At 52.9% G+C, this 109,175-nt stretch carries 96 protein-coding genes, 3 tRNA genes and 3 pseudogenes (1 of these 102 cut by a window edge); 49 read left to right on the plus strand and 53 right to left on the minus strand.

Features of this window, described 5'->3' with window-relative positions:
* The 4 genes from pheT to CG67_RS05165 form a co-directional block, all read left to right on the plus strand.
* Positions 1–648 carry the end of a phenylalanine--tRNA ligase subunit beta gene (gene pheT / locus CG67_RS05150; RefSeq protein ID WP_025901914.1) on the plus strand. Its footprint begins 1,740 nt before the window's first position, so 648 of the gene's 2,388 nt are visible here — the last part of the coding sequence; its start codon lies off the left edge, out of view; the stop codon is at positions 646–648.
* 4 nt (positions 649–652) lie between these two features.
* Positions 653–952 (plus strand): integration host factor subunit alpha, encoded by a 300-nt coding sequence (gene ihfA / locus CG67_RS05155; protein ID WP_025901915.1) that lies wholly within the window; start codon positions 653–655, stop codon positions 950–952.
* Positions 953–1,233: 281 nt separating this feature from the next.
* Positions 1,234–1,695, plus strand: coding sequence for an NlpC/P60 family protein (locus CG67_RS05160; protein ID WP_025901916.1), 462 nt, complete (start codon positions 1,234–1,236; stop codon positions 1,693–1,695).
* Positions 1,696–1,848: 153 nt separating this feature from the next.
* Positions 1,849–3,288: a YdiU family protein gene (locus tag CG67_RS05165; protein ID WP_025901917.1), complete on the plus strand. Its 1,440-nt coding sequence runs from the start codon at positions 1,849–1,851 to the stop codon at positions 3,286–3,288.
* Positions 3,289–3,301: 13 nt separating this feature from the next.
* On the opposite strand, the gene CG67_RS05170 is transcribed toward CG67_RS05165, so the two are convergent.
* The gene (locus CG67_RS05170) at positions 3,302–4,345 is read right to left on the minus strand and encodes a 3-deoxy-7-phosphoheptulonate synthase (RefSeq protein ID WP_025901918.1); all 1,044 of its coding nucleotides are present in this window, start codon (positions 4,343–4,345) and stop codon (positions 3,302–3,304) included.
* 325 nt (positions 4,346–4,670) lie between these two features.
* The gene (gene ydiK / locus CG67_RS05175; protein WP_025901919.1) at positions 4,671–5,825 is read right to left on the minus strand and encodes an AI-2E family transporter YdiK; all 1,155 of its coding nucleotides are present in this window, start codon (positions 5,823–5,825) and stop codon (positions 4,671–4,673) included.
* A 188-nt stretch (positions 5,826–6,013) separates the two neighbouring features.
* On the opposite strand from ydiK, the gene CG67_RS05180 reads away from it, so the two are divergent.
* A complete protein-coding gene (locus CG67_RS05180) occupies positions 6,014–9,070 on the plus strand; it encodes an FAD-binding and (Fe-S)-binding domain-containing protein (RefSeq protein ID WP_025901920.1) in 3,057 nt (1,018 codons plus the stop codon).
* Between the two features lie 42 nt (positions 9,071–9,112).
* Here the strand turns inward: CG67_RS05180 and CG67_RS05185 are convergent, their stop codons facing one another.
* The 11 genes from CG67_RS05185 to CG67_RS05235 all read right to left on the minus strand — a co-directional run bounded on the left by CG67_RS05185 (position 9,113) and on the right by CG67_RS05235 (position 19,764).
* A complete protein-coding gene (locus CG67_RS05185; protein ID WP_025901921.1) occupies positions 9,113–9,514 on the minus strand; it encodes a hypothetical protein in 402 nt (133 codons plus the stop codon).
* A gap of 268 nt (positions 9,515–9,782) precedes the next feature.
* Entirely contained in the window at positions 9,783–10,019 is a 237-nt protein-coding gene (locus CG67_RS05190) for a major outer membrane lipoprotein (protein WP_025901922.1), read from the minus strand.
* Between the two features lie 292 nt (positions 10,020–10,311).
* Positions 10,312–11,724 (minus strand): pyruvate kinase PykF, encoded by a 1,413-nt coding sequence (pykF, locus tag CG67_RS05195; RefSeq protein ID WP_025901923.1) that lies wholly within the window; start codon positions 11,722–11,724, stop codon positions 10,312–10,314.
* 500 nt (positions 11,725–12,224) lie between these two features.
* Positions 12,225–13,514 carry a maltoporin gene (locus CG67_RS05200; protein ID WP_038024681.1) on the minus strand — a complete coding sequence of 430 codons (1,290 nt, stop codon included), beginning with the start codon at positions 13,512–13,514 and terminating at the stop codon, positions 12,225–12,227.
* A gap of 82 nt (positions 13,515–13,596) precedes the next feature.
* The gene (locus CG67_RS05205) at positions 13,597–15,273 is read right to left on the minus strand and encodes an alpha,alpha-phosphotrehalase (protein WP_025901925.1); all 1,677 of its coding nucleotides are present in this window, start codon (positions 15,271–15,273) and stop codon (positions 13,597–13,599) included.
* Positions 15,274–15,297: 24 nt separating this feature from the next.
* Complete coding sequence (gene treB, locus CG67_RS05210; RefSeq protein ID WP_025901926.1) at positions 15,298–16,740, minus strand: PTS trehalose transporter subunit IIBC; 1,443 nt, start codon at positions 16,738–16,740, stop codon at positions 15,298–15,300.
* A gap of 138 nt (positions 16,741–16,878) precedes the next feature.
* Positions 16,879–17,841: a trehalose operon repressor TreR gene (gene treR, locus CG67_RS05215; RefSeq protein ID WP_025901927.1), complete on the minus strand. Its 963-nt coding sequence runs from the start codon at positions 17,839–17,841 to the stop codon at positions 16,879–16,881.
* 136 nt (positions 17,842–17,977) lie between these two features.
* Positions 17,978–18,054, minus strand: a tRNA-Val gene (locus tag CG67_RS05220).
* A 23-nt stretch (positions 18,055–18,077) separates the two neighbouring features.
* Positions 18,078–18,154 (minus strand) — tRNA-Val (locus CG67_RS05225).
* Between the two features lie 2 nt (positions 18,155–18,156).
* Positions 18,157–18,233: transfer RNA gene (locus CG67_RS05230), tRNA-Val, on the minus strand.
* Positions 18,234–18,390: 157 nt separating this feature from the next.
* The gene (locus CG67_RS05235; RefSeq protein ID WP_025901928.1) at positions 18,391–19,764 is read right to left on the minus strand and encodes an MATE family efflux transporter; all 1,374 of its coding nucleotides are present in this window, start codon (positions 19,762–19,764) and stop codon (positions 18,391–18,393) included.
* Between the two features lie 183 nt (positions 19,765–19,947).
* Here CG67_RS05235 and CG67_RS05240 point away from each other — a divergent pair, with 183 nt between their 5' ends.
* On the plus strand, positions 19,948–20,571 hold the full coding sequence (locus tag CG67_RS05240) for a riboflavin synthase (protein ID WP_029989563.1): 624 nt from the start codon (positions 19,948–19,950) through the stop codon (positions 20,569–20,571).
* Between the two features lie 48 nt (positions 20,572–20,619).
* Here CG67_RS05240 and cfa read toward each other — a convergent pair whose 3' ends face one another.
* Both cfa and punC read right to left on the minus strand, forming a co-directional pair.
* Positions 20,620–21,768, minus strand: a complete 1,149-nt coding sequence (gene cfa / locus CG67_RS05245) for a cyclopropane fatty acyl phospholipid synthase (protein ID WP_025901929.1) — start codon at positions 21,766–21,768, stop codon at positions 20,620–20,622.
* 312 nt (positions 21,769–22,080) lie between these two features.
* On the minus strand, positions 22,081–23,244 hold the full coding sequence (gene punC / locus CG67_RS05250) for a purine nucleoside transporter PunC (protein WP_025901930.1): 1,164 nt from the start codon (positions 23,242–23,244) through the stop codon (positions 22,081–22,083).
* Positions 23,245–23,349: 105 nt separating this feature from the next.
* On the opposite strand from punC, the gene punR reads away from it, so the two are divergent.
* Positions 23,350–24,252 carry a DNA-binding transcriptional activator PunR gene (gene punR, locus CG67_RS05255; RefSeq protein ID WP_025901931.1) on the plus strand — a complete coding sequence of 301 codons (903 nt, stop codon included), beginning with the start codon at positions 23,350–23,352 and terminating at the stop codon, positions 24,250–24,252.
* Positions 24,253–24,261: 9 nt separating this feature from the next.
* Here punR and purR read toward each other — a convergent pair whose 3' ends face one another.
* A complete protein-coding gene (gene purR / locus CG67_RS05260) occupies positions 24,262–25,287 on the minus strand; it encodes an HTH-type transcriptional repressor PurR (RefSeq protein ID WP_025901932.1) in 1,026 nt (341 codons plus the stop codon).
* Between the two features lie 271 nt (positions 25,288–25,558).
* On the opposite strand from purR, the gene CG67_RS18775 reads away from it, so the two are divergent.
* Positions 25,559–25,648 carry a YnhF family membrane protein gene (locus tag CG67_RS18775; protein WP_111678530.1) on the plus strand — a complete coding sequence of 30 codons (90 nt, stop codon included), beginning with the start codon at positions 25,559–25,561 and terminating at the stop codon, positions 25,646–25,648.
* Positions 25,649–25,768: 120 nt separating this feature from the next.
* Here the strand turns inward: CG67_RS18775 and CG67_RS05265 are convergent, their stop codons facing one another.
* Complete coding sequence (locus tag CG67_RS05265) at positions 25,769–26,566, minus strand: C40 family peptidase (protein WP_025901933.1); 798 nt, start codon at positions 26,564–26,566, stop codon at positions 25,769–25,771.
* Positions 26,567–26,922: 356 nt separating this feature from the next.
* Between CG67_RS05265 and CG67_RS05270 the strand changes: the two genes are divergently transcribed.
* Entirely contained in the window at positions 26,923–27,258 is a 336-nt protein-coding gene (locus CG67_RS05270; protein WP_071780090.1) for a Grx4 family monothiol glutaredoxin, read from the plus strand.
* A gap of 192 nt (positions 27,259–27,450) precedes the next feature.
* Positions 27,451–27,909: pseudogene (tnpA, locus tag CG67_RS05280) on the plus strand (IS200/IS605 family transposase).
* Positions 27,910–28,056: 147 nt separating this feature from the next.
* Here the strand turns inward: tnpA and rnt are convergent.
* The 3 genes from rnt to CG67_RS05295 all read right to left on the minus strand — a co-directional run bounded on the left by rnt (position 28,057) and on the right by CG67_RS05295 (position 30,452).
* Complete coding sequence (gene rnt / locus CG67_RS05285) at positions 28,057–28,728, minus strand: ribonuclease T (RefSeq protein ID WP_025901936.1); 672 nt, start codon at positions 28,726–28,728, stop codon at positions 28,057–28,059.
* A gap of 114 nt (positions 28,729–28,842) precedes the next feature.
* Positions 28,843–29,250 (minus strand): lactoylglutathione lyase, encoded by a 408-nt coding sequence (gene gloA, locus CG67_RS05290; RefSeq protein ID WP_025901937.1) that lies wholly within the window; start codon positions 29,248–29,250, stop codon positions 28,843–28,845.
* A gap of 95 nt (positions 29,251–29,345) precedes the next feature.
* Positions 29,346–30,452 carry an alkene reductase gene (locus CG67_RS05295; RefSeq protein ID WP_025901938.1) on the minus strand — a complete coding sequence of 369 codons (1,107 nt, stop codon included), beginning with the start codon at positions 30,450–30,452 and terminating at the stop codon, positions 29,346–29,348.
* Between the two features lie 271 nt (positions 30,453–30,723).
* Between CG67_RS05295 and CG67_RS05300 the strand changes: the two genes are divergently transcribed.
* Positions 30,724–30,963: a DUF1289 domain-containing protein gene (locus tag CG67_RS05300; RefSeq protein ID WP_025901939.1), complete on the plus strand. Its 240-nt coding sequence runs from the start codon at positions 30,724–30,726 to the stop codon at positions 30,961–30,963.
* Between the two features lie 92 nt (positions 30,964–31,055).
* Here the strand turns inward: CG67_RS05300 and CG67_RS05305 are convergent.
* A pseudogene (locus CG67_RS05305) lies at positions 31,056–31,260 on the minus strand (efflux transporter periplasmic adaptor subunit); the annotation flags it as partial.
* Between the two features lie 381 nt (positions 31,261–31,641).
* Between CG67_RS05305 and slyA the strand changes: the two are divergent.
* The gene (slyA, locus tag CG67_RS05310) at positions 31,642–32,079 is read left to right on the plus strand and encodes a transcriptional regulator SlyA (RefSeq protein ID WP_025901941.1); all 438 of its coding nucleotides are present in this window, start codon (positions 31,642–31,644) and stop codon (positions 32,077–32,079) included.
* 139 nt (positions 32,080–32,218) lie between these two features.
* On the opposite strand, the gene CG67_RS05315 is transcribed toward slyA, so the two are convergent.
* Positions 32,219–32,686, minus strand: coding sequence for a glycine zipper 2TM domain-containing protein (locus tag CG67_RS05315; protein WP_025901942.1), 468 nt, complete (start codon positions 32,684–32,686; stop codon positions 32,219–32,221).
* 261 nt (positions 32,687–32,947) lie between these two features.
* On the opposite strand from CG67_RS05315, the gene anmK reads away from it, so the two are divergent.
* The 4 genes from anmK (at position 32,948) to pdxY (ending at position 37,156) form a co-directional block, all read left to right on the plus strand.
* Positions 32,948–34,090, plus strand: a complete 1,143-nt coding sequence (gene anmK, locus CG67_RS05325) for an anhydro-N-acetylmuramic acid kinase (protein ID WP_025901944.1) — start codon at positions 32,948–32,950, stop codon at positions 34,088–34,090.
* A gap of 64 nt (positions 34,091–34,154) precedes the next feature.
* Positions 34,155–34,814, plus strand: a complete 660-nt coding sequence (gene pdxH / locus CG67_RS05330) for a pyridoxamine 5'-phosphate oxidase (RefSeq protein WP_025901945.1) — start codon at positions 34,155–34,157, stop codon at positions 34,812–34,814.
* A 134-nt stretch (positions 34,815–34,948) separates the two neighbouring features.
* A complete protein-coding gene (gene tyrS, locus CG67_RS05335) occupies positions 34,949–36,223 on the plus strand; it encodes a tyrosine--tRNA ligase (protein ID WP_025901946.1) in 1,275 nt (424 codons plus the stop codon).
* 69 nt (positions 36,224–36,292) lie between these two features.
* On the plus strand, positions 36,293–37,156 hold the full coding sequence (gene pdxY, locus CG67_RS05340; protein WP_025901947.1) for a pyridoxal kinase PdxY: 864 nt from the start codon (positions 36,293–36,295) through the stop codon (positions 37,154–37,156).
* 67 nt (positions 37,157–37,223) lie between these two features.
* Here the strand turns inward: pdxY and CG67_RS05345 are convergent, their stop codons facing one another.
* Positions 37,224–37,982, minus strand: a complete 759-nt coding sequence (locus tag CG67_RS05345; RefSeq protein ID WP_025901948.1) for an SDR family NAD(P)-dependent oxidoreductase — start codon at positions 37,980–37,982, stop codon at positions 37,224–37,226.
* Between the two features lie 116 nt (positions 37,983–38,098).
* Between CG67_RS05345 and CG67_RS05350 the strand changes: the two genes are divergently transcribed.
* The gene (locus CG67_RS05350; protein ID WP_025901949.1) at positions 38,099–38,998 is read left to right on the plus strand and encodes a LysR family transcriptional regulator; all 900 of its coding nucleotides are present in this window, start codon (positions 38,099–38,101) and stop codon (positions 38,996–38,998) included.
* Between the two features lie 203 nt (positions 38,999–39,201).
* Here the strand turns inward: CG67_RS05350 and dtpA are convergent, their stop codons facing one another.
* The 9 genes from dtpA to add all read right to left on the minus strand — a co-directional run bounded on the left by dtpA (position 39,202) and on the right by add (position 49,102).
* Positions 39,202–40,665 (minus strand): dipeptide/tripeptide permease DtpA, encoded by a 1,464-nt coding sequence (gene dtpA, locus CG67_RS05355; protein WP_029989575.1) that lies wholly within the window; start codon positions 40,663–40,665, stop codon positions 39,202–39,204.
* Between the two features lie 539 nt (positions 40,666–41,204).
* Complete coding sequence (nth, locus tag CG67_RS05360; RefSeq protein WP_025901950.1) at positions 41,205–41,837, minus strand: endonuclease III; 633 nt, start codon at positions 41,835–41,837, stop codon at positions 41,205–41,207.
* Positions 41,837–42,559, minus strand: a complete 723-nt coding sequence (locus tag CG67_RS05365) for an electron transport complex subunit E (RefSeq protein ID WP_025901951.1) — start codon at positions 42,557–42,559, stop codon at positions 41,837–41,839. Before CG67_RS05365 ends, nth begins: the two co-directional genes overlap by 1 nt.
* Positions 42,556–43,185, minus strand: coding sequence for an electron transport complex subunit RsxG (gene rsxG, locus CG67_RS05370; RefSeq protein WP_025901952.1), 630 nt, complete (start codon positions 43,183–43,185; stop codon positions 42,556–42,558). Before rsxG ends, CG67_RS05365 begins: the two co-directional genes overlap by 4 nt.
* A gap of 3 nt (positions 43,186–43,188) precedes the next feature.
* Positions 43,189–44,247: an electron transport complex subunit RsxD gene (gene rsxD, locus CG67_RS05375; protein ID WP_025901953.1), complete on the minus strand. Its 1,059-nt coding sequence runs from the start codon at positions 44,245–44,247 to the stop codon at positions 43,189–43,191.
* A complete protein-coding gene (rsxC, locus tag CG67_RS05380) occupies positions 44,248–46,773 on the minus strand; it encodes an electron transport complex subunit RsxC (RefSeq protein ID WP_025901954.1) in 2,526 nt (841 codons plus the stop codon). It abuts the gene before it with no gap.
* Entirely contained in the window at positions 46,766–47,344 is a 579-nt protein-coding gene (gene rsxB / locus CG67_RS05385; protein WP_025901955.1) for an electron transport complex subunit RsxB, read from the minus strand. The genes rsxC and rsxB overlap by 8 nt, the downstream gene beginning before the upstream one ends.
* The gene (gene rsxA, locus CG67_RS05390) at positions 47,344–47,925 is read right to left on the minus strand and encodes an electron transport complex subunit RsxA (RefSeq protein WP_025901956.1); all 582 of its coding nucleotides are present in this window, start codon (positions 47,923–47,925) and stop codon (positions 47,344–47,346) included. The genes rsxB and rsxA overlap by 1 nt, the downstream gene beginning before the upstream one ends.
* Positions 47,926–48,103: 178 nt before the next feature.
* Positions 48,104–49,102 carry an adenosine deaminase gene (gene add / locus CG67_RS05395; protein ID WP_025901957.1) on the minus strand — a complete coding sequence of 333 codons (999 nt, stop codon included), beginning with the start codon at positions 49,100–49,102 and terminating at the stop codon, positions 48,104–48,106.
* Positions 49,103–49,332: 230 nt separating this feature from the next.
* Here add and CG67_RS05400 point away from each other — a divergent pair, with 230 nt between their 5' ends.
* Positions 49,333–49,581, plus strand: a complete 249-nt coding sequence (locus CG67_RS05400) for a hypothetical protein (protein ID WP_025901958.1) — start codon at positions 49,333–49,335, stop codon at positions 49,579–49,581.
* 136 nt (positions 49,582–49,717) lie between these two features.
* Here CG67_RS05400 and CG67_RS05405 read toward each other — a convergent pair whose 3' ends face one another.
* On the minus strand, positions 49,718–51,208 hold the full coding sequence (locus tag CG67_RS05405; RefSeq protein WP_025901959.1) for a YdgA family protein: 1,491 nt from the start codon (positions 51,206–51,208) through the stop codon (positions 49,718–49,720).
* A 415-nt stretch (positions 51,209–51,623) separates the two neighbouring features.
* Here CG67_RS05405 and fumC point away from each other — a divergent pair, with 415 nt between their 5' ends.
* Positions 51,624–53,021, plus strand: coding sequence for a class II fumarate hydratase (fumC, locus tag CG67_RS05410; protein WP_025901960.1), 1,398 nt, complete (start codon positions 51,624–51,626; stop codon positions 53,019–53,021).
* A 9-nt stretch (positions 53,022–53,030) separates the two neighbouring features.
* Here fumC and tus read toward each other — a convergent pair whose 3' ends face one another.
* Positions 53,031–53,963 (minus strand): DNA replication terminus site-binding protein, encoded by a 933-nt coding sequence (tus, locus tag CG67_RS05415; RefSeq protein WP_025901961.1) that lies wholly within the window; start codon positions 53,961–53,963, stop codon positions 53,031–53,033.
* A gap of 192 nt (positions 53,964–54,155) precedes the next feature.
* On the opposite strand from tus, the gene CG67_RS05420 reads away from it, so the two are divergent.
* The 5 genes from CG67_RS05420 to CG67_RS05440 all read left to right on the plus strand — a co-directional run bounded on the left by CG67_RS05420 (position 54,156) and on the right by CG67_RS05440 (position 57,580).
* Complete coding sequence (locus CG67_RS05420) at positions 54,156–55,085, plus strand: ROK family protein (protein WP_025901962.1); 930 nt, start codon at positions 54,156–54,158, stop codon at positions 55,083–55,085.
* 111 nt (positions 55,086–55,196) lie between these two features.
* Positions 55,197–55,691, plus strand: coding sequence for an Rrf2 family transcriptional regulator (locus CG67_RS05425; protein WP_025901963.1), 495 nt, complete (start codon positions 55,197–55,199; stop codon positions 55,689–55,691).
* Between the two features lie 177 nt (positions 55,692–55,868).
* Positions 55,869–56,219 (plus strand): helix-turn-helix domain-containing protein, encoded by a 351-nt coding sequence (locus CG67_RS05430; protein ID WP_025901964.1) that lies wholly within the window; start codon positions 55,869–55,871, stop codon positions 56,217–56,219.
* Between the two features lie 586 nt (positions 56,220–56,805).
* Positions 56,806–57,276 (plus strand): ribonuclease domain-containing protein, encoded by a 471-nt coding sequence (locus tag CG67_RS05435; RefSeq protein WP_025901965.1) that lies wholly within the window; start codon positions 56,806–56,808, stop codon positions 57,274–57,276.
* A gap of 1 nt (position 57,277) precedes the next feature.
* Positions 57,278–57,580 carry a barstar family protein gene (locus CG67_RS05440; protein ID WP_025901966.1) on the plus strand — a complete coding sequence of 101 codons (303 nt, stop codon included), beginning with the start codon at positions 57,278–57,280 and terminating at the stop codon, positions 57,578–57,580.
* 605 nt (positions 57,581–58,185) lie between these two features.
* On the opposite strand, the gene CG67_RS05450 is transcribed toward CG67_RS05440, so the two are convergent.
* Positions 58,186–59,448, minus strand: coding sequence for a benzoate/H(+) symporter BenE family transporter (locus tag CG67_RS05450; protein WP_074011135.1), 1,263 nt, complete (start codon positions 59,446–59,448; stop codon positions 58,186–58,188).
* 245 nt (positions 59,449–59,693) lie between these two features.
* A complete protein-coding gene (gene pqqU, locus CG67_RS05455; protein ID WP_025901969.1) occupies positions 59,694–61,817 on the minus strand; it encodes a TonB-dependent receptor PqqU in 2,124 nt (707 codons plus the stop codon).
* Positions 61,818–62,329: 512 nt separating this feature from the next.
* Here pqqU and CG67_RS05460 point away from each other — a divergent pair.
* The 3 genes from CG67_RS05460 (at position 62,330) to CG67_RS05470 (ending at position 64,033) form a co-directional block, all read left to right on the plus strand.
* Complete coding sequence (locus CG67_RS05460; protein ID WP_160318963.1) at positions 62,330–62,737, plus strand: Exc2 family lipoprotein; 408 nt, start codon at positions 62,330–62,332, stop codon at positions 62,735–62,737.
* A gap of 184 nt (positions 62,738–62,921) precedes the next feature.
* The gene (locus CG67_RS05465; protein WP_152975038.1) at positions 62,922–63,248 is read left to right on the plus strand and encodes a hypothetical protein; all 327 of its coding nucleotides are present in this window, start codon (positions 62,922–62,924) and stop codon (positions 63,246–63,248) included.
* Complete coding sequence (locus tag CG67_RS05470) at positions 63,245–64,033, plus strand: sulfite exporter TauE/SafE family protein (RefSeq protein ID WP_025901972.1); 789 nt, start codon at positions 63,245–63,247, stop codon at positions 64,031–64,033. Before CG67_RS05465 ends, CG67_RS05470 begins: the two co-directional genes overlap by 4 nt.
* 75 nt (positions 64,034–64,108) lie before the next feature.
* Here the strand turns inward: CG67_RS05470 and CG67_RS17360 are convergent.
* Together CG67_RS17360 and CG67_RS05475 are read right to left on the minus strand one after the other, a co-directional pair.
* A pseudogene (locus CG67_RS17360) lies at positions 64,109–64,318 on the minus strand (IS3 family transposase); the annotation flags it as partial.
* Entirely contained in the window at positions 64,276–64,866 is a 591-nt protein-coding gene (locus CG67_RS05475; protein ID WP_025901973.1) for an NADPH-dependent FMN reductase, read from the minus strand. The gene CG67_RS05475 and the pseudogene CG67_RS17360, both read right to left, overlap by 43 nt.
* Positions 64,867–65,148: 282 nt before the next feature.
* On the opposite strand from CG67_RS05475, the gene CG67_RS05480 reads away from it, so the two are divergent.
* The 11 genes from CG67_RS05480 (at position 65,149) to pqqF (ending at position 74,484) form a co-directional block, all read left to right on the plus strand.
* The gene (locus tag CG67_RS05480; protein ID WP_025901974.1) at positions 65,149–65,751 is read left to right on the plus strand and encodes a LysE family translocator; all 603 of its coding nucleotides are present in this window, start codon (positions 65,149–65,151) and stop codon (positions 65,749–65,751) included.
* A 235-nt stretch (positions 65,752–65,986) separates the two neighbouring features.
* Complete coding sequence (locus CG67_RS05485; protein ID WP_025901975.1) at positions 65,987–66,286, plus strand: type II toxin-antitoxin system HigB family toxin; 300 nt, start codon at positions 65,987–65,989, stop codon at positions 66,284–66,286.
* A complete protein-coding gene (locus tag CG67_RS05490) occupies positions 66,283–66,708 on the plus strand; it encodes a type II toxin-antitoxin system HigA family antitoxin (protein WP_025901976.1) in 426 nt (141 codons plus the stop codon). Before CG67_RS05485 ends, CG67_RS05490 begins: the two co-directional genes overlap by 4 nt.
* 5 nt (positions 66,709–66,713) lie before the next feature.
* Positions 66,714–67,658 carry an NAD(P)-dependent oxidoreductase gene (locus CG67_RS05495; RefSeq protein WP_084764913.1) on the plus strand — a complete coding sequence of 315 codons (945 nt, stop codon included), beginning with the start codon at positions 66,714–66,716 and terminating at the stop codon, positions 67,656–67,658.
* Between the two features lie 57 nt (positions 67,659–67,715).
* Complete coding sequence (locus CG67_RS05500; protein WP_025901978.1) at positions 67,716–68,744, plus strand: dipeptidase; 1,029 nt, start codon at positions 67,716–67,718, stop codon at positions 68,742–68,744.
* A gap of 150 nt (positions 68,745–68,894) precedes the next feature.
* Positions 68,895–68,966 (plus strand): pyrroloquinoline quinone precursor peptide PqqA, encoded by a 72-nt coding sequence (gene pqqA, locus CG67_RS17365; RefSeq protein WP_071846626.1) that lies wholly within the window; start codon positions 68,895–68,897, stop codon positions 68,964–68,966.
* 60 nt (positions 68,967–69,026) lie between these two features.
* The gene (gene pqqB / locus CG67_RS05505) at positions 69,027–69,944 is read left to right on the plus strand and encodes a pyrroloquinoline quinone biosynthesis protein PqqB (RefSeq protein ID WP_025901979.1); all 918 of its coding nucleotides are present in this window, start codon (positions 69,027–69,029) and stop codon (positions 69,942–69,944) included.
* A gap of 3 nt (positions 69,945–69,947) precedes the next feature.
* A complete protein-coding gene (gene pqqC, locus CG67_RS05510; RefSeq protein ID WP_025901980.1) occupies positions 69,948–70,703 on the plus strand; it encodes a pyrroloquinoline-quinone synthase PqqC in 756 nt (251 codons plus the stop codon).
* Positions 70,704–70,705: 2 nt separating this feature from the next.
* Complete coding sequence (pqqD, locus tag CG67_RS05515) at positions 70,706–70,987, plus strand: pyrroloquinoline quinone biosynthesis peptide chaperone PqqD (protein ID WP_025901981.1); 282 nt, start codon at positions 70,706–70,708, stop codon at positions 70,985–70,987.
* Complete coding sequence (gene pqqE / locus CG67_RS05520; protein ID WP_025901982.1) at positions 70,974–72,113, plus strand: pyrroloquinoline quinone biosynthesis protein PqqE; 1,140 nt, start codon at positions 70,974–70,976, stop codon at positions 72,111–72,113. The genes pqqD and pqqE overlap by 14 nt, the downstream gene beginning before the upstream one ends.
* Positions 72,114–72,117: 4 nt before the next feature.
* A complete protein-coding gene (gene pqqF / locus CG67_RS05525) occupies positions 72,118–74,484 on the plus strand; it encodes a pyrroloquinoline quinone biosynthesis protein PqqF (RefSeq protein ID WP_055725589.1) in 2,367 nt (788 codons plus the stop codon).
* Positions 74,485–74,515: 31 nt separating this feature from the next.
* Here the strand turns inward: pqqF and dld are convergent, their stop codons facing one another.
* From dld to CG67_RS05540, 3 genes are all read right to left on the minus strand, one after another.
* The gene (gene dld, locus CG67_RS05530; RefSeq protein WP_025901984.1) at positions 74,516–76,213 is read right to left on the minus strand and encodes a D-lactate dehydrogenase; all 1,698 of its coding nucleotides are present in this window, start codon (positions 76,211–76,213) and stop codon (positions 74,516–74,518) included.
* A gap of 539 nt (positions 76,214–76,752) precedes the next feature.
* Complete coding sequence (gene nfsB, locus CG67_RS05535) at positions 76,753–77,397, minus strand: oxygen-insensitive NAD(P)H nitroreductase (RefSeq protein ID WP_025901985.1); 645 nt, start codon at positions 77,395–77,397, stop codon at positions 76,753–76,755.
* Positions 77,398–77,537: 140 nt separating this feature from the next.
* Positions 77,538–78,155 carry a trimeric intracellular cation channel family protein gene (locus CG67_RS05540; RefSeq protein WP_025901986.1) on the minus strand — a complete coding sequence of 206 codons (618 nt, stop codon included), beginning with the start codon at positions 78,153–78,155 and terminating at the stop codon, positions 77,538–77,540.
* Positions 78,156–78,529: 374 nt separating this feature from the next.
* Between CG67_RS05540 and phoC the strand changes: the two genes are divergently transcribed.
* Positions 78,530–79,255, plus strand: coding sequence for an acid phosphatase PhoC (phoC, locus tag CG67_RS05545; protein WP_038024706.1), 726 nt, complete (start codon positions 78,530–78,532; stop codon positions 79,253–79,255).
* 221 nt (positions 79,256–79,476) lie between these two features.
* Here phoC and pmrB read toward each other — a convergent pair whose 3' ends face one another.
* Together pmrB and pmrA are read right to left on the minus strand one after the other, a co-directional pair.
* Positions 79,477–80,577: a two-component system sensor histidine kinase PmrB gene (pmrB, locus tag CG67_RS05550; protein ID WP_025901988.1), complete on the minus strand. Its 1,101-nt coding sequence runs from the start codon at positions 80,575–80,577 to the stop codon at positions 79,477–79,479.
* Positions 80,574–81,260, minus strand: a complete 687-nt coding sequence (gene pmrA, locus CG67_RS05555) for a two-component system response regulator PmrA (RefSeq protein WP_025901989.1) — start codon at positions 81,258–81,260, stop codon at positions 80,574–80,576. The genes pmrB and pmrA overlap by 4 nt, the downstream gene beginning before the upstream one ends.
* Positions 81,261–81,678: 418 nt before the next feature.
* Between pmrA and CG67_RS05560 the strand changes: the two genes are divergently transcribed.
* Positions 81,679–82,170, plus strand: coding sequence for a very short patch repair endonuclease (locus tag CG67_RS05560; protein ID WP_025901990.1), 492 nt, complete (start codon positions 81,679–81,681; stop codon positions 82,168–82,170).
* A gap of 19 nt (positions 82,171–82,189) precedes the next feature.
* Here the strand turns inward: CG67_RS05560 and CG67_RS05565 are convergent, their stop codons facing one another.
* Positions 82,190–83,659: a catalase gene (locus CG67_RS05565; RefSeq protein WP_025901991.1), complete on the minus strand. Its 1,470-nt coding sequence runs from the start codon at positions 83,657–83,659 to the stop codon at positions 82,190–82,192.
* 227 nt (positions 83,660–83,886) lie between these two features.
* On the opposite strand from CG67_RS05565, the gene CG67_RS05570 reads away from it, so the two are divergent.
* On the plus strand, positions 83,887–85,134 hold the full coding sequence (locus tag CG67_RS05570; RefSeq protein ID WP_025901992.1) for an MFS transporter: 1,248 nt from the start codon (positions 83,887–83,889) through the stop codon (positions 85,132–85,134).
* Positions 85,135–85,230: 96 nt separating this feature from the next.
* Here CG67_RS05570 and CG67_RS05575 read toward each other — a convergent pair whose 3' ends face one another.
* Entirely contained in the window at positions 85,231–85,710 is a 480-nt protein-coding gene (locus tag CG67_RS05575) for a type VI secretion system tube protein TssD (RefSeq protein ID WP_025901993.1), read from the minus strand.
* Between the two features lie 361 nt (positions 85,711–86,071).
* Complete coding sequence (locus CG67_RS05585; RefSeq protein ID WP_025901995.1) at positions 86,072–86,764, minus strand: hypothetical protein; 693 nt, start codon at positions 86,762–86,764, stop codon at positions 86,072–86,074.
* Positions 86,765–87,249: 485 nt separating this feature from the next.
* On the opposite strand from CG67_RS05585, the gene CG67_RS05590 reads away from it, so the two are divergent.
* Both CG67_RS05590 and CG67_RS05595 read left to right on the plus strand, forming a co-directional pair.
* On the plus strand, positions 87,250–88,614 hold the full coding sequence (locus tag CG67_RS05590; RefSeq protein ID WP_025901996.1) for an NTP/NDP exchange transporter: 1,365 nt from the start codon (positions 87,250–87,252) through the stop codon (positions 88,612–88,614).
* Positions 88,615–88,616: 2 nt separating this feature from the next.
* Complete coding sequence (locus tag CG67_RS05595; RefSeq protein ID WP_025901997.1) at positions 88,617–89,453, plus strand: aldo/keto reductase; 837 nt, start codon at positions 88,617–88,619, stop codon at positions 89,451–89,453.
* Positions 89,454–89,494: 41 nt separating this feature from the next.
* On the opposite strand, the gene mqo is transcribed toward CG67_RS05595, so the two are convergent.
* Entirely contained in the window at positions 89,495–91,135 is a 1,641-nt protein-coding gene (mqo, locus tag CG67_RS05600) for a malate dehydrogenase (quinone) (protein WP_025901998.1), read from the minus strand.
* A gap of 335 nt (positions 91,136–91,470) precedes the next feature.
* Between mqo and CG67_RS05605 the strand changes: the two genes are divergently transcribed.
* Positions 91,471–92,388 (plus strand): bestrophin family protein, encoded by a 918-nt coding sequence (locus tag CG67_RS05605; RefSeq protein ID WP_025901999.1) that lies wholly within the window; start codon positions 91,471–91,473, stop codon positions 92,386–92,388.
* A gap of 124 nt (positions 92,389–92,512) precedes the next feature.
* On the opposite strand, the gene CG67_RS05610 is transcribed toward CG67_RS05605, so the two are convergent.
* The gene (locus CG67_RS05610; RefSeq protein WP_025902000.1) at positions 92,513–93,727 is read right to left on the minus strand and encodes an MFS transporter; all 1,215 of its coding nucleotides are present in this window, start codon (positions 93,725–93,727) and stop codon (positions 92,513–92,515) included.
* Between the two features lie 615 nt (positions 93,728–94,342).
* On the opposite strand from CG67_RS05610, the gene CG67_RS05620 reads away from it, so the two are divergent.
* Positions 94,343–95,695, plus strand: coding sequence for a carbohydrate porin (locus CG67_RS05620; RefSeq protein ID WP_025902002.1), 1,353 nt, complete (start codon positions 94,343–94,345; stop codon positions 95,693–95,695).
* A 204-nt stretch (positions 95,696–95,899) separates the two neighbouring features.
* Here CG67_RS05620 and fhuB read toward each other — a convergent pair whose 3' ends face one another.
* From fhuB to fhuF, 4 genes are all read right to left on the minus strand, one after another.
* Positions 95,900–97,864, minus strand: a complete 1,965-nt coding sequence (fhuB, locus tag CG67_RS05625) for a Fe(3+)-hydroxamate ABC transporter permease FhuB (RefSeq protein ID WP_025902003.1) — start codon at positions 97,862–97,864, stop codon at positions 95,900–95,902.
* Entirely contained in the window at positions 97,857–98,783 is a 927-nt protein-coding gene (fhuD, locus tag CG67_RS05630; RefSeq protein ID WP_025902004.1) for a Fe(3+)-hydroxamate ABC transporter substrate-binding protein FhuD, read from the minus strand. Before fhuD ends, fhuB begins: the two co-directional genes overlap by 8 nt.
* On the minus strand, positions 98,773–99,510 hold the full coding sequence (locus CG67_RS05635) for an ATP-binding cassette domain-containing protein (RefSeq protein ID WP_084764919.1): 738 nt from the start codon (positions 99,508–99,510) through the stop codon (positions 98,773–98,775). Before CG67_RS05635 ends, fhuD begins: the two co-directional genes overlap by 11 nt.
* A gap of 78 nt (positions 99,511–99,588) precedes the next feature.
* On the minus strand, positions 99,589–100,260 hold the full coding sequence (fhuF, locus tag CG67_RS05640) for a siderophore-iron reductase FhuF (RefSeq protein WP_025902006.1): 672 nt from the start codon (positions 100,258–100,260) through the stop codon (positions 99,589–99,591).
* Between the two features lie 165 nt (positions 100,261–100,425).
* Here fhuF and CG67_RS05645 point away from each other — a divergent pair, with 165 nt between their 5' ends.
* From CG67_RS05645 to CG67_RS05655, 3 genes are all read left to right on the plus strand, one after another.
* Positions 100,426–102,618: a TonB-dependent siderophore receptor gene (locus tag CG67_RS05645; RefSeq protein WP_025902007.1), complete on the plus strand. Its 2,193-nt coding sequence runs from the start codon at positions 100,426–100,428 to the stop codon at positions 102,616–102,618.
* A gap of 66 nt (positions 102,619–102,684) precedes the next feature.
* Positions 102,685–104,319, plus strand: coding sequence for a multidrug ABC transporter permease/ATP-binding protein (locus CG67_RS05650; RefSeq protein WP_025902008.1), 1,635 nt, complete (start codon positions 102,685–102,687; stop codon positions 104,317–104,319).
* 177 nt (positions 104,320–104,496) lie between these two features.
* Entirely contained in the window at positions 104,497–105,753 is a 1,257-nt protein-coding gene (locus CG67_RS05655; protein WP_025902009.1) for an MFS transporter, read from the plus strand.
* A 167-nt stretch (positions 105,754–105,920) separates the two neighbouring features.
* Here CG67_RS05655 and CG67_RS18780 read toward each other — a convergent pair whose 3' ends face one another.
* Positions 105,921–106,718, minus strand: a complete 798-nt coding sequence (locus CG67_RS18780; protein WP_371190674.1) for a GMC oxidoreductase — start codon at positions 106,716–106,718, stop codon at positions 105,921–105,923.
* Positions 106,719–106,874: 156 nt separating this feature from the next.
* Here CG67_RS18780 and CG67_RS05665 point away from each other — a divergent pair, with 156 nt between their 5' ends.
* The gene (locus CG67_RS05665) at positions 106,875–109,136 is read left to right on the plus strand and encodes a hypothetical protein (RefSeq protein ID WP_025902011.1); all 2,262 of its coding nucleotides are present in this window, start codon (positions 106,875–106,877) and stop codon (positions 109,134–109,136) included.
* Positions 109,137–109,175 lie beyond the last annotated feature (39 nt).

Here is a 109,175-nt window from a genome sequence, read left to right on the forward strand (position 1 = left end):
GATGCTGAACTGGGGATCCGTCAGGAACTGATGCTGGCAGGGGTGATCACCGGGCCGCGTTTTGAAGAGCATTGGGATCAGGAACGTGCGACTGTCGATTATTTCGATCTGAAAGGTGACCTGGAGTCGGTACTGGACCTGACCGGAAAAGCTGCATCGATTGAGTTCCGTGCGGCACAGCATTCTGCGTTACATCCTGGCCAGAGCGCAGGGATTTATTTGCAGGATCAATACATTGGTTTTATTGGTGTTGTGCATCCGGAACTTGAACGTAAACTTGACCTGAACGGCCGGACAGTGGTATTTGAATTGCTGTGGGACAAGGTTGCAGACCGCTTGCTGCCTGCTGCGAAGGAGGTTTCCCGCTTCCCGGCAAACCGTCGTGATATTGCTGTGGTGGTTGCCGAAAACGTCCCTTCAGCGGATATCATCGCAGAGTGTAAGAAAGTTGGCGTAAATCAGATAGTTGGCGTAAACTTATTCGATGTGTACCGTGGTAAGGGTGTGAGTGAGGGTTATAAGAGCCTTGCGATCAGCCTGATTTTGCAGGATACCAGCCGGACACTCGAAGAAGAGGACATTGCCGCGACTGTAGCTAACTGTGTTGCGGCATTAAAAGAGCGATTCCAGGCAACCTTGAGGGATTGAACCTATGGCGCTTACAAAAGCTGAAATGTCAGAGTATCTGTTTGAAAAACTGGGTCTTAGCAAACGTGACGCGAAGGATCTTGTTGAACTGTTTTTTGAAGAAGTCCGTAGGGCGCTGGAAAATGGTGAGCAGGTAAAACTGTCAGGCTTTGGCAATTTTGACCTACGCGATAAGAATCAACGGCCGGGACGTAACCCGAAAACCGGGGAAGACATCCCGATTACAGCTCGCCGTGTTGTGACTTTCCGCCCGGGACAGAAATTGAAAAGTCGTGTCGAGAATGCTGCTCCGAAGCAAAGCTAAGCATTGTGACAGAGCATAGTGAAAAAGGTCGCGTTTGCGGCCTTTTTTTTATCCGCTGACCGGGGTGGGGAGCATGTCAGCGTCGTCTGTCGCCGGGGTAGTGAAGGGCCACACCCGGGGCTAATTAAAGTTACAGGTGGCCAGACTTGCTGATGTAGGGTAACCATTCTTTTCCTGATATTATCACCCTGAAGTTATCCTCCCCGACGCAGATAACCTCTGATGTCAGTTGCGCTGTAACCCTGAAAGTCATGACAGATAGCAGTTTACGGAGCTTGCTTATGGTACGGATAGTAATCGTCTTTCTGATAATGTTACTGGCGGGATGCAGCTCACATGTGCCTGCACCGAATGCAAATCTTTCTGATCCTGCTGTGGTCAGGGCCGTGCTTAATGAGCAGTTATCTCAGTGGCGGGGTACCCCGTACCGCTTTGGTGGTCTGAGCCGCCGGGGGGTTGATTGTTCCGGTTTCGTTTATCTGACATTCCGTGACCGTTTTGATATCCGTTTACCCCGAACGACCCGTGGCCAGAGTGACATCGGTACCCGGATCCGTAAAAGTGACCTGATGCCCGGTGACCTGGTGTTCTTTAAAACCGGCTGGGGAGGTGACGGCTTGCATGTGGGTATTTACGACAAAAATAATCAGTTCATTCATGCATCCACCAGCCGGGGGGTTATGCGCTCTTCACTGAATAATGTCTACTGGCGAAAAGTGTTCTGGCAGGCCCGACGCATTTAGCCGTTATCTGTTCGTGCGTTTCCGTTATTCTCCTTACGCATCCTGCCCGCAAGGCCGCGCGATGGCTGTTATCCTCGCTTCAGTCAGGTTACACTGCCGTCTTATCCTCTTATAAGATACTTGTCTGACACAGTACCCACCTGCGGAGTCCTTATGCAGTTTACGAATACCTGGTTCGACGAGCTACCTGATTTTTATCGTCGGGTGACTCCAACCCCGCTAAAACAGGGGCGTCTGCTCTACCACAACCAGCCTTTACGTCGGGAGTTACAGCTCGACGAACAACTCTTTGCCGGAACAGGGCACCCGGTGTTTTATGGGGGGGATGTGCTGTCCGGGATGTCACCGCTCGCTCAGGTCTACAGTGGTCATCAGTTTGGCGTATGGGCCGGTCAGTTGGGCGATGGGCGGGGTTTGTTACTGGGTGAGCAGCAACTGCCGGATGGCCGGAAATATGACTGGCATCTGAAAGGGGCCGGACTGACCCCTTATTCGCGTATGGGCGACGGGCGGGCGGTGGTGCGTTCGACGGTCAGAGAGTTTCTGGCCTCAGAGGCATTACATGGTCTGGGGATCCCGACAACCCGCGCACTGAGCCTGGCGGTGAGTGAAGAGCCGGTGCAGCGCGAGCAGACCGAGCAGGGCGCAATGCTGGTCCGTATTGCCGAAAGTCATCTGCGTTTTGGTCACTTTGAACACTTCTTTTACCGCAATCAACCGGATCAGGTCAGAGCGCTGGCCGATTATGCCATTCGCCATCACTGGCCTGAGCTGACAGATGCACCGGACCGTTATCTGCTGTGGTTCACCGATGTGGTGAAACGCACGGCCAGGCTGATAGCGCTCTGGCAGAGTGTTGGTTTTTCTCACGGAGTGATGAATACCGATAATATGTCGCTGCTGGGTCTGACCCTGGATTACGGTCCGTACGGGTTTATGGACGATTACAACCCCGGCTTTATCTGCAATCATAGTGACTATCAGGGGCGATACAGCTTCGAAAATCAGCCTTCCGCAGGGTTATGGAACCTTAACCGGCTGGCCCATGCGTTATCTCCCCTGTTATCTCTGCCGCAACTCAAGCAAGCACTCGGGGTTTATGAAGATGAGCTGATGAGTGTCTGGGGGCAACAGATGCGGCGAAAACTGGGGCTGTTTACGGCACAGCAGGATGACAATGACCTGCTCAGCGGGCTGCTGGCGCTGATGGCAGCCGAAGGCAGTGATTATACGCGCACATTCCGCTTGCTCAGTGAGACAGAACAACAACAGAGCCAGTCACCGCTCAGGGATGAATTCATTGATCGTGCGGCCTTCGATCACTGGTTCAGTCAGTACCGTAAGCGCCTGCTGGACGAACAGTACAGCGATGCGCAGCGCAGAGAGATGATGCAGGCAGCCAATCCGGCGCTGGTGCTAAGAAATTACCTGGCACAACAGGTGATAGACGAGACAGAAAAAGGCGGCACGGAGCAACTGGCGGGCCTGCATAACGCATTGCAAAACCCGTATCAGTTGTTGCCTGAACAACAGGCGCTGTTTAACCGGCCGCCGGAATGGGGGAAATCACTGGAGATCAGCTGTTCGAGCTGACCTCCGGTTACTGTCAGAGGGCGGAGACAGCTTCCGCCAGGTTTTCCAGGACTTTCTCAGTGTCCCCCCAACTGAGGCATGGGTCGGTGATGGACTGACCATAAACCAGAGGCTGCCCCGGGGTCATGTCCTGGCGGCCCTCTTCAAGGAAACTTTCAATCATCACCCCGGCGATAGCGGTTTCGCCATTACGCAGTTGCCGGGCCACATCCTGTGCCACCTGTAATTGCCGCTGATGCTGTTTCAGGCAGTTGCCATGACTGAAATCGATCACCAGCCGGGCGGGTAACCGGGATGCTTCCAGTAAGTTGCGGCTTTCGGCCACATGCTCAGCGGAATAATTCGGCGTCCGGCCACCCCGCAAAATGATGTGTCCGTCCGGATTACCCCGCGTCTGATAAATGGTCATTTGTCCCTGTTTATCGGGGGAGAGAAACCTGTGACTCGCCCGTGCGGCACGGATCGCATCGATAGCAATACGAATATTGCCGTCGGTGCCGTTCTTAAAGCCGACAGGACAGGAAAGCGCCGAAGCCATTTCCCGGTGGACCTGACTTTCTGTGGTTCGTGCGCCGATAGCCCCCCAGCTGATTAAATCGGCAATAAACTGCCCGGTCACTCTGTCCAGAAACTCTGTCGCCGTCGGCATCCCTAATGCGTTGATATCCAGCAGTAATTTACGGGCGATCGCCAGCCCTTCGTTAATATGATAACTGCCATCCAGCCAGGGGTCATTGATCAGGCCTTTCCAGCCGGTAACAGTACGGGGTTTTTCGAAATAGGTCCTCATAACAATTTCCAGCGGGCCCTGGTAGCGCTCACGGAGCAGATTCAGGCGCTGAGCATAGTCGAACGCAGATTGCGGGTCATGCAGCGAACAGGGGCCGATCACCACCAGTAAACGAGGGGTAGGGTGCTGCAGTATCTGGCTGATACGTTGCCGGGTGGCCAGAATATTGGCACTGATATCCTCTGAAACCGGATATTGTCGTGCCAGTTGTTCCGGAGTGACCAGGCGTGCCACCGGCGATGTTCGTAATTCATCGGTTTTATTCATGATAGTCTCGAAGTCATGCTGCTTACCGGAAAATGCCGGCAAGATATGGCCTCAACAATAGACGAATAGTGTGTGATTACAATCAACGGCAATGTAAAACAGGAGAGAAAGCGCGGAATTCAGAATAAAAAAATGCCCGTCCGGAGAAGGGCAAAGACTACACACAGCAATAGAGGGGTGGCATTCAGATGCCGCAACAAAATCCTAAGGGTTATCGTAAAGTTAAATTTGTATTGAATCTGTAAGAATCTTCCCATTCGGGATGGCGGGGCAGTACGGAGGGAAAGCTCCCCTGACGTCGCCAGGGGAGAATGATCAGTGATGATTATTTTACAGGAGCCTGTGCCTGACGGGCATTACGCTCTTCTTCTGCCGTTTTACGGGCATCTTCCAGTAATTCTTCCACCACCAAATCCGGATTATCGTGCGGCTCCGGCGCTTCATGCATCCAGACCGACAACAGACGGTATGAGACCGCGAGTACTACCGGACCAATAAACAGGCCGATCATGCCGAAGGCTACCAGTCCGCCGATGACCCCGGAAAGGATGATCAGCATCGGTAAATCGGCTCCCAGCCGGATCAGCATCGGGCGAACAAAACTGTCCATGGTACCGACAACACAGCTCCAGACCAGCAGTACCGTCCCCCAGGTTGTGTCTCCGCTCCAGTACAGCCAGATAATCGCAGGGATCAGCACCAGCAATGGGCCGAGCTGGATCAGGCAACAGAGGATCATGACTACGGTCAGGATAGTCGCATAAGGAATACCGCAGAGTGCTAAGCCAATGCCCCCGATGACGCCCTGCAGTAATGCGGTCACGACGACGCCCAGAGCAACGGCACGAATAGCCTGACCTGCCAGTAATACCACTGCGTCACCCCGGCGTGAAGCCAGCCGGTAAGCGAAATGCCGTATTCCCTGGCCCACGCGCTCACCCCGCCAGTAGAGCAGAATACTGAACAGTAACATCAGCGTCAGATGCACCATCAGCCGGCCAAAATGGCCTGCCTGAGCAACAAAAAAGCTGGTGGTACGACCGATATAGGGCTGGACGCTGGTGATTAATGCGCTGCCACCGCCGGCGATCATTTTCTGATAGTACAGCGCCAGTTTGTTGCCGATATACGGAACATTGCTGAGCCACTCGAGTTTCGGTATCTGAATATGGCCGGAGGATAACCAGGCAATCACCGGCCCGCTGTTATCCAGCACACTGCTGATCAGCAGGGCGATCGGAATAATAAACACCAGTAATAAAATCAGTGTCATTGCCAGAACAGCCAGCGAACGGCGGCCCCAGAGAATTTTTTGTATACGCAGCATCAGTCCCCAGGTCGCGATAACGACCATGCCGGCCCAGGCAAAGCCAAGGATAAATGGCTGAACCACCCAGAAACAGGCGACCATCATTAATACAAAAAACATCAGTGTAAATAGCTTCTGAGGGAGATCCCTGTTTTCTGACCGTGCTTTCATAACACCTCTTTACCTCTTTGAATTCACCCAATGAGAGGGTTCCCGATAATGATGCGGTATTTCGGGCAATTACGACAGTAAATAAAAGCAAACTTTTTCATGCAGTAACAAAAGCGACATCTCATAAAATGTGGTAAAACAAAATATTCCTGAAAATTAAAATGACACGACATCCTGGTTTTTATCACATGATCCCAAAGATTCAGCAGGCCCCGGGACTCAGCCCGCAGGTGCTTTCCTATATTGAAACATTGACGATACAAGGTTTTACCGGTGATATCGCCACCGATTATGGCTCACGGCTCAGTATGTCGATAGATAACAGTATCTATCAGTGTCTGCCCAATGCCATCCTTTTTCCCCGTTCGGTTGCTGACGTTGCGCTGTTAAGTCGTATCGCTGATAGTGAGGCGTTCGCCGGCCTGACCTTTACTGCGCGAGGGGGCGGCACCGGTACCAATGGCCAGTCACTTAACCGCGGTGTGATTGTCGATATGTCCCGTTATATGAACCGGATCCTGGAAATCAATAGTGAGGAAGGCTGGGTCAGGGTAGAAGCGGGAGTGGTGAAAGATCAGCTGAACCAGTGGCTGAAACCTTATGGTTTTTTCTTTGCGCCGGAATTATCCACCAGTAACCGTGCCACACTGGGGGGAATGATTAATACCGATGCTTCCGGCCAGGGGTCGCTGGTGTATGGTAAAACGTCAGATCATGTGCTGGGATTGCGGGCGGTGCTGGTCAACGGGGACATTATTGATACCCGTGCGATGCCGATCAGTCTGGCAGAGCAGATTGCCGGCGAAAAGACGACGGAAGGGCATATCTATCAGCAGGTGCTCAGTAGCTGTCGGGATAACCGGCAGCTTGTGACAGATAATTTCCCGAAACTTAACCGTTTTCTGACCGGTTATGACATGCGTCATGTGCTCAGTGACGATCTGCAAACGTTCGACCTGACCCGTATCCTGTGCGGCTCTGAAGGAACACTGGCCTTTATTACTGAGGCCCGGCTGAATATTACGCCTATCCCGAAAGTCCGTCAGCTGGTCAACATTAAGTATGACAGCTTTGACTCGGCTCTGCGGAATGCCCCGTTTCTGGTTCAGGCCAGAGCACTGTCCGTGGAAACCGTAGACTCGACGGTACTGAACCTGGCCCGTGAAGATATTGTCTGGCATTCGGTCAGCGAACTGATCACCGACATCCCGGGCGAAGCGATGCTGGGGCTGAATCTGGTGGAATTTGCGGGGAACGACCGCGAACTGGCGGAAAAACAGGTGAGTGACCTGTGCCGCCGGCTGGATGAACTGATGGCCGCCAGAGAAGGCGGTATCATCGGCTATCAGCGATGCACGCAGCTTGATGAAGTTGAGCGGATCTATGCGATGCGTAAAAAAGCGGTAGGTTTGCTGGGAAATGCGAAAGGGCATGCTAAGCCGATCCCGTTTGTGGAAGATACCGCGGTTCCGCCGGAGCATCTGGCTGACTACATCGCTGATTTTCGCACCTTACTGGACAGTCATGGTCTGAAATACGGGATGTTCGGTCACGTGGATGCGGGGGTGTTACATGTGCGTCCGGCACTGGATATGTGTGACCCTCAGCAGGAAATGCTGATGAAGCAGATCTCCGACCAGGTCGTGGCGTTAACGGCCAGCTATGGCGGATTACTGTGGGGAGAACATGGAAAAGGCTATCGGGGCGCTTACACCGAAAACTTCTTCGGCCCGGCGTTATTCGGCGAATTGCGGCGCATTAAAGGGGCTTTCGACCCGGAGAACCGCCTTAACCCCGGTAAAATTTGTACCCCCGCGGGGAGCGATGCGCAACTTCTGCCGATAGAAAGCCCGACCCGGGGCAGTTTTGACCGTCAAATCCCGGTCTCGGTCAGAGAGGAATGGCGCGGCGCTATGGAGTGTAATGGCAACGGGTTATGCTTTAACTTTGATGTTAACAGCCCGATGTGCCCGTCGATGAAAATTACCCGTAACCGGCTGCACTCACCCAAAGGGCGGGCAACGCTGACCCGTGAATGGTTACGCTTACTGGCAGAGCAGGGGGTGGATCCACAACAACTGGAACGTGCGCTGCCACAGAACTCCCTCAGCCTGCGCTGTTTTATCAGTAAGCTGAAAAATACCCGCCAGGCCGCCCGGGGTGAATATGATTTTTCTCACGAAGTGAAAGAAGCCATGTCGGGGTGCCTGGCCTGTAAGGCCTGTTCGACACAGTGCCCGATTAAAATCGATGTCCCGTCGTTTCGTTCGCGTTTTCTGCAACTGTATCATAGCCGCTATCTGCGCCCGCTTAGCGATCATCTGGTTGCCTCTGTGGAAAGCTATACTCCCCTGATGGCAAAAGCCCCGCAGTTTTTTAACTTTTTTCTGACGCATCCCCGCATTCAGGCGTTAAGTAAAAAACATATCGGTATGGCTGACCTTCCGGCGCTGTCGTCGCCGGGCCTCAGACATCAGCTGGCCGGACACCGGGCACTGACGACGACGGTGGATGACCTACGCGGCATGACAGAAGCCGAACGCCGCGAGTATGTGCTGGTGGTGCAGGATCCTTTTACCAGCTATTACGAAGCCAGCCTGATCACTGACTTTATCCGGCTTATCGGTAAACTGGGTTATAAACCGGTATTGCTGCCATTCACACCCAACGGTAAGGCTCAGCATGTAAAAGGCTTCCTGCAACGGTTTGCCAGAACCGCACAGAAAAGCGCGGATATTCTGAATGATATAGCGACACTGGGTATTCCGATGGTCGGTACAGACCCCGCACTGGTGCTCTGCTACCGGGACGAATACCGTCAGATCCTCGGGGAGAAACGCGGTAACTTTAACGTGCTGCTTGCCCACGAATGGCTCGATAGTGTGACTTCTGACAGGGCAGAGCAGCAAACCCACGGAGAGGCCTGGTATCTGTTCCCGCACTGTACGGAAAGTACCGCATTGCCGCAGTCCCCGGCTCGCTGGAAAATCCTATTCGGTCGTTTCGGTGCTGAACTGCAGACAGTTAACGCCGGTTGTTGCGGTATGGCCGGGACTTATGGCCATGAAACCAAAAACCTGGATAACTCGCTGGGGATCTATGCACTGTCCTGGCAACCGAATCTGCAAAAACGGTCTCCTCAGCGTTGTCTGGCCACCGGTTATTCCTGCCGCAGCCAGGTGAAACGTGTCGAAGGGCAGGCGGTACGTCATCCGTTACAGGCATTGCTGGATATCATCAGCTGATAACGGCAACGGCAGAGGAACACTGGCTTCCTCTGCCTCCGGTCAGGGCAATTGTTCTGCATAACTGAAAAACTGCTCCTGAAGGCCACAAAACTGTTCCCATTCACCTTCCTGCATCAGGACATGACTCAGCCGGCCCAGAGACTCGCGTGCCAGTTGCAGCGCCTGTAAACGAAACATTGCCTCGCGTTGTTCATTGGCCATTTCGCTGATCAGCTGCTGGTGGAGTTCCAGTAACAAAGCAATATACCGTTCATCATCTCCCTGCTGATGACATCTGTCGGCCATACTCAGGCAGAGATCATTAAATTCCCGCAATTTTGTCAGTGAGCTGTCTGGATGTTTCAGTGCGGATTTACTGAGGTGAAACTCTGTGCACATGGCATTCAGTGCCTGGTAATATTCCTCAAGGTGCAATTCCAGCCATCCTGAAAATGAGATCATATCCGGCTCCTTTGTTAGTAATGATAATCATTATCATGCTTATAGCCGTGTAAAGGCAAGGGGGATCGTATTTATTAACGAAAATGATGAGAAGAAAGTGCCGTTTCCGGGATCGCTTAACCACGAATGTGAGCGGGTGAGAGTTTAGCGGGGGTATGAAATCCGGGCGTTATTATGAAGAGAAGTAAAAAGAGCCGTGCAGGACAGGGCTTGAGGAAAAGACAAAAAAAATGGTGCCCTTGGGGCACCATTTTCGTTACCAGAACGCTTACTTGCGGTATGCGTGAGCCTGGTTATCCAGACGCTGGTTAGCGCGAGCTGCGTCGTCTTTAGCAGCCTGAACGTCAGAACGCACTGCGTTCACGTCGTTGCTCAGCTGGTCAACTTTGGTGTTCAGAGTCTGAACATCGCTTGACAGTTGGTCGATTTTAGCGTTGCTAGAACAACCAGCCAGCAGAGTTGAACCCAGAATTACCGCGCCCAGTACCAGTTTAGTACGATTCATTATTTTACCCTCTAGATTGAGTTAATCTCCATGTAGCCCGGTAAGTATTACACAAAGTTTTTTGTGTTGAGAATATATTTTTTATGAGAAGATGCTTAAATTAACCTATTCGCTCAAAGAAACAGCGATTAATATTCGTTGATAAAGTTTTTAACAGAAATACAGGAATTTAATCGGATTTACCTTAATTTAAGATAGGGTCTTTAGTCGATTTTTATTTTTTTTGGTTATCATTTAAAATAAAAAGGAATAAAAAAAGGCACCGGTGAAGGTGCCTTTTTAACGTTATTGATTAAATAACATGAACTGATGCAGTGTTTGTGGTTCCGCTCGGGACTAAAGCCCCGGAAACCATTACCACCACATCACCGGTTTGGGCATAACCGGCGCTTAATGCAATCTCTTTACCGATACGATAGAAGTCATCCGTTGAACTAATTTTCTCAACCAGATGTGTTTCCACGCCTTTAGTTGCCAGCAACTGGCGTGCGGTCGTTTCATTGTTGGTTAATGCCAGAATGGTCGCGCCCGGGAAGTATTTACGGATAGATTTCGCTGATTTACCCCCCTGGGTTGCGACGATGATCACCGATGATTGCAGTTTTTCTGCCGTATCGACTGCGCCACGGCACACCGCTTCGGTAATACGTAATTTGTGACTTTCTTTCAGTTCATCAATACGGCTTCCCATGACGCGGTCAGTACGTTCGCAGATGGTGGCCATAATGGTGACGGCTTCCAGAGGATATTTCCCTTTCGCACTCTCACCTGACAGCATTACCGCATCGGTACCGTCAATGATGGCGTTGGCGACATCACCGGCTTCTGCACGGGTAGGGCGCGGGTTCTTGATCATTGAGTCCAGCATCTGGGTCGCGGTGATCACCAGTTTACGGGCCTTGTTACATTTTTTGATCATCATCTTCTGAGCGAAGATAACTTCTTCTACGGGGATTTCAACGCCGAGGTCACCACGGGCAACCATGATACCGTCGGATGCTTCCAGAATTTCGTCGAAATTATTCAGGCCTTCCTGATTTTCAATTTTGGAAATAATCTGGATGTTTTCGCCGCCGTGCTGTTTCAGGTGCTCGCGGATTTCAAGAACATCCGAACGCTTACGGATAAAAGAGGCTGCGACAAAATCGACGCCCTGTTCGCAACCAAAGATCAGGTCACGTTTATCTTTTTCCGCCAATGCCGGTAACTGGATGGAAACGCCTGGCAGGTTAACCCCTTTGTTCTCGCCAAGGTCGCCGTTGTTCAGAACTTTGCAGACAACGGTGTTTTCCGTCACTTCAACCACTTCCATTCCCAGAAGACCGTCATCAACCAGCACGGTATTACCGATAGCCAGATCAGCGGCAAACCCCTGGTAAGTCACAGCGACCTGCTGATTGTTACCGATAACTGACTGGTCAGTCGTAAAGGTGAACGTCTGTCCCGCCTGCAGTGAAACATCGTTTCCGCCTTCAAGCTTCATCGTACGGATTTCAGGGCCTTTGGTATCCAGCAGAATAGCGGCGTTATGACGGGTTTTACCCACCACTGAGCGCAGATTCGCAATACGCTGGCCATGCTCGGCATAATCACCATGAGAAAAATTGAGACGCATAACATTCATACCTGCATCAAGCAGGCTTTTCAGCATCTCTTCGGATTCAGTTTTTGGACCGATAGTACAGACGATTTTGGTTTTTTTCATGACGGGTTATCTACAAGTTGTAATGAATTTAGGAAACACGAACCACCGGAAGTATCTGCCGATGGCGGAAATTTGTGATTCAGATAATTTTGTAACTTAGATAATAATGCGTTACCGGAGCGATAACGAAGATAAGAAAGGCAAGGGCCATCTTGGACGTCGAAAGCCTGACGACGCGTATAAAGGCCGGATAGGTATGTTGCGCAAACTCTGTCAGTCAGGATTCTTATCACGTTATTCGCGGAAACCGTTCAAGTGGACAACAGGGTCAGTATAGTCACTAAGTGAACGGAAACCAAACATAATTCGGTTTACGGTCATGACGTACCGGCAAAATAATGATATTGCGCAACAGATAATCGTGTTTGCACAACTTCTGACCTGACTGCCTGCATTTTCCTGACAGGAGCCGAAAACGACAGTAAACCGCCGGATGACACCGGCTTTCAGCGGCGAAAGCCGGTCTCTTTTCTGCCGCCCGGCTCCTCACCGGGCAGAGGCTACCACCAGATTTCCATCTGTGCTCCGACACTGATTTCGTCGTTGCTGCCGCGACTGAATTTATGAGCATCGTTATCGCTGTAGGCGAGGCCGCTGACAAATCCGGGCAGGGTAGTGGATGCATATCCCCATTTTTCACGCCAGTTGGCATAGGTCGCATAAAACCGGAGTGCCGGGCGTGACCAGATGCTGCTTCCTGCCTGCCACTGCTGAGCCAGGGTAAGTTTCACCTGATGATTTTGCTGCCCGGTACGCTGGGATTTAACCTGATCATAGCCGGCCTCAAACAGGGTGCTCATTACCGGAGTCCACTGATACATCGGGCGAATACCGGCGGTAAACCAGCGTGATCCGTTACCGTTATCCCGCCGGACATCCTGCAGCATAGCGACATACATCATGCGCCATGCCCCCTGCAGATCATAAGCCCCGTGGTCGATTATCCGTACCATCCGGCCATTATTCTCTGCCGAAGCACCTTCTCCACGGCCATTTCTTAATGACGTCATTGCATCGGTTGCGTATTGCAACACCAGCTTATTGTAGCCTTCCCCGGTTTCCAGAGTGTGTTCAACGGTCGCCATCCATCCCTGTTTACTGGCGGTCGGGGACAAGTGATACCCGTCACTGGCGCTGGCGCGCCCGTAATCCACACCCAGTTCCAGTGTGCCCGCCTTGCCAAGAGTGATACCGGCTAAACGAAGGTCAAAGGTATCCGTAATAGCCTCTTTGACCTTATGTTCATTATCGATATACCCCTGAGCACCACCGGCTTCACTGTTACGGGTGGCGGCGAGAGAGACTTTCCCCCAGTCTGTAGTAATATTTTCAAGCCCGGCACCGGGGCCTGAAATATCCCAATAGTAGAAATCGATCATATGCACATCATGGCGCTGATAAAATCGTTTCCCGGCCCAGAGTTTTGCCCCCGGTAATGCAGCGATAAGATTATCCCCCTGAATATTTACTTCGCGTAACGCCGGAGAAACCGCTTCAAAATCAGCCTGCTGAGAGACGGCATATGCCAGATTAGTATCAAAATAGAAGCCGGATGCTCCTTGTTGCCATACCTGCTGGCCCAGTTTCAGTTCGGCGTAGGTTTCACATTCATTGCCCAGACGGTATTTGCTTCCGCCGCCGGTCACAGCAGAGCACTGCTGCTCCCCGCCGCGGGTGCTCCAGCCAATACCGGAACGGGCATATCCGTGGAAGTCGAGTGCATAGGCGGAGGGTGCAGAGACGACAGCCAGCAACGTCAGTGTTGCTGCGACTCTTCCTTGAGTAGTCATAATGGATCTCCTGTTGATGTACAGCATCATGCCGTAGTATCGCGGGCCTGATCCCGCTCAGCCCGCGGGGGTGGTTATCCTCTCAGGGGGCGGGAGACGGGGCCGGGGTAAACAGCCACCAGGCCGCCTGGTAGGGGCTTAACTGACCGGGGCGGGGCACCCGGGGGGTATCCGGCATATTACTGATAATCAGAGTGTAAGTGCCTTCCTGTTCAACGCCGGGAGGCTGCCAGTCGCACGGATTGTCAGTGAGGTTCGCCACCACCAGCAGCATTTGCCCTTGCCAGCAACGGCGATAGCACCAGATGTCCGGACGATCCGGAGAAAGGTCATGGTAGTCCCCGTACTGCAGGAGGGTAAGTTGTTTACGTAAACGGATAAGTGAACGATAACAATACAGTACGGAGTGCGGGTCTCTCAGTGCAGACATAACATTGATCTGCCGGTGATTCACGTTACAGTCCAGCCATGGGGTACCCGTCGTAAAACCGGCATGTTTAGTGTCATCCCATTGCATTGGCGTGCGGCTATTATCGCGGGACTTCGCGCCAAGGATGGCGAGGATATCGGCCATGCTATGTCCCTGGCGATTGAGTATCCTGGCGATATTAAGGCTCTCCACATCCCGGTATTGCCCAAGATCGGTGAACCCGGCATTGGTCATGCCAATCTCTTCCCCCTGATAAAGGTAAGGGGTTCCCTGCATACCATAAAGCACCATCGCCAGCATTTTCGCAGAAATTTCACGATGTTTCCCCTCACATCCCAACCTTGACACCACGCGGGGTTGATCATGATTACACCAGAAAAGGGCCCCGTTGGCGCGCTGATGCATCCCCGATTGCCAAAGGGCGAAAATCTTTTTGAGCGCAATAACATCAGGAGCCATACGCGTCCATTTATCGCCGTCAGCATAATCGATTTTGAGGTGGTGGAAATTAAATACCATCGAAAGCTCAGTATTGTCACAGGAAGCATATTGCTGGCAGTGCTGCAGGCTGGTGGATGACATTTCACCGACAGTGATCAGGTTTAACGGGCGGAAAACATCACGGTTCATTTCCTGTAAAAATTCATGGACCCGCGGCCCGTCAGTATAAAAACGTCGTCCGTCACCGTCCGGGTCATCCCTGAACTGTTCCGGTTTGGAGATTAAGTTAACGACATCCAGCCGCAGGGCATCCACCCCTCTGGCTGCCCAGAACCGGCAGACATCTTTCAGGGCTTCACGGACCGGCGGGTGTTCCCAGTTAAGATCAGCCTGTTCCTTACTGAATAAATGCAGATAGTGTTGCCCGCATTCCGGTTGCCATTGCCAGGCCGGGCCGCCGAATTTCGACTGCCAGTTTGTCGGAGGAATATCCGGCGGGGAATCCCGCCAGATATAGTAAGGATGATAGGGGCTGTGCGGGTCACAGGCCTGGATAAACCACGGATGTTGTGTGGAAGTATGGTTAAACACCATATCCATCATTATCTTCAGGTTACGCTGATGTGCTTCAGCGACCAGTTGGTCAAAGTCATCCAGAGTGCCGTAGCGCGGGTCAATGGCACAGTAATCAGCCACATCATAGCCATTGTCTACCTGCGGGGAAGGGTAAACTGGCGTCAGCCACAGGATATCTACGCCCAGAAAATGCAAATAATCCAGATGGGAAATAATGCCCTGCAGATCACCGGTACCTTTACCGGTGGTATCCTGAAAACTCTTCGGGTAAATCTGATAAACAACCTTGTCCTGCGTCCATGTCTTTTCCATTCCGGCAACCTTCGGTAGTCAATTTCATTCAGTCACTGATGTCGCGACAGCAGTGCGGGCAGCGAGTTCTTTACGGGCAAAATAGCGGGCCAGCATCAGGGTCAGTACCAGGGGTACGATGATGGCTATCAGGATGGCCACGGAATACACCGGCCAGAACTCAGGTTTTACAGAGAGGATGCCTGGCAGCCCGCCCACACCAATACCATTAGCCAGTACATGATTAAGGCCGCACAGCAGGCTGGCGAGGGCCGAGCCGATCATGGCGCAGAGCATCGGATAACGGTATTTGATATTTACCCCGTACATCGCCGGTTCAGTCACTCCGAGATAAGCGGCAACCGCGGCAGGGATGGCAATACCCCGTTCTTTCGGTGTCCGGCGGATCAGAATGATGGCCAGTACCGCAGAAGCCTGAGCAATGTTAGATAATGCGATCAGTGGCCAGACCGGGGTGCCGCCCAGTTTCTGGATCATCTGCATATCAATGGCCAGAGTGGTCTGATGGATACCTGTGATCACCAGCGGGGCATACAGGAAGCCGAAAATGGCCGAGCCAATCGGCGCAAAGCTGCCGGTCATCACCAGGCTTACGACCCAGGCAACGCCATCTCCCAGCATACGGCCGAAGGGACCGATAAGACCGTGGGCCAGAGGAATGGCGATCAGCAGAGAAACGACCGGAATGATCACCATATTCAGGGCTGCCGGGACGATTTTCCGCAACTGACGCTCTATCAGTGCCAACGCCATACCGGCAAGTACGGAGGGAATGACCTGCGCCTGATAACCGATTTTTTGTACTGAAAACCAGCCGAAATCCCAGATTTCAGGCAATTGTTGCCCCAGCTGATAAGCATTCATCAGTTGCGGTGACACCAGAGTAATTCCCAGTACGATACCGAGCACCGGTGTCCCGCCCATTTTGACGACGGCAGACCAGCAGACGGCGACCGGTAAGAACATAAAAATGGCCTCCCCGGGTAACCAAAGCAGGTCATACAGCGTCTGCCAGACAACAGAAGTCTGCGCCAGTGTTTTGCCGTCACCGAAAGGAATATCACCAATGACATTCCGAAACCCGAGGATCAGCCCGCCGCTTATCAGCGCGGGTAACAGCGGGAAAAAAATATCGGCGATATGAGAAAGGGCTTTTTCGCCGAAAGACATATTATTACGCGCGGCTTCACGCTGGCTTTCCCGGTCGTCACCCTGCCGTCCGAGGGTGGTAATCAATGCCTGGTAGTAATCGCCGACGTCCGGGCCAATAACGACCTGGAACTGTCCCGCATTGGTGAAGCAGCCTTTGACCATCGGCAGGTTTTCCAGGCCGGTAACACTGGCCAGCCGGGTATCACCCAACACCAGCCTCAGGCGGGTAATACAGTGCGTTACGCTAACGATATTCTCTCTGCCGCCGAGATATTTAATAAGATTATCAATAACCTGCTTATCTGTTTTTTTCATGGGAAGTCCTTGGGGTTGTCCCTGAAAGTCACACGTGAGGGGGTATAACTCATCCCGGAACAGAGCATAATCAATTTGCCAGTGACTGTGTCGGGAACGTTCCCGGAAATGGAGGTATGATCACAAAATAAATTGCCGTTAACCGGCAATCTCAGTATTCAGTTGACCGTTCAGCAGGTAAGTGCGGGCAGGGGCGGAATGTGAGAGGTGCGCAAGCAGTTGTCTGGCAGCCAGTTCACCGGCATTGGCATAGCCAAACTCCAGTGTGATCACCGCGGGGAAAAGGAACCCTAATAAGGGCGTATTACCGATAGCGGCGACGGTGATCTGTTGTGCCGGGTGTTCACCAAGATATTTATAAACCCCCAACGCCAGGGAGTCTGTTGCACAGATAACGGCGGTGATACCTTCGCCGCAGACCTCTCCGGCAAGGGTGTAACCACTGTGATATTCCAGTGTTCCCAGAGAGGCGTGCGGGGTTAACGAAAGTCTTTTACACGCCGTAAGATAAGCAAGATAGCGGTCTTCGCCGGTGGTTTTGTCGCTCTGATTAACCCCCAGATAACTTATCCGGCGATGGCCTTGCTGAAAAAGGTGATCAGCGAGCATCTGAACGGCCCCGGCATCGTCATAGCAGACAGATGAAAATCCGTCGCACGGATGCACCATCAGTACCATATGGGGTTCCCAGCCAGCGATCATTCCGGCTGTCAGTCCCGTAAAACTGAACAGGATGGCACCATCGACTTCACGCTGTTTCAGCACCGTTAAATGCTCAGTGACTTTATCGGTACTGAAGCGACTTTCCAGGATAAGAACATCATAGCCATGACGATAGAGCAGGGGCAACATGGCGCTGACCGCCTGATTCTCCGCGGCAGAGTCCAGCCTTGCCATAATGATCCCAATCACCCGGCTCTCTTTCACCCGCATGGAGCGTGCCGGGCGTGACGGAGTAAACTGGTATTCATTAATGACCGCTTCGATACGCTTGCGCGTTTCCGGGTGGACATCTCCCTGCTGGTTTAACACCCGGGAAACCGTGGATTTTCCGGTACCACTCAGGCGGGCGATATCTTTTATGGTCAGACGTTTCGGCATACAGAGGCTTCCATAAGCTTTCCGGGTAAACAGTAAGAGAATAATGCAGGAAAACGCAGAGTAAAAGAAACGTGAAGCCGTCGGGGAGAATATCGGGGGTATAGTGATGTAAATCAGAAACAGAAGAGATAATTCATGGTGCGTCCGAGTGGACTCGAACCACCGACCCCCACCATGTCAAGGTGGTGCTCTAACCAACTGAGCTACGGACGCAAATATGAATGCAGAATAAAGAATGGTGCGTCCGAGTGGACTCGAACCACCGACCCCCACCATGTCAAGGTGGTGCTCTAACCAACTGAGCTACGGACGCACTGGTGCGTTCTAGTGGACTCGAACCACCGACCCCCACCATGTCAAGGTGGTGCTCTAACCAACTGAGCTAAGAACGCTTTTGCTATCAATCTGCCTGACAGCGGGGACGAATATTAGCGGCACTCGTGGTCGCTGGCAAGAGGAAAAACTTATTTTTAATACTGACTGTGCAGCAACTGTGCTATACGGGCTATTTTTAAGCATCCGGGGAGTAAGAAATAGCCCCGGAGGTAATTATTTAGCCGAGCGATGCAGGATAACCGAGGCCGGTAAACGCTGTACCCGGATTATCCGCCAGATCATCATGATGGCCGCCGCGGTCAGACCGATAATAAAGCCACACCAGAAACCTGCCGGCCCCATCCGGGGGACGAACACATCCGTCAGTGCGAGCAGGTACCCGCCAGGCAAGCCCAGAACCCAGTAGGCCACCAGCGTAATAAAAAAGATGGAGCGGGTATCTTTGTAGCCCCGCAGGATACCGCTACCGATCACCTGTACACTGTCGGAAAACTGATAGATCCCTGCCAGTAACATCAGATGTGCGGCGAGCAACACCACCTGCGGGTCATCATTATATAACAGCGCAATTTTGTGGCGGAAAACGATGGTAAAAAACGCGGTGATACAGGCCAGACCTATTCCTACTCCCTGAGCCGTCCAGGCGGCAACCTTTGCTTGCGCCGCATCTCCCTGGCCCAGCCGGTAACCGACACGGATAGTCGCCGCGACGCCCATTGACATCGGCAAGACAAACATCAGTGAGCTGAAGTTGAGCGCTATCTGGTGACCCGCCACATCAACGATCCCCAGCGGGGAGACCAGTAAAGCCACCACGGCAAATAGTGTCACTTCAAAGAACAGTGCCAGCGCGACGGGTAATCCTAACCAGAACAGACGCATCAGAATTTTGCGGTCCGGAGCGGAACGAACGTCAAGATGATTAACATCTTTCAGGGCAGGCATGCGTTTTACCCAGAATCGCATGACCAGAAACATTACCCAGTAGACTGACGCCGTCGCGACTCCGCATCCCACGCCTCCCAGTGCCGGCATACCGAAGTGACCGTAAATAAAGATATAGTTCAGCGGAATATTAAACAGCAGCCCGATGAAACCGAGCACCATACCGGGTTTAGTTCGGGAAAGTCCTTCACACTGATTGCGTAAGACCTGAAATAACAGATACCCCGGGGCTCCCCACATTAATGCATGCAGATAGCGGGCCGCTTTATCGGCCAGGAGTGGATCCATATCGGACATATGACGAAGCAGTAAACCGGCATTCCACAGAATAATCATGGTCAGTATTGACAGGAAAATGGCCAGCCAGATAGCCTGATGTACCTGAAAGATAATTTTATTGCGTCGTCCGGACCCGTTGAGATGAGCAACCGTCGGTGTCAGTGCCAGCAGTAATCCCTGTCCAAAGAGGATGACCGGTAGCCAGATGGAGGTACCGATGGCGACGGCTGCCATATCGGTGGCACTGACCGAACCGGCCATAATAGTATCCACAAACCCCATTGAGGTTTGTGCGACCTGAGCCAGGATCACGGGGATCGCGAGCCCCAGCAACTGGCGCGCTTCTGTAAAATACTTCTGCACGAATACACCTGTTTAAGAATTGAAGCAATGGAGGAGAACATCCTTTTCGTTGCTTAGTGTAACGGTGTCTGGAAACTTAGCAACCGGAGAAACAGAGACGCGGATAACGCTAACGCCGCATTTACGAATAAACAGCAGGAAACCTCTGTGGTACTCTGAACAAAATTGTAAGGGAGAGTTCATATGTTTACCGGTATTGTTCAGGGGATGGCAGAAGTCGTTGCCGTGGAAGAGAAACCTCTGTTCCGCACCCATACACTCAGATTTCCGCCGCAATGGTTAGAGGGTCTGGAAACGGGAGCGTCGGTGGCGCATAACGGATGCTGTCTGACAGTGACAGCGATTGACGGAGACCGGGTCAGTTTTGACCTGATCAAAGAGACGTTGCGTGTCACTAACCTTAATGACGTGACAGTCGGCAGCCTGGTCAATATTGAACGGGCCGCAAAGTTTTCAGATGAGATTGGCGGACATCTGATGTCCGGTCATATCATGACGACCGCAGAGATCGTTAAAATCATCAGTTCGGAAAACAATAAAGAAGTCTGGTTTAAACTGCAGGATCCTTCCCTCAGCAAATACGTTTTGCATAAAGGTTTTATCGGTATTGATGGTTGCAGTCTGACTATCGGGGATGTCCGCGCGAATAAGTTTTGTGTGCACCTGATCCCGGAGACACTGCAGCGCACCCTGCTGGGGGTTAAAAAAATCGGCAGTTGCGTAAACATTGAAATTGACCCGAATACCCAGGCCATTGTGGATACCGTCGAACGTGTTCTGGCAGCCAAAGCCTCACCATTAAGCTAAAAAAAATGCAGCCACATGGGCTGCATTTTTCTTTGCCTCACACGCAGATCACCGTGCGACGCGTAAACCGCCATCAATACCGCGGCTGAACACTACCTGCCATAACTGAATATCACGTGAGCGGAAAGCCCCCGCACAGGCGTTCAGATAATAGGTGAACATCCGTTTGAAACGCTCGTCATAATTACTTTCCAGCTGTGGCCAGCTTTCCAGAAAACGCTCGTACCAGGCCATCAGAGTGGTGTCATAATCCACGCCGAAGTTATGCCAGTCTTCCATCACGAAATGAGGTTCGCTGGTCTGTGCAATATGCATCACCGAAGGCAGACAACCATTCGGGAAGATATATTTATCAATCCACGGGTCAACGTTCAGGTCAGTATGGTTTGAGCCAATGGTATGCAGTAAGAACAGTCCGTCCGGTTTCAGGTTACGGGCTACGACATCAAAATAGGTGGCATAGTTTTTCGGACCCACGTGCTCAAACATACCGACCGAAACAATACGATCAAAAGAAAGGTTCAGGTCGCGATAATCCTGAAGCAGGATAGTGACATCCAGGTCTTTACAGCGTTCCTGGGCCATTTTCTGCTGTTCTGCTGAAATAGTGACACCGTGGACACTGACGCCGTAATGACGGGCTGCAAACTCAGATAATCCTCCCCAGCCACACCCGATATCCAGCAAGGTCATTCCGGGTTTAAGTTCCAGTTTACGGCAGATCATATCCAGCTTCGCTTCCTGCGCAGCCTCCAGGGTGGTTGCGTCTTTCCAGTAACCACAGGAATATTGCATATACGGGTCGAGCATCAGACTGAATAAATCATTACCCAGATCGTAGTGTTCTTTACCGACGATCCAGGCACGTTTTTTAGACTGAAGGTTTTTAAGACGGGCAGTAGCGATGCGCAGGGTGTCTTTAAAATGATGGGGTAATTGTTTATCGAGTTTGTTTTTTAATACCCGGTAAAAGAACTGGTCCAGTCTTTCACACTCCCACCAGCCATCCATATAGCTTTCGCCTAACCCTAGCGAACCTTCCTGTAAAACCCGCTTAAAAAAGTCAGGGTTTTTTACCCGGATATCCCAGGGCCGGTCACCGTTGATACTGATATCTGCCATCGCCAGCATTTCAGTAGCGATACGATACCAATGACTTTCCTTGAGGCCCACTTCTGCTACACATGATGAACTCATACGCTTATTATCACCTGTTCTGTTTGAACCTGAAGAAAGAATAGACAACTTTCACTGGTCCGTGAGTAAACTCACAAAAACGTGTATTTATAATTAAAGACTAAGCAGAGGATAGTGTAACTATCGAAAAATGCGCATATGCCATTTAAGCACATTAAATTTTATTATAAATATAGTGACTTATTTTTATATTTTGTCACCGGGGTGATTATATGCCTTGCAAGCGCAATGTTCAATGATCGGCAATTAGTCTGCTAAGGATGAAATAAATTTTATCCTTAGCAGCGGGAGAACGGGGTGAAAAGGGCGGAGTCAGGCGTGTTTTTGCTGGCGGTAGCCCGCCAGTGCCAGCAGGACGGTCACTCCCATGGCGGTGACTGTGGTGATCAGCGGTTGCTCAGGATGGCCGGAGACCACCAGACTGAACAAAAAGCAAAGGCCCAGTTGTAAGGTATTCTGCAGCGCCGCGGCCTTACCGCTGGCGGAAGGGAATTGCTGCAGAGCCGCCGAGACCACAACCGGATAAATAGCACCGTTCGCCATTGCCATGCCGCAGAAGGGTAAAAGCAATGAAAGTAACGAAGCCTGGCCGGAGTATGCGGCGAGCATGGTGCCAATAATGCTGACGGTATACAGCGCCAGTAGCCAGGGAAGCAGGCGTGATGCGCTGAAATGGTTCATCAGTAACCGGCAGCCGAACCCGCCAATCAGAAATGTCACAGTCTGCGGAATATAACTCAGCCCGATATCCGCCGGTGTTAAGCCCAGTCCGGACAAAATAAAAGGAGAGCCAGTCAGCCAGGCGAAAAAACTGGCAGAGCAGGCTGAGTAAATCAGCACATTGCCGCGATAGACGCGATCAGCCAGCAGCCCGGTAAACCTGACTTTATCCGTCGTTTTGCCCGGGGGGGTGACGGAGGTGCGTGAGGCTGCCGGCACAAACAGGGTTGAAGCCATTAAAGCGACGGTGATCAACGTTAGCACCAGAAAAACCGAACGCCAGTGATAATGTGCCAGCAGCCAGGAGCCCAGCAACGGGGCCAGTGCCGGTGACAGTGCGACCAGGGGCATGATGGTGGCAAAAATCTTCTGACTACGTGAAGCCGGATAATGGTCCAGCACCAGTGACTGCCAACTGACGGCGGCGGCACAGACACCGATGGCCTGGATAAAACGCAGGGCCAGTAACATCACCGGAGATGTCACCCATAGCATGGCCAGGCAACTGGCCGCGAAAATTCCCAGCCCGCACAGTAATACCGGTTTCCGTCCTGTCACATCAGACAGGGGGCCCCACAGCAACTGACCGCAGGCAAAACCGGCCAGAAACAGGCTCAGGCTGGCGCTGATCACCCCGGCGCTGGTGCCCAGGTCCTGTTTCATTGCACCAAAGGCAGGTAAATACATATCCGTAGCCAGAAAGCCCAGCATACTGAGTAAGGCCAGATAAATTAAAAACAACACCGGATGCCTCATGACATCTCCTCTGATAAAAATTTCGCGCAAAGTGTAAAAGGGTGCATTGCTTGTTGTGAATCGGTAATATTTGAGATTAACGTTTAAAAAATTTGAAAGGTCATTATGTGGTCTGAATATGCACTCGAAGTCGTCGATGCGGTATCAAGGAATGGCAGCTTCAGTGCAGCGGCCAGAGAGCTTCATCGCGTGCCTTCGGCGATCAGTTATACGGTCAGGCAGCTTGAGGAGTGGCTGGCGGTGCCTTTATTTGAGCGTCAGCACCGGGACGTCGTTCTCACTCCGGCAGGTGAACATTTTGTCCGTGAAAGCCGCGGGGTTATCAAAAAAATGCAATCCACCCGTCGGCAATGTCAGCAACTGGCGAATGGCTGGCGGGGGCAGGTAAGCATTGCCGTGGACAGGATTGTTAAACGACAACGTATGCAGCAACTGGTGACCGATTTTTATCGTCATTTCTCTGATATCGAACTGCACATCAGTGAAGAAGTCTTTAACGGGGTATGGGATGCGCTGGCTGATGGCAGGGTGGACATGGCTATCGGTGCAACCCGGGCCGTGCCGGTGACCGGGCGTTTTGATTTCCGTGATATGGGCCACCTGAACTGGCGGTGCATTGTCAGTGCCGACCACCCTCTGGCTAACGGCGGCCCGCCGGGAGAGGAGAGGTTACGTGCCTGGCCCTCACTGATGCTGGAAGATACCTCCCGGGCATTGCCACGACGTATCACCTGGTCGCTGGATAACCAGCGGCGTATGCCGGTGCCGGACTGGCAGACCGGGCTCGACTGCGTGAGGGCCGGGTTATGTGTAGCCATGGTACCTGGCCACCTGGCCAGGCCACTGCTATCCCGGGGGGAAGTCAGGGAATTACAGTTACCTGCACCGTTTCCGGAAAGCCCCTGTTGTGTCAGTTGGGCCGGGGAGCGGAGTTCACCGGCCCTGCGGTGGATTCTGGACTACCTCGGGGATACCGACACACTGAACCAGGAATGGCTGAGGGAATAAAAGGTGTGCTTAACGACGATAATCGACAAAAGGACCATCAATCACCGAGCGACGTTCAATCAGTCGCGGGTTCACCTCAATGGTTTGGGGTTCATCGCGTTTATTGACGATACGATCCAGCAACATTTCCAGGGCTTTTTCACCCAGTTCACGTTTAGGCTGGTGAATAGTGGTCAGCGCCGGGCTGAAGTAACGTGAATTACGTACGTTGTCATAGCCGATCACTGATATATCCTGCGGTACGCGTAATCCCTGTTCGTCAGCCGCACAAATGGCACCCATAGCCATAATATCGCCACCGCAGAACACGGCGGTAGGCAGTTGCGGTTGCGAAAGCAACTGCTGCATCGCCTGATAGCCGGACTCCGGTTCGAAATCACCCTGTACCAGCCATTCATCACGCAGGGTGATACCGGCTTCCTGTAACGCTTTCAAAAAGCCTGACAGGCGTCCGCCGCCGGTGTTGCGTTCCATCTGGCCCGGGATACAGCCGATATCACGATGGCCACGTTCTATCAGGTAGCGTCCGGCCATATATCCGCCCCGGAAGGCATTATCCAGGATGGTGTCGGTAAAGTCCCCACGGGAAACTCCCCAGTCCATAACGACCATCGGAATATTACGGTTCTGTTCCAGCATATCCAGCAGATCCTGTGGGTATTCTGCACACATAACCAGCAGACCATCGACACGCTTTTGTGCCATCATCGACAGATAGGCACGCTGTTTTTTCAGATCATTATCGGCATTGCCGAGGATCAGGGTATAACCGTGCTCAAAGCATTTCTTTTCGATAACTTCGATGATCTCTGCAAAATAAGGAGCTTCCAGAGAGGTCGACAGCAATCCTATGGTCCGGGTGTTATTCACTTTCAGACTTCTGGCGACGGCACTCGGGGAATAATGCAATTCATTAATTGCCTCCCGGACGGCCTTACAGGTGTCTTCCGCAACAAAGCGGGTCTGATTAATGACATGTGAAACAGTGGTGGTGGAAACCCCTGCTCGCTTCGCCACGTCTTTAATAGTTGCCATTCAATTCTTACTCCGGGTTTATCATTATTCTGTGCTGGCTGAGTTAATCGTTTGCGTTTACCCTGACTCCGGCAATCGTTCGTAGTGTAGGGGGGACGATTTACCTGTGACGGGACGATAATAGCGCTTGAAATTTCAGCACGCATCATCGTTGCGCAACGAAGGGCGGCAATTCTAGCAAGGTCAGGACAATAAAACGAGATTTTTGCGCAACAGTGTGGTAATTATAATAATATCCATACAGTTATTGTGCTTATGAGAAGGGGGACGCATTGATACTGATCTTAAACTGGCACTGACCACCACGATTGTTGCTTTATTGATGATTTCTGCATTCAGTTTTACAGCAATTCTGCATTAACCGGGGTCTCCCGGCTTGCGGGAGTGCAGTGCTGTCCCGCAACAGATAATAAAAAAGCCTGAACACTGTTCAGGCTTTTTTATGCTTTCGGCCCGGGAAGGGGCAGTAGCCTGTACTCTCTTAACGAACGGTACTCGGGGTCATTACCCGGCGGGCACCGATGTAGTGGCTCTGCCAGTATTCGTTGCTCAGGGCACTGATTTGAATATCTTTGCCGGTGCGGGGGGACTGAATAAATTTCCCGTCACCCAGGTAGACTCCCACATGGTCAGCTTTTTCACGGCCATGAATATGGAAGAAGACCAGGTCACCTTTTTCCAGCTGATTACGTTTAACCGGTGCGGCATCACGCAGGTGGAACATTTCGTTAGCGGTGCGCGGAATTCTGTAATTCACCAGATCTTTATAGGCGTAGTAGACAAGCCCGCTGCAATCAAAACCGGTGTAGGGCGAAGAACCTCCCCATTGGTACGGTTTCCCTAATTGGTCCATCAGCTTAATCATCGCGATTTTTCGGGCTTTCTGGTAACGCTGACGGTGTGTACTGCTCATACGTATCGCGGTCAGTTTCTCTGACGGGCGAGCGGTCGATTTACGGGCAAGGGGGCGATGATGTCCGTAAATTTTCTTTTCAGTACGATGATGCTCCGGGGTGCGGTGTTTTTCTTCGCGGGAAGGTCGTTCTTTTAACTTACGGTGGCTGGCTAAGGCTTTTACACGGTGGCTTAGGGGCTGACGTGTTTTATGCCGTGAACTGGTGGCTTTCACCGGTCTGCGCTTTCTGCGCATATCTTCGGTGACATTTTTCCTTGTCGCTTTGTGATGAGAGACATTAATAGCAGAACGTGGCGCGGCTTCCGCGACGTTAAAAAACAGCTGTGCAACAGCAAGAATAAAAAGCGTGATAAGTAAACGCATAGTTGTCAGGTTACAGGTTAAATGTTCCGGTAAAAGAGAACATAATTAAAAAATAACATCTGACCTTTCAGCCAGCCCCAAACGCATTCTAATCCAGATATTTATCAAATGTTAAGGTCTTTTTTTCTGAATCTGTTACGAGAAGTTTTTTGACGAAAAATTGAGCGAAAACAGGTAATTAACGCGTCAGTTTTACCGAATCCAGCCTCTTGTGATGTGATTGTTGTCACAAAACGGTCATTTGACGTGTTGTGCTGAGATGACCGTTTAACGGTTGTCATCATGAAATGTCGTTTTTATTAATTCGCCGTTATCGCTTACAATAGGCAGACATGTCGTTTTGTTGCAAAGGAAGTATGATGAGCACGTTAGAAAAAATTCAGACTCAGATTTCAGAAAACCCTATTCTTCTGTATATGAAAGGTTCACCTAAGCTGCCAAGTTGTGGTTTTTCAGCCCAGGCAGTACAGGCACTTTCTGCGTGTGGTCAGCGTTTTGCTTATGTCGATATCCTGCAAAACCCGGATATTCGCGCAGAACTGCCGAAATACGCTAACTGGCCAACTTTTCCGCAATTATGGGTAGACGGTGAACTGGTGGGGGGATGCGATATCATCATTGAAATGTATCAGCGTGGTGAATTACAGCAGCTGATCAAAGAAACGGCAGAAAAATATCCTGCCGCGGAATAATCTGACGTCCCGTCTTTCTGATGCCCGCGATGACTGCGGGCATTTTTTTGTATCCAGAAAACCCCCAGCTAGGCTGGGGGTTCCGTAAAGCTTTCAGCTTTGGGCCGTATATAAAAACCCCTTTTGATTTGTTAAAACACCTTGCGGTCTGGCAACTGCAAAGGTTCAACAGGAAATCAAAAGGGGGTCCCAATGAGGGACGAAAAAAGCTTAGCGCATACCCGATGGAACTGTAAATATCATGTGGTTTTTGCCCCGAAATACCGAAGGCAGGTGTTTTATGGAGAGCGAAAAAGGGCAATAGGGAGCATTTTAAGAAAGCTGTGTAAATGAAAAAATGTGAATATTCTGGAAGCAGAATGTTGTGTAGACCATATCCATATGCTTCTGGAAATCCCGCCAAAGATGAGCGTATCCGGTTTCATGGGTTATCTTAAGGGCAAAAGCAGCCTGATGCTTTATGAGCAGTTCGGGGACTTAAAGTTTAAGTATAGAAACAGAGAGTTCTGGTGCCGGGGATACTACGTAGACACGGTAGGCAAGAACACAGCCAGGATACAGGAATATATCAGGCACCAGCTTGAGGCGGATAAAATGGGTGAGCAGTTGTCGATCCCTTATCCAGGAAGCCCGTTTACGGGTCGTAAGTAATCCAAAATGCAAATGTCAGATTGCGATGCGCCTGTTAGGGCGCTGCTGGTAAGAGAGCCTTACAGGCGCATTTGAAAAACCTCCGGCTATGCCGGAGGATACTTATTTTTGTCAGTGTATTACCGGAATAAGACGTAACGAAAAAGGTTATACCGGTTCAGGTCCGGTGTCATCCTCTCCCGGGGGCACCGGGAGTGGCCAGCCGCCTAAACGCTTCCAGCGGTTAACCAGTTCACAAAACAGGGTAGCCGTTTGCTGTGTATCGTACAGGGCAGAATGGGCCTGATGGCTATCAAATTCCATTCCTGCAGCCTTACAGGCTTTCGCCAGCACTGTCTGGCCAAGGACCAACCCGCTAAGTGCAGCGGTATCAAAGGTCGCAAAAGGGTGGAAAGGATTCCGTTTCAGATGGCTGCGTTGCGCAGCTGCCATCACAAAACTGTGGTCGAAATTAGCATTATGCGCCACGATAACGGCCCGGGCACAGTCGCTGTCTTTCATACCTTTACGAACCATTTTGAAGATAGCGTGTAACGCATCATGTTCGCTGACGGCATTTCTGTCCGGGTCATCCGGATTGATGCCGGTGAAGGCCAGTGCCTCAGGATTCAGGATGGCACCTTCGAACGGCCTGACATTAAAGTGCAGTGTCTGGTCAGGCTGCAGCCAGCCATCCTCATCCATTTTTACGCTGATAGCAGCAATTTCCAGTAACGCGTCAGTATCGGCGTTAAAACCCGCGGTTTCCACATCAATAACAACAGGAAAGAAACCACGAAAACGTTGGTTCAAAGCATTAGGGGAAGAAGTTTCGGACATCAGGATCTCATCGGACGAAAATTGCAGCGGCTAGTATCGCAAAAAAACGCCTGTGATGCAGCTGCGGCATACAGGCTTTGGCAGGAAAGCCTGCCGGAAAAGGCAGGCCGACGATCAGTGACCCAGCCCCTGACCGGCATGTTTATTCTCAATCAGCTCAATTTTGTAGCCATCCGGGTCTTCGACAAAGGCGATCACGGTGGTACCACCTTTAACCGGGCCGGCTTCCCGTGTCACGTTACCGCCACTCTGGCGAATATTTTCACAGGTTGCGGCAACATCATCCACACCCAGAGCTATATGACCGTAGGCATTACCGTGATCATAGCTTTCAACACCCCAGTTGTAGGTCAGTTCGATGACGGCACCGTCGCTTTCGTCGGTATAGCCCACAAAGGCCAGTGAATATTTATATTCCGTATTCTCACTCTGACGCAGCAGTTTCATGCCTAATACACGGGTATAAAAATCGAGCGAACGTTGCAGGTCGCCGACACGCAGCATGGTATGAAGTAAACGCATATCATCCTCTTAGCATTTTAAAAAGGGCCAGCAGGAGATCGTGCTGGCCTGTCAGTCATTGAGTCAGTGTAACAGGGAAAAGCGTTGGGGTAATCTCAGTTCTGCCGGAGAAACGGGTAATCGGTGTATCCTTCAGCACCCCCGCCGTAAAAACTTTCCGGACGCTGTGGGTTCAGCGGCGCGTTGGTTTCCAGGCGCAGAACCAGGTCCGGGTTTGCAATATAATCCCGTCCGAACGCCACGGCATCAATCAGGCCACGGCCGATTAAATCTTCGGCTTTTTCTTTCGTATAGCCTCCGGCCCCGATGATCACGCCCGGGAAGATTTCACGGACTTTCTCGCGGAATGCGTCAGGATACGAGTCGCCACCGGTCCAGTCCGGTTCAGAAAGATGGAGATAGGCAATCTTTCTGGCGGCCAGTTCTTTGATAACGCTCAGTGCATCCTCTTCTTCGTTCGGGCCATTGGTCAGAGCCTGGAAAGTACCCACCGGGGAGAGGCGGACGCCAATATGCTCAGCCCCGCGAACCGCGATGGTCGCATCCACCACTTCCAGTAATAAACGGGCCCGGTTTTCGACGCTGCCGCCGTAGTTATCGGTACGGATATTGGACTCCGGCGATAAAAACTCATGCAGCAGATAACCATGTGCACCGTGGATTTCGACCAGATCAAAACCGGCCGTTGCAGAGTTCACCGCGGCCTGGCGGAAATCATCGATCACCTGCCGGATCTGCGCCTGTGTGATTTCCCGGGGCGGGGTCGTCTCTTCGCGGTAAACCTGGCCCTCAGCATCTTTCAGTGTGGTACGGGTATGGGAAGGCAGCGATGAAGGGGCCAGCGGAGGCTGACCGTCCGGCTGTAAGGACGCATGAGAGATCCGCCCGGTGTGCCAGAGTTGTACGGCAATATGGCCACCGGCCTGATGAACGGACCGGGTGATATCACTCCAGGCGGTGATCTGCTCCGGCGTATGCAACCCGGGTGCCCCGGCATACCCTTTGGACTGGAATGAGATCTGTGTTGCTTCGGTGATGATCAGGCCGGCAGTCGCACGCTGCTGATAATACTCCTGCATCAGTGGGGTCGGAATATCGCCGGGTTCAATACTGCGTAAGCGGGTTAACGGTGCCATAAAGATCCGGTTAGGGACAGTAATGCTGCCAAGAGTAAGCGGCTTAAAAAGAACGCTGTCAGTCATAATTTATCTCCGGAGGATCGAGGGGTTATCGTCATGCTCTTACTGCAGGCAAGAGATAAAAATTATTTGTTATTCACCTCAGCAAGAGTAATTAGCGCTCAGCAGGCTGACAAGGTTGCTCATGGAGTAACGCACAAACAGACAACCTGCCGCTATACTCACAGATAGGCTTGCTTCCAGATGAGTTTAAAAAGTGATCAATGCTTTGACTTTATAGTCTCCGCAGAAAAGGGACAACAGACCCGCGACCTGACAGGGAGAACCCCGAACGATGGCTGAACAACTTGAGTTTTTTCCTGTACCGAGTCCCTGCCGTGGCTTATGTCAGGCCGATAAGCGTGGCTATTGCGTGGGCTGCCTGCGCAGCAGGGAAGAGCGTTTCGGGTGGATGTCCTGCACCGATGCTCAGAAACGCAATATCATCCGGTTATGCCAGCAACGTCGTCTGCGCGGGCAAAAATCTTCGGCAGCTCCGGAGGACGAAGCCCCGGGACAACCGTCACTTTTCTGACCCATGCGACGGCGTAACTGATCCAGAAAAGCCAGTCTGAGTGCCCGGATGTGGCGGCGGCTTTTACGGTGACCCGCAACGCCCCTTTTATGCACATACGGGTTATCACTCACCGCCACTGAAACCATCCGTCCGGAGACTTCCGGGGTGATATTTGACCAGCTCCGCATGCGCTTTTCCGTCACGTGTCCGGGAGGACTGCATATAGTAGTTCCACATCCACCAACCGGCGTTCAGGGCAATAGCAAAGATAAATAACGCTGAAAAGTACTTCAGCAGATCCACTTTCACTTTCATGGGGAATTATCTCAGGTTCAGTAGCCCAAAAGAGGAAAAGACACACAGTATAAATACGGAGAAATCCGGCAGCATCGGGTGCCAGAAACGGACGGAATAGATGCGTGATCTGATTAGCGGGTGGATGATCAGCCACACGAAAAAGCCAGCCAGTGCCGATTAAAAGATTGGCGGAAAAAAGAGAGCCCTCTGCCACCAGTTCAGTGAGTGCGGTAAAGGTGCGGTCCGAATCATAACGGTTTATCCCCGGGGCCTGATCACGGAAATGAAAAATGTGTAAAAAACGCGCTTTTCATCAGGTATTTGTATTTGTTCCCTAAAAAACGCAAAATAGTGCGAGAAAGACGACATTGCTTAGCAAGCTAACTATAAGGAGCTTATATGGAATCTTCGTTGGGCACTGATCTGGCGAGACTGGTTCGTATGTGGCGTGCAGTTATTGATAACAGGCTGAAGCCTCTGGGTCTTACCCAGACGCTGTGGGTCACTTTGCACAATATTCATCAGTTACCGCCGGATCAGTCACAAATCCAGCTGGCCAAAGCGATTGGGATAGAACAGCCGTCACTGGTCAGAACCCTGGATCAACTGGAAAAAAAAGGTCTTATCAGCCGGACTCCCTGTGCAGATGATCGCCGCGCAAAACGTATTACTCTGACAGAGGCTGCCACCCCGATCATTGAACAGCTGGAAAGGGTGATTAACCGCAGTCGCGAAGATATCCTGGATGGAATCTCTGCAGAGGAAATCGATTCAATCGTCAATGTTATCGCCAGACTGGAAAAAAACATTGTCGAACTGCAAGGAAAGGAAGCTTAAGTGGCAGGGTGATTTGCAAATGGCCTGGTGCGAAAAAAAGTAAAAAACCCGTCATCGTGACGGGTTTTTTTAACTACCCCTTGTTGTAAGGGATGCGGTCAGCCTGACTTCCCTGGCACATTCAGGTGCCCGGGAGTGCTTAACGTGGGGAAACGGTGACCTGGCTTCCGTTAGAGACTAAAGCAACACGCATGCCGGCAGAATAACGGCTGGCAGCCTGTTTCTGGACGACCATAATGGTATTGCCGTCATCTTTACGGATTTCCAGTTCAACACCGTTGGACTCATTCAGGTTGCTCTGCACACCTTGTCCGGCCAGTCCGCCGAGGACTGCGCCACCTGCGGTTGCCAGACTACGGCCTGCGCCGCCACCGATAGTATTACCCAGGAAGCCCCCGAGCACAGCACCACCAATCGCGCCCAGCATGCTGTCGTTGTCACCGCCCTGAATTTTGACTGCACGTACAGAAACCAATGTGCCGTAGGATACACTCTGGACCTGTTTAGCTTCGCTGGCGCTATAAACATCACCGGAAAGTGAGTTATCGTTCACGCATCCTGTGAGGACACAGGCGGCTACCGCTAAAGTCGTTAAACGTTTAATCATCTGAAACTCCTTTCAAAAATCAGCGCGATAAGCGCACCCTTTATAACGTTGTTTCTCCAGTATAAAGCAAATTGTGCATACCGAAGTGATTTTTGCAAACTATCAACACGGCATGTTAAGACCGGCAGGCTAAACAATAATTCAATCATCAGGTATTCATTCAGGAGAAATTCAACGATGATCACTCTTTTATTCATAGTATTAGCCGCCAGGATTTGCCAGACTGATAGCTGAATGGTGGAGTGCTGAGTTGAGGTTAAGATGAAGTCAGGACGTTATATCGGAGTCATGTCGGGAACCAGTCTTGATGGTGTGGATGTGGTGCTGGCGGCCATTGATGAGCATATCGTGGCACAGCAAGCCAGCTATTGTCACCCGATGCCACTGGAAATCCGGCAGAAGGTCCTGGATGTTTGTCAGGGTCAGCCCGTGACACTGTCACAATTGGGGCGTCTGGATACCCATCTCGGCCGTCTGTTCAGCGAAGCAATAGAAACACTTATGCAACGGGAATCGCTGAGTGCCGAAGATATCGTCGGCATCGGTTGCCACGGACAAACGGTCTGGCATGAACCGGAAGGGGAAGCACCTTTCAGCATGCAGTTGGGGGATAATAATCAGATAGTCGCTCGTACCGGTATTACGGTCGTTGGCGATTTCCGCCGCCGTGATATGGCGATGGGCGGTCAGGGCGCACCGCTGGTGCCTGCTTTTCACCGTGCTGTGCTTATGCATCCGTTGGAGCGGCGCGTTGTGCTTAATATTGGCGGTATTGCAAATGTTTCCCTGCTGTTTCCTGGCCAGAATATCCGGGGGTTCGACACCGGGCCTGGCAATATCCTGATGGATGCCTGGATTTGGCAACAACGTGAGCAGCGCTTCGATAAAGACGGCCAGTGGGCAAGTCAGGGAAATGTCGTACCGGTATTGCTGAAACAGATGCTGGACGACCCGTGGTTTGCCTTACCGGCCCCGAAAAGTACCGGTCGTGAATATTTTAATTTATCCTGGATTGAAAAGCAGTTGCAGCGCTTCCCGGGCCTCAATGCCTGTGACATTCAGGCCACACTGCTGGAACTGACGGCCTCGACAATCGTGCAGCAGATACAACTCAGTGGCCACTGTGACCGGTTACTGGTGTGCGGCGGAGGCAGCCATAACCGGGCATTGATGCAGCGAATATCGGCTCTGATGCCGGGTACAGAAGTCGGAAAAACGGATGATGCGGGGATCAGCAGTGACGATATGGAAGGACTGGCCTTCGCCTGGCTGGCGTTCCGTACGCTCTCGGGATTACCCGGGAACCTGCCTGCGGTCACGGGGGCCCGTGATTTTACTACCCTGGGGGCCATTTTTCCGGCCAGCCTCCCTGCGGGAAGACATGTTGTAAGCGGTAAAAGATAAAAGGGGACAGTGCTAGCCTGCAGCAACACTGTCGGTGGTGAAGTGCTTTGATGAGTTATAAACAATGACTATCCAACAGGAACCTGTAAAAAATATCGCTGACCTGCGACGGGAATATACCCGTGGCGGCCTCAGACGTAAGGATTTACCCGATGCCCCAATGACGTTGTTCACCCAGTGGCTCAGTCAGGCCTGTGAAGCACAACTGCCGGATCCGACGGCAATGTGTGTCGCGACCGTGGACGAGAAGGGGCAGCCGTATCAGCGTATTGTCTTACTGAAGGAATACGATGATAACAGTATGATCTTTTACACCAACCTCGGCAGCCGGAAGGCACAGCACCTGAGTCATAACCCGAAAATATCGCTGCACTTTCCCTGGCATACGCTGGAACGTCAGGTGATGGTGCTGGGCGAAGCCGAAAAACTGAGTGCCAAAGAGGTGATTAAATATTTCCATAGCCGTCCGCGTGACAGTCAGATAGGGGCCTGGGTCTCCAGACAGTCCAGCAGGATCTCTGCCCGTGGGGTTCTGGAAGGCAAGTTTCTGGAAATCAGTCAGAAATTTATGCGTGGTGAAGTCCCGCTACCCGATTTCTGGGGAGGATACCGGGTCCGCTTTCATACCATGGAGTTCTGGCAGGGCGGCGAAAAACGTCTGCACGACAGATTCATCTATCAGAAAGAGGGTGACTGCTGGAAAATTGATCGCCTGGCTCCCTGATTTGGTAAAATAAGCTATATCAATACTGGAACAGTTCGCCGCACCGTTTTATTCTATGCATCTGATTTTTTTCCGCGACTGCGCGGAAAGCTGCATTGCAGCAAAGGTGCAGTCTGTTCAATTTGGAGTCGTTGATGACCAGCAGTAACCTGATACAACAATTACAGGAAAGGGGCCTGATCGCCCAGGTAACGGACGAAGAAGCGTTATCAGAGCGACTGGCACAAGGGCCGATTGCGCTGTATTGCGGCTTTGATCCTACCGCAGATAGCTTACATCTGGGCCATCTGGTACCGTTACTTTGCCTGAAACGTTTTCAGGATGCTGGCCACAAGCCAGTGGCATTAGTCGGCGGCGCGACCGGGCTTATCGGGGATCCGAGTTTTAAAGCCAGTGAGCGTAAGCTGAATACTGCCGACACGGTCGGTGAGTGGGTGGAGAAAATCCGTCACCAGGTTGCGCCTTTCCTGAATTTTGATTGCGGTGACAACAGCGCCATTGCCGCGAATAACTACGACTGGTTTGGCGGCATGAATGTGCTGACCTTCCTGCGGGATATCGGTAAGCACTTCTCAGTTAATCAGATGATTAATAAAGAAGCGGTAAAGCAGCGTCTTAACCGTGATGACCAGGGGATTTCTTTCACCGAATTCTCCTACAACCTGCTGCAAGGCTATGATTTTGCCTGCCTGAACGAGCGCCACGGGGTATGTCTGCAGATAGGCGGTTCCGATCAGTGGGGGAATATTACCTCGGGTATCGATCTGACCCGCAGACTGCATCAGAATCAGGTGTTTGGCCTGACGGTTCCGTTGATCACTAAATCGGATGGTACTAAATTCGGTAAAACCGAAGGTGGCGCTGTCTGGCTTGACGCCAAGAAAACCAGCCCGTACAAATTCTACCAGTTCTGGATCAACACAGCAGATGCGGATGTTTATCGTTTCCTGAAATTCTTCACCTTTATGAGCATTGAAGAGATCAATGCCCTGCAGGCGGAAGATGAACAGAGCGGTAAAGCACCGCGTGCACAGTATGTTCTGGCTGAACAGGTGACACGACTGGTTCACGGCGAAGAAGGCCTGAACGCCGCGAAACGTATCACCGCAAGCCTGTTTGCCGGGACCCTGAGTGACCTCAGCGAGGCAGACCTGGAACAACTGGCTCAGGATGGCATGCCAGCCATCACTCTGTCACAGGGCGATGACCTGCAACAGGCGCTGGTTACCGCTGAGCTGGTACCTTCCCGTGGTCAGGCCCGGACACTGATTTCATCGAATGCGGTGGCGATTAACGGCCAGAAGCAAGCCGATGCTGAGTATCGTTTCAGTGAGGACGACAAACTCTTCGGTCGTTATACCGTCCTGCGCCGTGGTAAAAAACATTACTGCCTGATCAACTGGCAATAACACGTTTATGATAAAGGCCGGTTTCCGGCCTTTTTTACATTTCCAATAAGATAAAGACGTCGTCGGATAATGAAAAATATTCTTGCAATACAATCACATGTTGTCTACGGCCATGCGGGAAATGCGGCCGCTGAGTTTCCGATGCGCAGGATGGGCGCTAATGTCTGGCCGTTAAACACGGTACAGTTTTCTAACCATACGCAATACGGTCACTGGACAGGGACGGTCATGCCGGCCTCACATCTGACCGACATTGTGAAAGGTATTGCAGAAATTGATCGCCTGAAAACCTGCGATGCGGTGCTGAGTGGTTACCTCGGTTCCGCAGAACAGGGCGAAAAGATCCTGGAAATTGTCCGTGAAGTTAAAGCAGCCAATCCTCAGGCCTGGTATTTCTGTGATCCGGTGATGGGGCATCCTGAAAAAGGGTGTATCGTCGCGCCGGGCGTCGCCGAATTCCATTGCCGCTACGCACTGCCTGCCAGTGATATTATTGCCCCGAATCTGCTGGAGCTGGAAATGCTCAGTGAGCGTCAGTTGCACACCATTGATGAGTGTATTGATGCCTGTCGTGAGCTGATTTCCCGGGGGCCCCGGGTGGTACTGGTGAAACATTTATCCCGGGCCGGACGTCGCAGTGATCAGTTTGAGATGCTGCTGGTCACTGCCGATGAAGCCTGGCATATCCAGCGTCCGCTGGTGGATTTTGGTGTTCGTCAACCGGTCGGTGTCGGTGACCTGACCAGCGGGCTGTTGCTGGTGGATCTGTTACAGGGTAAATCCTTACCGGATGCCCTTGAACATGTGACGGCAGCGGTCTACGAAGTCATGCTCAAAACCCATCAGATGGGCGAATACGAACTGCAGCTGGTGGCCGCGCAGGATCAGATTGCCCGACCTGAGCAGCATTTCCCGGCGGAAAAAATCCGTTAACCGGTACCGCCGGCCGGTCTGTTGCCGGCCGGCGGTCCTTTTGGCCTACCGGTGTTACCCTGTCACGTCAGAGCGCTAACCCCCCCGACACTTCAATGCGTTGTGCATTGATCCAGCCGCTCTCATCACTCAGCACCATGGCGATAGCATCCCCTATATCATCAGGTAAGCCAACGCGCCCCAGCGCAGTTTGCGAGGCAATGGCCGCGTTAACCTGCTGATTATCACGGGTACGTCCGCCACCAAAATCAGTTTCCACCGCGCCCGGAGCCAGTACGTTTACTCTGATACGCCTCCCGCCCAGTTCTTTAGCCTGATAACGGGTGAGGACTTCCATTGCACCTTTGACTGCCGCATAAGTCGCCGATCCCGGGAAAGTGACGCGTGTCAGGCCACTGGAAATATTCAAAATACGACCGCCGTCCCGGAGTAATGGCAGTAATTTCTGTGTGAGGAAATACGGACCTTTAAGGTGGACATTGACCAGTGCATCGAAGTCCTCTTCCCGCGTTTCAGAAAATAACTGATAGTGACCATGTCCGGCATTATTGATCAACATATCGAAATCCTGACGTTGCCAGACTTGCTGTAACACCGTGCGAAGTTGCTCAGTAAACCGGTCAAATTGTGCAGTCATCCCTACGTCCAGAGGCAAGGCGACAGCATTAACGCCAAGGTCACGGATCTCTCTGACAACGGCTTCTGCTTCTTCGGCATGCGAGCGGTAGGTCAGGACAATCCCGATGCCACGGGCGGCAAGTTTCAGTGCTCCGTTTTTACCCAGGCCACGATTGCCCCCGGTGATGACTGCGATACTGTTTTTCATCATTTTTCTCCGCCGATAAAAGGATTAACGGAATCCATCATATTGATCGCCAGCGATGTGATAAAGTTGGCAAAACAGATATCACTGTTTCAATATCAACAACAATCGGCAGGGTTATGGATAAAATACAGGCAATGCAGGTATTTGTCCGCGTTGCGGAAGCAAACAGTTTTACGGTGGCCGCGGACAGTCTGGGGATACCGAAGGGCAGTGTTTCCAGGCAGATACAGGCACTGGAAAAAAATACCGGCACCCGTTTGTTACAGCGCACGACACGGCGTGTCTGCCTGACGCGGGACGGGGAACTCTATTACCACCGCTGCCTTGAACTACTGGGTATGCTGGAGGATATGGACACACTGTTCCGGCAGGAACCGTCCACACTGAACGGAACGGTGAGGGCTGATATGTCGGTGGCGCTGGCGACCGGATTTGTGCTCCCCCGGTTACCTGAATTTCTGCAGCGCTACCCCGGGTTGCGGGTTGAACTGAGCAGCAGTGACAGCCAGGCCGATTTGATCCGTGACGGACTTGACTGTGTGGTCAGGGCAGGAGAACTGGCAGATTCAGGGATGATGGTACGTCATATCGGGTATCATCGAATGGTTAACTGTGCCAGCCCTGATTACCTTGCCCGCTTTGGGTTGCCTTTGTCACCGCAAGCCCTGTCACAGCATACGATGGTGCATTACACACAATACCTGGGTAAACCACCGTCAGGATTTGAATATTACGACGGCAAAAAAAGCCATTATTTCCCGGTCCCGGGAGCACTCACAGTAAACAGTACCGAAACTTACCGCGCAGCCTGTATTGCCGGCCTGGGGATCATTCAGGTACCGGCAGGCAGTGTAAAGGCATTACTGGCTCAGGGAGCATTACTGGAAGTGCTCGCAGACTATCCGGCCAGACCTATGCCTGTGTCGCTGCTGTATCCCTATCGCCGGAATGTTCCACCGCGGGTGCAGGTATTTATGGACTGGCTGAGCGGTATTTTACAGGAATATACGGACTGACTGCTCACCAGGGCCGCAGTCAATGGTGTACCGGGTTGAGAGTGGTCAAAGGGCTGTGTATTGCGTGAATACCGTGGCCGGTAAGAGATACCCGACAAATGGCAGGGCAAACATCAGGCCAGGATCACCGGGGAAATCCCCTGTAAACGGATAAAAAAAAGCCAGTCAGCAATGCTGACTGGCCTGGCAGGATCCGGACGGGTTTAGTCGCGGATCATTTTATTCAGCAGCGGGGCTGAAATCAGCATAATCACAGCAATCACTAAGGTATAAATCCCGATCTCTTTAAAGACGTGGCTGTATACACTCAGGGACATCAGTGGATCAGTCACATCTTCAGGCACAGCCATCAGACCAGCGACTTTACCTGAAATCACCGCGGCACAGGCCGTCGTCAGGAACCATGAACCCATGATGAAGCCCATCAGACGCTGAGGAACCAGCTGAGCGACCATGGCCAGACCCAGGCCTGAAATCATCAGTTCACCGACGCTCTGCAATGCGTAGCTGAGGATCAGCCAGTTTACAGAAACAATCCCTTGCTGAGTCGCATACTGTGCACCCAGTGGCAGTACCAGGAAGGCCGCAGAACACAGGAACATACCGATAGCAAATTTCAGCGGCATCGGCAGGCTGTTACCCAGTTTATTGTAAGCTGCTGCCAGAAGCGGGCTGGCAACCATGATCCAGAACGGGTTCAGTGCCTGGAACTGTTCCGGCTCAAAATGGATACCCATAATTTCATGCTGGACGTTACGGATAGCAAAGAAGTTCAGTGATGTTGGCATTTGCATATACAGGACAAAGAAGACAATGGCTTCCAGCATCATGATAAATGCAACGATCATTTTACGACGAGCAGCACCTTTCAGAGCAAACGTTTCTTTCGCAAAGACCAGCAGAATACCGATAGCAATGACCAGAAGTGCCATACGGGCAATGCTCTGGTGATGCAGCAGCATAGTGGCAACAGCAACCAGCACGACCACGCTGACCAGGGTCGCAACCAGCTTACCGAAATGCAGAGGCGCGAAGTCCGGTGCAGAACCATAATTCTTCACCAGGGACTTCATGCTAAGGAAGTTAATCAGGGTGATCGCCAGTCCCACTACAGACAGAGAGAACGCAACGCTCCAGCCGTATTTCGTCGCCAGCCATGGGGTCAGCATCATTGAGAACAGTGAACCGATGTTAATGGACATATAGAACATCGTGAACGCACCGTCGAGGCGGGAGTCGCCTTTCTCATAGCAGGTTGACAGCAGAGAAGACGGGTTGGCTTTAAACAGTCCGCTACCGACGGCAATGGTCGCCATGCCGACATAAACCATTGCGACATTGTGGCCGGAGAAGGTAATAAAGGCATAACCCAGAGCCAGTACAATCACCCCGAGGGTGATCACGCGTTTGGTCCCGAGGACTTTATCCCCCAGCCATCCACCGATAGCCACCATGCCATAAACCATGGCACTGAACGAAGAGAACAGGGTGATGGAATCAGCTTCTGACATCCCCAGTTGTTTGACCAGGTATACAGCCAGGATAGCCTGTAGCCCGTAAAATCCGAAACGTTCCCACAATTCAATGGAGAAAATCAGGTAGAACGCTTTCGGTTGCCTGAATGCGTTCAGGCTGACGGATTCATTATGTTTGTTTGCAGCAGACACTTTAACCTCGGTGTGTTTTAACCCTGTTTAACGTCAGGAATTAAGTGCTTTTCATGCGTAACTTTTCACATGATTTTGTTATGTATTGAATAGCCTGAGTCAGAAAGTGACAATAAATCAGGCAGAGCAGGAGTATGGTGAAATAGCATACAGACTACGTTGCGTAGATTTTAAAGTTGTTAACCCGGCGATCAATGTTATTAAATATTGGAAAATCGTGAATTTTCCTAAAAAGAGAATAATAAATTCCCCCGCATAATGCAAAATAATGTTTCTGTGGTATTGATCCCGCAGGCGAACGGATAAGCAGAAGTAAAAGTTATCAAAACACCCATAAGCAATATCTGTTGCTATAGAGGACGATAAATCCGGATTATCAGGCTGTCAGGCTTTTTCAGAAACGTGATACTAACCGGATAAATAGTAGCCCGGGGAAGGGCTTTTGCTGACGGGAATAAGAGGAAGACAATAAACTGATGTCCGGAAGAGTTTCTCAGCCCTGATGTATGACAGAGCTGAGGCTCTCCCGGACCCCGGGGTTATTCGGTCTTTTCGCGATATTCACATAAATCTTCGATAAGGCAGGAACCACACCGGGGCTTACGGGCAATACAGGTATAACGGCCATGAAGGATCAGCCAGTGGTGGCAGTCGACCTTGAATTCTGCGGGAACAACTTTCAGCAGTTTCGCTTCCACCTGGTCTACATTTTTACCTGGTGCAAACCCCGTACGGTTGGATACCCGAAAAATATGGGTATCTACGGCGATAGTAGGCCAGCCAAATGCGGTATTCAGTACCACGTTGGCGGTTTTACGTCCGACGCCCGGCAGTGCTTCCAGCGCTTCGCGGTTTTCCGGGACCTGTCCCTGATGTTTTTCTGTCAGTATCTGACAGGTTTTAATCACATTGGCTGCTTTGGTATTAAACAGGCCGATGGTCTTAATGGCTTCACGGACACCTTCAACCCCCAGTTCCAGCATTTTCTGCGGGGTCGGGGCCGCAGCAAATAATCCGACAGTCGCCTTATTAACACTCACATCAGTGGCTTGTGCCGAAAGTAAAACCGCAATCAGTAATTCGAACGGGGAGGTAAAATTAAGCTCCGTGGTCGGGTGAGGGTTGTTATCCCGCAACCGGCTGAGTATCTGATAACGTTTCTCTTTATTCACTACACTTTCCCTGCAGATACCTGAGCTGCTGTCACTGTCTGTCCGGTTACTGTCACGGCAGCCTGTTCAGCTTTACGCTCTGCACGCTGACGGGTACGTTGATCTATCAGGTATTTCGCGGCCAGTAACATGCCCAGACCGATAAACGCGCCAGGAGGCAGCATCGCCAGTAACATCGGGGAATCGAAGTGAAACACCTGAACGCGTAGCACTTTTGCCCACGGGCCAAGCAACTGGTCGGCACCATTAAAGATAGTCCCGTTACCGATAATTTCCCTCAGTGAACCCAGCGTAACCATCGCGCAGGTGGCACCCATGCCGATAGAAAAACCGTCCAGTGCTGACAACGCAACATTTGATTTTGACGCGACGGCTTCGGCGCGACCGACCACAATACAGTTGGTGACAATAAGAGGAATAAATATCCCTAATGACTGGTACAGACTATGCGCATAGGCACTGATCAGCATCTGCACGCAACTGACGACAGAGGCGATAATCATTACGTAAATCGGAATACGGATTTCTGAAGGCATCCAGCGGCGTGATAACGAGATAGCGCTATTGGTAATGGTCAGCACCAGTGTGGTTGCCAGCCCGAGTCCCAGGGCATTGGTCGCTGTTGATGTTACTGCCAGTAACGGGCATAGCCCCAGTAACTGCACCAGAGCCGAGTTGTTTTTCCAGAGGCCTCCGACCAGTAGTTTTTTAGCTTCACTCATGGGTTTCCTCCACAATCAGGCAGTGATGAAAGTTGTGATGGCAATGTTTCAATATACAGGGTAGTGCGTTTTGTCGCATTCACCACCGCACGGGGTGTGATGGTCGCCCCGGTAAACTGGTCAAAATCACCCCCGTCTTTCTTCACCGCAAAATGTTTATCATCAGCACCGTGCAGAACCACACCGGAGAAGTGGGTGATCCAGTCAGAAATACGTAGCTCAATTTTATCACCCAGGCCCGGCGTTTCATGTTGTTCGGTGACCCTCACCCCCAGAACTTTACCGTTAAAATCGGCACCGACCAGCATCTGGATATTACCGGAATAGCCATCCGGGGCTGTGGTTTCCAGTGCTACGGCAACGGGCTTTCCGTCCTTACGGGCCACATAGAGGTGGTGAGGATCCATATTTCCCAGCGCCTGATTGCGTACGATGTAGCACTCCTGCTGTAATTTATTGTTATACAGTGAAGGAGGAACCACCTGATCGAGCAAGGTCTTTTGTTCCAGCGCCATCTGATGCTCAACCGTTGGTTTGGTCACCAGGTTAATGACTGCCGTCATCCCGGTGGTGACCGCAGCAAAGACGGCCAGAGTAATGCCATTTTTCCGGATAGTATCGAGCATCGGTTATTCCTTACGATGGCCATACACCCGTGGCTGAGTGTAATAATCAATTAACGGGACACAGATATTTGCCAGTAACACGGCGAAAGCCACACCATCGGGATAGCCGCCAAAGCTGCGTATAAGCCAGGTCAGTAACCCGATCAGCGCACCGTAAATCAGGCGGCCTTTATCCGTTGTGGAGGCCGAAATCGGGTCGGTTGCAATAAAAAAAGCACACAGCATAGTGCCACCGGAAAACAGGTGCATCATCGGTGAGGCAAGATGGCCTGGTGAGAACCACCAGCCAAGGGTGGCACAAACAGCCAGCGAGGCCAGAAAACTCACCGGGATATGCCAGCGGATAGTCCGGTTGGCCAGCATAAACAGCCCGCCTGCCAGGAACGCTACATTTACCCACTGCCAGCCGAGGCCAGCCAGGATGCCTTTAAACGCAGGTTCAGACAATAACTGTGCCGCGGTATGCCCGGCACGCAGTCCGGTTTTAAAACCATCCAGAGGTGTGGCCTGGCTGATACCGTCTACCCCAAGCTGCAGGGCCTGCATTGACAGACCGCCGGTAGTATGGGCGGTGAAGATCATACTGAGACAGTCAATAAAACCGGGTCGTACCGATTGCAGTGTCTCCGGGGGAAGCCAGCTGGTCATTTGCACCGGGAATGAGATAAGCAACACCACATAACCGACCATGGCCGGGTTAAACGGGTTCTGACCCAGTCCGCCATACAACTGTTTCGCGATAATAATAGCGAAGGTGGTACCAATGACGATCAGCCACCAGGGGGCCAGCGGAGGTAAACTCACACCGAGTAGCAGGGCGGTTAACAACGCTGAGTTATCAGAAAGTACCGGCAGCACCGGCTGACGGCGTAAGCGCAGGACGAGGCCTTCTGCCACCCAGGCGGTGATAGCCGCCAGAGCGACCTGAATCAGGTTACCGTAGCCAAAATAATACCATTGGGTCATCAGGCCCGGCACGGCAGCCAGCAATACCAGTGTCATTATCCGGTTAGTGCTGCGCCGGTTGTGAGTATAAGGGGAACTTGCGATACGAAAAGCCATTTAATCCTCGGTGGTCGAATTCTGCAACACAGGCGTCGCGGGCTGTTGATTTTCAGAACCGGAGGTTCCGGCGGCGGCTTGTGTGGCCTTTTTTGCTTTGGCGCGGGCAATGGCAGCGGCGACAGCGGCTTTACGCGGGTCTTCAGCAGCGGTTTCGGCAGCCGGCGCAGCCGTCACTGGTTCAGCGGCGGTATCCGCAGCCTGGGCGGCTTTCTTCGCTTTAGCGCGGGCAATAGCAGCGGCGACAGCGGCTTTACGCGGGTCTTCAGCAGTGGTTTCGGTATCCGGTGCAGCCGCTACCTGTCCAGCGTCGGCATCCGCAGTCTGCGTGGCTTTCTTCGCTTTGGCGCGAGCAATGGCGGCAGCGACAGCGGCTTTACGCGGGTCTTCAGCAGTGGTTTCGGTATCCGGTGCAGCCGCTACCTGTCCAGCGTCGGCATCCGCAGTCTGCGTGGCTTTCTTCGCTTTAGCTCGGGCAATAGCAGCAGCGACAGCGGCTTTACGCGGGTCTTCAGCAGTGGTTTCGGCATCCGGCGCAGCCGTCACCGGCTCAGCGACAACGTCCGCAGCCTGCGCGGCTTTCTTCGCTTTGGCGCGAGCAATGGCGGCAGCGACAGCGGCTTTACGCGGGTCTTCAGCAGTGGTTTCGGTATCCGGTGCAGCCGCTACCTGTCCAGCGTCGGTATCCGCAGCCTGGGCGGCTTTCTTCGCTTTAGCGCGGGCAATAGCAGCGGCGACAGCGGCTTTACGCGGGTCTTCAGCAGCGGTTTCGGCAGCCGGCGCAGCCACTACCGGTTCACCGGCGGTATCCGCAGCCTGAGCCGCTTTCTTCGCTTTGGCACGGGCAATGGCGGCCGCGACAGCATCTTTTCGGTCATCAGTCTCTGTCCCGGCAGCGGCTTTTTCTGCCTGGCGGGTACGGGCCTGTGCTTTACGTGCTTCACGCTGAGCAATAACCTCAGAATTGTCCGGTGTACTACCGGCCTGAACAACGACATCACCTTCGGTGCCGGCAGATTTACTTTTCACTCTTTGCAGCGCGGCCGTTATTTGCTGTTGCTCACTGGCAGAAACACGACGTTTTGCTTCAGCATGGCGAGCTTCACGGGCCTCTTTATCCCGCTCCAGTCGTTGCTGACGGGCCTCGAAACGCGCCTTCGCTTCGGCGGTTCGCCGGGCTTCGAGATCGATCTCCAGCAGTTCAGCTTTTTCCTGACGGTAGTACTGTACCAGCGGAATATTGCTCGGGCAGACATAAGCACAGGCACCGCACTCAATGCAATCATTCAGGTGATAGGCTCTGGCTTTATCATGGTCACCGCCCTGACAGTACCAGTACAGCTGCTGTGGCAACAGACCGGCAGGGCACGCATCGGCACAGGCACTGCAGCGAATGCAGGACTGTTCCTCCTCGTTATTCCCCATTTCTGTGGCCGACGGGGCCAGCAGACAGTTGGTAATTTTCACCATCGGTACATCGAGTGAGGGCAGTGTAAAGCCCATCAGCGGTCCGCCCATGATCACCATCTGTTTGTCATCCGGGGTAAAGCCCGCGAATTGCAGAAGATGGCTGACCGGCGTACCGAGGCGTCCCCAGACATTACGTGGCTGGCTCAATGCTTCACCGGTCAGAGTGACGACACGCTCAGTCAGAGGCTCGCCATCAATAACCGCGCGTTTTACCGCATAGGCTGTTCCCACGTTTTGCATCAGTACACCGATATCAGCAGACCGCCCACCGTGCGGCACTTCACGCCCGGTCAGGATTTTGGTCAGCTGTTTTGCCCCTCCGGAGGGGTATTTGGTCGGAATAACGCGGATCTGTAAATCCGTATCATTGCCGAGGGCGGCTTTCAGGCTGCGGATAGCTTCAGGCTTATTATCCTCGATGCCAATCAGTACCTGATCAGCCTGCAGAATATGGCGCAGGATCCGGCTACCGGTCAGCACTTCTGCGGCATAGTCCTGCATCAGCCGGTCATCGGCGGTAATATAGGGTTCACACTCAGCAGCATTGATGATAAGGACCTTCACTCCGCTCAGGCCGCCTTTCAGTTTGGTGGCGGTCGGGAAACCGGCTCCGCCCAGTCCGGCGACTCCGGCCTCATGGATCCGGCGAATGAGCACCTGCCGGTCTGTCTGCAGGTAATCAGCGATTGGCTGACGCTCAATCCAGCGATCTTCCCCGTCAGGGCGAATAAATACCGAAGGCTCAGCCAAACCGGAAGGGTGGGCGGTCATATGCGGGGCAATGGCTGTCACGGTACCGGATGTCGGGGCATGTACCGGTAACATCCGTCCGTGTCCGAAGGTCAGGGGTTGTCCGCGTAAAACATGATCGCCGGGTTTGACCAGCAACTCACCTTCCTGACCGATATGTTGTTTCAGCGGAATGATCAACTGTGCCGGTAACGGGATTGCCGCTAACGGTGTACCGTTTGACTGGGTTTTCATCTCCGGCGGATGGATACCCCCTTTGAAGTCCCAGATTTTATCGGCACGAAAACGAGAAAACAGATTAAGCATGATGTTCTACCGGAATAACACGGACCGGGATGGTATTGAGATCCCATTTCCAGTTAGCAGTGGTGGCGGGGACCGGACGCATCTCGATACAGTCTGTCGGGCACGGGGCAACGCATAAGTCACACCCGGTACAAAGGTCGGTCAGTACCGTATGCATCGCACGTGTGGCTCCCACAATGGCATCGACCGGGCAGGCCTGAATGCACTTGGTGCAACCAATACAGTTGCTTTCGTCAATCCAGGCAACTTTACGTTCCGGGGCTTTGGCTTCTTCTCCGCCATCCACCGGCTGGGGTTCGACGTTCAGTAACGCGGCCAGTTTGAGCATGGTCTGCTCTCCACCGGGGGCACACTTGTTGATCATCTCACCGTGATTACCTACCGCGTCCGCGTAAGGGCGGCAGCCGGGATAGCCACACTGTCCGCACTGGCTTTGTGGCAGTAATTCGTCGATCTGTTCGACAATCGGGTCTTCTTCTACTTTAAAGCGGCGTGAGGCGTACCCCAGCAGAGCGCCGAATACCAGACCTAAGATACTCAGCGAAATAACCGCAATCCAGATAGCACTCATCAGAACTTCACCAATCCGCTGAAGCCCATAAAGGCCAGTGCCATCAGGCCGGCGGTGATCAGAGCAATAGAAGAGCCTTTAAACGGTGCCGGAACATTCGCCAGGACCAGACGTTCACGGATGCCGGCAAACAGCACCATGACCAGAGAGAACCCAAGCGAAGCGCTGAACCCGTAAAGCGCGGCCTGCAGGAAGGTATGCTTCAGGTTCACACTCAGCAGAGGAACTCCCAGTACCGCACAGTTAGTGGTGATCAGCGGCAGGAAGATCCCCAGCAGGCGGTAAAGTGACGGGCTGGTTTTACGTACCACAATTTCTGTGAACTGTACGGTGACTGCGATCACCAGGATATATGCCATGGTACGCAGATAGACCAGGTCCAGAGGAACCAGAATAAGGTGATTCACCAGCCACGCGCAGATGGAGGCCAGAGTAATTACAAAGGTTGTCGCCAGTCCCATCCCGATGGCGGTTTCCAGCTTTTTGGAAACACCCATGAAGGGGCAGAGGCCGAGAAACTTCACCAGCACAAAGTTATTCACTAACACTGTGCCAATAAAGAGCAATAAATAATCAGTCATTGTCGTGCCATGGGTTTTGAAAGGTGAGTATTATCAGGGATCAGGCTGGCTATAACAACCTTGTTAAATCTTTTGCTACGGGGTATCGCACTCAGAATTAAATTATTGAACAATTACACATCAATATGCCGGCGGAAAACGATGACGGCCCCGCAAAACAGGGCCGTTAACGGGCGACTTAACCGGCAACTTTGCGGCGCAGTGCCTGTTTTTCTTCAGCACTCAGAAACGCCATATACAAGCCGTTCTCCTGTGCCTGACGAATTTCGTCGGCATTCAGACCGGCAGCCGGAGCGGCAACCTGATATTCATGAGGTAATTCAATGCCCTGAACCGCCGGGTCATCGGTGTTAATACATGCCATCACACCGTGTTGCAGGAATTGTTTCAGCGGATGTACATCCAGTGACGCTACGGTGCTGGTCTGAATATTGGACGTCAGGCAGGATTCAATACCAATACCATGTTCAGCCAGATAATCCATCAGGGCCGGGTCCTGAATGGCTTTAACCCCATGACCAATACGTTCTGCACCCAGTTCATGAATAGCCTGCCAGATACTTTCGGGACCTGCGGCTTCGCCGGCATGGACGGTGACACGGAAACCGGCATCACGGGCGCGGGTGAAATGATTCAGAAACTGATCCCCCGGGAACCCCAGTTCATCGCCGGCCAGATCGACGGCAGTGATATGGTCGCGGTGCGCCAGCAGGCCTTCCAGTTCCTGCAGGCAGGCTTTATCACCGAAAGTACGGCTCATAATACCGATCAGTCTGACCTGGACGCCATAGTGTTCACAGCCCTGGCGAACTCCTTCGATAACGGCTTCTACCACACCCTCTACCGGCAGACCGTGACTCATCGCCATATAGCCTGGTGAGAAACGCAGCTCAGCATAATGGATATTAGCTTGCGCCAGGTCAGCGACGTTTTCAAACGCCACACGCCGACAGGCCTCAAGACTGCCTAAGACTTTGACACCCCAATCGAGTTTTTGCAGAAAGCTGACTAAGTCCGGTTGGGCAGACATCACCTGAACATGGGGCAGCAGAGAGGGAAGATCATTGGCAGGTAAGGCAATATTAAATTCTCTGCCCAGCTCCAGAATTGTGTTAGCTCTGATATTCCCGTCAAGATGACGGTGGAGGTCTGTCAGGGGAAGTGTGGTATCGATCATCGTGCACCCGGATTAGTTTTAAAAAGTGCGGCACATTATAAAAATATCCGGGGGTAAAATGCCAGAGATTTACCATCTGATTTAGCGGGGAGGAGGGTTATCTGACTGAATAATAGGCCATTAAAGGATATTAATCCTTGCTATGTGTAAGGCTATATCGATTAGTATATTCGATTGAATGGATAAATATTTCGCAATATAGTAAAGGAGGTCAATCGGGGGTCAGTAAAATGTTAAAAGATTATCTTAAAATTGATGAAGGCGACCAGCTGGAACATGCTGATGTTGTTAAGCTGAAAAATCGTGGTCAGGAAGAAGTTAATCAATGGATTATCGTGGATAAAGACGGTGCACAGAAGGGTACGGTTTCACTCTATGACAAACTGAATTGCCGTCGTTCCTATTCAGCCAATTATCGTATCACTCAGCGTGACCTGAGCGGTCGCATTGTGGTTGACCGCCTGACGGATGCGCTGTAAACGTCTCCGGTAAATACGGATAGCCGCTGCCGGCTGAAAACAGCCATTTTCCGGTCAAAAAAAACGAATCCCCGGGGATTCGTTTTTTTATGGGCGTATGGTCAGGTGCCGTTGAACAGCGCCTGACAACAGGCTTTTACTCGCCGGTAGCCGCGTCTGCCGGAACATACTGCTGGATAAACTGTTCCAGTGGCATCTTCTGACCATTCACGGTGACATCACCCTGGCTGTATTGCAGCGCAGAGACAATGTCGTCTCCTTTGACGGTCGCCAGATGGAACATCTGTCCCATGGCAGATAATCCCTGAATCTGTTGTGACGCCAGTTTTCCGGCATCTTCAATGCTATATCCCTGAGACTGTCCGATGATACTCAGTAATTGCTGAGCCATAGGCATATTCACAGACAGGGTGGCATTCAGATTTTTCATATAACCGTCGGCCACCTGGCCCAGTGATTGCGGTGCTGTGGTCACGGTAGACGGGTCGTTAAAATCAGCTTTTAGTGAGAACCGGCTTTCACCTTTCTCATTTTTCAGCGTCAGTGAATCGACAGAAAACTCCGGTGCACCTTTCAGTATCAGTGGCAGATTCTGCAGAATGGTTTCGTTGACAGATTGCTGCATTGCCTGAGGATCGTCCTGCTGACCACTGGCGATATCGGCCAGGTTCTGTTTCACCACAGCATTGTAGTTGTCATAGAACTGTTTCACTGAGGCCGTATCGAAATTATTCAGCGATACGGTTAACGCGGCACTGCCCAGGGTTTGCTGTTTCAGCTGCACTTTATCGATAACATAATTGATTTTGCCGCCGGTTTTGCCCGCCTTGTTATCAAAGTCGCTGTTCATATTCACACCGGACACAGAAAGTACCGGCTGAGCATTAACCGCGGTAGAGAGTGATTTCAGCGTCAGTTTCTGGCTGCCCAGACGTAAGCCTTCCGGGCTGAGATGGGTATCACCGGAGAAATCAAGCCCGGCAATGGTCATATCCACCGGCAGGTTGCTGTCGTTTTTGAACTGTGCAGCCACGTCGCCGACATTCGCGCTGAAACGGATGTTATTTTGCTGACCATCCGCCGCCAGAGTAAAGACAGAAGGCTGTGCCGAAATTTTCCCGGTATTGTCGGTATAATTCAGCGCAGTGACGTCGAAAGTCGTATCACTGGATTTATCATAGCCGAGGCGGGTTTCTGCACTGACCGGGGACTGCCCGTTACTGAGGCTGAACAGCCCTTTCACTGTATCATTATTTACCAGCTCAGAATGCACTGAAGCCGCGGCCGGGACCAGGTTCAGGTGTTTCAGTTGTGACAGCGGGAAGGGGCCGTGATCGATCGTTTCGCTGAAGATCACTTTCTGACCTGGCGCCAGAGGATCATCCTGAGTCGCATTACTCCCCCCCTGTAAAACCAGCTGAACGTGTGAACTGAAAATACCGCGACGGAAATCCTGCTGAGTCAGCACAAGGTGACTATCAGGCAGGTATTGAGCAATCTGCTGATTAGCACCATCAACCAGCTGACCCATATTCGCTTCGATCTGTTTTCCGGTATACCAGGCGGTACCGGTCCAGACCACACCCAGTGCAATAACCACACCCAGAGCAATTTTTGTCTTCTTCATCACCGAGTTGTCCTTTTATCTCTAAATTTCAGCCTCTGACCCGTGAATACCGCTTACTGCTGATCCCGGCAGCCCGCTTTCCCGCCGGACTTTCGCCGGAATATCCGGTCGTCAGAAGGCTCGTTCTTCACGGATTTTCCGTCGTTCAGTGATAACGATAGCATTTTTTCAGGCACAAGCCGAACAGAAGGTGAACGGCAGTGTATCAGAGGGCGGCCAGTGCTTTTTCCGCGGGCCCGGGTTGCGGAGGTAACAGGATGTTCTACGGTTACAGAGAGGCATTTTCGCCTGATGGCAATGCCTGTTCGCAGGCAGGTGCATAATGTTAACTGATTATTTCTTTGTACCGCGTCGGCCGTGCTGTCCCCGGGTCGTCGTCCCGAAATGCCTGTCTGTATAACTTCAGGAGAGTGAAATGGCAGTTCAGCGAATTGAAAAAGATTCCATGGGTGAAATTGACGTTCCGGCCAGCCAGCTTTGGGGGGCTCAGACACAGCGTTCTCTGGAGCATTTCCGTATCTCATCGGAAAAAATGCCGAAAGCCCTGATAGAGGCATTGGCCATTACCAAGCGCGCCGCTGCCGGCGTCAATGAGTCGCTGGGGCTTCTGCCTGCGGAAAAAAGTCAGGCGATTATTGCTGCCGCCGACGAAGTCCTGGCCGGTAAACATGATACGGAATTTCCGCTGGCTGTCTGGCAAACCGGCTCCGGTACCCAGACCAACATGAATATGAATGAAGTGCTGGCAAACCGCGCCAGTGAACTGCTGGGCGGTGAACGCGGGATGTCCCGGCGGATCCACCCGAACGATGATGTGAATAAAAGTCAGAGCTCTAATGATGTGTTTCCGACAGCCATGCATATTGCGGCGGTGATTGCTTTGCATAAGACACTGTTAGTTCAGCTCAAAAAGATCACAGCGGCACTGCAACAGAAATCCCGGGCGTTTGCGGATATCGTGAAAATCGGGCGCACACACCTGCAGGACGCGACGCCACTGACGCTGGGCCAGGAAATCTCTGGCTGGGTGGCGATGCTGCAGCATAATCAGCGACACCTGGAAAACTCTCTGCCTCATCTTGCCGAACTGGCACTCGGCGGAACGGCTGTCGGTACCGGATTGAATACCCATCCGCAGTATGCGGTAAACGTTGCCAGTGAAGTGGCGGCATTCACCGGGCTGCCCTTTGTGACCGCCCCGAATAAGTTTGAGGCGCTCTCTGGCTGCGACGCACTGGTCCATGCCCACGGCGCACTGAAAGGGCTGGCTGCCTCGATGATGAAGATTGCGAACGATGTGCGCTGGCTTGCTTCCGGCCCGCGTTGCGGGATCGGGGAACTGTCAATCCCGGAAAACGAGCCGGGCAGTTCTATTATGCCCGGCAAAGTGAATCCGACACAGTGTGAAGCGATGACAATGCTGTGTTGTCAGGTAATGGGGAATGATGTGGCTATCAATATCGGCGGAGCCTCCGGTAACTTTGAACTGAACGTCTACCGGCCGATGATTATCCACAACTTCCTGCAGTCGGTCCGGCTGCTGGCAGATGGGATAGACAGCTTCACCCGGCATTGTGTGGAAGGGATTGAGCCAAACCGGCCACGCATTGAACAGTTACTGAATGACTCACTGATGCTGGTGACCGCTCTGAATACTCATATCGGTTATGATAAAGCCGCCGACATCGCCAAAACAGCGCATAAGCAAGGGCTGACCCTGAAGGCGGCGGCATTGCAACTGGGTTATCTCACTGAAGAAGAGTTTGACCAGTGGGTCAGGCCGGAGGAGATGGTTGGCAGCCTGAAAGCATAACTTTCAGGCTCAGCTGGCGGCAGCGTCAGGATCCAGCCACAGCCATAGCCGCGGGATCAGTAAGGTCATCGCACGGGCGGCGGGTTTGTGGCGGTGTGTAATGCTGTTCTGATCATAATCATTCAATTCCCCGGTGACGGGGATGCGGGACGTTTCACTGCAGAACAGTAATGGCGTCGGGCAGGGCAGTTGTCGCTGTTTACGGCTGCCTTCCGCGCGCAGCCGGGCGATGGGCTGAACTTTAACCGGCCGTTTTATCTTTAAGGGGGCATCTGCCGGCAAAGACAAAAGCGTTTCCAGCTCCTGTGCGACTTTTTCGGCCCACTGCTCCCGCGTCCATGGCGCACGTGCCCGTCCTGCCTTCAGGCTTTTTTCCAGCTGCCGGCAGATGTCATCCCGGGTCACCTTTTTAATGATATGTTTGTTTGCCCAGCCAAAATGGACCGAGGCCGGAGCCGGTTCCAGAGTGACAGAACGATAGGCATTCAGGGTAATCAGCCCTGGAAAATGCTGGTGGACAAACGGAAAGCGCGCTTCGGAAGGCAGGCCGGAATCCCGGGTGATCAGTCTTTCCAGCTGCTGTTTCAGGCGGTTTATTTCGCAGGTCTGGTCCTGCAATGCGCTGAGGCAAGCTTTATCCGCCTGGAAAAAGAGTGCGCCCGGCAGTCTGACGGCAGACCGGGTACTCAGGCTTTCAGACTGCTGTTGCATAAACAGTAATTTCAGGTGTTCCAGCGCCAGCCGTCGTGCGGTGGTGCCGCTATAGGGATGGACAGGGATCGTCTCCAGCGGTAATTGTTCATCACCTTTTTTCACTCCCGGCAGAGTGAAGACGCGGGCTGCCAGTAAGGGCAATGCCTCCAGCGCCAGGGACAGTTCGCCCAGCCGCTGCTCCATTTCATCAATACACTGACGCATTTCAGAGACCAGGGTATACCGCATAAGACTCACCTCAGTTTGCTTGTAAATTAGTTACAACATACTATTGTCTGCACAATTGTCGCGGAATGCAAGTCTCTGCGGTTTTCATCGTCAGGCAGGGAACAAAGGCCACCGCGGGCGACGACCGATATCCCCCACGGAATATTCCCTCTATACTGCGGCCAGGAGAATATGCGGTGAAGGGGAGTGATAATGAACAAAGCAGTCATGTGTTTCGATGTGGGCGGAAGTTTTATTAAAAGTGCGGTGTACAACGGCGATAACTCCTTAACGGAGATGGGTAAAGTTCCTATGCCGGCGGAGGACTGGCCTGCGTTCTGCCAGGCATTACAACAGTTACTGAACGCTGCCGCACCGCGACTGGCTGACGATTCCCCGGTGGCTGTTTCTGCGGCCGGTGTGGTTGACCCGCGAACCGATACCATACTGGCCGGAAACATTCCGGCGTTTCGCGGCCGAACCGTCGCGCGCGAGCTGAGTGTTTTTTTACAGCGACAGGTGGTGATTGCCAATGATGCCGACTGTTTTACACTGGCAGAGGCTTCTGCGGACGCCGGTGATAGCCCGTCCATTCTGCTGGGGATCATTCTCGGCAGTGGTGTCGGCGGGGGGCTGGTCATTAATCAGCAGATTATCAGTGGTGCCGGGGGCCTGACGGGTGAGTGGGGCCACGGACCGATAACGCGGACAGAATTCGATTACCAGGGGCAAACGCTGCATTTGCCGCGTCTGCGCTGTGGCTGCGGACAATACGGGTGTCTTGATACTCTGGGCGGCGCCAGGGGGCTGGAGCGTCTGTATCTGCATCTGCTGGGACGTTCTGCAGATAGCCGGACCATCATTGAACAGTGGCAGAACCACTCTGCTGATGCCCTGAAAGTGGTGACTCTCTGGAGCCAACTGGTCAGTGAAGTGCTGGCGGTGGTGGTGAATACTCTGGGGCCGGACAGAATTGTGGCCGGAGGAGGTCTGGCTTCAGTACCGGAGCTGATGAGCCTGCTGGATGAGGAACTGAGATCCAGGATCTTACGTCCCTGTCACGGGCCGTTAATCACCCGGGCCCGTTATCAGCAGCAGGGGGGATTAGTGGGGGCTGGCAGACTGGCGAGAGGGCTGACTTAAAGTTCTGTGCGGTCCGGGCCGGGGGTTGCTTCTCACGTCAGGGATAGTTTGTTAAACTTGAGAATGTTTCAGAACGTATAGTTTAAAGTATCACCTCTCAGAGGAACCGGAATGTTAGATTATCGCTTTCCTACAGCACTACAGATGGTACTGAGTGTTGCTATGGCAGAGCAGCACGGAAAACGCTCGACCAGTGCTATCCTCGCGCAGGGCATGGAATCAAACCCCAGCCTGATCCGCAAACTGATGGTACCCTTAACCCGTGATGGCATTATTGCCACCACCCTCGGGCGTACCGGATCTATCCACCTGGCCCGACCGGCTGAGGATATTTCGCTGCGTGATATCTATCTGTCGGTCACGGATGAGAAAAAGCTGCTGAATTCACGTCCGGATGTGAAGAAACCCTGCTGTGTGGTCAGCGCCAATGTCTGCTGGTATTTTAAATCGCTGGCAGAAGAGGCTGAGCAGGCCTCACTGAATGTATTGGCGAAGCGTTCGGTCGCAGATGCCCTGGCCGAAATCACGGTACGGGCAAAAGCCAACCCGCCTGTGGCTGAATACAACGCCGCAGATCATCGTGTGAGCGAAATCCCCGACAGTTAATCTCCCCGTGGCAGCAGGTATCCTCCTGATGTCACGGCACTTTTCATGTATTGCCTGAATATCCCCTGCGTCTGTAAGGCATTTAATGCAACTATTATGTTTGCATTTTAGCGATTATTGGCGCACCATTAAATGCAACTGCAACAGATACTATTTCTTTAAGTCCGGATGGAGAGACTGATGAACAGCGCTTTTTTCAACGACCTAATCAGCTGGATCGATAATCACATTGAAAACCGGTTAAACCTGGATCTGGTAGCGGAAAGGGCAGGTTACTCAAAATGGCATCTACAGCGGATGTTCAAAGAACACACCGGTTATGCCCTCGGCGAATACATTCGTAAGAAAAAGCTGGAAAAATCAGCATGCCGTCTGACATCCACCAATGACCCGATCCTGACCGTGGCTATTTCGATGGGCTTCGATTCCCAGCAATCCTTTAACCGCAGCTTTAAGCGGGAATTTGGTATGGCTCCGGGTACCTGGCGTCGTTCTTCCGCACCCGGCAGCACGCAATACCTGCATTAAGCACGGCGCCCGCCGTGCCAGTCCCCGCTGACAGACTATGCGCCACACCAGGGCAAACTGAGTGACTGATGCAGCGGGTAGCCGCCGCCCGCAATAATGTCCTTAGTTATTGTATTTAGCGGACAGATACCGACAGACTTCTGGCATAACAGACTATGCGCCACACCAGGGTAAACATAGCACCAGTGAAGTCTGCCGGTATCACCGGTACGCTTTAATTGCTCTATGATCTTTTCCCGGCAATTCATGGTGCTTTTCTTACGTCCGGGATTATCAGGGCGGGAATAGCCGTAAATATGCCGCGACGGTCCATTTGGGATGCAGGTGAGCAGGCAGGGGGAATTACTCTGCCTTAATGACACAACGCCTGTGATCATCCCCTTATGCATTCACTCCCATAGTTTCATCACACTCGCCACTGCTTCGCTGAATAAGTCTGGTCAGACATTTCCCGAAGCGTTCTGCGCGGGTATCTCTGCACCCGACCGTGACCCTTTCAGGGTTTCAACATACTGACACAGAACGAGCGCTGACAGCGGGTACAGATTAAAGGTATAGTCACTCCGGTTTATTTAAGGGAATGATTATGTCTAAAAAACTTTGGGGCGCATTAGTTATCGCCCTGATTGCCAGTTGGCTCGGAATTAAACCGGCTTTACATGGCTCTTCACCCGTCGTGCCGACGACCCGTACGCATAATTCGGCGCAGGGAGGTGTCAGTGATATCACTGCAGAAACCGCGCCACAGAAAGTCGCCGCCTGGATCCATCAGTACCATCGCTTACCGGACTACTACATTCGCAAAGGGGAAGCCCGCCATGATGGATGGGATCCTTCGGATGCGAACCTGTGTGACGTCCTGCCGGGGAAAGCTATCGGTGGCGACCATTTTTCTAACCGGGAAGGGCGGCTTCCGGATGCAGCGGGGCGCCGGTGGTACGAAGCCGATGTCAATTATCGTTGCGGGCACCGTAATGCAGACCGTTTGCTCTATTCCTCTGACGGGCTGGTATTTCTGACCACCGATCACTACCGAACCTTTACAAGGATCCCCTGAAATGCTGACTATTGTTTTTGATTTCCGTGAGATCACCAGCAGAATGGCGTTTTATCAGCATCTGGTGCGGCACAGCCATTGCCCTCCGGAATTCGGGAACAATCTGGATGCACTCTGGGACTGGCTGACCGGCGGAATGGCGTTACCGGCAGTGTTCCGGCTGGAGTCTCCATCCCGTGTAACGGCAGAGCTGGCGCCGGTGCTTGCAGTGCTGCGGGAAGCCTCCGGGGCGCTGGAAGGCCGGTTATCGCTGGTGACCGAAGAACCTGCCGGGGATGTCAGTCAGCGGCGGCCTGCTGAATAATCCGGAAGACGGCGGGAGGATTGGCCGGTGGTCATCCTCCTGTCGTCCGCCCGGGCTCAAATCTGTCCGGGAGGTACAGTCCCCGCAGATCGAATGTTATCCCCGGTTCCGTCACCCGTCCGATTAACCCTGTTCATTCTGGAATGACACGCACCTGCCTGCGGTCTTCAGTGCAGGGTTCGCTTCCCGCGCTTCTGAACTTTGCAAACTACTTCATGCTGCAAAAGCCGGGAGCCGCACAACCTTCAGCAGGGCAGATCAGTGGCTCACCCACAAAACAGAACTCGCCAGCTTTCAGTGGCCGGGACGATATCGCGATGGCGCTATTTGTGACGTGACCAGAGGGGCTTGCGGTCATAGGCTACAGAGCGCCGGCTTCCGGGGGGCTCAGTGATCAGGGGAAGTGACGCCGTCACTTTTATCCCGCACCACCCTGACGGCGGCGATATCCTCACCCGATGATCACAGGACAATGACCGGCCAGCCAGAGTGCATCTGGCCCGGGAATACAGGCAATTTTCCGACCAGTCCGGCATAACGCTGCCAGTCCGGCCCCTGACGGGCTATGAATCACCCGCACTGGCACGGGTTGCGCAGTCGAGGAGTTATTTTTTGACCGCATGCCCGACACCTTTACGACGGAAAGGTTTTTTCCAGCGGTAACCGGTGGTGCGGGTCGATGCGCTATGAACTGTTACGACCCGTCGGCTGAGCATAATATGACAGAGGCCACCGCCGATCATTCCCCAGAAGGCCGGGCCGATACCGGCGACAGAAACACCGGAGGCGGTGATAAGAAAAGTCACTATCGCCGTATCACGTTGTTCAGGGCGTTCCAGACAGCGGTGCAGGCTGGCGGCCAGAGGTGTCAGTAAGGCCAGGCCTGCCACGGTATGGATAAAAACAGGGGGGAGAGTGCTGAACAAAAGTGCAATCGCTGAACCAAATGCGCCGGTCACCAGGTAAAACAGGCCGGCTATTGCCGCCGCGATCCAGCGTTGATTACGTTGCGGATGGACGTCTTCACCCATACAGATGGCGGCGGTGATAGCCGCAATACAGACAGAAAAACCGCCAAACGGAGAGAGTAACAGGGCAACCGCGCCGGTAATGGTGGTGACCTGTGAGACCGGTACCGGATAACCATGAGCATTCAGCGTAGCGATGCCAGGCGCGTTTTGGGAGGCCATACTGACCAGGAAATAGGGCAGACCGACGCCCAGTAACAGCGGCAGATTTATCGACGGACTGATAAATACCGGGGCCGACAGGTGCCAGCTAACGCCTGACAGAGGGGTTTGCCCCTGAACGATGATCACCAGAGCTCCGGTCAGCAGGGTGAAAAACACTGCATAACGGGGTGACCAGCGGCGGGCCAACAGAAAACTCAGACACATCGCCAGACAGAGGGGCAAATTTTGCTGCAGTCCGCTGAAGGTCTGTAATCCGAAGTGCAACAGGATCCCTGCCAGCATCGCGGATGCGATAGAGGCAGGAATATAACGCATCAGTTTTGAAAATACCCCGCTGACGCCGCAGATAACGATCAGCAGATTCGTGAAGATAAACAGTCCGATAGTATCGGAGAGACTGACGCCGTTGAGACTGGTTGCCAGCATGGCAGCTCCCGGAGTAGACCACGCGGTAAGGATCGGCATCCGGTAACGCAGTGAAAGACCGAAAGAGGTGATCCCCATCCCGACCCCCAGCATCCCCAGCCAGCTACCGGTTAATGCAGTATCTGCGCCAGCGGCCCGGGCCGCCTGAAAGATAATGGCGGCCGAACTGGCATAGCCGACAAGTACGGCAACAGCGCCGGAAATAACCATCGGTAAGGTGATCGCCGGTAAACGGGAATGCAGGGACATCAGTCAGACTCCGGGTTAAAGAGGAGCACAACATAGCATTGCCGATCTCCCCGGACAAGTGGTTCTATGGCTCCGGAAGCCCCGCCAGACGCACTGCTGATGCGGTCATCATTCAGTCAAGGTGGACGATATTGGTGAAACCGCTGCAGGCAGGGCGGTTTATTGCGGTGCTGATGGCAAAGTGGAGGGAGCGCCGGTATTGGCAGCAGGTCACAGGCGGGATGCCGCCTGTGACCTTACCTGGTTTACCGGAAGGCGTAACTGACGTTCAGACCGACACCGTAATTACGGCCCGGTGCAGATTCGTAATAACGACCATTACTCTCGTTCACAATGACTGAACCGACATATTTACGATTAAACAGATTGTCGATGCGCCCGGAGAGATCTACCGTCCAGTTGTCGACCAGCCATTTGTAGCCGGTATTCAGGGAGCTGACGGTATAAGACGGAGCGCTAACAGTATTTGGGTCATCGGCTTCGATATTACTCATATAGCGAATATCGGCACCACCATACCAGCCGGAATACGGCGCATACTCCAGCCCGAGGTAACCCATGTTGCGTGCAATCCCGGGGATCCGGTTCCCGGTACAGTCGCTACCGGTGCCGGCGCAGGCATTACTGCGGTAGCGGGCATCCAGTAAAGTCCAGGAGGTGGTGAGCTGCCAGTCTCCGGCAAATTGCTGTTCAAATCCGAGTTCCAGTCCGCGGCGCCGGGTCTGACCGGCATTTTTATAGGTCGCGCGTCCTTCGTTGTTATCTGCGGACACGATTTCGTTACGGGTATCTGTCTGGAATACCGCAGCATTCAGCAGGCCGTACCCGATACGTTTTTTCGTACCCCATTCAATGGTCTTATTAGTAGAAGGTTTCAGCCCCGGATTGAGACCGCTTTTTCCGTCCGGACGGTTAGACAGTTCGGTAATGGTCGGTGTTTCGAACCCTTTACCGGCAGAAAGGTAGGTATTCCAGCTGTCATCAATAGCATATTTCAGCGAGGCTGCAGGTAACCACTGATGATAACGTTTATCGCCGCTGTCATCACCGTTCGCCAGGTAATGGTCATCCGAGTCAAAACTGATGGTACTCAGGCGTACACCCGCATCCAGTGACCATTTATCGGAAAGCTGCCAGGCGGTCTGGAAGTAAGGGTCCAGGTTCCACATCAGGTTCGTTTCATCACGGCGCAGAGCGCCTTTCTGGCCTAAGTCAGTCTGAGTGAAGTTCTGATAGCCCTTACGCTGCTCTGACATCGTTTCATAGTCCAGCCCGACGGTGGCGCTGACCGGCAACGAAAACAGGGTATCGCGGTGCGTCCAGCGGGTATCAATACCCTGATAATGACGGGTCAGATCAATCACACCGAATTTCTGACTTTTGGTCTGCGCAGTCGAAGGAATTGACTGGTATTGTGTTGTTTCACGGATCCCGGCGTAAGTCATCACACTCAGGTCATCGTTATCGCCAAAAGAACGCTCGTAATGCAGCCCGGCCTGAGTCTGATCGACCGTTTTTCTGGCGTTGTATAGAGTGACGTTAGGCGCGACCTGTTCAGGGTTCGCCCGCCATTCCTCCGGTGTCAGTCCGCCCGGATCATCGGCCTGAATATGGGTACTGTTCACCAGCAGGGTCAGGGTACTGTCATCATCGATCCGCACCCCCAGCCGGGCATTGGCCAGATTCTTGCTGGCACCGCTATGGTCCCGGTAACCGTGGGTGGTGAAACGTGAAACGGACGCCGTGTAATCCACATCGCCGGCATGGGTGCCGTCGCCGGTCGACCCGCTGGCCTGCAGGCTGTTGCGCCAGCTACCATAGCTGCCATACCAGCTACCGGCTTTCAGGGTATCCGGTTGCTGGCCTTTTTTGGTCACCACGTTGATGACCCCGCCTGAACTGTTGCCATAAAGCGCGGAGAAAGGACCGCGCAGCACATCCACATGGTCAATCGACCCGATATCAATATTCGATGTCTGGCCTTGTCCGTCCGGCATGGTGGCCGGAATGCCATCCACATAAATACGGATGCCGCGAACACCAAAAGTGGAACGGGAACCAAAGCCCCGAATCGAGAGCTGTAAGTCCTGGGCATAGTTCTGGCGGTTGAGGATTTGCAGCCCCGGAACCCCGGCCAGACCTTCAGAAAGGTTAACCTGAGGCTGGGCTCTGCGCATATCTTCACCGTAAACGACACTGACGGCCGCCGGGGTATCCAGTTCAGACAGACCGTGACTTACCGGTGTGGCAGAAACAATCATTACCGGTGATGAGGTATCCGTCCGTGACGGAGTGGCTGCCAGACCTGCCGCCGGGAAGATGACCGGCAGGATCAGACTGGCTTTAAGCTGTGGTAGTTTAATTTTCATTATATTAAAAGCTCGCAACAGGTTAATGCGTAGCAGGAAATATTAAATTTCACTGAATCGTCGGCGATGTTACCTCTTTTTTCAGAGCTTGTTAAAATGTAATCGTTTTAAGGGGCAAAAAAATACCGTCGCGGGGCAATTTACTTTTAAATGCAGCATACTATTCCATAATCTGCCGCGATACAGAGACAAAAACCCGCTCCGCCTGGCGGCGTTTCCGCGATATAAAACCGGGAGTCAGCCAGCCTGCTGAATTGCTGTGGATTATCGGGGCACCAGAGTCTGTCGGAAGGGTTGACGTGCCGCCGACGCCAGAGTGCATTAGTGAATAAACAGGGCATAGCGCACACAACCGCCATGCACAAAGCATTATCCGGCCGTTGGAGTGCGCATAAAACAAACAGAGTAAGGAATTGTTCAGATATCAGCCCGTACGGATTCCGGTACGGTAAAAATATTATTCGTTTATAAATAACGGCTAACAAATTAATAATTTCATTATGGGTGCTGAAATGCTGATTAAATCTTTACCCCCACTGGTCTTTATTACACTGCTGCTGAGTGGTTGTGTCTCCGATAATAGTATCAGTCGCCATGCGACTGATCTGATAGCGCAGTACCGCGCGCTGGGAACCGACCCGGAAATGTCTGTCAATACGGCAGACAGTATTAAAGGTGCCCGTCAGTTTTTACAGCCCTTTTATGACTTAGGAAAAGTCGACCGTGATAGGGGATTCAGCCGTGCAGAGGCTCAGAGAAGGGTTGAGAGTTTTGAAGGGCTACCGATGTTCAAGGCTGCCGCGCAGCATGAAAGATTCAATAATCAGTCCTACAGCACTGAGCATCCTGAACAGAAGGCGGCGTTAGCGCTCTCCGCGGCCACAGAGACCTATATGGATGGCTACAACGGTAAACCGTAAATTTTTTTCTGGAGCGTTTGAGAGGTACGAGCAAACCACGTTATGATAAATAGCACGGCTAACTTGAGAGTGATCTCTTACCTAACTACAGGGGAGTTATGACATTTTATAGAGCAATGCCGCAAAAGATAAATCTTACGCTGTTTCTATCCACGAGATAGATGAATTTTGGGATGCCGGACCCGTGTTGTTCAAAAAATTCGGGAGTTTTGATTATAGACGTTGTTTCCTGCACTCAATTTTTGACGCAGGAAAGCAGTCAGGGAAATTTTTATTAGATTCCTTACAAAAATTTCTTTTCAGCAAAAATATTCCAGGCATCACGCAGGATGCTCACCAATATTGGGGTTTTCCAACAAAAGATGAAATAAAGAAAGGTGAGGGTAAAGGCATAGTCATTTATAATCATCAGAAAATATTATATTTTTATATGAAAATATTTTTAACTAATTCCACTTCCGAAAAAATGGACTTATTCACTAAAAAATTAATAAATGGTGATTTAAAATGAATGAGTTGATTATTATATCCCTTGCTGGTTTTCTTACCGGGATTACAACGTACATGTTTGGCTTCGGTGGAGGGTTCGTAGTAGTACCCTTCGTATATCAGATGCTGTCTAACCAATATCCTCATAACCCAAACGTAATGCATGTTGCGGTAGCAACCTCTACAGCTGTGATGATATTCAATTCATCATTCGCTACCTACATCAACTGGAAAAAAGGAAATATTTCCAAAAATCTTGTTTATCCACTGATAATTTTTATTGCCCTAGGGGCAGTTCTTGGATCATTGATGTCTGGTGCTATTAATGACCATTTCATACGATATGCATTCATTGTCTACATGGTTATTACAATCATTGATTGTCTCTTCAGAAAAGGATTTTTCAAGCAGGTATCGAAGAAAGAGTTGAGTGTTCAAACCTACTCTGTAGGTGGAATTTTTATTGGGATTATTGCTACGATCCTTGGTGTTGGAGGTAGTGTCATGACAGTACCCTTGCTAAGGAGACATGGTAACACTATGTCAGATAGTGTTGCGTGCGCCAATCCTCTGACACTCCCGATGGCTATATTTGGTTCTTTTGTTTATTCGCTGTATTCGTCAGACACAGGTATGAAGGATTACCATTTCATAGGTCTTATTAATATCAGTATTTTAATTTTATTGGTTATATTCGGCGGGTTTGGTATATCTCTGGCGAGATTTATCCCAAAAATACCTGACTCAATTCACTCTAAAATATATATCTGGCTACTTATTTGCGTAACTATTGCCATAACAGTATAGGCAGTCCCCAAGTACCTGTTTATCTACAGGTACTTTGGGACTGATCTTACCTAGTGGATCGCCACGGATAATCCAGACACTTCTGAGCCGTTGATAATATAGGTTTTCATATTCAGCCGGTGGCATCTGCTCGCCCGAACCCTGCCGACGCTCACTGTTATAAAACATTTCGATGTAATCAAAAATATCGCTTCTGGCTTCGTTTCTCGTTCTGTGGATCTTTTTCTTAATCCGTTTGCGTTTCAGTAGCTGGAAAAAGCTCTCCGCAACCGCGTTGTCGTGGCATGCCGGCTCGTCAGTGTCAGAAGAATAACTTCCCACAACCGGCGCAAACGGGAGTTAATCTCTGGTTGTTCGCACAATTTTGCGGCAGACAACCCGGGAATGACGTAAGGCTCAGCAAGCGAGGCAACAGGGCTGCATGACGCGCTATATTGCGCGCCCATAACCGTGATTATTTCGATTAACTGAGCATGCGCGATTCCGGCCCGGGGAGAGAGGTTGGGTATCGATACCGGTTTATCTGTGAACTCTCCGCTGGAAACAATCCAGTCGAGCGCATTTTTAATTACACCAGTGACACCATGAGCATATTCAGGACTGGCAATAATGACCAAATCAGCGTCCTGCAGATTTCTTCTCCAGTCAGCAACCTCAGCGACAGGCATTGTCTCATCATCCGGATTAAACAAGGGGAGCAAATCCAGCCCCGTCTGAAGAAGGACGTTGATATTGTCTGGTTTTAGCCGGGCCAATGCGTTTAAGAAGGTGCTGTTAACGGATGCCTCTCTCAGGCTTCCGGAAACGGCTAATACATTGAATGTTTCAGGCATGCTGTGTCACTCTGGTAAATTAAGGTACTCCTGAATTTATCCTTTATGGTAAGTAATAACTACGCACATGACGGTTTTTTATTACGTCTGCCAGCCTGTTACGTCACAAGGGCATTCTCTTACCGTGAAGAACCGGGTTTCTACGGGTATGACTCTGACTGTGCATCAGGGAGCAACGACCCTGGCCCGGAAGGACGGGGCGTATTTATTACTATTATCAATGCTGTGCAGTCAGACACTGACCACAGGGTATCTGCTAACGGATATGTATTCTGCTATTTTATGGAAATAAATCTTATTGGTTTTTTGCCTGCATTATTGCCGGTAGCGCTGACCCCCGGTGCCAGTTTTACACTTGTGATGAGCAGCGCGTTATCGGGCGGGCGCAGAGGGTTGTTCAATACGCTTGCCGGAACTGCATTGGGGATCTATACCCATGCGCTCCTTATCGGATTGGGGATATCGGCAGTCATTGTCACGGTACCGGCACTCTTTGCGGTACTGAAAGTCGCCGGAGCTCTCTGGCTGCTCTGGCTGGGGGCGACACTGATCCGTAGCGGGATGAAGGCCCGGCAGGGCGTTCTGCCGGAGGCCACGGAACCGGTCAGTTTGCGGGGCGCGTGGACAGCCAATATCCTGAACCCGAAAGCGATCATTTTTTATCTGACCGTTGTTTCACAGTTTGCCGGACAGCAGGGCGGCATTAGCCATTATCTGATGCTGGCTTCCGTCCATGTGATGGTAATGAGTTTCTGGCTGGTGGCGGTCAGCCAGGTTCTTATTTTTTCCGCAAAGAAAACGAATACGTTGGTGCTAAAAAAAATCATTAATATTGCAGGCGGTTTACTGCTTATCGCTTCGTCCCTGCACAGTATCTTCTGCTGACCGGCCGGTACGGGTTATCCGTTCACTACGTGTTTGCTCAGCCACGATACCGGTGTACCGGCCAGAAAAGAAAGCCCTCAGGCCCGGACATCATACCCGGCGACAGCCGGTATTCCGTATTATGTCACGGGCACGCGCTCATCTCTTATTGGCTCCAAAGGTTTCCGAAAGAAGTGCTTGAGTCCCGTTTTGGGAGGTGTATAGTGAATCCCATATTGGGACTCAGGGACTGGATATGAATGTCGTAGCAAAAAGGATATTGGCAGACTTTTGGACGACACATGCTGACGCAAAAGGGCCGGTGTCTGCCTGGTACCAGGAGGTCAGTAAAGCACACTGGCACTCACCGCAGGACATAAAGCGCCAATACCGCTCAGTTGATTTTTTAGAACATAACCGTGTTGTTTTTGACATCAAGGGCAACACTTATCGGATCATAGGTAGCGTTGCTTACGCCCAACAAGCGGTATTCATTAAGTTTGTTGGCACTCATGCTGAATACAGTAAAATTGATGCAAAGAAGGTGACACTATGACATATCAGGTTAAGCCTATCCGCAATGAGACGGATTATCTTAACGCACTGGCGCTCATTGAGCCGCTGTTTGACTCTCAGCCAGAGCCAGGTACAGAGGAGGGGGACTTTATGGAAGTTATGGTTACCCTGATCGCTGCCTATGAAGATATTCATTATAAAATTGCCCCTCCCACAGCAGTTGAGGCGATTAAGTTTCGTATGGAGCAGCAGGGTTTGAGTGTGCAGGATGTCGCGCGAATGATCAGGGCAACATCCTCCAGAGTCTACGAAATACTCAATGGAACCCGGCAGCTCTCTAAGGCACAGATTCTGGCACTCCATCAGCACACGGGGATCCCGTTTGAGTCACTATTATCTGATGTTCAGGTCTCTAAGGCCCGGCGGCGTAGTACCGTGACGAGCCCGGCAGTACACGCCTGAAGTCAATGGATTTAGCGTGGGTCCTCCCGTCGGGGGGGCTGCAGACAGGGGCTTCGGCCCCATCAACGATCAACGGAGGTCATATGAAACAACCTGAAGTCGCAGTACTGGGGCTGGGTGCCATGGGGCACGCCTTTGCCAGTAACCTGCTGAAAAAGGGGTTTGCCGTTTATGGCTGGAACCGTAGCCCGGAAAAGGGCGAAGATTTAACACAACCGGGCTTCACGCTGGCGGATTCTCCTGCCGCGGCAGTCAGCCGTGCATCGGTGATCATCACCATGTTACCGGACGAAAAAACGACCCGGGATGTGCTGACACAGGCGCTGAGCGAAATACCGCAGGGAGCAACCGTCTGTCAGATGGGTACCCTCGGTGTGGAAGGCACGGAAAAGCTACATCAGCTGCTGAGTGAGCAACGTCCGGATATTCTTTTCCTTGATGCGCCGGTCTCCGGCACCAAAGCCCCGGCGGAGAATGCGCAGATCACGGTACTGGCCAGCGGCGACCGTTCGCGGGCCGGCGCAGCAGAACAGGTATTTGCTGCCATCAGTAAAGCCACCCTGTGGCAGGGTGACGCCGGAGCAGGTTCCCGGATGAAGCTGGTGGTGAACAGCTGGCTGATAGGTCTGATGCAGAGCCTGGCAGAAAGTGAACGTCTGGCAGAAAGCCTGGGGTTCGGCCCGGAGGCGTTCTGGCAGGCCCTGGAAGGGGGGCCACTGGCAGCACCCTATGCGAAAGTTAAACTGCAGATGATTGAAAGTGGCGACTTCTCGCCACAAATGCAGCTTATCTGGGCCCTGAAAGATGCGAAGCTAGCCGTTGAAGCTGGTAATGCAGCACAGTTACCGGCACTGGATAACATTACCCGTCTCTGGCAACAGGCGGTAGACGACGGGCTTGGTGCGCAGGATCTGGCCGTGATCAGCCGCTATCTGGCTGAACGTCAGTAAATTCTCCCTGAGCAGGGGGATAGCAGGCCCTCTGCGTTACCATGGGATCAGTAAAGTATGACAATAACGACTTATTTTGATGGCCATAATGATTTACTGATGCAGTTATGGCTGCAACACCCGGAAAATCCGGAACATTACTTCTTCCGGGCGGGCTGCGACGGTCATCTGGATTTTAGCCGTATCCGTCAGGGCCGGTTAGGGGCCGCATTTTTTGCTATCTTCGTCCCGCCGGAAAGCTATGTCGCCCGGCATTTCCCGCAGCGCCTCGGAGCATTGCGTGACCACGTCAGCGTCATGCGCGAACAGCTGGCAATCCTTGGTCGTCTGGAACAGTTTTCAGACGGTAAGGCCAAAATCTGCCGGACGGCCGCAGAGGTCCGTTACTGCCTGGAAAACGGTGTGCTGGCGATGATTGCTCATATTGAAGGGGCGGATGCGCTGGATACTGAAGGTGTGTTACTGAACGAGTTTTATCAGGGAGGTGTCCGCAGTGTCGGTCCGTTCTGGAATAACCCTAACCGGTTCGGCGAGGGCATCACCGGCAGTTTCCCGGGCTCACCGGACAGCGGACCCGGACTGACGGACAAAGGGATCGATTTTATCCGCCAGCTTGGCGCACTGAACCTGATTATTGATGTTTCGCATATGAATCAGCAGGCGTTTTTTGATACCGCGCGCTACAGCCATCAGCCACTGGTGGCGACCCATTCGAATGCCCATGCACTCTGCCCCCAGCCGCGTAACCTGACCGATGAGCAATTACGTATCCTGGCAGAGAGTGGCGGCGTGGCAGGCATCAATTTTGGTAACGCTTTTCTGCGACCGGACGGTCAGCGAAACGACGATACGCCGACAGAACTCATTACCCGGCATATTCGTTATATGATCAACCATGCCGGTGAAGATCATGTGGCGTTGGGGTCTGATTTTGACGGCGCCAGTGTGCCTGCTGCACTTAAAGATGTGACCGGGTTACCGGCCATTGAAGAGAGTCTGCACCAGGCAGGGCTGAGCGGGGCGGTGATCGACAAAGTCTGCCGTCACAACTGGTTACGTATCGTCGAACATTTTATGACAGCTTAAAAGAATTTAGTCATCTTTTCATTGACCTCTGCTTGACAAAGGCGCAACATTTATCGGCCTTGTGAAGGGGGGTGTTCCGGGAAACCCGGGCAGCACCCGGTCGCAGGCTATTTTTCGGACATTAACATTTTAAGTATTAAGGTCATTATTATGTGGAAAAAACCTGAATTCGTAGATATGCGCCTGGGTATGGAAGTGACTCTGTACATTTCTAACCGTTAATTATCCGGTGTCATAAGTGGCCGCTTTCGGGCGGCACTTACCTTCAGTAAAGAGTATTTTATGTTTATCAAAGTGCTGGGCTCTGCTGCCGGTGGTGGTTTCCCGCAGTGGAACTGTAATTGCAGCAACTGTAAAGGGCTGCGTGACGGTACCATCAATGCTCACGCCAGGACACAGTCTTCAATCATTGTCAGTGATAACGGTGAAGACTGGGTCTTATGTAACGCCTCTCCGGATATCTCCCGACAAATTTTCATGACCCCTGAGCTGGTAAAACGCGGTGTACTGCGCGGGACCGCCATCGGGGATATTATTCTGACCGATAGCCAGATAGACCATACCACCGGGCTTTTAAGCCTGCGTGAAGGCTGTCCGCACCGTGTCTGGTGTACAGACGAAGTTCATCAGGATCTTAGTACCGGTTTTCCGGTCTTCCCAATGCTGGAGCACTGGAATGGTGGTCTGCAGCACCATGCCATTCGTCCGCTTGAACCCTTCAGCGTAACGGTCTGCGGTAATCTGACATTTACCGCGGTGCCTATTCTCAGTAATGCACCGCCATACTCACCTTACCGTGATCGTCCTCTGCCCGGACACAATGTCGCGTTGTTCATTGAAAACAAAGCAAACGGCAAATCATTATTCTATGCCCCCGGGCTGGGTGAGCCGGATGATGTGATCCTGCCCTGGCTGAAAAAAGCCGACTGCCTGTTAATCGATGGCACCGTCTGGCAGGATGATGAATTACTAAGCACCGGCGTCGGTAAAAACACCGGCCGGGCAATGGGTCATCTGGCACTCGCCGAAGAGCAGGGGCTGATGACACTGCTGGCGGCTTTACCTGCCAGTCGTAAAATTCTTATTCATATTAACAACACCAATCCCATCCTCAATGAGGATTCGCCCCAGCGCCGGTTCCTGCAACAGCAGGGCATTGAGGTGAGTTGGGACGGAATGGCGATACAGCTACAGGATTAATCCATGACGATCACTACCACCCTGAGCAAGCAGGCTTTTGAACAGGCATTGCGGGATAAAGGTGCCTGTTACCATATTTATCACCCTTACCATATCGCTATGCACAACGGCCAGGCGACCCGTGAACAGATCCAGGGCTGGGTTGCGAACCGCTTCTATTATCAGACCAACATTCCGCTGAAAGATGCGGCAATAATGGCGAACTGCCCGGACCCGGCGACCCGACGTAAGTGGGTACAGCGTATCCTTGACCATGACGGTGCAGACGGCAGTGAAGGCGGGATCGAAGCCTGGTTACAGCTCGGTGAAGCGGTGGGGTTATCGCGTGAAGATTTACTTTCTGAAAAACATGTTTTACCCGGTGTTCGTTTCGCGGTCGATGCGTATGTGAATTTTGCCCGCCGCGCCAGCTGGGAAGAGGCCGCCTGCAGCTCTCTGACGGAACTGTTTGCCCCGCAAATTCACCAGTCCCGTCTGGATAGCTGGCCTCAGCATTATCCGTGGATCAAAGAGGAAGGTTACTTCTATTTCCGCAGTCGTCTGAGTCAGGCCCGCCGTGATGTTGAACATGGTCTGGCACTGGCGCTGGAGCACTTCGATACCGCAGATAAACAGAACCGGATGCTGGAAATCCTGCAGTTCAAGCTGGATATTCTCTGGACGATGCTGGATGCCATGACCATGGCCTACAGTCTGCAACGCCCTCCTTATCATACCGTGACAGATCAGCCGGTCTGGCACACAACCCGACTGGTATAACCATGAGTTTTGAACAATCGGTGGTGATGTTCCGCCGCGGATATCGCATGCAATGGGAAGCCACTCAGGATTGTCACGTCATTCTTTACCCGGAAGGCATGGCGAAACTGAATGAAACTGCGGCGATGATCCTGGAACAGGTGGATGGTCAACGGACAGTGGCACAGATTATCGACCTGCTGAATCAGCGCTTTCCGGAGGCCGGCGGAGTGGATGACGATGTTGTCGATTTCCTGCAGGCGGCCGGTAAGCAGAAATGGATCATGTTCCATGACGCAAATTAATCCTGAGATTAAAGCGCCGCTCTGGTTACTGGCGGAGCTGACCTACCGGTGTCCGCTGCAATGCCCGTACTGCTCGAACCCGCTCGACTTTGCCAAAGAGCAGTCTGAGCTGACTACAGAGCAGTGGCTGACCGTTTTTCGTCAGGCACGCGAGATGGGCAGTGTACAACTCGGTTTTTCCGGCGGGGAGCCTTTAGTGCGTAAAGACCTGCCGGAACTGATTGCCGGGGCACGTGAGCTGGGGTTCTACACCAATCTGATCACTTCCGGTATCGGGCTGACACGTAAAAAACTGGATACCTTTGCAGAAGCGGGACTGGACCACATCCAGATCAGTTTCCAGGCCAGTGATGAAACGCTGAATGCCGCACTGGCGGGCTCGGAAAAAGCCTTCCATCAGAAACTGGAAATGGCGAAAGCAATCAAAGCCCATGGCTATCCGATGGTGCTTAACTTTGTTCTGCACCGGCATAATATTGATCAGATCGACCGCATCATTGAGCTTTGTATTCAGCTGGAGGCCGATGATGTTGAATTAGCCACCTGCCAGTTTTATGGCTGGGCCCAACTGAACAGGGAAGGGTTATTACCGACCCGTGACCAGATTGCGCGGGCAGAAGCGGTGGTGAAGCGTTATCGCGAGAAGATGCAGGCCGACGGCAATCTGACCAATCTGTTATTTGTGACGCCGGACTACTATGAAGAACGCCCGAAAGGGTGCATGGGAGGCTGGGGCGCAATTTTTATGAACGTGACGCCGGACGGTACTGCGTTACCCTGTCACAGCGCCCGTCAGTTACCGATAGAGTTTCCGTCGGTGCTGGATAACAGCTTGCAGCACATCTGGTATCAGTCCTTTGGCTTTAACCGCTACCGGGGCTATGACTGGATGCCGGAACCCTGCCGCTCCTGCGATGAGAAAGAGAAAGACTTCGGAGGCTGTCGCTGTCAGGCGTTTATGCTGACCGGTAACGCAGACAATGCGGACCCGGTGTGCAGTAAATCGGCTCATCACGATAAAATCCTGCAGGCGCGGCGTGAAGCCGATTGCAGTGATATTCGTATTGCACAACTGCAGTTCCGAAATCAGAAAAACTCGAAGGTGATCTTCACCTCCCGCGGGTAACCGGATGAGTGAGTCCTCGTCCCTGTATTACCTCAGCAACGGCATGGCGGTTCAGCTACAGTCGGTGGCTGACCTGTCTGCCGCGGCGGTTTGCCTGCGGGTGGATGCCGGCAGTCACCATGAACCCGCCCGCTGGCCGGGCTTAGCGCATCTGCTGGAGCATTTACTGTTCCAGGGGGGGATGCGCTTTCCCGGCGCGCAGCGGTTAATGCCCTGGGTGGCAGCCCGCCACGGCCGTGTGAATGCCACTACAGAAGCCTGCAGGACGCTTTATTATTTTGATGTCCGGTCAGACGAACTGAGCGCCGGTCTCGCCCGGTTGCTGGATATGGCATTGTCACCGGAATTTTCTGCTGACGCTATTCGGCGCGAAATTCCGGTCATTGATGCGGAATATGGCATGCTGAGCCGCCATACGCCGACCCTGATCAATGCGTTACTGGCTACCGGTATCGGCCAGCCCCCGGCATTCCGTCGTTTTGTGGCCGGTAACCGGCAGAGCCTGGACGGTGACCTTCCCGCCCTGCGTCAGGCGTTACTGACTTTTCATCAGCAATATTACTCTCCCGGCAATCTCTGCCTGATCATCCGTGCGCCGCGGTCCCTGACAGACTTGTCCGCCGCCCTGACAGAGGCCCTGTCACAGGCCGGATTGTCCGGGCTCCTGCCGCTGAACGCCTGCCGGACGCTGCCATTCCCCGCCCGGGCCCCGGTGCCGGTGAACGAGCGGCAGATCCCGGTGGTGTTACATGTGGCCGGTGAAGGGCAGCACTGTCTGAGTTATCTGCTTGCCGACCCGCAGAGCCGACTGCTGGCGGCGGTTCCCTTATTACAGGCACTGCTGAGTGATGCGGCACCGGGATCCTTTATTGATGCCGGGCGCAGGCTGGGGCTGTGTCATCACAGTGCCGCAGAAGTGGTCAGTGCGGCCCCGGGCTATTTGTGGTTACTGATCCGGCTGACCCGGCCCGCGGGTCCGCCACATCCGGCAGGCGACCTCAACCGTCTGTTTCGTCACTGGCTGGCACAGGTGTGTTGTCTCAGCCCGCAACAACAGGCGCATTACGTACGGCTGGCCCGGCAGGATTTTCTGCGTCTCAGTCCGATGGAACAGGTCAGAAAGGTTGCCAGCGGGGAGGCCGGAGATACCGCAGATATTACTGCACTGGCAGAGGCATTGCTCAGCACGTCCCCGTGTGAATTGCAGACTGAACCTTCAGAGGGAGGGCAGGTCACGACAGCCCGCGGCTTCCTGTGCCGGTGGTCGCCGGCACCGGAGATCAGTGACGTTTCACCTGAGCCGGCACCGGACTTTGTTTTCTATCCGCAAACCGTCCGTCCGGCACAGGCACGTTCGCTGCCGGAGGCTTCTCTGCAGGGACCGGCGGACGGCCCGCTCTGCTATCGTTCAGAAATACCTGGTGCAGAGGCGGGCATAATCCTTCGGCCTGTACGCGGTATGACCCTGACCGGGGCGCAACTCTCACAGCTCAGATACCGTCTGCACCCCTGGATAAGCCGTGTCAGGCATGCCGGAGGCGAGGCCAGTGTGGCACTTTACCAGGGCGTGCCTCAGGTCAGAATGATGTTACCGGCAGCCGGTGAGGCTGCGGAACTTATCCGGCTGCTTTGCTCGCTTTGGCCGGATCTTTCGGCGTCCGTCATGGCCGAAGATACAACGCAGGAAATTCTGATCCGTCGTTTACTGGCAGAGTTCCCGCAACGACTGGCCGTAACACAACCAACCCCGGTCTGGTCCTGTATTGTCCGCTGTCAGGATGACGCGCTTTTTTCGCTGATCAGTCACTTTCTGCAACAGACGCTGCTGTTACAACAGGAACCGTCAATCCTGCCGCCACTGAAGGGGGAAGCGCACCACCTGCCGGAAAGGGACGGGGATAATGCCTTACTATTCTTCCTGCCTCTGGACAGCGAACTGCCTGCTGAGCTGGCGGCAGCACGACAGTTGGGGGCCATTTATCAGCCTGCGTTTTATCAATGGTTGCGGGAAGAACTCTCGGCAGGGTACGTGGTTTCCTGCCGTTTTGAATCGTTTGCGGATCGTCAGGGGATCCTTTGTGCACTGCAATCGCCACGCTATGATTGCGCACAACTGGCCGCATGGTGCCGTCAGTTTTTCGGCCGTGTCCGTGAACAAATCATGCAAATGACTGAGGGGGAAGGGTTGCGGGCTGAAGCGCCCGCCAGTGTATTGCCGGCAGACGCGATGGCCAGCGAATTACAGAGTCAGATGGCCGGGGGACACCGGCCGGCATTGCATGACCGCGTCTCTGTCCGGCAACTGCAACAGTTACATCAGTGGCTGGAAGACGCCGTGGCCCGTGCGGAGATTCTGAGCTGCGGCCGGTGATCTCCGGCCGCAGGCAAACTTTCGGATGAAGTTACTTGCCCCAGAATTTTTTACGGCTGGTTTTCCCAATCCCCGGGTTGCAGGTATTGGTCGGATCCAGTTCACGCCAGTGTTGTTCATGTTCACAGGACGCCTGATACAGGTGCCCGACATTATGCTCCGCAGGATAGCGGGCACCACGCTGTTCCAGATACTCCATCACCTCCTGTTTGAATTGCTTCGCATCCACCCCGGCTTTAAGGACGTAATCCTGGTGGTTCACAAAGCAAAAGAAATGCCCGCAACAGGAATCGGCCTGGACCTGCGCCGCAAGATGAGGTGGCAGATGGATCCGCCACTGGTCATCATTACGACGCAGAGCCACGTCAAAAGCAATTAATCGCTGGTTGGTATCATAGCCGAGGTAGTCACAGTAGGAGATGGTACAGCCGCCCACCGCGAAACGGATCAGAAAGGCATCGGCAGCTTCCCGGTCATCGCACAGGAAATATTCCCCCGGACGCTGACTGAAATACTCCTCAAGCAATGCCGTCAGTTGTTCAGCCTGACGGGCTTCAATTTTAATCATCAGATGGTGCACAAAGCGCCGGCGGTAATCCATGATCCGCGGTGCGATAAACGAGGGGGTTATCTGATTAAAGCCCTGGATCAGCTTATCGGTAAAATTATGCGGCAGAAAACGGGCATGTCTGATCCGTACATCCCAGCGCGCTTTGTTGGCCATTAAACCGGGAATGGCCTGCGGCCCCAGCTTACGGATGGCCAGATACATATGTTTTGCGTAACGCAATGTCAGGTCAAACGCGCCGGCGTGAATATATTCCGCCTGTAAGGGCAGTTCATCCATTTTTTCCAGCAGAAAACGGCGTAAACCGATCAGTTCGCTTTCATCATTGCTGCCGATATAGAAGGTACGGGTGGCTTCGCTGGCGGCAAACGTCGGCAAACGTGCGGCAAAGACGACCACTTTTCCGGCGCATCCCGCACTGTCATACAGATAACGTTTATCGCCGTTGAATCTGGCCGGTGATGCCGCATGAGTATCGCGCAGTTGTTCAGAATAATCATCTGCCCAGATTTTACCCTGCCAGTCGGCAGCATCGCCGGTCGTGTATTCGCGTGTCTCCAGCGCATGAATGATCCTCTCCGGAGTATCGCCCAGCTCAATACCCAGATGGTTAACCAGTTCAAGATGTCCGTCATCAGTAATGCGGGCAAACAGCGATTTTTCGGTAAATGCCGGACCACGACGGATCAGCGAGCCCCCGGAGTTATTACATAACCCGCCAATGACAGACGCGCCGATACAGGAGGAACCGATCACCGAATGGGGTTCACGCTGCAGAGGCTTCAGGGTGTCTTCAAGCTCGGTGAGGGTCGTGCCCGGAAAAGCGATAACCTGTTGGTGATCATCAATGACCTGAACCCCGGTCAGTAAACGGGTGCTGATAATGACAATATCGCGGTCGTAATCATTACCGTCCGGGGTTGAACCTCCGGTGACGCCGGTATTGGAGGCCTGCATCAGAATGATAACATCTTCGGCAACACAAACTTCTAACAATTGCCAGAGCTGTAACAGCGTCTGTGGCAGTACCACGGCCAGTGCTTCACCCTGACCGACGCGGAATCCTTTGGTGTAAAATGCCTTATCGTCTTCACTCAGTAAAACCTGTTTTTCTCCCGCGATTTCGTGCAGCTTGCGGGTCAGCTCCTGACGGTTATTCATCTATCCTTTCTGCCTTTATTTTTCATTCTGTTTCAAGCCCACAGCCGGATTGAGGTGAGACGGGTCGGATACCCCGGACACTATGTTTTTTGCGATGTGCAGTGCGATAACCTGCCGGCTCATGACTATATAAAAGCGCGTTTTTCACCGACTGGAAAGAGGCAAAATAAAAAAAACTTATTACGCTCAGGGGATCATCAGGGTTTATGCAAAGAAACAACATTTTATGCTGTTTATCTGTCTGTGTTAAACAAATCGTTAACATTGAGGGGGCAGGCTCGCTCAGAACGGCATATCAGAGACAACCGCGAACGGGAAAAATCGGCAACAATGGACCATCCCTGCTAAAGACGGGGCGGGTCACGCAGTGCATTAGCAGCCATGACAGAAAGCAGTGACGGTGGAAGGATGACAACAGAAGATGCAGGTTCAGTGGTGGTCCCGGGAAATAAGGCCGCAAGGCAACACTCCGGGATTGTGTGTGCGGAGGTCTGGTAGTCAAGCCGCCCCTGCCGGGCAGGGAGCGGCAGACTATCAGATCACAGGCGGGTGATCACAGTCTCTTCACTTAAACGTGATTTTGGCAGCGATGCATTAAAATCTTTCTCGCTGTTATGGCCGATAGCGACGACGGCCAGACTGTGTAGCCCTTTCTCTTTAAGTCCCAGGCGTTCATCCAGCAGCACCGGATCAATACCTTCAATAGGAGTGGCATTCAGCCCCATCGCCGCGGCCCCCAGCAGCAGGAAGCCCAGAGAGATATAAGTCTGGCGCTCCATCCAGTAGCGAAGGTCTTCATCTGAGCCACCATAGGCAGCGATATAATTACGGCGTCCCTTATCGTTGGCGTTTTTAGTCTCTTCATCTTTAAAGCGACCGTCCAGATCTTCCTGCTGCTGCACCTTGCTGAACTGTGCATCATCCAGGGTATCTTTGCTGGTGAAAACAACAACCATCGCTGAATCACGGACTTTTGCCGCGTTAAAATCGCGGATACCCGGAAGGATAGTCTCTTTGCCTTCATCGCTGGTGATGGCAAAGAAATGCCATGGCTGCAGGTTCAGGGATGACGGACTGTAACGCAGGATATCCAGTAACTCCTGCTCCTGCTGTGCAGTAATCTTGCGGGAAGCATCGTAGGCTTTGGTAGTAAAACGTTGTTTAACAACTTCAACAATAGACATAATAATCGCCTCAGATAAAACAGTCAGTATTCAATAATTATCTTAATTTCAGAGGTCGTTACAGTAACACCCGGATAAAGCGACAACCAGCCCGAAAGGGACCCGCCGCATTCAGGGTTAAATATGACATTAACTAACGTTCAGAAATATTTATTCGCGATAGTTTTCAGCGTGATATTGTATTTCAGCGACACCATCCGGATCAGGGTACAGACAAAAATCGACAGTAAAATACTGTAGCGTTCCGGGATGATATTAGCCGAACCCAGCAGTTCAATCGCAGCCCCAATCATTGCCGCACTGGCATAAATCTCTTTAGTAAAGATCACCGGTGTCTTGCCGACCAGAATATCCCGCAGGCACCCACCGCCCACGGCACTGACACAGCCTAACAAAATGGAAAGCTGCACACTGTGTGTGTAAAGCCAGGTCTTATTCGCGCCAAATGCCGCGAAAAAACCCAGACCGAGCGCATCGAAAAACAGGGACGGTTTCTCAAACGAGAACACCAGTTTCTGAAAGAAGGAGAGGGAGGCGATCGCCAGAATGATACAGAAAAAGTACTCGATATTAACAAGCCCGGGCGGGGGAGTCGCGCCGAGACAAATATCCCTGATACAGCCGCCACCGATGGCAGTGACACTCGCTAATGCAAAAACGCCGAATAAGTCAAAACGATGTCTGACGCCGACAATAGCGCCACTCAGGGCAAAGACAAAGGTCCCGAAAAGGTCGATAAAGTGTAAAAAAAAGTCCATAAATTCCCGACGTTACTGCACGACATTGGTGAAAAACAAACCTGACTGAAGAGTAATAATGTCCGCGCGGTTCGTCAGACGCAGGAACAATAAATGTTTCATAGGCATTGCGCAAATGCTTTCCCGGGAAAATCATCGCTAACGTCCGGTTTTTCCGGAGGAATTCCTACGCAGAGAAAAACGCTCTGATGGCGATGGACAGTGAACAGCTCGCACCTGATTAACCCCCCGCGAGTCTCTGTCCGTCCGGACCTGCGGGCAAAGCCTGAACTGTGACCGGTACCGGAGTTAAGTGCAATGTGACGTGGTAACGTCGGTGCCTCTCACCGTTTTTTTACAGGATGTTTATTATGGTCAAAAAACTGTCAGTATTTATGATCTCTGCATGGCTGTTGAGCGGGACCGGATATGCCGCCATCCCCGCCGGTAATGATGCGACCACCCGGCCTGAGCTCTACTATCTGACTAACAGCCAGGCCATTGATAGTCTGGCCTTACTGCCCCCTCCGCCTGCGCCTGGCAGTCTTACTTTTCTCAACGATCAGGCGATGTATGAACAGGGCCGGCTATTACGCGACACCCCCCGCGGTAAACTGGCGGCCGACGATGCAAATCTCAGCAGTGGCGGGGTAGCCAGTGCGTTCTCCGGGGCATTTGGCCACGAGATCAGTGGCGCAACCACCCCGCAACTCTACAAGCTACTGACTAATATGATCGAAGATGCCGGTGATCTGGCCACCCGATCGGCAAAGCAACACTATATGCGTATTCGCCCGTTTGCTTTTTATAAGGTGGCTACCTGTAACACCCGCCAGCAAGCAGAACTTTCCTCTAATGGTTCTTATCCTTCCGGACACACCGCCATTGGCTGGGCCACGGCTCTGGTACTGGCCGAAGTTAATCCTGCGCGACAGAATGAGATCCTGAAACGGGGATATGAACTCGGTCAGAGTCGGGTGATTTGCGGCTATCACTGGCAAAGTGATGTGGATGCGGCACGGCTGGTGGGGTCCGCGGTCGTGGCAACGCTGCACACCTCGCAGGAGTTCACGGCTCAGTTACAAAAAGCGAAAGCAGAATTCAGCGCTCCTCAGGCCTGACCGTATCGTATGCTTTTATTTTGCAGCAGGCAGGATCGTCGCCGGTGATTTTCTCACCGGCTTAATATTAATTTAATCATTACCTGAAATACTCTGCTGACACCCCCTGACAGGAGAGTAATGATGGAGAATAAAGCGACCTTTTCCGGAAGTGAACTCAGTGCTGCTTTACTCAGTCTGAGTACAGTTGTGATTTTTCTGCTGGTCTGGTTTACCAGTTTTTAAAGGGTTTCGTCCGCTAGCGGATAAATGACCGAGGCCCGGCAACCCTGGCGATCCGTCCGGTTAGTGAGGGTAAAACGGGCATGATGCAGCTGGCAGATCCTGCTGACAATACTCAGCCCAAGGCCACTGCCACCGTAGCGGCTATCCATCCGTACAAATGCCCGGCTCAGTTCACTGGCACGGGTTTCATCAATGCCAGGCCCTTCATCTTCCACTGAAAGTTCAATGCCCGGCCGACCTTCTTCTGTGACCACAGGATGCAGAGTGATGCGCAGGGTGCTGTGTTCCGGGCTATAACGATGAGCATTCTCTGTCAGATTACGCACAATCAATTGCAGCAGCGTCGGGTCTCCCTGTACGCTAAAATCATGTTCAGCCTCCGGCAGGATCAATTGCTGGTGGCGCAATTTAATCATGGTCAGCAGACTGTCCCGCAGCGGGATAATCACGGTTTTTCTCAATAATACCGGCTGGTAATTGCCTTCCGTAAAGGACTGGCTGATCCGTGCCAGCTGTAATAACTGAGAAACACTATTGGTCATCTGATCCAGACGCAGGATCAGGGAAGACATATCCAGGTGGTGCTGGCGGGCCATCAGTTCCAGGTGGAGACGTAACCCCGCCAGGGGGGTGCGTAGTTCATGGGCCACATCCGCGGTAAATAACCGTTCCCGGTTCAGGGTATCGGTCAGGCGGGCGACCATATCATTAATCGCATGCGTGACGGCGTCAATTTCGGTGATCCTGCTTTGAAATTCGATGGGTTCGGCAGAAAAACCGGAGCGTTTCTCCAGTTGCAGGCAGAGATCAGACAGGGGCTGGGTGACCCGCCGCACCGCTTGCCAGCAGAGCACCAGCGCCAGACTAATCATTACAAAGCTTGGAATAGCCAGACTGGCAAGTGCTTCATGGATTTCTTTATCCACATGCCATTGTTCGTTACGGTGGCTCAATACGCCTTCTACCAGCAGATCTATCTGTTCTTTACTTTCATGCCATAGCCACAGCACGCTGATGGCCTGGCAGAATAGCAGAATAGAGCCCACGGTGATCAGCAACCGGCGACGTAACGTGGTCGTTTTAGGGGACAGGTTCAGGATAGTGACTCCTCAGAACAGTTTTTTTTCTTAATCAGCACATATCCGAAGCCGCGCAATGTCCGTATAGATGCCCGGCCGATCTTCTTGCGCAGGTTATGGATATGTACCTCCAGGGTATTGGTGGCAGGCTCGCTGTCCCAGCTATAAATATCGTTATACAGGATCTCACGATGCAACGGCATACCGGCCTTCATCATTAACCGGGCCAGTAACGCGTATTCCTTCGGGGTCAGTTCCAGGCGTTTGCCTTCCCGGAATACCTGGCGATAGGTGACATCCAGCACCAGGTCATTAACGATCAGACGATTATCGCTCTGGTTATTGTGCCTGCGGATCAGCGCACGGATACGTGCAGTCAGTTCTTCCAGCGCAAAAGGTTTAATCAGGTAGTCATCGGCACCACTGTCAAGTCCGGTGATCCTGTCGCTCAGGGTATCGCGTGCCGTCAGGATCAGTACCGGCAAGGCCATTTTTTCACGGCGCAGGCGTAACAACAGTTGTAAACCGTCTTCATCCGGTAATCCGAGGTCGAGGATCATCAGGCTGTATTGCGAGGTTTTAAGACTGTTATCCGCCATCCGGGCACTGCTGACACCATCACAGGTATAGCCTTCCTGTTGCATGACCTGCATCAGTCCCTCAAGGAGCAAGGTATCGTCTTCGACAATCAGTATTTTCATCCGTGGCTCCGGCAGAAGGCAATCCGGTACGGCAGGGCGGGGGGAGGAGATCTCCTGCCAAACCGACCCTGCAGTGCCCGGGGCTGGCTCTCCTGCACATCTTGTGTTGTTATTAACCATATTGCTGTGTGGTGTACGGATATGCTGAAGCCTCCGTCTGCCGGGAAGCACTGGAATATCAGCCTATCACGTCTGTCCTGCGGGAAAGCTTCTGCGTCTTTACACCCCGCGTTTATCCGGTCATTAACGCTGACCGGCCGGTAATAATGTTATTACAGCGGCCCGCACACCGCGGTTATTGTGCAGGGGAAGTATTAAGGAAACCTTAAGCTGATGTCAGTTAGTCATCAGGGATCGTGAACAGTTCACTGTGATCAACGGCCTGCACCGGCAGTTTGCCGTCAACAGAGGAGTGAAGATGGCTGATGTGCATAACCGCGAGACCCGCAGCAAAAACATGCGGGCTATCCGTCACTGTAATACCGGCATTGAAAAGCAGTTACAGCAGTTACTGACAGACCTGGGGCTGGAAGTACGGCAGCAAGCCAGAGATCTGCCGGGCCGCCCTGATTTTGTCCTGGAGACGGCGCGAAAGGTCATTTTTACTCACGGTTGTTTCTGGCACCATCATCATTGTCACCTGTTTAAACCGCCGGCCACCCGAACGGATTTCTGGCTGGCGAAAATCGGTCGTAATTTGCAACGGGACAAAGAAAACCTGCAGGCACTGCAGCGTCAGGGCTGGAAGGTACTGGTCATCTGGGAATGTGCAATGAAAGGTAAAACGCAATTGCCGGCGACGGCACTGGCAGAGCGACTGGAAGAGTGGATCTGTGCCGGTGAACATTCGGCAGAAATTGATCAGTTCGGCATTCGTTTGCTGGAAATTCCTGAAAATCCGGCGACATAGCCGCCGGACATGCGGGATATTACGATTTCTGCTGAGCGGCAGCCACACTGTTGGCAATACGGTCACCGATATTCTGATCGATCTTCCGCCAGTAATCGAACACCCTGGACAGCACCGGCTCCCGGACGCCGTTTAACAGGTGTCCGGTGACATTGTTCACCAGACGGTCACGGGCGGCATCATCCATAACCTGAGTCACCAGTGTACTGGCCTGACCGAAGTCATCATCTTCTGCATGTAATGAGTAAGGCTGTCGTACCAGCGCGCCCTGAGTCTCCCATGAGGAGTCGGTCGGATAACGATCGCCGTCGGCTTTCGGGCCTCCTTTCGAGTTAGGGGCGTAAACCGGGTCGCTGACCGGATCCATTCGCATTGCGCCGTCTTTACTGTAGCTGTTCACCGGCGAATGCGGGGCATTGACCGGAATTTGCTTATAATTTACCCCCAGACGCGCGCGGTGCGCATCCGCGTAGGCGAAAATACGGCCCAACAGCATTTTATCCGGGCTCAGACCGATCCCCGGCACCAGGTTATTTGGCTCAAATGCGGCCTGTTCTATCTGTGCATGGTTATCTGTCGGGTTTTTATTCAGGGTGAGTTTGCCCACTTTGATCAGCGGGTAGTCGCTGTGTGGCCAGACTTTGGTCAGGTCGAACGGGTTGAAACGATAGTTTTCCGCGTCAGCGAACGGCATAACCTGCATATACAGCGTCCACTGCGGGAACTCACCGTTATCAATGGCGTTGTACAAATCCCGGACGTGGAAATCGCCGTCTGCACCGGCTTGTTTATCCGCTTCCTCCTGAGTCAGGCATTCAACGCCCTGATCGGTTTTGAAGTGATATTTAACCCAGAACTTCTCGCCTTCAGCGTTTATCCACATATAAGTGTGGCTGGAGTATCCGTTCATGTGTCGCCAGCTTTTCGGGATCCCACGATCCCCCATCAGCCAGGCAACCTGATGTGCAGATTCCGGGGAAAGCGTCCAGAAATCCCACTGCATATCATTATCACGCAGGTTGTTATCCGCACGGCGTTTCTGGGAGCGGATAAAATGCTGGAATTTCATCGGGTCACGAATAAAGAAAACCGGCGTGTTATTCCCGACCAGGTCATAGTTTCCCTCGCTGGTGTAAAATTTCATGGCGAAACCACGCGGATCACGCCAGGTATCCGGGCTGCCGCGTTCACCGGCGACGGTCGAGAAGCGCATTAATACGTCGGTTTTCACTCCCGGCTGGAAAAGGGCGGCGCGGGTAAAGCGGCTGACATCTTCAGTCACTTCAAAATGGCCAAATGCACCGCTCCCTTTGGCGTGCGGTTGCCGTTCCGGGATCCTTTCACGGTTGAAATTCGCCATCTGTTCGATGAGGTAATGATCATGGAGAACCAGCGGGCCATCCGGGCCGACAGAAAGTGAGTGCTCGTCACTGGCGACCGGTATGCCGGCGTCAGTGGTGGTTATTTTTGGTTTATTATCATTGCTCATGCCTTTCTCCTTGACAACAACAGGGTTTAATTACGCACCCGATAAGCATAGTTGATATTTATCATTACGCCGGGAGGATCCCGCACAACAGAAAAAAGCCGTGTTTGCCGGGGGTTAAGGAGGGAAAGGCTCTCCGGTCGCGGGTGTTTACCGCATTGGCTTGCCCGGCGTAATCAGCTATGCTGGCGGGCTGATAATAACGCCACTTATTTTTCCGGAGCTTACTTATGGACTCTTCTTCCGGGGAGCCTTCATCGCGCATTTTCCATCACACAGGTTTTCGTGCCTATGTGACGGCACAAACCTGTTCCTCCCTGAGTTTTCAGATAATCTCACTCGCCGTCAGCTGGCAGCTTTATTCGATGACGCACAGTGCATTTATGCTGGGAATGATAGGGCTGATGCAATTTGTCCCCTCAGTGCTGCTGGCATTGCCTGCCGGACATCTTGCGGATCAGTACAACCGCAAATCGCTAATCCTCGGGGGGCAGAGTGTCGAACTTCTGGCTGCCCTCGGGCTGATCCTGATGTCGTTTCTGATGCCCGGCAGTGCCGTGTTATTGCTGTCGCTGGTCTTTATCTTTTCACTGGCCCGGGCATTTGAAGGTCCGTCGATGACATCGCTGTTACCGGCACTGTTACCCGCCGGATTGCTGTCAAAAGGGATGGCAACCAATCAGGTCTTTCGCGAGGCGATGGTGATTGCCGGGCCGATGGCAGGGGGACTGTTGTATGTGGTCTCACCGGCACTGGCCTACGGAACGGCCGCGGTCTGTTATCTGATATCGTTACTGGTGATGATGCGGCTGAAATACCAGCGTGAACCGGTAAAACCGTTACCCATGACCCTCCGTAACCTGTTCGCCGGGCTGGATTTTATTGTTAAACGCAAAGATGTTCTCGGGGTCATTTCGCTGGATTTATTCGCGGTACTGCTGGGCGGTGTCACCGCATTACTGCCCATTTTTGCCCATGACGTTCTGCACACAGGCGCATGGGGGTTAGGAGCGCTGCGTGCAGCACCTTCTGTCGGGGCACTGATCACCGGGATCTGGATCAGCCGTAACAGCTTCCACCGCCATACCGGTCTGATTATGTTTGGTTGTGTCGCCGGATTCGGGGTAGCGACTGTCATCTTCGCGTTATCCCATAATGTGGTCCTGTCGCTGCTGGCATTGGTGGCGCTGGGCGGTTTTGATATGGTCAGCATGGTGATCCGCGGGGCGATGGTTCAACTGGATACCCCGGACGAGATGCGCGGACGGGTCAATGCGGTGAACTCAATCTTTATCAATACCTCTAATCAGCTGGGAGAGTTTGAAACCGGCGTACTGGCCAGTGCTATCGGGGCCGTGCCGGCGTCGGTGATTGGCGGAGTGGGGACACTGGTGGTGGTTGGACTGTGGATGGTAATGTTCCCGCAGTTACGCCGTCGTCAGCAACTGTCACAAAGTGAAATCACAGAGAATGCCTGAATCCGGGTCGGGTCACGGAAAGCTCTGGCGCTCCGTTGCCCCGACTGTTCAGGGTTAATCAGGGGAAGTATTTACCTCCTCTGAGGCCCTTAGCGGTCAGACATAGCAGCGATCGTTCCATGAATCACGATAGATAATATTTCCTTGCGTATACATCCAGGTGATCGCTTCATAACGCAATTCGAGTGTTTCAAGGTGAGTACTACTCATAACATTAGGAGCCAGATATGGCGAAATTGTTGTGAACTTGACGTTTTCCATAATGATATTGAAATATTCAGCTTCGATGCCTGATTCCTGAATATGGTACATCTTGATGACCGCTTTTTTCATGGTTCGGCCTTCGCAGAGCGCGCGGTACAGGAGTGGTGTTGTCTGATCAAATTCTTTCACTATCGTGATCGGACTATGAACGCGCGTTCCGGTAAGTTTGCCCCAAGCGGGGTCTACCGGAATGGTTACACCATGCGAAAATGATTTTAATTCGATGGAACCCAAACGTAGCGGCATTAAACAATTACCAACAATCGGAGATCCATTTTCATCTTCAAGCCATAAATGAGCGGGAGCGGACATATGATTTCCTTATCAGTGATGATGTAAATAACTGTGGGATTAACGCCATCACCATTTACAGTAATGCATGTAAATAACAATTATAACCAGGGTTAATACACCTATAGCCCTGACAGGGCTACCCGTGAAATTTACTTATAAATATCTGAGGGTAATTATTTTTAATAACTTACCATTTCACGTAACGACCAAAAATAAATAACATGAGTACAAGAAAAACGGGTACTGGCCATATAGGCCCATCAGGGAAAAACTGCACCAGAACAGCTGCGAATAAGAGCGTTAACAATGCAGGACCGTACATTGAAAATAATGACCTGAACAACCGTTTAAAAATTCTTATGGCAAGGTTCATCATGTCTTACCGAATCATCCTGGTGATAATGGCGGCAATACCACTATCCGATGCCCATTGTACGTTAAGTGCCTCAGCCCGCTCAAACAGCGGTTGGATCAGAAAATACATCATCTCCAGCTCTTGAGCATATAATGCCGCATAGTAAGCGGGATACGTAAAGTGAAGGCGATGTGCGCTATCTGCGGCTTTCTGAACGACACCATAGATACCCACTGACGCGCCCCCCCTTGATGCCCAGTTTCCGACTAATGCACTGATTTCAAGACTTAAATTCATGCCAACGGCGACGGATGATGATGCTGCTAAAGCAAAACCTGCGTTTGTGAATGAACTGGCGGCAATATGGATATTCACTGCCATTAACATTTTTTTGATGTGATCTATTTGAGCGGACGTTTTCTGCCGAAATACTTCTTCAAAGTATATTTTCAGCATTTCATAAACAACATCTTCACGTCTCAGAATATGATATACGGCCTTAGCGAATCGAATATCCTCAGTCTTTTGTTGTTGGCAGACGTCCTGATATTCATCAGTAAAGCAGGATGTGTAATAGAGTGCGCGCGTTGCACCTGCGCCTATCGTTTCAAGTTGATTTGATACAGCCTTTCCTAGACCTGTTAATGCTTGGTCGAGTTTTAACGCCAGAATTTTATTAGCCTGTAAATAACTAATGACTTCATTGTCGTTATTCATCATCGCTCCATGCGAATATTCATTACATCTGGTTTTCCATTATCTCTCACGGGAAAGCGTCCGGCAAACGGTGAGTCGCGAAACGGACAATATAATTCAGTCATATCGATGATTGAGTGTTCACTGCTTCCTCCGGAGTTTCCCTTTTGCCTGCCTGATCTGCCGGGGCATAGAGGCTTGTGCCAGGAACCAGTTTCACCTCATGGGCCTGTAGTATATCGGCAATCTCCCGTGCATCTGTTATCCAAAATACACATTTTACTGTCTGCATAACGATCCTCATACGGATATAATGAATCACGGTCAGGATGACAACGCGTGGCAAAGCAACAGTAAAAGTGAACGGCCGGCGCGTTCGTGTCCCCGGCCGGGAATTGGAATTTCCGCCGGTTTGACGCTATACCTGTAGACTCAGGCGCGCATTGAGTCATGGAGAATGCTTTCTGCATGGCTGAGTGCATCATTCACTGTGATCAGGAGAATGCATGCAACATCAACCGCAAGGGTCGGCAGGTGCCATCCATCCGCTAATTCGTAAACTGATGCATACCGCAGGCGTGCGCAGAGAAGAAGTCTCCCTGCTGCTCTGGAGTATGCTGTACATTTTCTGTGTGTTATCGGCGTATTATGTTATCCGCCCGATACGGGATACGCTCGGTATTGACGGGGGCGTGAATAATCTGCAATGGCTGTTCGCGGCGACCCTGATTGTGATGATCCTGCTGACACTGCCGTTCTCTGCGTTATCTTCCCGTCTGCCGCGACGGCGTTTTATTCCCTGGGTCTACCGTTTCTTTATCATTCACCTGCTTATTTTTGCCGCGCTGATGTTTTTTCTGCCCCGCGGCGATCATCGCTGGCTGGGGCGAGTGTTTTTTGTCTGGGTCTCTGTCTTTAATCTCTATGTCGTGTCGGTTTTCTGGTCGCTGGTGGCAGATATTTTCAGCCGTGAGCGCGCCAGCCGGTTATTTTCGTTGATGGCGGCGGGGGCAACGCTGGGGGCAGTAATAGGTTCGCTGCTGACGACTGTGCTGGTACGCTGGCTGAATATGAGCGGACTCTTTTTGCTCTCAGCCGTGTTACTTGAAGTCGCTGTTTTCTGTGTCCGTCAGTTGAATACACAGGTGCGGAAAAATCCGCTGTCTGACACAGAAGATCACGATACTGTACCGGCTCAGGCGGATGACGGCCCGGTGAAGGGCGGCATTTTTGACGGGATATTGGCCATTGCCCGCTCCGGGTATCTGCTGAATATCTGTCTGTATATGTTGCTGTTTTCGGTGACCTCCACCTTCGTCTATTTCCGGCAGGCGGACCTGGTGCATCAGATTTTCAAAAGTGATGAGAGCCGTACCACCTTTTTTGCGGCCAGTGACCTGTCTGTCAATATTCTTACATTGCTCAGCCAGTTACTGATCACCGGACGCCTGCTCAGTCGCTACGGTACCCGGCGTGTCCTGGCTATCCTGCCGTTAGTCACCCTGGCCGGATTTCTGATGTTAAGTGTATGGCCGACACTGGCGGGCCTGTTTATTTTTGCGGTGCTCCGTCGGGCAGGAAACTTTGCCTTTGCGCGCCCGGCGCGCGAAGTGTTGTTTACCGTGCTTTCGCGGGAGCAAAAATATAAAGCGAAAAATGTCACTGATACCGTCGTTTACCGGGCCGGTGATCAGGCGGGCGCCTGGAGCTGGACGGCAATGAATGCGGTCGGTCTGAGCGGCAGCCTGATCGCCTGGCTGGCAATCCCGCTCTCTTTGCTGTGGTTGATCAACAGCCTGTGGCTGGGTAAAAAACAGAAGTTACTGGAAAATAAAAAACAACCGGAACGCCTTCCGGTGTCCGGAGGATAGTTATGCATACAGTGGATCTTTGCGGTCAGCAGCTTCCTGCCATCGGTATGGGGAGCTGGCGTCTGGGGCAGGGGCGGCATGCCCGTCAGCAGGAAGCCGACGCACTGCGTTTCGGGTTATCTCAGGGGATCAGGGTTATCGATACCGCCGAAATGTACGGCGAGGGTGAGTCGGAAACCCTGATAGGCGAAGCCCTCAGGGGGATCCGCGAGCAGGCATGGCTGGTCTCTAAAGTTTATCCGTGGAATGCCTCCCGAGGTGCAATGCAGAAGGCCTGCGAGGATTCCCTGCGTCGCCTGCAGACAGAGTATCTTGATTTATACCTGTTGCACTGGTCATCGGAACATCCGCTGGATGAGATTATCGAAGGGTTCGGGCGGCTTAAAGCGCAGGGGAAAATCGGGGCCTGGGGGGTATCCAACTTCGATACCCGTGCTATGCAGCAGCTCTGGCAGACGCCGGGCGGGGATCAGTGTGCGGTGAATCAGATTTTTTATAACCCGGCGGCCCGTGGGGTCGAATATTCCTTACTGCCGTGGTGTGAAGAACACGGGGTCACCCTGATGGGGTATTCGCCGCTCGGCGGGCATGGCAGTGAATTACTGCACGACCCGGTCGTGCGGGCGCTGGCGGATCATTATCAGACGGGGAGCGCAGATATTTTGCTGCGTTGGGCTATCCGGCAGGGAAATATGCTGGTGATCCCTGAGTCCGGCAGTGTTGAACATACCGCCATCAATGCTGCTGCCTTAACGGGGGAGTTAACCGACAATGATCTTCAGTTACTGGAAAGGCGCTTCCCTGCGCCACAGCGGGAAACTCCGCTGGAAATCCGTTAATTACGGCTACTGCGCCGCTGACCAGCGGTCCAGTGATCCCGTTACAGTGCCATATCGTGTTGCGGACTGGCCGTGTGTTCCGCCGGGGTCGCTGCCTGCGCGGTGGCCGGTGCACTGATCACCGGGGGTTTGGTCAGTTGTAACGTCTGAGCCGTTTCATCCCACACCTGCTGAGTCAGAGCCACATCACCGTTCAGCTTACGGCCATAGCTTGGCACAATTGTGCGGATTTTCTGCTGCCATTCCGGGGTTTTTACCTGCTCGCTGAACAGTTTTTCGATCACATTTAAGGTGATCGGCGCTGCTGTCGAGGCACCCGGGGAGGCACCCAGCAGTGCCGCCAGCGTTTTCTGCTGGTCGGTCACAATCTCAGTGCCCAGCTTCAGCACGCCGCCTTTGCTGGCGTCTTTCTTGACTATCTGTACCCGCTGTCCGGCCTGCCACAGATGCCAGTCTGATGGTTTCGCGTCCGGGTAGTATTCCTTCAGCGCGGCAAAACGGTCTTCATCAGACAGCATCACCTGGCCTATCAGATATTTCACCAGATCAAAGTTATCAATACCCACATGGGCCATCGGCATGAAATTATGAGTAGTGGTGGCATTCAGCAAATCAAACAGCGAACCGTTCTTCAGATATTTAGTCGAGAAAGTCGCAAAGGGGCCGAACAGTACCACTTTTTTACCGTCCAGATTACGGGCATCCAGATGCGGTACGGACATCGGTGGCGCACCGACCGAGGCCTGGCCATAGACTTTCACCGGATGGTGTTCGGTAATGGCCGGGTTTTCTGTCACCAGGAAAGAGCCGCCGACCGGAAATCCGCCATAGTTTTCCGCCTCCGGAATGTTGGTCTCCTGCAGTAACTTCAGTGAGGCACCCCCGGCACCGATAAAGACATAGCGGGCATCAATATCATGGGTCGTATTGGTTTTACGGTCGTTGACGGTTACATGCCAGGAGTTATCCGCGTTGCGTGAGAATCCTGTCACTTCGGTAGAGAGTTCCAGGCTGAAGTTTGGCTGTTGTTTCAGGCTGCCAACCAGCTGACGGGTGATTTCACCGTAGTTGACATCGGTCCCCAGCGGGGTCCAGGTGGCGGCCACTTTTTGTGCAGGGTCACGGCCATCAATGATCAGCGGTGCCCACTGACGGATCTGATTCTGGTCAGTGGAGTATTTCATCCCCTGGAACAGGGTACTGGTCTGCAGGGCTTCATAGCGTTTGTGCAGGTAATCGACGTTTGCCTCACCCCAGACAAAGCTCATATGCGGGGTAGAGTTAATAAAGGAGTGCGGGTTATTCAGTACTCCTTGTCTGACCAGGGAAGACCAGTACTGTCTGGAAATCATAAACGATTCATTGATCTCCAGTGCCTTACTGATATCGATGCTACCGTCGGCACGTTGCGGCGTATAGTTCAGCTCCATATTCGCAGAATGGCCGGTACCGGCATTATTCCAGCCGTTCGACGATTCTTCTGCCACACCGTCCAGCCGTTCCACCATGATCTGCTGCCAATCCGGTTGCAGTTCATGCAGCCAGGTCCCCAGCGAAGCACTCATGATGCCGCCACCGATCAGCAGGACATCGGTTTTTTCGGTAGCCGCGGCCACACTTTGGCTGAAAGTTGTCATGGATAACAGGGTCAGACTGAAAGCAATTTTCTTTGAATACATCATAATACGCCTGGTCATTGGGAAAACTGGCCGAAGTGTAACGCTAAATGTGACTAAATGTGAATAGTATTGTGTAATTATATAGAATTAAAACTGTTTGTTAAATGTGAATAAACTGACAAACTATTGATTGTAAGTGGTAATTTTATGCGGTGAAAAATGGTGAGGCAGGTAAATATTTAACATATGTAATACCGGACTGCCTGAATGTAACAGTAGGTGATTAAATACTACGATATTGCGGAGGCGGAGATAGGGGGCGACTGACAGCAATTTCTGAGGTCAGACTTGAGAATTATTGTATAATCGGCAGACCGCCAACGACAGCCGACAGACGCATGATTATCCGAAAACCTCAGCACTGGTTTATCCGCTTATTTGACTGGCATGGATCAGTTCTATCAAAAATATCCTTTCGCCTGAGCCTGAATGTATTGATGTCCCTGCTGGCCTTACTGAGCCTGCCCTGGTACGAGAGTATGAACGTTCGGCTGACCACAGCGCCGTTCAGTCTGCTGGGCATTGCCATTGCGATTTTCCTGGGCTTTCGCAACAATGCGAGTTATGCGCGCTTTCTGGAAGCTCGTTTACTCTGGGGAACACTGCTGATTAATAGCCGTATTTTGCTACGTCAGCTTCATTCCGTGTTACCGGCCAACGCGCCGGAATTGATAAGATTCTCTGAATTATTGTCGGCCTATGCGTATGCGCTGAAACATCAGCTCAGGGGCAGTGACGCCCGTGCGGATTTGCAGCGCCTGCTGCCGGAAGCGGTTTTTCAGCAGGTGATCAACAGTCCTTTCCGCGCCAACCGCGTGTTGTTATGTCTGGGGGAGTCGCTCGGGCAGATGCGCCGTGAGGGAAAACTGTCGGATATTCTGTTTACTGAACTGGATAAGCCGTTGCGTAAACTCGAGACCATTCTCGGGGGATGTGAGCGGCTGGATAATACGCCCATCCCCTTTGCCTATACGCTGATCCTGCACCGCACTGTCTATCTTTTCTGTACCCTGTTACCGTTCTCGCTGGTGACAGAACTGCATTATATGACCATTCTGGTGTCAGCCTTTATCTCTTATACCTTTCTTTCGCTGGAGTCGCTGGCAGAAGAACTGGAACGGCCTTTCGGCACGGCATCTAATCAGTTACCGCTGGATGCCATTTGTCTGACCATTGAACGGCATATGCTGGAAATGAACGACCTGTCACCTTTACCTCCGGCTTTACTCCCGGATCGGCATTTCAAACTGACCTGATCTGCGTTCCGCAGGGGGCACGGCTGGCCCGGAGACCCGGCCAGCCGGCTAATCTTTTCTTTCGCGTCGCGTCGTGTAATGCCGTGCCGGCTGACGGTCACTCGTCCGGCCAGCCGCACGACGCTTATTCGGCTTCTTTCAATGTCCCGGCCCGGCCAGCGCGCCGGAAGGTCAGGCTCAGGTAAATCAGGTTCAGCAGGATCACTACAGCCGAAGCCAGAAAGACCCAGCGCATCCCCAGAGCCGCGGACGTTACGGCACCCAGCAGCGGGCCGGTGACATTTCCCAGGTTCATAAAAGACTGATTGTAACCAAAGACCCGCCCGGACACGTTGGCTGAAGAGTGGCGCAATAGCAGTGACTGGATAGCAGGGAACATGGCTCCGTCAGCAAAACCCAATAAAAAACGCAGCAGAGAAAACTGCGTCACACTGCTGACCAGAGACATCAGCGTCAGCAGCAGGATAAACATGACGAAGGCGACAGAAATAATCCGGTGCGGTCCCAGCGTATCGCTCATCCGGCCCCAGACGGGGGCGGAGATCAGGGCCGACATTCCCGGCAGCGCCGCGATAAACCCGCTGATAAAAGCAATATTATGGCTGTCCGGGGAGAGGTGCTGCACATAGAGAAACAGGATAGGGTTGACCGAACCGTTACATAACTGAACCGATAACGTGCAAAACAGCAGGCTCAGTATCACGCTGGCGGAAGGAACGGTCTGCCAGACAGAAGGGGGCTTACTGACCGTATTCTTCTGCCGTGCGGGCTGAGGTTCTTCTTTGATCAGAAAAAACGTAACCAGCGTGGCAATCACCAGCAAACCGGTGGTGACCTGGAACACAGGACGCAGGCTAATGGTATCTGCCAGATAACCACCGAGCAACGGCCCGCCGAGGAACCCGCTGATCTGTGCGGTAGAAAGAATGCTTAGCGCCCAGCCACTTCTGCCTTTCGGTGCCTGTGAGGCCACCAGTGCCATCGCATTAGGAATATAGCCGGAGGCCAGCCCCATAATGCCGCGCCATAAAAAAAGCTGCCAGACATGGGTCACCAGACCCTGAAAGAAAATGGCGATAGCCATGCCGATAGCGGCACGGATCAGCATTAACTTGCGGCCCTTACTGTCGGCCAGTCGTCCCCACATCGGCGACACTATCGCTGAGACCAGGAACGTAATACTGAAGCTCAGGCCCGACCACAGGGTGAGATCCGCCGTGCTGTAGTGGCCGAGTTGTGAAATATAGAGCGGCAAAAAAGGCAGAATCTGGCTAGTACCTAAACCTGTAATAAAACATCCCAGCCAGAGGGAAAACAGGTTCTTCTTCCAGGAGATCATAAGCAGAGGGCGATTATCTAAGCAGTCGGAGGGAAAAGTATACGCCAGCTGACGGCACAATGGCAGTCAGAACCGGGAATAAGCCGTTGAAATGACAGGTGCAGGACCGTAATTCGCATTTTTGATCCGCCGGAGGAGCTGTCCGGACTGACGGGGCATGTCGCCGGGGGACGGGTCTCTGTTATCAGGCAACGTAATATCAGTGACGTTTTTTTCTGTAACATCACTGGCCCTGACCGACGGGGAAGGGACATTATTTTTCAACAGTTGCCCGCAACAGAAATATTCCCATCTGGCGGTAATCTCATTATGACAAGGGTCACAATACTGAGTGAACAGAGCAAAATCCTCTTTCACTGAACAATGCGGATGATACAGTGTGCGGGTGTGATCAGTAGCCGAAATTCAGCGGCTTACGCGGCATCGCGCTGCCTGGAAACAGTATCAGCCACCTTTATGAGGTGCCTCAATGCGCAGAAAAATCTGCTGTCTTTCGCACAATGATTTTCCTGCCTCATTATCTCGTTAGCTGGCTTTATTACAGGATATTGTTAATTCGGGCTTTAGTGTTATATCACCGTCAATGGATAACGGATAATCTTTCAGGATGAGAATATGGATAATTCAGGGAAATACGGCCCTTTTAAACCTTCAGTCATCATTACGGCATTATTTTTATCTTCATCAGCGCTGGCAACCGTCCCGGATTACAGTGTTCTGGGGTTTGAAGCGCCCCGGGAAGGCTTGCTTGGCGATTCGGGAGGCCTGCGTTCGGGACTGCAAGCCCGCGGCTTTACTTATTCTCTCGGCTACCTCAGCCAGACGGCGCTCAATATGGCGGGCGGCTATAACAGCCACAGTAAAGCGGAATATATTGATCAGTTCTCCCTGACCTTTAATCAGAATTTGGAAGCCCTGACCGGTATTCCGGATGCAGCGATTGAAGGGAACATCGTCAACCGCAACCATAACAGTAACCTGACTAGCTCGCGTCTGCAAAATCCCTCGATTCCCTTTAACGACCTGGCTCAGGAAAGCTGGGGCGGACAGTCGATTACCCGTCTGGGCTGGCTGACGTTTTCGCGCAGTTTCCTGGACCACCGGCTCTCCTGGCGGGTGGGACTGATCAATAAGGTTCAGACCTTTGACCAGTCTATCCCTTGTGATTTTCAGGTATTAAGTCAGTGCGGCGGGAAATCCGCCAATGCCATGCTGTGGAATAACTGGAATGTTCATAGCTGGGGCACCACACTGGCCTATAAACTGACACCGGAGTGGACCCTGAAAGCCGGGGTGATGGAACAGAACCCGCGTGTGGCGGATCGCAGCCATGCCTGGAGCTGGTCAACCCGGGGCAGCCGCGGGGCATTGTTCCCGGTCGAGGCGGAACTGAAAACGCAGGTCAACGGACTGCCCGGCGTCTACAACGTGGGGGCACTGCTGACCAATGCCCGCCAGCAGCACCTTTCCCGGGGTGTGTCGCAACCGGATGGCAGCCGGGATCCTCAGGGCTACCGTACCTACGGAACTACCGGGTTTATCTGGGCGTCAGGTAACCAGCAGATCACCCGTCACCCGGACGATGCCAGCCGGGGGATGAGTATTTCATGGAGTGGCAGCCTTTCGGATCAGCGTACTAACCGTGTGCGGTTGACCAGTTCACTGTCGATGCGTTATCGCGGATTACTGGATGCGCGGCCCGAAGACTGGCTGGGACTGGGCGTCAGTTATATTAAAATGAGTGGTTACGCGAACGAGCAGTTGCAGTTTGCCAGCCAGGGGCAGTTTCCGGGAGGGAACGGGTATCCGGCTATCAGTCATTCGGTCAACGCCGAGCTGTATTATCGCATTCGCGCGACGTCCTGGCTGGAACTGCAGCCGGATATTCAGTATTGGCATAATCCGGGCGGTGCCGGCAGTACGCCGGATGCCTGGGTCGCCGGGCTGAAAACGGTGGTTTCTTTCTGAGTCCGTTTCTCCCGGCCAGGCCGGCCGGGGGAGTTTTCCATCTTTAGCCGCTTCCTGTCCGGACAGAACATCACTCTCAGTCTCTTCCGGTCAGGGTTCGGTTCCTGTCATTACCGGGCAGACCTCTCCCGGTGTATTCACGTCAGCTTTCCTGTGTCCCGGCAACGTCGTCACTGCCCGGCATCCTTCAGAACCGGTCGGGCTTCAGCCGTTGCGTTTTTTGCCGCATAACAACCCGATAAACAGCGGAGTGCCGAGTAACACCGCCATGATCCCGGCCGGGATCTGGAAAGGAAAAATCACCAGCCGGCCCAGGGTATCGGCCACCATCATCAGTACCGCGCCGGTCACCGCCGCGACCGGCAGCGCCACGGTCATCGAACGGAGACCTGCCTGGCTTACCACCCGGGGCGCCAGTAAGCCGATAAAACTCATCGGGCCAAGCAACAGCGTGGCGCAGGCACTGAGTACCGCACAAAAGATCAGCAATACCGCGGTGACCGGCCGCAGGGCAATTCCCAGCGAGGAAGCGACCTCACGTCCCAGCGGCAGGAGGGTCAGCCACCGTGAAAAGAGCAATGCTACCGGCAGAGCGACCAGAAAGAGTGCTAATCCGATCAGGGCCATCTGCGGGGTTGCCCCCAGGGAGGAACCTGACAGCCAGCTGATGATCTGGCTGGTATTTGGCGCACCGCTCGCCAGCAGAATGCTGATGACGGCTGCCGACAGTGCACTCAGTGCGGTACCGGCCAGCAGGATCCGCGGGGAAGATGTGCGTCTGCCAAAAGCAAAGCAGATAATTATCCCCAGGCTCAGCAGTGCGCCGGCCAGCGCCGCCGGGAACATGGCTATTCCGCCCGATACCGGGAAGAACAGCAGCATCAGTACCACTCCGCAGGCCGCACCACTGTTAACCCCCAGCACTTCCGGACTGGCCAGCGGGTTAGCGGTCAGGCGCTGCAGGATAACGCCGGCAATGGCTAACAAACCGCCACAACTGCCGGCGACCATGGCCCGGGGCCAGCGGAAAGCCAGCGGGTCATGGACGCTGAAGCTGATCCCGCTGGCATTTCTTTGAATGGCGAAGCAGATCAGAGCCACAATGATCATCAGCAGTACCAGTAGCGCACACTTTTTACCGTTCATCGACAGCGTCCGGCTGACCGGTGTCCGCAGGTCCGGCGCAGTCACAAAACGCGCCCGGGCGATGATCCATAGCATCAACGGGATCCCGCAGATAGCCGTGATATTGCCGGCAGTCAACGGGTATCCCGCCGATCCTGCCAGTATCGACAGTTGGTCGCAGATAAGCAAAATCAGCGCGCCGAACAGCATTACCCGCAGCATATGACTGATAAACCGTTGATGCGGATAAAGGCGACAAATCTGCGGGGCAAACAGGCCAATAAAACCGATAATTCCGGCCTGACTGACCGTCCAGCCGCATAACACTGTCACCAGCGCTAACCCGACCAGACGTATCTTCTGACTGCGGCCTCCCAGACTGTCGACGATGGCATCGGACAGACGCAGCAGGTTCAGCGCACGGGAAAACAGCAGTGTCAGCAGCGTGGTCAGGATCAGTACCGGTGCCAGACGGCGCGCCACCGACCAGTCGTTCTGCGCCAGATCACCGCTGCTCCAGATAAACAGGTCCTGCAATTGTTCATGACGGAATAAGGTCAGCCCGTTTTGCAGAGCAGAGCAGAACAGGCCGATCAGTAATCCGGTCAGTAGCAGGGTCAGGGTGGATAACTGACGCTGACGGCTGAGTGCGAAAATAATCAGCATACATACCATGGCCCCGGCCAGCGAAAATCCCTGACCGGCCAGCACGCCGCCACCCAGCAATGTTGCCAGGGTCAGCCCCAGTTGAGCACCGGAGGCTATTCCCAGCGTGGCCGGCTCCGCCAGCGGATTTTTCAGCAGTAACTGGCATAGCCAGCCGGCAAGGCCCAGCGCGCCTCCGGCCAGCAGAGCAACGGCGATACGCGGCAGAAAGCTGTACTGAAACAGCAGGTGTTGTTGCAGAAGAAGATTGGCCGCGGCCGGGGGAGTGAGCTGTGCAATTCCGGGCGGATGAACGTAATGCAGGGTATTGGTGAGCAATAAGCCCGCGGCGCTCAGGCAAAGCAGTAAAATAAGGAGGATCCCGACAGGTTTACGCATGCCACTCTCCGGCACTGCGGGCCAGTGCCCCGGCAAATCGCAGGGCAGAACAGAGCCCCCCATACAGCCACACCGGGTCCAGCAAATAACGCCGATGCTGCTGATTAAACGGCATCTGCTGCCAGAGAGGCGAACCGGCAAGCGCGGTGGTGACAGACGTATCATGGTGTGAAAACTGTAAAGCAATATCCGCCTGACAGGTCAGTAACTGTTCGGTCCCGACAATCACGCTGCCCCACAGGCTGGTGGCCCCTTGCCAGGCACACTCCAGTCCGGTGGCGGCAAGCACTTCCCCGAACAGGCTGTCATGCGTCAGCACCAGAACCTGACGCGGAGAGAGCAGTGTGAACATCAGGATCTTTTTACCCGCCATCGGTGCTAACTGACGCCGGTATCCGGCCATCTGCTGCCGGAAACCGGTGAGAAACTGTTGTGCCTGAGCCTCGCGGTGAAGGCGCAGGGCCAGTTGCAGGATATTATCGCGGGCAGTGTTGAGCAGGGTTTCACCCGGCTCACGGAAGGAGTATTCCCATACCGGAGCAATCTGCTGCAGACGGGAGACAGGCAACGCGGAGTGATCCGGCAGGATCAGCAAATCCGGGGAGAGGCTGGCCAGCAGTTCCAGGTTTGGCTCGGTGCGTAACCCCAGTTCAGTCACCTGTGGCGGCAGAACCGGTGCCGCGACCCAGTCATGGTAACCGCGGATATCGCTGACAGCGACAGGGGTGATCCCGAGCGCATACAGGGTTTCGACAGCCGACCATTCCAGGGCCGCCACCCGAGGCACTGACGCCGGAGGGGCTGCTGCGATAGCGCCGGCGGGCAGGGAGGCTGCGGCCACTATCAGTGCCGAGCGGCAAAGCATCTGACGACGGGTCAGCATCGGCGTGTCGCCGTCTGGCAGGTAATTATCTGACATAACTGATGAGATCCCCGTTCTCCGGCTGGCGAATGATACCCATGGCAACGCCATAGATTTGCTCCAGTTGCTGTTCTGTCATCAGTTCGCTGACACCGCCCTGGAATATTTTTTCGCCCTGGCGCAGCGCAATAAATTCATCACAAAACCGCGCCGCCATATTGATATCGTGCAGCACCATGATCACGGTTAACTGACGCTGCCGTGAGAGATCACGGATGACTGACAGCACCTCTTTCTGATGGGCAATATCCAGTGCAGACGTGGGTTCATCCAGCAGCAGGCAATGGCTGCCCTGAACCACACACATGGCAATCCAGGCCCGTTGCCGTTCACCGCCGGATAACTGTTCGACCGGATGGCGGGCCTGCCGGGTCAGCGACACGCTTTCGATGGCATTGGCGATGATGTCTTTGTCTTCATCGGTCACCCTGCCGAGTGCTCCGTGCCATGCATAGCGCCCCAGTGCCACCAGTTCAGTAACGGTCATTCCTTCTGCCACGGGCAGGTGCTGAGGAAGGTAGGCCACCTGACGGGCAAATTCGCGGGCCCCCCACTGGTGAAGGGGTTTACCCCGCCAGCTAATCTCCCCGTCAAACTCAGGGTTCTGCCGGCTGAGCAGTTTTATCAGGGTCGATTTACCTGAGCCATTATGACCGATTAACCCGGTCACTCGCTGAGGCGTAAATTCGAGGGTCAGGGGGTTAAGTAACTGCCGGTGACCCATGGATACCTGTGCCTGATGAAGGCGAAAGGTCGCTTCCGGCGGTGCCGGGGGGGTACTTTTCACGGGATCTCTCCGGGATTAATGTTTACCGCATTTTTCCAGCGGGCAGGAGGCACATTTCTGATGATCGTCCAGCCGGAAGATCAGACAACAATGGCGGCGTTCGGTTTTGTCTTCACCGTCAGGCGTTTTCAGTGTGCGCAAGGGGGCTTTCAGACGATTAATACTGCCGTCGGTGAAATGGCTGGCAGAAAAAAGGTCGCGGAATATCCGGACATCGGCTGCTTTGCTGTCGGCCTGCTGCATACCCTGCCATAACCGCACCGCGGCATTGCTCCAGAACACCGTAAGATTATTGCCCGCCAGGGACGAGAGGGTCTGACACACCGGGGTAATAAACTGACAGATTAACTGCTCTGTCTGCTGATGTTGCTGAGCAGGCGTCAGCCCGCGCAGTGGTTCACCCCGCTGATGCCAGCGTTCCGGGCAGCCCGCGGCATTCAGCGTCAGCTGACCGTTAAATTCCCACAGCGGACAGGCACGCTGTTCACTGCATAACTGATCGGCCCAGCTGATCAGTGCATCTGCAAAAAACCATTGTGACCACAGTGACAGCCAGGCGACTTTGCGGGCCGGGGAACAGGCCGTCCAGCCGCCGGGGAGCAGGGCCTCAAACTGGTGCGGGTGACAGACAATACTGGCCGGAACTTCAGTCAGTGTTGCGCTCGCAGAGGTGTGGGGTAAAGGCATGACGTTATTCCATCACTGGCGGTAAATATCCAGGAATAATAATGCAAATGATAAAGAGTTGCATTACTATCCTGCGCTTACAGCACCTTTCAGGAACTTTGTCGTGGAGGAAAGCCTCCGTGCGGCGAAATATTTTAGAAACTACTCTGCTCGCAGGTTGAAACTATGTACAAAACTCGCCTTTTATTCCGCCCGGACGTCCTCCGTCAGGCTGTACTGATCGCTCTGTTACCGGTCAGTGTCCCGGTGCTGGCCGCGGAGACTGACACGCAAGTCCGGCCTGAGACACTGACAGTGACCGCCAGCCCGCCGGGCGCTGATACCAATAACGGTCAGGACCCGGTACCGGCGTTTCTCGACGGCGGCATCGCCAACGGTGCGAGGCTGGGGGTATTGGGAGAGCAGAAATCGCTGGATGTGCCTTTCAGCGTGATCAGCTATACCTCAACTTTGCTGGACGCTCAGCAGGCCCGTACGCTGCAGGATGTGGTGAAAAATGACGCTTCTGTTCAGAGTGTGCGCGGCTACGGAAACTTTTCTCAAGGTTTTCGTATCCGTGGTTTTGATCTGTACGGTGATGATATTGGCCTGAATGGTTTATATGGCATTTTGCCCCGCCAGATCCTGCCGCTGGAGGATGTGGACAGGGTAGAGCTGATCAAAGGGTCCAGCGCCTTCCTGAACGGTGTCCCGGCCGCCGGGACCGGCGTCGGGGGGAACGTTAACATTGAATCGAAGCACGCCACGGCTTCTCCTGTCCGTCGTCTGAATGTGGACTATAACTCACGCAGTCAACCCGGGATCAGTGCAGATATCGGCCAGCGGTTCGGCGACAATAACCAGTTCGGCGTAAGGGCGAACGTGGTCCACCGGGAAGGCGAAACTGAAATCCGTCATGAAAAAGACCGGACCACAGCGGCGTTTCTGGGCCTGGATTACCGCGGCGAAAAGTTCGACAGCTCCCTGGACCTGGGGTATGTGAAATCCACTATCCATAACGGCCGTGCCGGGATCAAACTGGACGAGGGAATGACAGCGTTGCCTGAGGTACCAGACCCGCGAACCAACTATGGCCAGAGCTGGAATTATGCCGACCTGACCACCCGTTATGCCATGCTGAAGAATGACTATCACCTGACGCCGGACTGGGTGCTTTACAGTGCCATTGGCGGCAGCCACACCAATGAATGGTCAGCCAGTGCTTCTCCGGTGGTCTACAACATGGCCGGTGATTCAGACATGAACCTGCTGAATACCCATTACACCGCAGACACTGTGAGCGGAATGGCCGGTGTGCGCGGTAAATTCCGGACCGGCGACATCAGCCACCAGGTCAATCTCGGCTATTCCGGGATCTATAACCGGGCAGGCAGTGCTTATCAGATGTCCGGGGCATTTACCGGACCGAATATTTACCAGCCGACCGCCGTGGAACCGACCGGAATTCTCTATACCGGCGGCAATATGTCCGCGCCTTCGGTCCGCAGCCGGACGGCAAATAACGGCATTTCGTTCTCCGATACCGTCGGCGTGCTGGATGACCGGTTACTTTTTACTGCCGGAGCCAGGTATCAGAAATTACGTATCCGCAATTATGAATACAGCGGTGCAGAAGACACGAACGGGGCATTTGATGCACATCGCTGGTCCCCGGTCTATGGCGCAGTCTGGAAAGCCCGTGACTGGCTATCGGTGTATGCCAACCATATCGAGGGCCTTCAGGCCGCGAATGCAGCACCTTTCAATGCCTCCAATGCCGGGAAGATCACCGGTATCGGGCGTACCCGGCAGAATGAGATCGGACTGAAAGTCCAGCGTGACCGGTTCGGTGGCAACCTGGCGCTGTTCGATATGCGTAAGATGGCTGGCGTATTGGGCAGTGATAATATTTACCGTCTGTCCGGTGAGCAGCGTAACCAGGGGGTAGAACTGAATGTCTTTGGTGAACCGGTACTGGGCTGGCGGGTGAATGCCGGGACCACCTGGCTGAAGCCGGTCATGAATAACATGTACGGGTCGGCAAACGGTAAGGATGCGGTAGGTGTTCCCCGTAACCAGTGGCGGCTGTACACGGAATATGACGTGCCGGGCATGCAGGGCGTGACGGTTAACGGCACACTGATGCACTCCGGTCATCAGTATGCGGACAGCAATAATAGCCTGCGTATGCCGGCCTGGACGCGGCTGGATCTCGGCGTCCAGTATGCGATGCCGTGGCAGCAAACACGCCTGACCTGGCGTGCCGGGGTAGAAAACGTAACGAATGCGAAGTACTGGGAAACCATAGGTCAGGACAGTGGCTATCTGACCCAGGGTGATCCTCGTACCGTGAAGTTGTCAGTGAGTGTGGATTTCTGATCACTGCATTGATTGTCCTTTCTCTTCCCGTCCGCCTGTGCTGGCGGGAATTTTCTGCAGAAAACTATGTTGTTACTTAAATCAGTTCTGAAGCACCACCTGCCGGCGATAGCCGGAATTATCCTGCTAAACCTGCTCAGTGCCTGTCTGGGCATTTTTACGATTTCTTATATCAACCAGACGCTGGCGCAGGAAAGTTCACTGCAAATCGGGCTTGCGAAACTGGCGTGCTTGCTGATCACCTTATTGCTGGTGACGCTGGCGGCTCAGTGGACACTGACCGCGCTGGGACACCACTTTATCTGGAAGAAGCGCAGCCGGATGATCCTGCAACTGCTGGGCATGTCGCCGGACCAGCTGGAGCAACAGGGCAACGGGGAACTGCTATCGATGCTGGGGCCGGATATCCGTAATATTACACTGGCGTTCGTTCGTCTGCCGGAGCTGATTCAGGGGATCGTCCTGGGGATCGTGGCTATCGGGTATCTCGGCTATCTTTCTCTGCCGGTACTGGCCATTGTCGTCGTCTGGATGGGGCTGACCTTTTACTCAGGTTACCGGATGGTGGCACGGGTTTACCTGCACCTGCGGGAAGTCCGTCATTATGAAACTGATTTGCAGGATGTCTTCCAGGTTATCATCCACGGTAATAAAGAGCTGGCGCTTGATCCGGCCCGTGCCCGGCATTTCTATGAGAATGACTACCAGCAAGCGGCGCTCGGCTACCGGCAGCATATTATCCGCGCCGACAGTTTTCACCTCTCGGCCATTAACTGGTCCAATATTATGATGCTGGGGCTGACAGGCCTGATTTTCCTGGCTTCACAGGCCATGAGCTGGATTTCCGGCACGGTGGCAACCTCGTTTTCCCTGACGGTGTTGTTCCTGCGCTCCCCGTTGCTGCAGGCTATCGGGGCCTGGCCGACATTACTGAGTGGTGAACTGGCATTTAAAAAAATAACCGGGATGCTGGCCCCGGATCAGGAAGCACTGCCGGAAACGGACGTGTCGCTGCCTGCCGATTGGCAGACCCTGCGCTGGGAAAACCTGAGCTGGCATTACCCGCAATCCGGTTTCAGTGTCGGACCGGTCTCTGCCCGGCTTAATCGTGGTGAAATCGTATTTATCATCGGAGCTAACGGTTCCGGCAAATCGACCCTCAGTCAGATGCTGACCGGCTTGTATGCCAGCGCCGGGGCCGGCGTCTGGCTGGATGATCAGCCACTGAATACCGCAGAGCTGAAGTCGTTGTTCTCGGTGGTATTTACCCGGCCTTATCTGTTTAAAACCGTGTTTGTGACGCCGGAAAGCGGGGATGAAGCGCTGGCTGAACTGTGGCTGGAGAAACTTGGCCTGCAGGGAAAGGTCAGTATTGAGAATAATCAACTGTCCACGCTGGACCTGTCGCAGGGGCAGCAGAAACGGGTGGCGCTGTTGCTGGCCCTGGCTGCCCGCCGCGATATTCTGTTTCTGGATGAATGGGCCGCCGAGCAGGATCCGCAGTTCAGACGCTATTTTTATCGCGAATTATTGCCCTGGTTCCGGGCGCAGGGTAAGACCCTGATGATCATCAGTCACGATGATGATTATTTCGACGTTGCCGACAGAGTCCTTGAAATGCACCAGGGCCAGTTACGTGAACTGACTGCGGAACAGCGGGACAATGCCTCGCGGGACGTGATTTCTCAACTGGGGCGTTGAAGGCAGACTGCCTGCGGGCGACCTCATCCTGGCCGGAGGGGAGAAAGTTTCTCCGGCATTGATCTAACGATAAATTCATCAGAGAGATAACGATAAAAAATACACGGAATATAGATTACACTGCTCAGATAAGGCATTTTACGTTCTGTATTTTGCCGGATCCAGAGAGAGTTCTCATTGCTTAAAAAATTTGTAAATTCATTCTCTATATATCGGGGGTTACCGACCGATATTTATTACATCGCGGTAGCAAGATTCGTACTGGGCCTGGGTAATTTTATAATCCCTTTTCTCTTCCTGTTGCTTACCCTGAAGCTGGGCTATTCAGCGACCTCCGCCGGGGGATTAGCCATGGGAGTGACGTTATTCTATTTATTGGGCAACTTTTCAGGGGGGAAACTTTCTGACAGCCTTGGCCATAAAAAAATAATGGTCTTTGGCGAACTCGCCGGTTCGGGAGTGCTTATACTGAGTGGCTTTTTCCATGACTGGCATTTAATGCTGCCTGTCTTACTTTTTATCAGTTATTTTTTCTTCGGAATTGCGCTTCCTGCGAGTAATGCCCTGGTGGCTGATTTATCGACCCCGGAAAACAGAAATGCGGTGATATCTTTCAGCTATCTTTCTTATAATTTAGGATCGGGTGTCGGGCCTGTGCTGGCGGGGTATCTGTTCAGGGATCATACCGCCTGGATTTTTATTGGTAACGGTTTAGCCGGTTTAATCGGCATTTTGATCGTTATATTGGGTGTGCGTCATCACTATGAGCGTCGTCTGACACCTCCCGCAGAACCTGGTGATGCTGAGGAAGCGAAGCAAGGCACGGTATGGCGGGTCTTCAAAGAGAGGCCATGGCTGCTGGTTTTCGGGGTTCTATGCACTTTCCTCTGGTTTAGCGTAAACCAGATGACGATAGTCACCCCGCTTTTCCTGGCTCATCGTTATGGTGAGAACGGTCCCTTGTTATTTGGTCAGCTGATGACCTTTGCAAGTCTGCTGGTGGTTATCATCACTCCGATATTAATAAGGGTCACCGGTCAAACATGCGAGATAAAAAGCCTTGCGTTAGCTGGTTTTTTATTTGCAGCAGGCTACTTATTCGTCATGTTATTTAGCCCGATCGCGATGCAGTTTGTGGCATGGTTTTTCCTCTCCGCAGGAGAAGTGCTGCTTTTGACAAAAGAAGGGGTGTATTTAGCCAATCAATCACCGGTGAGCCATCGCGGGCGTATAAACAGCATAATGACGACGTTGAGGAGTTTAGGGTTAATGCCTGCCTGTATTCTGATGGGGGCTTGTATTCAATCCTTCGGATACATTACGACCTGGTGGGTGATCATTATCATTTCTCTTATAACGGCTGTTGCTTTACTTCTGTTGTCACATCATCAAAAGCAATTTAAATATCCGACGGCGCCGGGAAAAGTTAATTAACCGGACATCAGTGACTTTATCAGTATAAAGGCCGTGCTATCGGCGGTGTACGGGCCGATAGCACGGCCGGCAACAATCGCTGTCGGGCGGTTATCAGGGGCTCTGACCCGGACCACGCTCGGAGGCGATGTCTCCGCGTGTGGTCTGCAACCCTCACAGATTAGCGTTTACCGCTGCCGTCGACGTGATTTCACTATCCCGCCGCCGATAACCAGCAGAATAACCACTACAATCAGCGCGATGATCCCGCCTTTCGCTATTGCCAGCAAGGGGGAAACCGCACCACCGTCACGCAGTGTTTTCACCCGCTCCGGTGTGGTGCGGACACCGGCATCCCCGTCATTTTTAAATAAATAGTTCCCTGGCGTATGGCAGGCGGGGCAGTGTGCCAGCCCCTCTGCCAGGCAGGCTCCACGGTTCCATTCTGCAGAATGACCAGCATCCGTCACGAAGGGCGTTGCCCCGGCATACAGACTGTCCCATACCGCCATGGATAACCGGATATTAAACGGAAAAGGCAGGGCGGTTTTCTGTGGACTGAGGTCGACCGGCGCAACACCCTGCATAAAATAGGCATACAGTGCTTTCATGTCACTGTCGGTGATCGCTGCATACGAGGTATAGGACATCGCCGGATAGAGGCTGGCTCCGTCGCGACGTATCCCCTGGCGAACAGCCCGTTCAAAGTCAGTCAGTGAATACTGGCCGATACCGGCAGGGTCAGAAGGGGTAATATTGGTACTGATAATTTTACCGATAGGGGTATCAATCGCCAGCCCCCCGGCAAAAATTTTGCCAGGAATAGCGTCAGCGGTACGTAACCCCAGAGCACAAGCGGTGAGTGTCGAATTGGCGGTGGCGACGGTCGGCATCACCCCGGTAGAAACCATATAGAGGTTGTCATACTCCCGGGCTTTACCGACCGGGTTGGTGACTGACGTCCGTTCATCGGTACTAACTGATATTAAATACTTTTAATTAACAGTGTGTGATTAATCCAAGCCAGGATTTAATTTACCTGCTAAAGATAAAATGCGGCTTTTATCAAGAAATTATACAGCCACATCATCTTATAATCCTTCGCATTTCACATGGTTATTTCCCGAATGTAAGGATGATAAATGAACAATAAGAGCACTCCAGTCGGCAATAACACAACATCCACCCGACTGAAATTACAGTCCACCGGAGTCACGGCTTACTGCACCTTTGGACCTGCACTCTATTTTCATCCGGACAGCGAAACCCTGATAGCCGTTGATGCCTGTGATAACGATGCCATTGAGCGGGAGCATGGCCGGCTGGAAAAGCTGCTGGCTACCCGTATCGACGCCCGGTTGCGCATTGACGAAATCACGCAGCAGATGATAAGCCTCAACTGGCATCAGGTCGCTGAGCGCAACCGCCTCGAGTCACGGCTGAAACAGGAATATCAGCAGCTCGACGGGGCCATCGTGGCGCTGAGAACCGAGCTTCAGGATCTCACCCCTGCCAGCCAGCTTCCGCAGGCCACACTGCTGGACGATAACGCAAAGAAAAGCGCCATCGGTATCATGGAGATGATCGAAATACGCGGCGAAGGATACCGCGGCGGGCGTTACACCTATGTTCGCTCCGATAAAATCCGCAGTCACTGGCGGCGCTATCGACTGAACGACGGCGAAAAACAGCCGGCGACAAAGAGTTTTATGAAAACCGTCAGTCATACCGGTGAAGATGGCGTCACCCGTACGTGGCAGGAAATCGATACGGAGAAGCTGAAGTCACAGCTGGCAAAAGTAAAACCCTCCATGACCATCCGGGAACGGAAGCTGCTTGATGACCATGTGGATGTACTCACTGATTGGGCCAGAGAACTGAATGACAGCCTGAAAGAACATGCTGAATCGGAAAGCGGCAACATCGTTTTTGACGGACAGGCCCAGCTGATGCGCTGGACTTACGGCGCCGGCCTCAAAGGCTCCCTGAACCCGTTTGAATACGACATCCGCACCGGTAAGGTAAAACCCACCGCCACGGCCAGCGGAAAACTGAGCGCCTACGCCAGCCTTGTGCTGGCCGAAGCGAAAAGTACCGCAAAAGTTTACTGGCCTGACCATGCCGGAACCCGTATCTGCTACCCGCTGGATCCGGCACGCATCCCCGGTGGCGGCATGGGGCTGCTCGGCATTCTGCGCTTTGATTTCGAACTGGCTCTGTCCGGCAGTATCGGGGCGAGTCTGGGTATCGAAGCCGGCATCAGCTTCTCCGGGGATATGGTAAAGGGACTCCCCGTCAGAGCAACACCCACCGGCACGCCCGGACAATGGCGTAATGTTGATATTTCAAAAGCAGTCGAAGAAGTAAAGCCCGGTGCAGAACTGAGCCTGTTTGCCGGAGCGGAAGCCGGGGCCAATCTCGCAGGGAGAATGGTCTGGCTCAATCCTGACAAGGCAGGTAAGGGAAGTGACAAATTTAGCTCACTGGCGAAAGTGGCCGTTGGTGTGACCGGACAGGCAGGCTGGGGTGTCAGTGGTTGCGTGGAACTCAGCTGGAAAGACGGGAAAGTCCGTATCCGTATCAAGGGAGGGGTTTGCTCTGGGCTCGGCGCAAAGGGTTCAGTAACGCTGGAAGTGGACGGTCAGGCTATCATGACCGGGTTTATGCCGTGCCTCACCTATATGCTGCGCAATGCTGACTATACCCGCCTGATGAATATCATGACTGAAAAAAATTACGGCTATTTCTGCGCCATCCCGTTACTCACCGGTATCTACAGCCTGAACAGGGCCATTGATGTGGCAGAGGGAATCAGCGATGTACTGGAAAGGAGTTGGAGCAACAAAGAGGCTCGTGTAAGGCTGATGGAAAGAATCCTTGCCGATGATGACTACCTGAAATACGCCCCGCCGGAAAGCAAAGGTGCCGCCATCGCCGCCCTGATTGAGACCAGTTTCTGGGATGAAGTTGCCAGTCCGGCCAGCCATCGGGGGGAAGCCTGCGAGGGCGGCACCACCTTTGCCAGCCGGAAGCGCGCTATTCTTGCCGTCCTGCGCTGGGTGCAGTCAAAGCGTGAGTACGAGAATATCATGCAGCACCTTTCCACCACGATTGGCGAAAAAGGCGACTGGAAAGCCAACGAGGGCCGCGTTATCATGTTTCTGGCTAAAGGTGAGCAACCGCGTGAATACGGATACGATGCCAGGTTCATTCCGGGCGGACCGAAGGTCATCATCACCCCCAGCCACTACGCGGAAAATCTGCACGCCATTTACACCCATTTGCCGGATGCCCCCGCCGTTTCTCCGGGTCACTCGAACGAATTCATGCTCCCCCTCACGCCTGTGTCACCGTCACTCCTGCACAGCTGTACCACCTACATCATTACCCAACACGGACGATAAACCATGACCGGACAGACTCTTTCACGCCTTAGCCTGACA

Source organism: Tatumella sp. UCD-D_suzukii (assembly GCF_000611875.2).
Taxonomy (GTDB): domain Bacteria; phylum Pseudomonadota; class Gammaproteobacteria; order Enterobacterales; family Enterobacteriaceae; genus Tatumella; species Tatumella ptyseos.

Coding starts and splice junctions, on each gene's coding strand:
- ihfA (WP_025901915.1), top strand. CDS start 653: ATGGCGCTTACAAAAGCTGAAATGTCAGAGTATCTGTTTGAAAAACTG.
- CG67_RS05160 (WP_025901916.1), top strand. CDS start 1,234: ATGGTACGGATAGTAATCGTCTTTCTGATAATGTTACTGGCGGGATGC.
- CG67_RS05165 (WP_025901917.1), top strand. CDS start 1,849: ATGCAGTTTACGAATACCTGGTTCGACGAGCTACCTGATTTTTATCGT.
- CG67_RS05170 (WP_025901918.1), bottom strand. CDS start 4,345: ATGAATAAAACCGATGAATTACGAACATCGCCGGTGGCACGCCTGGTC.
- ydiK (WP_025901919.1), bottom strand. CDS start 5,825: ATGAAAGCACGGTCAGAAAACAGGGATCTCCCTCAGAAGCTATTTACA.
- CG67_RS05180 (WP_025901920.1), top strand. CDS start 6,014: ATGATCCCAAAGATTCAGCAGGCCCCGGGACTCAGCCCGCAGGTGCTT.
- CG67_RS05185 (WP_025901921.1), bottom strand. CDS start 9,514: ATGATCTCATTTTCAGGATGGCTGGAATTGCACCTTGAGGAATATTAC.
- CG67_RS05190 (WP_025901922.1), bottom strand. CDS start 10,019: ATGAATCGTACTAAACTGGTACTGGGCGCGGTAATTCTGGGTTCAACT.
- pykF (WP_025901923.1), bottom strand. CDS start 11,724: ATGAAAAAAACCAAAATCGTCTGTACTATCGGTCCAAAAACTGAATCC.
- CG67_RS05200 (WP_038024681.1), bottom strand. CDS start 13,514: ATGACTACTCAAGGAAGAGTCGCAGCAACACTGACGTTGCTGGCTGTC.
- CG67_RS05205 (WP_025901925.1), bottom strand. CDS start 15,273: ATGGAAAAGACATGGACGCAGGACAAGGTTGTTTATCAGATTTACCCG.
- treB (WP_025901926.1), bottom strand. CDS start 16,740: ATGAAAAAAACAGATAAGCAGGTTATTGATAATCTTATTAAATATCTC.
- treR (WP_025901927.1), bottom strand. CDS start 17,841: ATGCCGAAACGTCTGACCATAAAAGATATCGCCCGCCTGAGTGGTACC.
- CG67_RS05240 (WP_029989563.1), top strand. CDS start 19,948: ATGTTTACCGGTATTGTTCAGGGGATGGCAGAAGTCGTTGCCGTGGAA.
- cfa (WP_025901929.1), bottom strand. CDS start 21,768: ATGAGTTCATCATGTGTAGCAGAAGTGGGCCTCAAGGAAAGTCATTGG.
- punC (WP_025901930.1), bottom strand. CDS start 23,244: ATGAGGCATCCGGTGTTGTTTTTAATTTATCTGGCCTTACTCAGTATG.
- punR (WP_025901931.1), top strand. CDS start 23,350: ATGTGGTCTGAATATGCACTCGAAGTCGTCGATGCGGTATCAAGGAAT.
- purR (WP_025901932.1), bottom strand. CDS start 25,287: ATGGCAACTATTAAAGACGTGGCGAAGCGAGCAGGGGTTTCCACCACC.
- CG67_RS05265 (WP_025901933.1), bottom strand. CDS start 26,566: ATGCGTTTACTTATCACGCTTTTTATTCTTGCTGTTGCACAGCTGTTT.
- CG67_RS05270 (WP_071780090.1), top strand. CDS start 26,923: ATGATGAGCACGTTAGAAAAAATTCAGACTCAGATTTCAGAAAACCCT.
- rnt (WP_025901936.1), bottom strand. CDS start 28,728: ATGTCCGAAACTTCTTCCCCTAATGCTTTGAACCAACGTTTTCGTGGT.
- gloA (WP_025901937.1), bottom strand. CDS start 29,250: ATGCGTTTACTTCATACCATGCTGCGTGTCGGCGACCTGCAACGTTCG.
- CG67_RS05295 (WP_025901938.1), bottom strand. CDS start 30,452: ATGACTGACAGCGTTCTTTTTAAGCCGCTTACTCTTGGCAGCATTACT.
- CG67_RS05300 (WP_025901939.1), top strand. CDS start 30,724: ATGGCTGAACAACTTGAGTTTTTTCCTGTACCGAGTCCCTGCCGTGGC.
- slyA (WP_025901941.1), top strand. CDS start 31,642: ATGGAATCTTCGTTGGGCACTGATCTGGCGAGACTGGTTCGTATGTGG.
- CG67_RS05315 (WP_025901942.1), bottom strand. CDS start 32,686: ATGATTAAACGTTTAACGACTTTAGCGGTAGCCGCCTGTGTCCTCACA.
- anmK (WP_025901944.1), top strand. CDS start 32,948: ATGAAGTCAGGACGTTATATCGGAGTCATGTCGGGAACCAGTCTTGAT.
- pdxH (WP_025901945.1), top strand. CDS start 34,155: ATGACTATCCAACAGGAACCTGTAAAAAATATCGCTGACCTGCGACGG.
- tyrS (WP_025901946.1), top strand. CDS start 34,949: ATGACCAGCAGTAACCTGATACAACAATTACAGGAAAGGGGCCTGATC.
- pdxY (WP_025901947.1), top strand. CDS start 36,293: ATGAAAAATATTCTTGCAATACAATCACATGTTGTCTACGGCCATGCG.
- CG67_RS05345 (WP_025901948.1), bottom strand. CDS start 37,982: ATGAAAAACAGTATCGCAGTCATCACCGGGGGCAATCGTGGCCTGGGT.
- CG67_RS05350 (WP_025901949.1), top strand. CDS start 38,099: ATGGATAAAATACAGGCAATGCAGGTATTTGTCCGCGTTGCGGAAGCA.
- CG67_RS05365 (WP_025901951.1), bottom strand. CDS start 42,559: ATGAGTGAAGCTAAAAAACTACTGGTCGGAGGCCTCTGGAAAAACAAC.
- rsxG (WP_025901952.1), bottom strand. CDS start 43,185: ATGCTCGATACTATCCGGAAAAATGGCATTACTCTGGCCGTCTTTGCT.
- rsxD (WP_025901953.1), bottom strand. CDS start 44,247: ATGGCTTTTCGTATCGCAAGTTCCCCTTATACTCACAACCGGCGCAGC.
- rsxC (WP_025901954.1), bottom strand. CDS start 46,773: ATGCTTAATCTGTTTTCTCGTTTTCGTGCCGATAAAATCTGGGACTTC.
- rsxB (WP_025901955.1), bottom strand. CDS start 47,344: ATGAGTGCTATCTGGATTGCGGTTATTTCGCTGAGTATCTTAGGTCTG.
- rsxA (WP_025901956.1), bottom strand. CDS start 47,925: ATGACTGATTATTTATTGCTCTTTATTGGCACAGTGTTAGTGAATAAC.
- add (WP_025901957.1), bottom strand. CDS start 49,102: ATGATCGATACCACACTTCCCCTGACAGACCTCCACCGTCATCTTGAC.
- CG67_RS05400 (WP_025901958.1), top strand. CDS start 49,333: ATGTTAAAAGATTATCTTAAAATTGATGAAGGCGACCAGCTGGAACAT.
- CG67_RS05405 (WP_025901959.1), bottom strand. CDS start 51,208: ATGAAGAAGACAAAAATTGCTCTGGGTGTGGTTATTGCACTGGGTGTG.
- fumC (WP_025901960.1), top strand. CDS start 51,624: ATGGCAGTTCAGCGAATTGAAAAAGATTCCATGGGTGAAATTGACGTT.
- tus (WP_025901961.1), bottom strand. CDS start 53,963: ATGCGGTATACCCTGGTCTCTGAAATGCGTCAGTGTATTGATGAAATG.
- CG67_RS05420 (WP_025901962.1), top strand. CDS start 54,156: ATGAACAAAGCAGTCATGTGTTTCGATGTGGGCGGAAGTTTTATTAAA.
- CG67_RS05425 (WP_025901963.1), top strand. CDS start 55,197: ATGTTAGATTATCGCTTTCCTACAGCACTACAGATGGTACTGAGTGTT.
- CG67_RS05435 (WP_025901965.1), top strand. CDS start 56,806: ATGTCTAAAAAACTTTGGGGCGCATTAGTTATCGCCCTGATTGCCAGT.
- CG67_RS05440 (WP_025901966.1), top strand. CDS start 57,278: ATGCTGACTATTGTTTTTGATTTCCGTGAGATCACCAGCAGAATGGCG.
- CG67_RS05450 (WP_074011135.1), bottom strand. CDS start 59,448: ATGTCCCTGCATTCCCGTTTACCGGCGATCACCTTACCGATGGTTATT.
- pqqU (WP_025901969.1), bottom strand. CDS start 61,817: ATGAAAATTAAACTACCACAGCTTAAAGCCAGTCTGATCCTGCCGGTC.
- CG67_RS05460 (WP_160318963.1), top strand. CDS start 62,330: ATGCTGATTAAATCTTTACCCCCACTGGTCTTTATTACACTGCTGCTG.
- CG67_RS05470 (WP_025901972.1), top strand. CDS start 63,245: ATGAATGAGTTGATTATTATATCCCTTGCTGGTTTTCTTACCGGGATT.
- CG67_RS05475 (WP_025901973.1), bottom strand. CDS start 64,866: ATGCCTGAAACATTCAATGTATTAGCCGTTTCCGGAAGCCTGAGAGAG.
- CG67_RS05480 (WP_025901974.1), top strand. CDS start 65,149: ATGGAAATAAATCTTATTGGTTTTTTGCCTGCATTATTGCCGGTAGCG.
- CG67_RS05485 (WP_025901975.1), top strand. CDS start 65,987: ATGAATGTCGTAGCAAAAAGGATATTGGCAGACTTTTGGACGACACAT.
- CG67_RS05490 (WP_025901976.1), top strand. CDS start 66,283: ATGACATATCAGGTTAAGCCTATCCGCAATGAGACGGATTATCTTAAC.
- CG67_RS05495 (WP_084764913.1), top strand. CDS start 66,714: ATGGATTTAGCGTGGGTCCTCCCGTCGGGGGGGCTGCAGACAGGGGCT.
- CG67_RS05500 (WP_025901978.1), top strand. CDS start 67,716: ATGACAATAACGACTTATTTTGATGGCCATAATGATTTACTGATGCAG.
- pqqB (WP_025901979.1), top strand. CDS start 69,027: ATGTTTATCAAAGTGCTGGGCTCTGCTGCCGGTGGTGGTTTCCCGCAG.
- pqqC (WP_025901980.1), top strand. CDS start 69,948: ATGACGATCACTACCACCCTGAGCAAGCAGGCTTTTGAACAGGCATTG.
- pqqD (WP_025901981.1), top strand. CDS start 70,706: ATGAGTTTTGAACAATCGGTGGTGATGTTCCGCCGCGGATATCGCATG.
- pqqE (WP_025901982.1), top strand. CDS start 70,974: ATGACGCAAATTAATCCTGAGATTAAAGCGCCGCTCTGGTTACTGGCG.
- pqqF (WP_055725589.1), top strand. CDS start 72,118: ATGAGTGAGTCCTCGTCCCTGTATTACCTCAGCAACGGCATGGCGGTT.
- dld (WP_025901984.1), bottom strand. CDS start 76,213: ATGAATAACCGTCAGGAGCTGACCCGCAAGCTGCACGAAATCGCGGGA.
- nfsB (WP_025901985.1), bottom strand. CDS start 77,397: ATGTCTATTGTTGAAGTTGTTAAACAACGTTTTACTACCAAAGCCTAC.
- CG67_RS05540 (WP_025901986.1), bottom strand. CDS start 78,155: ATGGACTTTTTTTTACACTTTATCGACCTTTTCGGGACCTTTGTCTTT.
- phoC (WP_038024706.1), top strand. CDS start 78,530: ATGATCTCTGCATGGCTGTTGAGCGGGACCGGATATGCCGCCATCCCC.
- pmrA (WP_025901989.1), bottom strand. CDS start 81,260: ATGAAAATACTGATTGTCGAAGACGATACCTTGCTCCTTGAGGGACTG.
- CG67_RS05560 (WP_025901990.1), top strand. CDS start 81,679: ATGGCTGATGTGCATAACCGCGAGACCCGCAGCAAAAACATGCGGGCT.
- CG67_RS05565 (WP_025901991.1), bottom strand. CDS start 83,659: ATGAGCAATGATAATAAACCAAAAATAACCACCACTGACGCCGGCATA.
- CG67_RS05570 (WP_025901992.1), top strand. CDS start 83,887: ATGGACTCTTCTTCCGGGGAGCCTTCATCGCGCATTTTCCATCACACA.
- CG67_RS05575 (WP_025901993.1), bottom strand. CDS start 85,710: ATGTCCGCTCCCGCTCATTTATGGCTTGAAGATGAAAATGGATCTCCG.
- CG67_RS05585 (WP_025901995.1), bottom strand. CDS start 86,764: ATGAATAACGACAATGAAGTCATTAGTTATTTACAGGCTAATAAAATT.
- CG67_RS05590 (WP_025901996.1), top strand. CDS start 87,250: ATGCAACATCAACCGCAAGGGTCGGCAGGTGCCATCCATCCGCTAATT.
- CG67_RS05595 (WP_025901997.1), top strand. CDS start 88,617: ATGCATACAGTGGATCTTTGCGGTCAGCAGCTTCCTGCCATCGGTATG.
- mqo (WP_025901998.1), bottom strand. CDS start 91,135: ATGATGTATTCAAAGAAAATTGCTTTCAGTCTGACCCTGTTATCCATG.
- CG67_RS05605 (WP_025901999.1), top strand. CDS start 91,471: ATGATTATCCGAAAACCTCAGCACTGGTTTATCCGCTTATTTGACTGG.
- CG67_RS05610 (WP_025902000.1), bottom strand. CDS start 93,727: ATGATCTCCTGGAAGAAGAACCTGTTTTCCCTCTGGCTGGGATGTTTT.
- CG67_RS05620 (WP_025902002.1), top strand. CDS start 94,343: ATGGATAATTCAGGGAAATACGGCCCTTTTAAACCTTCAGTCATCATT.
- fhuB (WP_025902003.1), bottom strand. CDS start 97,864: ATGCGTAAACCTGTCGGGATCCTCCTTATTTTACTGCTTTGCCTGAGC.
- fhuD (WP_025902004.1), bottom strand. CDS start 98,783: ATGTCAGATAATTACCTGCCAGACGGCGACACGCCGATGCTGACCCGT.
- CG67_RS05635 (WP_084764919.1), bottom strand. CDS start 99,510: ATGGGTCACCGGCAGTTACTTAACCCCCTGACCCTCGAATTTACGCCT.
- fhuF (WP_025902006.1), bottom strand. CDS start 100,260: ATGCCTTTACCCCACACCTCTGCGAGCGCAACACTGACTGAAGTTCCG.
- CG67_RS05645 (WP_025902007.1), top strand. CDS start 100,426: ATGTACAAAACTCGCCTTTTATTCCGCCCGGACGTCCTCCGTCAGGCT.
- CG67_RS05650 (WP_025902008.1), top strand. CDS start 102,685: ATGTTGTTACTTAAATCAGTTCTGAAGCACCACCTGCCGGCGATAGCC.
- CG67_RS05665 (WP_025902011.1), top strand. CDS start 106,875: ATGAACAATAAGAGCACTCCAGTCGGCAATAACACAACATCCACCCGA.